97 protein-coding genes and 2 riboswitches (2 of these 99 only partly in view) are annotated in these 115,343 nt (G+C 72.2%); of the genes, 41 read left to right on the forward strand and 56 right to left on the reverse strand.

The features are described from left to right. On the forward strand, positions 1-113 hold the final stretch of the coding sequence (locus CP980_RS09905) for a PQQ-dependent sugar dehydrogenase (RefSeq protein WP_150527998.1). It extends 1,117 nt beyond the left edge of the window; only the last 113 of its 1,230 coding nucleotides appear in the window; its start codon lies off the left edge, out of view; the stop codon is at positions 111-113. Between the two features lie 51 nt (positions 114-164). Beyond that, on the forward strand, positions 165-332 hold the full coding sequence (locus tag CP980_RS35045) for a DUF6191 domain-containing protein (protein ID WP_308439342.1): 168 nt from the start codon (positions 165-167) through the stop codon (positions 330-332). On the opposite strand, the gene CP980_RS36355 is transcribed toward CP980_RS35045, so the two are convergent. The 5 genes from CP980_RS36355 to CP980_RS09925 form a co-directional block, all read right to left on the reverse strand. Then, positions 298-3,351 carry a helix-turn-helix transcriptional regulator gene (locus CP980_RS36355; protein ID WP_132757278.1) on the reverse strand — a complete coding sequence of 1,018 codons (3,054 nt, stop codon included), beginning with the start codon at positions 3,349-3,351 and terminating at the stop codon, positions 298-300. The genes CP980_RS35045 and CP980_RS36355 overlap by 35 nt on opposite strands. 80 nt (positions 3,352-3,431) lie before the next feature. Next, the gene (locus CP980_RS35050) at positions 3,432-3,599 is read right to left on the reverse strand and encodes a hypothetical protein (RefSeq protein WP_165937283.1); all 168 of its coding nucleotides are present in this window, start codon (positions 3,597-3,599) and stop codon (positions 3,432-3,434) included. A gap of 189 nt (positions 3,600-3,788) precedes the next feature. Beyond that, complete coding sequence (locus CP980_RS09915; protein ID WP_150527999.1) at positions 3,789-4,382, reverse strand: hypothetical protein; 594 nt, start codon at positions 4,380-4,382, stop codon at positions 3,789-3,791. A gap of 106 nt (positions 4,383-4,488) precedes the next feature. Beyond that, positions 4,489-6,738 (reverse strand): MMPL family transporter, encoded by a 2,250-nt coding sequence (locus CP980_RS09920; protein WP_150528000.1) that lies wholly within the window; start codon positions 6,736-6,738, stop codon positions 4,489-4,491. A gap of 224 nt (positions 6,739-6,962) precedes the next feature. Continuing rightward, a complete protein-coding gene (locus tag CP980_RS09925) occupies positions 6,963-7,364 on the reverse strand; it encodes a cupin domain-containing protein (protein ID WP_165937282.1) in 402 nt (133 codons plus the stop codon). A 60-nt stretch (positions 7,365-7,424) separates the two neighbouring features. Here CP980_RS09925 and CP980_RS09930 point away from each other — a divergent pair, with 60 nt between their 5' ends. Both CP980_RS09930 and CP980_RS09935 read left to right on the forward strand, forming a co-directional pair. After that, entirely contained in the window at positions 7,425-8,243 is an 819-nt protein-coding gene (locus tag CP980_RS09930; protein WP_150530186.1) for a GNAT family N-acetyltransferase, read from the forward strand. Positions 8,244-8,276: 33 nt separating this feature from the next. Continuing rightward, positions 8,277-8,777 carry a DinB family protein gene (locus tag CP980_RS09935; RefSeq protein ID WP_150528001.1) on the forward strand — a complete coding sequence of 167 codons (501 nt, stop codon included), beginning with the start codon at positions 8,277-8,279 and terminating at the stop codon, positions 8,775-8,777. 89 nt (positions 8,778-8,866) lie between these two features. On the opposite strand, the gene CP980_RS09940 is transcribed toward CP980_RS09935, so the two are convergent. Beyond that, on the reverse strand, positions 8,867-9,601 hold the full coding sequence (locus tag CP980_RS09940; protein WP_150528002.1) for a siderophore-interacting protein: 735 nt from the start codon (positions 9,599-9,601) through the stop codon (positions 8,867-8,869). A gap of 69 nt (positions 9,602-9,670) precedes the next feature. Here CP980_RS09940 and CP980_RS09945 point away from each other — a divergent pair, with 69 nt between their 5' ends. Genes CP980_RS09945 through CP980_RS09955 form a run of 3 tightly spaced genes read left to right on the forward strand, consistent with a single transcriptional unit; the run spans position 9,671 to position 14,248 of the window. Next, positions 9,671-11,758, forward strand: a complete 2,088-nt coding sequence (locus tag CP980_RS09945) for a penicillin acylase family protein (protein ID WP_229906909.1) — start codon at positions 9,671-9,673, stop codon at positions 11,756-11,758. Further along, positions 11,755-12,390, forward strand: a complete 636-nt coding sequence (locus tag CP980_RS09950; RefSeq protein WP_150528004.1) for a GNAT family N-acetyltransferase — start codon at positions 11,755-11,757, stop codon at positions 12,388-12,390. The genes CP980_RS09945 and CP980_RS09950 overlap by 4 nt, the downstream gene beginning before the upstream one ends. A 52-nt stretch (positions 12,391-12,442) precedes the next feature. Beyond that, entirely contained in the window at positions 12,443-14,248 is a 1,806-nt protein-coding gene (locus CP980_RS09955) for a protein kinase domain-containing protein (RefSeq protein ID WP_229906910.1), read from the forward strand. Between the two features lie 73 nt (positions 14,249-14,321). Here CP980_RS09955 and gatB read toward each other — a convergent pair whose 3' ends face one another. The 11 genes from gatB to CP980_RS10010 form a co-directional block, all read right to left on the reverse strand. Then, positions 14,322-15,833: an Asp-tRNA(Asn)/Glu-tRNA(Gln) amidotransferase subunit GatB gene (gene gatB / locus CP980_RS09960; RefSeq protein WP_123512419.1), complete on the reverse strand. Its 1,512-nt coding sequence runs from the start codon at positions 15,831-15,833 to the stop codon at positions 14,322-14,324. Positions 15,834-15,849: 16 nt separating this feature from the next. After that, entirely contained in the window at positions 15,850-16,029 is a 180-nt protein-coding gene (locus tag CP980_RS09965) for a hypothetical protein (RefSeq protein ID WP_229345000.1), read from the reverse strand. A gap of 62 nt (positions 16,030-16,091) precedes the next feature. Then, positions 16,092-17,588: an Asp-tRNA(Asn)/Glu-tRNA(Gln) amidotransferase subunit GatA gene (gene gatA / locus CP980_RS09970; RefSeq protein ID WP_132756956.1), complete on the reverse strand. Its 1,497-nt coding sequence runs from the start codon at positions 17,586-17,588 to the stop codon at positions 16,092-16,094. 5 nt (positions 17,589-17,593) lie between these two features. Then, positions 17,594-17,890: an Asp-tRNA(Asn)/Glu-tRNA(Gln) amidotransferase subunit GatC gene (gene gatC, locus CP980_RS09975; protein WP_007266718.1), complete on the reverse strand. Its 297-nt coding sequence runs from the start codon at positions 17,888-17,890 to the stop codon at positions 17,594-17,596. A gap of 135 nt (positions 17,891-18,025) precedes the next feature. Continuing rightward, on the reverse strand, positions 18,026-20,233 hold the full coding sequence (locus CP980_RS09980; RefSeq protein ID WP_373312828.1) for a putative bifunctional diguanylate cyclase/phosphodiesterase: 2,208 nt from the start codon (positions 20,231-20,233) through the stop codon (positions 18,026-18,028). A 398-nt stretch (positions 20,234-20,631) separates the two neighbouring features. Continuing rightward, positions 20,632-22,845 (reverse strand): NAD-dependent DNA ligase LigA, encoded by a 2,214-nt coding sequence (gene ligA, locus CP980_RS09985; RefSeq protein WP_132756952.1) that lies wholly within the window; start codon positions 22,843-22,845, stop codon positions 20,632-20,634. Between the two features lie 31 nt (positions 22,846-22,876). Then, entirely contained in the window at positions 22,877-23,860 is a 984-nt protein-coding gene (locus CP980_RS09990; protein ID WP_132756950.1) for a methionine synthase, read from the reverse strand. Continuing rightward, a complete protein-coding gene (locus CP980_RS09995; RefSeq protein ID WP_132756948.1) occupies positions 23,857-24,546 on the reverse strand; it encodes an SDR family oxidoreductase in 690 nt (229 codons plus the stop codon). The genes CP980_RS09990 and CP980_RS09995 overlap by 4 nt, the downstream gene beginning before the upstream one ends. A gap of 42 nt (positions 24,547-24,588) precedes the next feature. After that, positions 24,589-25,098 (reverse strand): hypothetical protein, encoded by a 510-nt coding sequence (locus CP980_RS10000; RefSeq protein WP_150528005.1) that lies wholly within the window; start codon positions 25,096-25,098, stop codon positions 24,589-24,591. 115 nt (positions 25,099-25,213) lie between these two features. After that, a complete protein-coding gene (locus CP980_RS10005) occupies positions 25,214-25,558 on the reverse strand; it encodes a DUF1330 domain-containing protein (protein ID WP_132756945.1) in 345 nt (114 codons plus the stop codon). Between the two features lie 79 nt (positions 25,559-25,637). After that, on the reverse strand, positions 25,638-26,642 hold the full coding sequence (locus tag CP980_RS10010; protein WP_132756943.1) for a GlxA family transcriptional regulator: 1,005 nt from the start codon (positions 26,640-26,642) through the stop codon (positions 25,638-25,640). A gap of 123 nt (positions 26,643-26,765) precedes the next feature. Between CP980_RS10010 and CP980_RS10015 the strand changes: the two genes are divergently transcribed. Next, positions 26,766-27,689, forward strand: a complete 924-nt coding sequence (locus tag CP980_RS10015; protein WP_150528006.1) for an NADP-dependent oxidoreductase — start codon at positions 26,766-26,768, stop codon at positions 27,687-27,689. A 192-nt stretch (positions 27,690-27,881) separates the two neighbouring features. On the opposite strand, the gene mnmA is transcribed toward CP980_RS10015, so the two are convergent. Next, positions 27,882-29,015: a tRNA 2-thiouridine(34) synthase MnmA gene (mnmA, locus tag CP980_RS10020; protein WP_123512427.1), complete on the reverse strand. Its 1,134-nt coding sequence runs from the start codon at positions 29,013-29,015 to the stop codon at positions 27,882-27,884. Between the two features lie 69 nt (positions 29,016-29,084). On the opposite strand from mnmA, the gene CP980_RS10025 reads away from it, so the two are divergent. Then, positions 29,085-29,756 (forward strand): N-acetylmuramoyl-L-alanine amidase, encoded by a 672-nt coding sequence (locus CP980_RS10025; protein ID WP_150528007.1) that lies wholly within the window; start codon positions 29,085-29,087, stop codon positions 29,754-29,756. A 71-nt stretch (positions 29,757-29,827) separates the two neighbouring features. Here the strand turns inward: CP980_RS10025 and CP980_RS10030 are convergent, their stop codons facing one another. From CP980_RS10030 to CP980_RS10080, 11 genes are all read right to left on the reverse strand, one after another. Beyond that, a complete protein-coding gene (locus CP980_RS10030; protein WP_132756938.1) occupies positions 29,828-30,991 on the reverse strand; it encodes a cysteine desulfurase family protein in 1,164 nt (387 codons plus the stop codon). A 146-nt stretch (positions 30,992-31,137) separates the two neighbouring features. After that, on the reverse strand, positions 31,138-31,989 hold the full coding sequence (locus CP980_RS10035) for a thioesterase family protein (RefSeq protein ID WP_189998461.1): 852 nt from the start codon (positions 31,987-31,989) through the stop codon (positions 31,138-31,140). A gap of 58 nt (positions 31,990-32,047) precedes the next feature. Further along, positions 32,048-32,704, reverse strand: a complete 657-nt coding sequence (locus CP980_RS10040) for a trimeric intracellular cation channel family protein (protein ID WP_099889353.1) — start codon at positions 32,702-32,704, stop codon at positions 32,048-32,050. A gap of 85 nt (positions 32,705-32,789) precedes the next feature. Continuing rightward, the gene (locus CP980_RS10045) at positions 32,790-33,893 is read right to left on the reverse strand and encodes an ABC transporter ATP-binding protein (RefSeq protein WP_150528009.1); all 1,104 of its coding nucleotides are present in this window, start codon (positions 33,891-33,893) and stop codon (positions 32,790-32,792) included. Beyond that, positions 33,890-35,002 carry an ABC transporter ATP-binding protein gene (locus CP980_RS10050; protein ID WP_132756932.1) on the reverse strand — a complete coding sequence of 371 codons (1,113 nt, stop codon included), beginning with the start codon at positions 35,000-35,002 and terminating at the stop codon, positions 33,890-33,892. Before CP980_RS10050 ends, CP980_RS10045 begins: the two co-directional genes overlap by 4 nt. Continuing rightward, positions 34,999-35,997, reverse strand: a complete 999-nt coding sequence (locus tag CP980_RS10055; RefSeq protein ID WP_132756931.1) for an ABC transporter permease — start codon at positions 35,995-35,997, stop codon at positions 34,999-35,001. The genes CP980_RS10050 and CP980_RS10055 overlap by 4 nt, the downstream gene beginning before the upstream one ends. A 132-nt stretch (positions 35,998-36,129) precedes the next feature. Then, complete coding sequence (locus CP980_RS10060) at positions 36,130-37,908, reverse strand: ABC transporter substrate-binding protein (RefSeq protein WP_132756929.1); 1,779 nt, start codon at positions 37,906-37,908, stop codon at positions 36,130-36,132. A 74-nt stretch (positions 37,909-37,982) separates the two neighbouring features. Beyond that, positions 37,983-38,978 (reverse strand): ABC transporter permease, encoded by a 996-nt coding sequence (locus CP980_RS10065; RefSeq protein WP_132756927.1) that lies wholly within the window; start codon positions 38,976-38,978, stop codon positions 37,983-37,985. Positions 38,979-39,410: 432 nt separating this feature from the next. Next, positions 39,411-40,151, reverse strand: coding sequence for an enhanced serine sensitivity protein SseB C-terminal domain-containing protein (locus CP980_RS10070; protein WP_132756925.1), 741 nt, complete (start codon positions 40,149-40,151; stop codon positions 39,411-39,413). Positions 40,152-40,207: 56 nt separating this feature from the next. Then, positions 40,208-40,951 carry an enhanced serine sensitivity protein SseB gene (locus CP980_RS10075; protein ID WP_132756923.1) on the reverse strand — a complete coding sequence of 248 codons (744 nt, stop codon included), beginning with the start codon at positions 40,949-40,951 and terminating at the stop codon, positions 40,208-40,210. 89 nt (positions 40,952-41,040) lie between these two features. Beyond that, positions 41,041-41,664 carry an AAA family ATPase gene (locus CP980_RS10080; RefSeq protein WP_132756922.1) on the reverse strand — a complete coding sequence of 208 codons (624 nt, stop codon included), beginning with the start codon at positions 41,662-41,664 and terminating at the stop codon, positions 41,041-41,043. 303 nt (positions 41,665-41,967) lie between these two features. Beyond that, positions 41,968-42,071: riboswitch (glycine riboswitch) on the forward strand. Positions 42,072-42,255: 184 nt separating this feature from the next. Between CP980_RS10080 and gcvT the strand changes: the two genes are divergently transcribed. From gcvT to CP980_RS10135, 11 genes are all read left to right on the forward strand, one after another. Further along, positions 42,256-43,371, forward strand: a complete 1,116-nt coding sequence (gene gcvT, locus CP980_RS10085) for a glycine cleavage system aminomethyltransferase GcvT (protein WP_132756920.1) — start codon at positions 42,256-42,258, stop codon at positions 43,369-43,371. Positions 43,372-43,438: 67 nt separating this feature from the next. Beyond that, positions 43,439-43,822, forward strand: coding sequence for a glycine cleavage system protein GcvH (gene gcvH, locus CP980_RS10090; RefSeq protein WP_099889362.1), 384 nt, complete (start codon positions 43,439-43,441; stop codon positions 43,820-43,822). Positions 43,823-43,839: 17 nt separating this feature from the next. Next, a complete protein-coding gene (gene glyA, locus CP980_RS10095) occupies positions 43,840-45,096 on the forward strand; it encodes a serine hydroxymethyltransferase (protein ID WP_150528010.1) in 1,257 nt (418 codons plus the stop codon). A 220-nt stretch (positions 45,097-45,316) separates the two neighbouring features. Next, a complete protein-coding gene (locus CP980_RS10100) occupies positions 45,317-46,699 on the forward strand; it encodes an L-serine ammonia-lyase (RefSeq protein ID WP_132756918.1) in 1,383 nt (460 codons plus the stop codon). Between the two features lie 259 nt (positions 46,700-46,958). Then, on the forward strand, positions 46,959-47,264 hold the full coding sequence (locus CP980_RS10105; protein ID WP_132756916.1) for a hypothetical protein: 306 nt from the start codon (positions 46,959-46,961) through the stop codon (positions 47,262-47,264). 199 nt (positions 47,265-47,463) lie between these two features. Next, complete coding sequence (locus tag CP980_RS10110) at positions 47,464-47,871, forward strand: SsgA family sporulation/cell division regulator (RefSeq protein WP_132756914.1); 408 nt, start codon at positions 47,464-47,466, stop codon at positions 47,869-47,871. 263 nt (positions 47,872-48,134) lie between these two features. Further along, positions 48,135-48,329: riboswitch (cobalamin riboswitch) on the forward strand. Positions 48,330-48,358: 29 nt separating this feature from the next. Further along, positions 48,359-49,051: an energy-coupling factor ABC transporter permease gene (locus CP980_RS10115; protein ID WP_132756912.1), complete on the forward strand. Its 693-nt coding sequence runs from the start codon at positions 48,359-48,361 to the stop codon at positions 49,049-49,051. Positions 49,052-49,056: 5 nt separating this feature from the next. After that, positions 49,057-49,416 carry an energy-coupling factor ABC transporter substrate-binding protein gene (locus CP980_RS10120; RefSeq protein ID WP_150528011.1) on the forward strand — a complete coding sequence of 120 codons (360 nt, stop codon included), beginning with the start codon at positions 49,057-49,059 and terminating at the stop codon, positions 49,414-49,416. Between the two features lie 3 nt (positions 49,417-49,419). Next, positions 49,420-50,169, forward strand: coding sequence for a cobalt ECF transporter T component CbiQ (gene cbiQ / locus CP980_RS10125; protein WP_150528012.1), 750 nt, complete (start codon positions 49,420-49,422; stop codon positions 50,167-50,169). After that, positions 50,166-50,987 (forward strand): energy-coupling factor ABC transporter ATP-binding protein, encoded by an 822-nt coding sequence (locus CP980_RS10130; protein ID WP_132756906.1) that lies wholly within the window; start codon positions 50,166-50,168, stop codon positions 50,985-50,987. The genes cbiQ and CP980_RS10130 overlap by 4 nt, the downstream gene beginning before the upstream one ends. A gap of 48 nt (positions 50,988-51,035) precedes the next feature. Next, entirely contained in the window at positions 51,036-51,572 is a 537-nt protein-coding gene (locus tag CP980_RS10135; protein WP_132756904.1) for a PadR family transcriptional regulator, read from the forward strand. A gap of 64 nt (positions 51,573-51,636) precedes the next feature. Here CP980_RS10135 and CP980_RS10140 read toward each other — a convergent pair whose 3' ends face one another. The 9 genes from CP980_RS10140 to CP980_RS10180 form a co-directional block, all read right to left on the reverse strand. Then, positions 51,637-51,849 carry an EF-hand domain-containing protein gene (locus CP980_RS10140; RefSeq protein ID WP_030159204.1) on the reverse strand — a complete coding sequence of 71 codons (213 nt, stop codon included), beginning with the start codon at positions 51,847-51,849 and terminating at the stop codon, positions 51,637-51,639. An 86-nt stretch (positions 51,850-51,935) separates the two neighbouring features. Continuing rightward, complete coding sequence (locus CP980_RS10145; protein ID WP_132756903.1) at positions 51,936-53,132, reverse strand: YncE family protein; 1,197 nt, start codon at positions 53,130-53,132, stop codon at positions 51,936-51,938. Further along, positions 53,129-53,908 carry a polysaccharide deacetylase family protein gene (locus tag CP980_RS10150; RefSeq protein WP_150528013.1) on the reverse strand — a complete coding sequence of 260 codons (780 nt, stop codon included), beginning with the start codon at positions 53,906-53,908 and terminating at the stop codon, positions 53,129-53,131. Before CP980_RS10150 ends, CP980_RS10145 begins: the two co-directional genes overlap by 4 nt. 416 nt (positions 53,909-54,324) lie before the next feature. Then, positions 54,325-54,828 carry an ATP-binding protein gene (locus CP980_RS10155; RefSeq protein WP_150528014.1) on the reverse strand — a complete coding sequence of 168 codons (504 nt, stop codon included), beginning with the start codon at positions 54,826-54,828 and terminating at the stop codon, positions 54,325-54,327. A 243-nt stretch (positions 54,829-55,071) separates the two neighbouring features. Next, positions 55,072-55,839 (reverse strand): enoyl-CoA hydratase/isomerase family protein, encoded by a 768-nt coding sequence (locus CP980_RS10160; protein WP_030857311.1) that lies wholly within the window; start codon positions 55,837-55,839, stop codon positions 55,072-55,074. 85 nt (positions 55,840-55,924) lie between these two features. Further along, positions 55,925-57,148, reverse strand: coding sequence for a L,D-transpeptidase (locus CP980_RS10165; RefSeq protein WP_150530187.1), 1,224 nt, complete (start codon positions 57,146-57,148; stop codon positions 55,925-55,927). Between the two features lie 145 nt (positions 57,149-57,293). Continuing rightward, a complete protein-coding gene (locus tag CP980_RS10170) occupies positions 57,294-58,022 on the reverse strand; it encodes a L,D-transpeptidase family protein (RefSeq protein WP_150528015.1) in 729 nt (242 codons plus the stop codon). A 127-nt stretch (positions 58,023-58,149) separates the two neighbouring features. Then, positions 58,150-60,357: a choice-of-anchor A family protein gene (locus CP980_RS35055; RefSeq protein ID WP_167535817.1), complete on the reverse strand. Its 2,208-nt coding sequence runs from the start codon at positions 60,355-60,357 to the stop codon at positions 58,150-58,152. A 136-nt stretch (positions 60,358-60,493) separates the two neighbouring features. Next, on the reverse strand, positions 60,494-61,714 hold the full coding sequence (locus CP980_RS10180) for a L,D-transpeptidase (RefSeq protein WP_373312845.1): 1,221 nt from the start codon (positions 61,712-61,714) through the stop codon (positions 60,494-60,496). Positions 61,715-61,894: 180 nt separating this feature from the next. Here CP980_RS10180 and glgX point away from each other — a divergent pair, with 180 nt between their 5' ends. Both glgX and CP980_RS10190 read left to right on the forward strand, forming a co-directional pair. After that, entirely contained in the window at positions 61,895-64,201 is a 2,307-nt protein-coding gene (gene glgX, locus CP980_RS10185; RefSeq protein WP_150528016.1) for a glycogen debranching protein GlgX, read from the forward strand. 165 nt (positions 64,202-64,366) lie between these two features. Continuing rightward, a complete protein-coding gene (locus tag CP980_RS10190; protein ID WP_150528017.1) occupies positions 64,367-65,089 on the forward strand; it encodes a CDP-alcohol phosphatidyltransferase family protein in 723 nt (240 codons plus the stop codon). On the opposite strand, the gene CP980_RS10195 is transcribed toward CP980_RS10190, so the two are convergent. Continuing rightward, complete coding sequence (locus CP980_RS10195) at positions 65,070-65,561, reverse strand: FAD synthase family protein (RefSeq protein ID WP_099889378.1); 492 nt, start codon at positions 65,559-65,561, stop codon at positions 65,070-65,072. The two genes, CP980_RS10190 and CP980_RS10195, sit on opposite strands and share 20 nt — an antisense overlap. A gap of 172 nt (positions 65,562-65,733) precedes the next feature. On the opposite strand from CP980_RS10195, the gene CP980_RS10200 reads away from it, so the two are divergent. Genes CP980_RS10200 through CP980_RS10210 form a run of 3 tightly spaced genes read left to right on the forward strand, consistent with a single transcriptional unit; the run spans position 65,734 to position 69,937 of the window. Continuing rightward, positions 65,734-66,939 (forward strand): glycosyltransferase family 4 protein, encoded by a 1,206-nt coding sequence (locus tag CP980_RS10200; protein ID WP_099895360.1) that lies wholly within the window; start codon positions 65,734-65,736, stop codon positions 66,937-66,939. Continuing rightward, positions 66,936-68,714, forward strand: a complete 1,779-nt coding sequence (locus CP980_RS10205) for a lipopolysaccharide biosynthesis protein (RefSeq protein ID WP_150528018.1) — start codon at positions 66,936-66,938, stop codon at positions 68,712-68,714. The genes CP980_RS10200 and CP980_RS10205 overlap by 4 nt, the downstream gene beginning before the upstream one ends. After that, entirely contained in the window at positions 68,711-69,937 is a 1,227-nt protein-coding gene (locus tag CP980_RS10210) for an MATE family efflux transporter (RefSeq protein ID WP_150528019.1), read from the forward strand. The genes CP980_RS10205 and CP980_RS10210 overlap by 4 nt, the downstream gene beginning before the upstream one ends. 60 nt (positions 69,938-69,997) lie before the next feature. On the opposite strand, the gene CP980_RS10215 is transcribed toward CP980_RS10210, so the two are convergent. After that, entirely contained in the window at positions 69,998-71,518 is a 1,521-nt protein-coding gene (locus tag CP980_RS10215) for a hypothetical protein (protein WP_132756887.1), read from the reverse strand. A gap of 115 nt (positions 71,519-71,633) precedes the next feature. On the opposite strand from CP980_RS10215, the gene CP980_RS10220 reads away from it, so the two are divergent. Genes CP980_RS10220 through CP980_RS10230 form a run of 3 tightly spaced genes read left to right on the forward strand, consistent with a single transcriptional unit; the run spans position 71,634 to position 73,882 of the window. Further along, the gene (locus tag CP980_RS10220; RefSeq protein WP_150528020.1) at positions 71,634-72,173 is read left to right on the forward strand and encodes a WcaF family extracellular polysaccharide biosynthesis acetyltransferase; all 540 of its coding nucleotides are present in this window, start codon (positions 71,634-71,636) and stop codon (positions 72,171-72,173) included. Then, positions 72,170-73,285, forward strand: coding sequence for a glycosyltransferase (locus CP980_RS10225; protein WP_150528021.1), 1,116 nt, complete (start codon positions 72,170-72,172; stop codon positions 73,283-73,285). The genes CP980_RS10220 and CP980_RS10225 overlap by 4 nt, the downstream gene beginning before the upstream one ends. Before the next feature lie 33 nt (positions 73,286-73,318). Beyond that, positions 73,319-73,882, forward strand: a complete 564-nt coding sequence (locus tag CP980_RS10230; protein WP_150528022.1) for an HD domain-containing protein — start codon at positions 73,319-73,321, stop codon at positions 73,880-73,882. Here CP980_RS10230 and CP980_RS10235 read toward each other — a convergent pair. After that, positions 73,870-74,340: an NUDIX hydrolase gene (locus tag CP980_RS10235; protein ID WP_150528023.1), complete on the reverse strand. Its 471-nt coding sequence runs from the start codon at positions 74,338-74,340 to the stop codon at positions 73,870-73,872. The genes CP980_RS10230 and CP980_RS10235 overlap by 13 nt on opposite strands. A gap of 10 nt (positions 74,341-74,350) precedes the next feature. Continuing rightward, on the reverse strand, positions 74,351-75,082 hold the full coding sequence (locus tag CP980_RS10240) for a helix-turn-helix domain-containing protein (RefSeq protein ID WP_150528024.1): 732 nt from the start codon (positions 75,080-75,082) through the stop codon (positions 74,351-74,353). A gap of 303 nt (positions 75,083-75,385) precedes the next feature. Between CP980_RS10240 and CP980_RS10245 the strand changes: the two genes are divergently transcribed. Next, complete coding sequence (locus CP980_RS10245; RefSeq protein WP_150528025.1) at positions 75,386-75,604, forward strand: hypothetical protein; 219 nt, start codon at positions 75,386-75,388, stop codon at positions 75,602-75,604. 55 nt (positions 75,605-75,659) lie between these two features. Here CP980_RS10245 and CP980_RS10250 read toward each other — a convergent pair whose 3' ends face one another. From CP980_RS10250 to gmd, 4 genes are all read right to left on the reverse strand, one after another. After that, positions 75,660-75,893, reverse strand: a complete 234-nt coding sequence (locus CP980_RS10250) for a hypothetical protein (RefSeq protein WP_229906912.1) — start codon at positions 75,891-75,893, stop codon at positions 75,660-75,662. A gap of 104 nt (positions 75,894-75,997) precedes the next feature. Continuing rightward, positions 75,998-76,675: a hypothetical protein gene (locus CP980_RS10255; protein WP_150528026.1), complete on the reverse strand. Its 678-nt coding sequence runs from the start codon at positions 76,673-76,675 to the stop codon at positions 75,998-76,000. Positions 76,676-76,772: 97 nt separating this feature from the next. After that, positions 76,773-79,550 carry a CBM96 family carbohydrate-binding protein gene (locus CP980_RS10260; RefSeq protein WP_165937279.1) on the reverse strand — a complete coding sequence of 926 codons (2,778 nt, stop codon included), beginning with the start codon at positions 79,548-79,550 and terminating at the stop codon, positions 76,773-76,775. Between the two features lie 245 nt (positions 79,551-79,795). After that, the gene (gene gmd / locus CP980_RS10265) at positions 79,796-80,809 is read right to left on the reverse strand and encodes a GDP-mannose 4,6-dehydratase (RefSeq protein ID WP_099889386.1); all 1,014 of its coding nucleotides are present in this window, start codon (positions 80,807-80,809) and stop codon (positions 79,796-79,798) included. 326 nt (positions 80,810-81,135) lie between these two features. Between gmd and CP980_RS10270 the strand changes: the two genes are divergently transcribed. Continuing rightward, positions 81,136-82,080: a GDP-L-fucose synthase family protein gene (locus CP980_RS10270; RefSeq protein WP_132756875.1), complete on the forward strand. Its 945-nt coding sequence runs from the start codon at positions 81,136-81,138 to the stop codon at positions 82,078-82,080. Between the two features lie 22 nt (positions 82,081-82,102). On the opposite strand, the gene CP980_RS10275 is transcribed toward CP980_RS10270, so the two are convergent. Then, a complete protein-coding gene (locus CP980_RS10275; RefSeq protein ID WP_150528027.1) occupies positions 82,103-83,590 on the reverse strand; it encodes a sugar transferase in 1,488 nt (495 codons plus the stop codon). Positions 83,591-83,971: 381 nt separating this feature from the next. On the opposite strand from CP980_RS10275, the gene CP980_RS10280 reads away from it, so the two are divergent. Then, on the forward strand, positions 83,972-86,236 hold the full coding sequence (locus CP980_RS10280) for a M4 family metallopeptidase (protein ID WP_150528028.1): 2,265 nt from the start codon (positions 83,972-83,974) through the stop codon (positions 86,234-86,236). A 221-nt stretch (positions 86,237-86,457) separates the two neighbouring features. Beyond that, entirely contained in the window at positions 86,458-86,877 is a 420-nt protein-coding gene (locus tag CP980_RS10285; RefSeq protein WP_150528029.1) for a hypothetical protein, read from the forward strand. Between the two features lie 173 nt (positions 86,878-87,050). Here CP980_RS10285 and CP980_RS35060 read toward each other — a convergent pair whose 3' ends face one another. Beyond that, the gene (locus CP980_RS35060) at positions 87,051-87,950 is read right to left on the reverse strand and encodes a hypothetical protein (RefSeq protein ID WP_167535818.1); all 900 of its coding nucleotides are present in this window, start codon (positions 87,948-87,950) and stop codon (positions 87,051-87,053) included. Positions 87,951-88,113: 163 nt separating this feature from the next. Continuing rightward, positions 88,114-89,643, reverse strand: coding sequence for an MFS transporter (locus CP980_RS10295; protein ID WP_150528030.1), 1,530 nt, complete (start codon positions 89,641-89,643; stop codon positions 88,114-88,116). Positions 89,644-89,792: 149 nt separating this feature from the next. Between CP980_RS10295 and CP980_RS10300 the strand changes: the two genes are divergently transcribed. Continuing rightward, positions 89,793-90,815, forward strand: a complete 1,023-nt coding sequence (locus CP980_RS10300) for an Lrp/AsnC family transcriptional regulator (protein WP_150528031.1) — start codon at positions 89,793-89,795, stop codon at positions 90,813-90,815. Between the two features lie 34 nt (positions 90,816-90,849). On the opposite strand, the gene glgP is transcribed toward CP980_RS10300, so the two are convergent. Both glgP and CP980_RS36360 read right to left on the reverse strand, forming a co-directional pair. Then, a complete protein-coding gene (glgP, locus tag CP980_RS10305; RefSeq protein WP_132756864.1) occupies positions 90,850-93,498 on the reverse strand; it encodes an alpha-glucan family phosphorylase in 2,649 nt (882 codons plus the stop codon). A 206-nt stretch (positions 93,499-93,704) separates the two neighbouring features. Continuing rightward, entirely contained in the window at positions 93,705-96,443 is a 2,739-nt protein-coding gene (locus CP980_RS36360; protein WP_150528032.1) for a PKD domain-containing protein, read from the reverse strand. Positions 96,444-96,968: 525 nt separating this feature from the next. Between CP980_RS36360 and CP980_RS10315 the strand changes: the two genes are divergently transcribed. From CP980_RS10315 to glgB, 4 genes are all read left to right on the forward strand, one after another. Further along, positions 96,969-98,963 carry an alpha-1,4-glucan--maltose-1-phosphate maltosyltransferase gene (locus tag CP980_RS10315; protein ID WP_132756860.1) on the forward strand — a complete coding sequence of 665 codons (1,995 nt, stop codon included), beginning with the start codon at positions 96,969-96,971 and terminating at the stop codon, positions 98,961-98,963. Further along, complete coding sequence (treS, locus tag CP980_RS10320; protein WP_132756858.1) at positions 98,960-100,654, forward strand: maltose alpha-D-glucosyltransferase; 1,695 nt, start codon at positions 98,960-98,962, stop codon at positions 100,652-100,654. The genes CP980_RS10315 and treS overlap by 4 nt, the downstream gene beginning before the upstream one ends. A gap of 152 nt (positions 100,655-100,806) precedes the next feature. Then, on the forward strand, positions 100,807-102,273 hold the full coding sequence (locus CP980_RS10325; protein ID WP_132756857.1) for a maltokinase N-terminal cap-like domain-containing protein: 1,467 nt from the start codon (positions 100,807-100,809) through the stop codon (positions 102,271-102,273). Further along, positions 102,270-104,561, forward strand: a complete 2,292-nt coding sequence (glgB, locus tag CP980_RS10330) for a 1,4-alpha-glucan branching enzyme (protein ID WP_229906913.1) — start codon at positions 102,270-102,272, stop codon at positions 104,559-104,561. The genes CP980_RS10325 and glgB overlap by 4 nt, the downstream gene beginning before the upstream one ends. Here the strand turns inward: glgB and trxA are convergent. Together trxA and CP980_RS10340 are read right to left on the reverse strand one after the other, a co-directional pair. Further along, complete coding sequence (gene trxA, locus CP980_RS10335; protein WP_099889397.1) at positions 104,551-104,916, reverse strand: thioredoxin; 366 nt, start codon at positions 104,914-104,916, stop codon at positions 104,551-104,553. The genes glgB and trxA overlap by 11 nt on opposite strands. Positions 104,917-104,943: 27 nt before the next feature. After that, the gene (locus tag CP980_RS10340; RefSeq protein ID WP_123512482.1) at positions 104,944-105,363 is read right to left on the reverse strand and encodes a MerR family transcriptional regulator; all 420 of its coding nucleotides are present in this window, start codon (positions 105,361-105,363) and stop codon (positions 104,944-104,946) included. 347 nt (positions 105,364-105,710) lie between these two features. Between CP980_RS10340 and CP980_RS10345 the strand changes: the two genes are divergently transcribed. Continuing rightward, on the forward strand, positions 105,711-106,397 hold the full coding sequence (locus CP980_RS10345) for a helix-turn-helix domain-containing protein (RefSeq protein WP_189998462.1): 687 nt from the start codon (positions 105,711-105,713) through the stop codon (positions 106,395-106,397). Positions 106,398-106,435: 38 nt separating this feature from the next. Here the strand turns inward: CP980_RS10345 and CP980_RS10350 are convergent, their stop codons facing one another. Continuing rightward, positions 106,436-108,454 carry a hypothetical protein gene (locus CP980_RS10350; RefSeq protein ID WP_150528033.1) on the reverse strand — a complete coding sequence of 673 codons (2,019 nt, stop codon included), beginning with the start codon at positions 108,452-108,454 and terminating at the stop codon, positions 106,436-106,438. 255 nt (positions 108,455-108,709) lie between these two features. Then, on the reverse strand, positions 108,710-109,735 hold the full coding sequence (locus CP980_RS10355) for an ATP-dependent 6-phosphofructokinase (protein WP_099889401.1): 1,026 nt from the start codon (positions 109,733-109,735) through the stop codon (positions 108,710-108,712). 345 nt (positions 109,736-110,080) lie between these two features. Here CP980_RS10355 and pta point away from each other — a divergent pair, with 345 nt between their 5' ends. The 3 genes from pta to pyk all read left to right on the forward strand — a co-directional run bounded on the left by pta (position 110,081) and on the right by pyk (position 114,950). Beyond that, positions 110,081-112,183 carry a phosphate acetyltransferase gene (pta, locus tag CP980_RS10360; protein WP_132756851.1) on the forward strand — a complete coding sequence of 701 codons (2,103 nt, stop codon included), beginning with the start codon at positions 110,081-110,083 and terminating at the stop codon, positions 112,181-112,183. 53 nt (positions 112,184-112,236) lie between these two features. Then, positions 112,237-113,454: an acetate kinase gene (locus tag CP980_RS10365; RefSeq protein WP_132756849.1), complete on the forward strand. Its 1,218-nt coding sequence runs from the start codon at positions 112,237-112,239 to the stop codon at positions 113,452-113,454. A gap of 62 nt (positions 113,455-113,516) precedes the next feature. Continuing rightward, a complete protein-coding gene (gene pyk, locus CP980_RS10370; RefSeq protein WP_132756848.1) occupies positions 113,517-114,950 on the forward strand; it encodes a pyruvate kinase in 1,434 nt (477 codons plus the stop codon). A 134-nt stretch (positions 114,951-115,084) separates the two neighbouring features. On the opposite strand, the gene CP980_RS10375 is transcribed toward pyk, so the two are convergent. Next, on the reverse strand, positions 115,085-115,343 hold the final stretch of the coding sequence (locus CP980_RS10375) for a hypothetical protein (RefSeq protein WP_150528034.1). The gene runs 1,040 nt beyond the window's last position; only the last 259 of its 1,299 coding nucleotides appear in the window; its start codon lies beyond the right edge, outside the window; it ends in the stop codon at positions 115,085-115,087.

The raw sequence follows: 115,343 nt of genomic DNA on the forward strand, positions 1-115,343 counted from the left end.
GGACGGTGATCGCCCTCGGCGGGGACAGATTGCTGCTGGTCACGAGCGAGACGGACGGGCGCGGGTCGCCGGAGGCGGGCGAGGACAGGATCCTGACACTGACGGTGCGGTGACCGAGGGGCCCCCGGTGCGGGGCGAAAGGCGCGGTGGATGCGGTGTTCAACATGATCGAGGAGCTCTTCAGCCCGGGACGGAAGCACACGGACGAGGAGAAGAAGCGGCTGGAGCTGTCCCGGACCGATGTCGATGACGGCGATCCGGGACGCGGTCCCATAGACCTGGACTCCGGCACGGTGCTCATACGCCCGGCGGAGCCGTCCCCGCGGGAGTGAGCGGCCCGAACAGCCGCAGCCGGTGGGCCAGGGCGGCCGCCTCGCCGCGGCCGGCGACACCCAGCTTGGCCAGGATGTTCGAGACGTGGACGCTGGCCGTCTTCGGGGAGATGAACAGCTCCTCGGCTATCTGGCGGTTGCTCCTGCCCGCCGCGACCAGGCTCAGGACGTCCCGTTCGCGGCTGGTCAGGCCCAGGGCCTCGACGGGGTCGGGGGCCGGTGCGGGCGGGGCGGCGGGCGCGTCGGCCCCGGTGAGCGGGAGCCGGGCGCGCTGGGCCAGCAGGGCCAGGTCCTCGCGGAGCCTGCGGGAGCCAAGGCGTTCGGCGGTGGCGTAGGCCTCGCCGAGCAGGGACGCGGCGCCCGCGCGGTCGCCGCCGGAGGCGAGCAGGGCTTCGGCGAGCCGGTGGCGGGCGCGGGCCAGCAGGTACGGACGCTCCAGCGGGCGGACGGCCCGCTCGACGCCGGCCCAGTCGGCGACGGTGTCCCGGTCCTCGGCCCGCAGCAGCTCGGCGCGGAAGAACTCGGCGTGGGCGGCCCACACGGGCACGGGGGTGGCCAGGGCGCGGGCGGCGCCGCGGAGCACCTCCAGGGCGGCTGCGCGCCCGGCGTCGGCGACCGGGAGTCCCCGGGCGTCCGCCTCCGCGGAGGCGGCGGCGAGCAGCAGCGGCCAGGCGTAGCGGTGGTGGCCCAGCGGGAAGCCGTAGGCGATGGCGTCGGTGATCTCCGCGCGGACGTCGGCGATCCGGCCCTCCCCGGCGGCGATGCCGACGGCGAGGCGGTAGAGCGGTATGCGGTGCTGGGGCTGGCTGTCGTGGGTGCCGAAGTGGGCGTGCGCGGCGGTCAGCCGGGCACCGGCCTCGGTCAGTTCGCCGCGCGCCAGGGCCAGGTAGGACAGCCGTGCGGAGGCGGAGCCGCGCGGGGCCGCGCTCTGGCCGACGCTCAGACCGCGCCGGGCGGCCTCGGCCGCCTCGTCCCAGCGGCCGAGGCTGTACAGGCTCTCGGCCATGTTGCCGCTGAGCCAGGCCTCGGTGTCCAGCAGCCGTGACTTCTTGACGAGTTCGACCCCTTGTTCGGCCAGTTCCACGGCTTCGCGGGACCGGCCCATGCTTTCCAGCTGAGAGGTGAGGTTGATATGTGCACGTCCTGCCAGCATGACGAGCCCGAGTTCGGCGGCCCGCTCGCGGACCACGAGCATCTCGGTGAGTCCGCGCTCGGCGTCGCCGGCGTCGGTGAGCAGGGAGCCGACCGTGATCCGGGCGTTGAGCTCGATCTCCTCGGCCCCGAGCATGCGGGCGTAGGCCGCGGCGCGCTCCGCGGCTTCGAGGTTGCCCGGGCCGGGGTTGTGGAGCATGCCCCAGCCCGCGGCCCGGACGAGGACCTCGGCGTGCACCTGGGACGGGGGCAGCCCCTTGACGAGTTCCTGGGCCTTGGCGAGTTCCTCCCAGCCGTCGCCGCGGGCCAGGCTGGAGACGAGCCGGGAGCGCTCCGTCCAGAACCAGGCGGCGCGCAGCGGGTCCTGGTCCTCCTCCAGCAGCCGCAGCGCCGTCTTGGTGAGCTTCAGGGCGCGTTCGCGTTCGCCGCCGAAGCGGGCGGCGACGGTGGCCTCGGCCAGCAGGTCGAGCCGCTTGAGCGGGGTGGTGGCCGGGTCGCAGCCGCAGGGCGGGTACACCTCGGTGTAGTCGACCGGCCGCAGTGCCTCGCGAACCTCCTGCGGCGCGCTCTCCCACAGGTCCAGCGCCCTCTCCAGCAGGTTCAGCTGCTCGGAGTAGGCGTGGCGGCGGCGGGCGGCGACCGAGGCGGCGAGTACGGCGGGCAGCGCCTTGGCCGCGTCGTTGGCGCAGTACCAGTAGCTGGCCAGCCGGATGACCCGCTCCTCGGCGCGGATCAGCCAGTCGTCGGCTTCCATCGCCTCGGCGTAGCGGCGGTTGACGCGGGCGCGCTCGCCGGGCAGCAGGTCGTCGCTGACGGCCTCGCGGACCAGCGAGTGGCGGAACCGGTAGCCGTCCCCGTCGGGGGTGGCGAGGAGGATGTTGGCGCCGACGGCGGCCCGCAGGGCCTCGATCAGCTCGTCCTCGCTCAGCCCCGCGACGGCGCGCAGGAGCGGGTACTCCACGGTGGAGCCGCCCTCGGCGACGATCCGCACCACGCGCTGGGCGGCCTCGGGCAGCACCTCGACGCGCACCAGCAGCAGGTCGCGCAGGGACTCGGTGAGTCCCGCCCGGCAGCCGCTCCTCTGGCAGGCGGCGAGTTCCTCGACGAAGAAGGCGTTGCCGTCGGAGCGCTCGAAGACGGAGTCCACGAAGTCTTCGTCGGGCTGCGAGGCGAGGATGCCGGCGAGCTGGCGGCGCACCTCGGCCCGGTTGAAACGGGGCAGTTCGATGCGCTGGACCGTGCGCAGCCGGTCGAGTTCGGCCAGCAGCGGGCGCAGCGGGTGGCGGCGGTGGACGTCGTCGGCCCGGTAGGTGGCGACGACGACGAGCCGGCCGCTCGCGAGGGTGCGGAACAGGTAGGAGAGCAGGTGGCGGGTGGAGGTGTCCGCCCAGTGCAGGTCCTCCAGGACGAGGACGACGGTGCGGTCGGCGGCGAGCCGCTCCAGCATCCGGGCCGTCAGTTCGAAGAGCCGCGCGGTGCTCTCCTCGTCGTGCGGTCCGCGGGGGGTGTCGCCGAGTTCGGGGAGGATCCGGGCGAGTTCGTCCTCCTGGCCCGCGGCCGCCGCCGCCAGCTCCCCCGGGAGCAGGCGGTGCAGGGTGCGCAGGGCCGTCGAGAACGGGGCGAAGGGAAGGCCCTCCGCCCCGATCTCCACACAGCCTCCGACGGCCACCACCGCGCCGCGGCGGGCCGCCTCGTGGACGAACTCCTCGGTGAGGCGGGTCTTTCCGACCCCGGCCTCGCCCCCGACGAGCAGCGCCTGCGGCTCCTGGCCCGCGGCGCGGACCAATGCGTCGGTGAGTACGGCCAGTTCGTCGGCTCGGCCGACGAACACCGGGCTGACAGATCTGGTCTCCACGTCGCCGAGCATCGCACAGGAGCCCTGGCCGGCGGCACCGGCCGGGGGTGCGCTTCTCATCACGTGTCAGTCCACCCGGTCCGCGGCGCGGTTCACGCGGCGCGCGTGAAGCGGCTCCGTTGTCCTGTCACCCGCCGTTCGGGTTCCTGGCTGCGCGAGGAGGCGCGGCGCGCCTCCTTGGCCTCCTGGACCCGGCGGTACAGGGCGGCCTCGCGGATGAGGTCGGCGTGGCGGGCGGTGGCGATCTCGTACTCGAACATCTCGTACTCCTCGGTTCGCTCTTCTCGGCACCTCGTTCGGTGTGATCCAAGATTCGCGTCCCAGGGGGTGCCGGCACATCGGGCGCATGCCGCATCTGTACGGGCCGGGGGTCCTTAGGCCGCGGCCGAAGGACCCCGGGTCGGACCGGGAGTGCCTAGGAGGGGGTCCTAGGCGGACGGCTGGAGGTCCTAGGCGGCCTTCGGGAGGGGAGCCAGGATGTCGAAGTACATGAGGCCGAAGAGCAGTACGCCGAGGGCGCCGAGGGCGACGGCGGCCCAGGAGACGGCGCGGACCCAGGTGGGGAGGGTTCGGCCGGGGGCGCCGAAGGCGGGGCGGGCCAGCACGAAGACGGCGAGCAGCAGGGCGAGGGTGGACAGGACGCCGTTGACGAGGGCGGTCATGTGCCAGGCGTCGCCGTACAGGGCATCGATCTTGGCCTCGGTGGTGGCGGCGTTGACCGACTCGATCTGGCCCACGAGGGTCTGGCGCTCGGCGATGACGCGCGAGACCCAGCTGCCGCTGAGGGCGACGAGGCCGAGTCCGGCCGCGACGACGGCGGAGGCCGCGGAGCCGACGCCCTCGGACCTCGCCTCGCTCTCGTCGAGCTCGTCGTGGAGTTCGTCGTCGAGGTCCTCGTCGGTGAGGTCGGCCTCGGGGGCCTGCGCGGCCTCGGCGCCCTCCGCGGCGGGGGCGTCCTTGAGGCCGGCCTCGGCCTCGGCGGCCTGCGGCTCGGCGGTGTCCGTCTCGGGAGCGGTCGGGTCGGCGGTCTTCGTGGTGTCCATGCGGGGCACCGTAGGCGGCTTGTCTGAGAGGTTTCTGAGAAGCCCCCGGCGCCTTCGGGCCGGGCCGGCCGCGGGCCCGGGACCGGGGCCGCGGCGGGGTGGCGGATCAGCGGGACGCGGGGGCCGGCTCGGCGCCGTCCTCGCTGGTGGCGCGGGACGCGGCGGGCCGCTGCGCGGGCAGCGTCGCCCGCCCCCGGCACTCCGGGGGTTCGATGCTGATCCTGGGCAGCCGGCGGTCCAGCCAGGCGGGCAGCCACCAGTTGGCGCCGCCGAGCATGTGCATCAGGGCCGGGACCAGGAGGGTGCGCAGCACGAAGGCGTCGAGCGCGACGGCCGCGGCGAGCGCTATGCCGAACATCGCGATGATCCGGTCGCCGCTGAGCACGAACGCCAGGAAGACCGAGATCATGATGACCGCCGCCGAATTGATCACCCGGCTGGTCTCGGTGAGCCCGACGCGGACGGCCCGGCGGTTGTCGCCGGTCTCCAGCCACTCCTCGTACATGCGGCTGACCAGGAACACCTGGTAGTCCATGGACAGCCCGAAGAGCACCGACACCATGATCACCGGCAGGAAGGGCTCGATCGGGCCGGCGCTGCCCAGGCCCAGCAGCTCGCTGCCCCAGCCCCACTGGAAGACGGCGACGACCACGCCGAAGGAGGAGGCCACGGCCGCGACGTTCATGGCGGCCGCCTTGAGCGGGATGCCAAGGGAGCGGAAGGCCAGCAGCAGCAGGACGCAGCCGAGGGCGATCACCACCCCGACGAACAGCGGCAGTTTCCCGACGATGACGTCGGCGAAGTCGTCGTAGCCCGCGGTCACGCCGCCGACGTGGACGGTCATGGAGTTGCCCTGCCCGGCGGCCGGGATGACGTGCTCGCGCAACGTCGTGACCAGCTCGCTCGTGGCCCGGGACTGCGGGGCGGAATCGGGGATGACGGTCAGGACGGCGGTGTCCCCGCTCCGGTTGAAGACGGCCGGGCCGGTGGCGGCGACGCCTTCGGTCGTACGGAGCGCCTCGGCCAGCCGCTCGACGGCGAGCCGGTCCCCGGCGCCGTCGAGCCGGGAGACGACGGTGAGCGGGCCGTTCACTCCCGGCCCGAACCCGTCGGCGAGCAGGTCGTAGGCCTGCCGTGTGGTGGAGCCCGCCGGGTTGTTGCCCTGGTCGGAGGTGCCCAGGTGGAGCGAGAAGGTGGGCAGCGCCAGGACCACCATGACCAGCGTGGCGACGATGCCGAGCAGCTTGGGGCGGCGCTCCACGAAGGCCGACCAGCGGGCGGCAAAGCCGGTGGGCGTCTCGGGCCGCGGGCCCTGCGCGGCGAGCCTGCGTCGTTCGCGGCGCGAGAGGGCGCGCATGCCGATGTACGAGAGGAGGGCGGGGAGCAGGGTGACCGAGGCGGCGACGGTCAGCACCACCGTGAGGGAGGCGGCGATCGCGACGCCGTTCAGGAAGTTCAGCCGCAGCACCAGCATGCCGAGCAGCGCGATGCAGACGGTGGCCCCGGCGAAGACGACGGCCCGGCCCGTGGTGGCGACGGCCCGTGCCGCGGCCTCCTCGACCGGCAGCCCCCGCATGAGGCCCTTGCGGTGCCGGGTCACGATGAACAGGGCGTAGTCGATGCCGACGCCGAGCCCGACGAGGGTGCCGAGCATCGGGGCGAAGTCGGCGACGGACATGGCGTGCCCGAGCAGGGTGATACCGAAATACGCGGTGCCCACACTGACCAGGGCGGTCGCGATGGGCAGCAGGCTCGCGGCGAGCGAGCCGAAGGCGAGGAAGAGGACCAGGGCCGCAACGGCCACACCGATGACCTCCGCGAGGTGGGCGGAGCGCGCCTCGGTCAGGGCGACGGCCTGCCCGCCGAGCTCGACCTGGAGGCCGTCCGCCTCGGTGGCGGGGTTCTTCGCGGCGTCGACCACGGCCTTGGCCTGCGCCTTGGGCACGGAGTCGGCCGGCCGGTCGAACGTCACCACGGCGTAGGCGGTCCGGCCGTCGGGGCTGATCTGCGCGGCGCTCTCGGGGCCGGGTCCGTAGGGGCCGACGACCGAACCGACTCCGGGGAGCCCGGCGATGGTGTCGAGGGCCTTGGCCATGCGCTGTTCGACGGCGGGAGTACGGACGCTCTGATGCTCCGGGGCCCGCCACACGAGGGTGTCGGTGTCTCCGCCCTGGCCGTGGAAGCCCGCGCGCAGGAGGGCGTGGGCCCGGCTGGACTCGGTGCCGGGGACCTCGTAGTCGTTGGAGAACGCCGATCCGGCGCTCCCCGCGGCCAGGGCGGCGCCGCCGAGGGCGAGCAGCCAGATGAGGACGGCCGGCAGGCGGTGCCGCAGGCACCAGCGCGCGATCACTGCCAACGGACGTGCTCCCTGGTGGTTCGGATCTTTACCGGGGCTGCCCGACGCAAAGACGCTGGAACTCGTGAAGGCCCGGCCGGGACCCGGGGGATCGCCCAGGGACCTGCCGGAGTTCGGCCGAGATCGGCCGAGATGGTCTGCACCGACACGATCCCAGCGTTTGATGATCGTTGGCCCCTTTCGTGTGCATCGTCACAGGGGTCGGGCGCGGTACGGGGCCAAGGTCATCCGCCGGACGGGCCGTTCGCCGGACCGTCCGGTCCGTCGGCCCGGTAGCCGGGGACGGAAGGCCACCTGACGGTGAGCACCACCGCGTCCTCCTCGGCGTACCAGGAGTGGTCCACGCCCCGGCCCCAGACCACGTAGTCGCCCTGTTCGGCGAGGACGACGGTCCGGCCGGGGAACTCCAGCCGGAAGCGGCCGCTGATCAGCACCTGGAGCGCGGTGCGCTCCTCGCCCCGCACCCACCGGGCCCGCTCCTCGCCCTTCGGGTGGACCCCCCACTTGATCTCCACGTCCTCGCTGTGGCGGGGATCGGCGGGGTCCTTGAAGTGGCCGAGGAGCCAGCCGCGGTCGGCGGCGGCGTCCGGGGCGGCCTTGCCGGTGTAGATGGAGTCGTCGTTCACGGGGTGAGGCTAATGCAGTTGTGCGGGCGGGCAGACCGCTGGTGAGCTGGCCCGATGACGATGGATGCTGACGAACTGGCGGACGTACGGGCCGCGTACGACCGGGAGATGCGCCGCGACGCGCGGCCGGACACCGCGGACGCGCGGGTGGAGCGGGCGGGGGCGGTCGTACGGCAGAGCGCGCCGGACGGCGCCGGTGGCGGTCGCGGTGCCGAGTGGAACAGGGTGCTCTGGTCCGACCTCGACGAGGAGACGGCGGACGCGGAGATCGCGGCGCAGGTGGCGTACTTCGCGGGGCGCGGGGCCGGCGAGGTCGAGTGGAAGCTGTACGGCCACGACCGGCCCGCCGATCTCGGGGACCGGCTGCGCGCGGCGGGCTTCGTACCGGAACCGGCCGAGACCCTGATGGTGGGGCGGGCGGACGAGCTCGCCGCGCTGCCGGTGGAGCCGCCCACGGGGATCACCCTGCGGGCGGTGACGGACGAGGCGGGCGTCGACCTGATGGTGGACGTGCGCGCCAAGGCCTTCGGCACCGAGCGCCCGGCCATGCGGCACCTGCTGCTCACCCTGCTGAGGGAGGAGCCGGAGACCATCGCGGCGGTGGTGGCGATGGCCGGGGACACCCCGGTGAGCGCGGCCCGCATGGAGATGCGCCCGGGCGCGTCCTTCGCCGGACTCTGGGGCGGCGGCACCCTGCCGCAGTGGCGGGGCCGGGGGATCTACCGCCTCCTGGTCGCCCACCGTGCCCGGATCGCGGCGGACCGCGGCATCCGCTACCTCCAGGTCGACGCCTCCGCCGACAGCCGCCCGATCCTTGAGCGCCTGGGTTTCGCGACTCTGGGCACGACGGTCCCGTACGTCTGGACCGCAAAGCCGTAGCGGAGGCGGGAGGCTGCGGGGGAAGATCGCCGGATGGAACGTATCGGACCGCCCCTGACCGGGGACGAGCGGGAAACGCTGCGCGCATTCCTCGACTACCACCGGGCCACCCTCGCCTGGAAGTGCGAGGGGCTCACCGACGAGGAGCTCCGGCGGCCTTCGATGCCGCCGTCCACCCTGTCCCTGCTGGGCCTGGTCCGGCACATGGGCGAGGTCGAGCGGCACTGGTTCCGCCGCACCGTGAACGGGGAGGAGCTCCCCCACCTCTGGTCCGACACCCACGACTTCCAGGCCGCCTACGAGGCCTCCGGCGCCACGCGCGAGGAGGCGTTCGCGGCCTGGGAGGCGGAGGTCGCGCACGCACGCCGCATCGAGGCGGCCGCCGAGTCCCTCGACGTGACGGCGTACGTGCCCAGTTGGAAGGAGGACGCCTCGCTGCGCCTCGTCATGCTCCACCTGATCCACGAGTACGCGCGCCACAACGGCCACGCCGACTTCCTCCGCCAGGCCATCGACGGCGCCACCGGAGCCTGACCGCCCGCGCCGCACCCGCCGCACACCCCGCCCCGCCCCGCCCTGCCCCGCACGCCAGACGCCCTGTCCCTCCTGCCCCGTCCCTCCCGTCAGGCCGCGCGCCAGTAGCCCAGGCCGTTCACCCGCTGCTTCGGCAGGGAGAGGTCCTTGCGGAGGTACGCCATCAGCGTGCGCGTCGTGGCGGTGTCGCAGGCCAGCCAGACGTAGGCCGACTCCGGGTCCGCGACGAGCTCCGGGAGCTCCGCCTTGACCTGTTCGACCAGCGCCGCGCCGGCCCGCCCGACCCGCCGGACATCGTGCCGGGCCGGGTCCAGCCGGACCGGGAGGCCGGCGTCCGAGGCGTGCTGGGTCTCCAGCCAGATCGTCGCCGGGGTCTGCGGGTAGGCGTCCAGCAGGGAGTTGATCGCCGGTACCGAGGCCGGGTCGCCGATCACCAGCAGCCGCCGCGGCTCCGGCGCCGGCGCGCTGAAGCCCGTCCCCTGGACGGTGGCCTCGATGGTGTCGCCCGCCTTCGCGGCCCGCGCCCACGCGCTCGCGGGACCCTCGTGGAGGGCGAACTCCAGGGCGAACGTGCCCGCCGCCGGATCCGGGTCGACGAGGGTGTACGCCCGCGTGTGCGGCTTGCCCGCGTTGTCGAACCACAGCCGCACCCACATCGTCGGGTGGAGCGATTCCCCCGCCGCGGCCAGCAGCCCGCCGTCGCTCACGTACACGCGGCGGTAGTGCTCCGTCACCTCTTCCGTGCCCGTGACCGTGAAGGTGAAGTCCTTGCCGCGCAGGAGCCGCAGGACCACGCCCTCCCATCCCTTGCCGACGCCTGCCATGTGCGACCACCCCTCCCCGACGAACCCCTATAGTTAGGGCAGCCTAACCTAATGCACTGGGGGAAGAGTGTGAGCCTTCTGAACGACGCCGCCAACGCCGCCGACGAGCCCTTCGAGCTCTACCGGGACGACTGGGGCATCCCCCATCTGCGCGCCCGCGACGCCGACCGGCTCGCCTACGCCCAGGGCCACGCCACCGCCCTCGACCGCGCCTGGCAGCTGGAGGTCGAACGCCACCGGGCCCAGGGCTCCAGCGCCGCCTTCCTCGGCCCGGACTCCGTCGCCTGGGACCGGTTCGTCCGCCAGGCCCGGCTCGCCGACACCGCCCGCCGCTGCCACGAGGCCCTCGACCCCGGGACCGCCGCCTGGGTCGGGTCCTACGTGGACGGCGTCAACGACGGGCTCGCCCGGGGCGCCGCCCGCGACGAGCGGTTCGCCCGCACCGGGCACACCCCCACCCCGTGGGAACCGTGGGTCCCGCTCGGCATCTGGGTCGCCACCCACATCCTCTTCGCCGGCTTCGCCACCAAGCTGTGGCGCGAGCGCGTGGGCCGCGCCCTCGGGGACGGGGCCGTCACCCTCTTCGCCACCGACGGCCCCGGCACCGCCGGCAGCAACGGCTGGCTGGTCCCGGGCGACCGGACCGCCTCCGGCTCGGCGCTCATCGCGGGCGACCCGCACCGGTTCATCGAAGACCCGGGCGTCTACCAGCAGATACGGCTCTCCTGCCCCGAGTACGACGTCATCGGCCTGGCCGTCCCCGGCATCCCCGGCCTCGGCCACTTCGGGCACACCGGCAGCGCCGCCTGGGCGATCACCAACGCCATGGCCGACTACCAGGACCTCTACGTCGAGCGGCTGCGCCCCGCGGCCGAAGACGGCGCCGTCGAGGCCCTGGGCCCCGACGGCGCATGGGAGCCCGTGCACCGGCACACCGAGACGATCGCCGTCGCGGGAGCCGAGCCGGTGGAGGTGGAGGTCCTGGAGACCGCCCGCGGCCCCGTGATCGTCCACGAGGACTCGGCGGACCAGACCCTCTCGCTGCGCTACCCGCCCCGCGTCCGCCGCGACCTCGGCTTCGCCGTCCTCCCCGCCCTGCTGCGCGCCCGTACCGTCGCCGACATCGACCGCGCGCTCGACGGCTGGGCCGAGCCCGTCAACGTCGTCCACGCCGCCGACACCGAGGGCGGCCTGCTGCACCGCGTGGCCGGCGCCGTCCCGCTGCGCGACCCGGCCAACCGGCTGCGCCCGGTGCCCGCCTGGGACCCCCGGTACGCCTGGCAGGGCTGGGCCCGGACCCCCGCCGAACCCGTGCAGGGCTTCGCCGTCATGGCCAACGCGCGCGGCATCGCCTCGCCGCTCGGCGTGGAGTTCGCACCCCCGCACCGCGCCAACCGCATCCGCGAGCTGCTCTCCGGCTCGGCGCGCTGGTCCGCGAAGGCGATGGCCGACGTGCACGGGGACACCCACCTCGCCTCGGCCGAGCCACTGCTGGCCCTGCTGCCCGCTCTCGACGGCCTCTCCCCCGCCGCGCGGGCGCTGCGCGAGCGGCTGCTGGCCTGGGACCGGCACATGGCCGCCGAGAGCACCGACGCCACCGTCTTCTCGGCGCTGCGGACCGCGGCCGTACGCCGCTTCGCCGCCGATCCCGCGCTCGCCGCCCTGGCGGGGGCGCCGACCGGCCCCGAGGTGTTCCACCCCTGGCTGTACCTGGTCCCCCGCGTCGGCTACGCACTGGAGGGGCTGCTGACCACCCCGCTGCTGCCCGCCCTGGACCGGGCGGCCCACGTACGCGCCGCCCTGGAGGAGACGGCCGCGGCGGACACCCCCGACACCCCGTGGTCGCAGGTGCACCGCCTCGCGCCCTGGTCCGCGCGGCCCGACCCCGATGCCGAGTGGCCCGGGCTCGGCGGCGACCATGACTGCGTGAACGCCACTTCCTCCGTGCCCGGTTTCACCGATCTCAGCGCCCGCGCGTCGGCGGCGCGCTACGTGTGGGACCTGGCCCGCCGCGAGGACAGCCTCTGGGCGGTCCCCCTCGGCGCGGACGGCGTCACCGGATCACCCCACCACCGCGACCAGCTCCCGTACTGGGCTCGGTGCGAACTCGTCCCCGTCGTCACCGACTGGACCCGTCTCACCAAGGAATCCGTATGACCAGCAGCAGCGCGTCCGCCTCCGCCGCCGGCCCCCGGCAGCCCGTGTACACCCAGCGCGTCGAAGGCCTCGGAACGGTCACCCTCACCCCCGTCGACCCCGTCGCCGACGCCCCGCTGATCCACTCCTGGGTCACCGAGGAGCGGGCCCGCTTCTGGGGCATGGGCGAGGCCAGCCGCGAGCTCGTCCAGGAGATCTACGAGGACGTCGACCGCCGCACGACCCACCACGCGTTCCTCGCGCGCCGCGACGGCGAGCCCGCCGCCCTGTTCCAGACGTACGACTGCGCCGAGGACCGGATCAGCGAGTGCTACGAGGTCCAGCCGGGCGACACCGGCGTGCACCTGCTGATCGGCCCGGCGCGCGGCGCCCGCGAACGCGGCTTCAGCGCCGGCCTGATCGGGGCCTTCCTCTCGTACGTCCTCGCGGACGGGACCACCCGCCGGATCGTGGCGGAACCCGACGCCCGCAACGAGAAGGCCGTCGCCCGCCTGGTGCGGTCCGGCTTCGAGCCGGGCCCGGAGGTCGAGCTCCCGGAGATCGACCTGCCCGAGGTCCACCTGCCGGCGAAGAAGGCCCGCCTCCTCTTCTTCGACCCCGGGGCAAACCGACCGTTCCGATTGACCGTGTGATTCCGGCCACGCCAGACTGATGCCCACTCAAAGCATCGGCGCTGGGGGGAAATTGACCAGCCAGAATCTGCACATCGGGCCGGATGCGGCAGCGGACCGCTACCGGCTGCTCCGGTCGATCGGGCGCGGCGGGGAGGCCGTCCTCTATCTCGCGGAGATCGAGCTCGCGGGCGGCAGCGAACCGGTGGTCGTCAAGGTGCTCGACTCCAAGACGACCATCACGCCCGACGATTTCGACCGGATCAGCCGGAGGTGGAACGAGCAGGCCGAGCTCCTGCGCTTCGTGCACCGCCCGGGCGTCGTCGGCGTCCGGGAGCATTTCGAAGGTCCGCCGATCCACCGCTCGGGCGAGTCCGGGACCCTGACGGGCCGGGCCCTCGTCCTCGTGATGAACCACGTCGACGGGCTCGACCTGCGCGACTGGCGCGCCGAACGGAACCTCGCCACGGCCGCCGAGCGGCGCGAGGTGATGCGCACGCTGGAGCAGCTGGCCGACGTCCTGGACTGGCTGCATTCCGGGAAGGCCACCCCGTCCGGACGCCAGGTGATCCACGGTGACCTGTCACCGGGCAATGTGATGGTGGACGGTCACGGGCAGGCCACCCTGGTGGACTTCGGGCTCAGCAAGCTCACCGCCGACCACCAGACGGCCGAGGTGTGGTTCACGCCCGGGTACGCGGCTCCCGAGGTCTTCGACGGCAAGCGCACCCCGGCGGCGGACCGCTACGCCTTCGGGGCCATCGCGTACTTCCTGCTGAGCGGCGAGTCGCCGCCCAACTCCCCGGACCAGCTGGCCCGGGCGATGGCGGCGCTGCCGCAGATCGCGGCGCTGGACGCCGAGCGGCGCGCCCGGATCACCGCCGTCCACGCGGCCGACCCGACGCAGCGGCCCGTCAGCCTGGCCGGCTGGATGAAGGACGTACGGCACGCGGTGGTGTCCACGACCTCCTCCACCTCCCGGCGCGCGGTCCAGGACGCCGTCCCGGCGCCGCTTCCGGCGAAGCCCGCGCTGCCTCCGCAGCCCGCGAGCCCGCCGCCGGCGCACACGCCCGCCCCCGTCCCGCCCGCGCCGACCACCGAGGACGCACACCAGCAGCCCCCGGTACAGCCCCGGCCGGAGCACGTGCCCGCCGGGTACGGTCCGACGTACCCGCTGCACGAGTCCCCGCCGCCGGGGCCCGCAGCGCCCACGCGGCGGCGGGCCGGGATCGTCCTGGGCTCGGTGGCCGCCGTCCTGGTCATCGCGGCGCTCGCCGTGCTCGGCGTACGGCTGCTGGGCGATGACAAGGGCGGGGACCAGGCCGCGGACGGCAAGGGCGGCAGCTCCGCCTCCGACCCGGCCACCCCGCAGGAGGAGACCCCGACGCCCTCCCCCTCACCGAGCGAGAGCGAGAGCGGGAGCACGGACACCGGGACGACCCCCGAGCCCACCGCCAGCGGCACCCAGCCGGGCGGCGTGGCGCCGGACATCAAGGCCGCCGACCTGACCCTGCTGACGCCCATCGCGGGGCTGGGCAACTTCACCGTCGGGGCCGCGAAGATCAACACCAAGCAGTACGGGGCCGCCTTCATCGCGCAGCCGGACTGCAACGACGAGGCGATCACGGAGTTCGACCTCAACCGCGAGTGGAAGCACCTGGAGTTCACCGCGGGGATCGACGACGGCTCCACGCACGAGAAGGGCCGGGTCAGCATCTCGCTCGACGGGAAGCCCGCGGCCTTCTCCGAGCTGGTCGAGCTCGGCAAGCCGGCCACGCGGTCGGTGGACGTGACCGGCGCCCTGCGGCTGCGCGTCAAGGTCGACATGGGCTGCGACAACGGCACCGTGGTCGTCGCCGCACCGCAGCTGACCCGCTGAACGGCGGACGGCCCCGCACCGGAGGTGGACTCCGGTGCGGGGCCGTCGCGTCGTACGGGAGCGACCGCGTGGCCTACTCCGAGACGCCCAGGCGCTCCAGGATGAGCTCCTTGACGCGGGCCGCGTCGGCCTGGCCGCGGGTGGTCTTCATGACCGCCCCGACCAGGGCGCCGACGGCGGCGATCTTGCCGCCGCGGATCTTGTCCGCGATGGCCGCGTTGCCCGCGATGGCCTCGTCCACGGCCGCGCCGAGCGCGCCCTCGTCCGAGACGACCTTCAGGCCGCGCTTCTCGACGACCTCGTCCGGGGTGCCCTCGCCGGCGAGGACGCCCTCCAGGACCTGGCGGGCCAGCTTGTCGTTCAGCTCGCCGGCCGCGACCAGGGCCGCGACGCGCGCGACCTGCGCCGGGGTGATCGGCAGCTCGTCGACGACGACGCCCTGCTCGTTGGCGTTGCGGGCCAGCTCGCCCATCCACCACTTGCGCGCGGCCGTCGAGTCGGCACCCGCCTCGATCGTGGCGACGATGGAGTCCACCGCGCCCGCGTTGAGGATCGACTGCATGTCGTGCTCGTTCACGCCCCACTCCTCGCGGAGCCGGTTGCGGCGCACGCGCGGCATCTCGGGCAGGCCGGCGCGCAGCTCCTCGACCCAGTCGCGGGCCGGGGCCACGGGGACCAGGTCGGGCTCCGGGAAGTACCGGTAGTCCTCGGCGTTGTCCTTGATGCGGCCGGCCGTGGTGGAGCCGTCCTCCTCGTGGAAGTGCCGGGTCTCCTGCACGATCGTGCCGCCGGACGACAGCACGGCCGCGTGGCGCTGGATCTCGAAGCGCGCGGCGCGCTCGACGGAGCGCAGCGAGTTGACGTTCTTCGTCTCGCTGCGGGTGCCGAACTCGGACTCGGGGGTGGGGCGCAGCGACAGGTTCACGTCGCAGCGCATCTGGCCCTTGTCCATGCGGGCCTCGGAGACGCCGAGCGCCTTGATGACCTCGCGCAGCTCGGCGACGTACGCCTTGGCGACCTCGGGGGCCCGCTCGCCCGCGCCCTCGATCGGCTTGGTGACGATCTCGATGAGCGGGATGCCGGCGCGGTTGTAGTCCAGCAGGGAGTGGGACGCGCCGTGGATGCGGCCGGTGGCGCCGCCGACGTGCAGCGACTTGCCGGTGTCCTCCTCCATGTGGGCGCGCTCGATCTCCACGCGGAAGATCTCGCCGTCCTCCAGCTGCACGTCGAGGTAGCCGTTGAAGGCGATCGGCTCGTCGTACTGGGAGGTCTGGAAGTTCTTCGGCATGTCCGGATAGAAGTAGTTCTTCCGGGCGAAGCGGCACCACTCGGCGATCTCGCAGTTCAGCGCGAGGCCGATCTTGATGGCCGACTCGACGCCGATCGCGTTCACGACGGGCAGCGAGCCGGGCAGACCGAGGCAGGTGGGGCAGGTCTGCGAGTTGGGCTCGGCGCCCAGCTCGGTCGAGCAGCCGCAGAACATCTTGGTCCTGGTGCCGAGCTCGACATGGACCTCAAGGCCCATGACGGGGTCGAACGAGGCGAGAGCGTCCTCGTACGACAGCAGTTCGGTGAAGGTGGTCACGGTGAAACTTTCCCTCTCAGCCCAGCAGGACGTCGTCGTCGCCCAGGCGCTTCAGCTCGCGGTACAGGATCGCGAGGCCGGTGACGATGGCGGCGGCGGACACGACGGCGTCGACGAGCTTCAGCGTGTCGTGCTCGGTGCGGGCCTTCTTGACCTGCTTGATCACGCCGAGGGCGCCGAAGGCGGTGGTGCCCATCGACAGGTACGTGCCGGTCTTGGACTTCTTGAAGCCCTTGGCCTTGGACAGTGCACTGGTGCTCACAGGGACGGTGCCTCCTCAAGCAGCGGGTGACCCCAGCGTGCGACGAAGGCCGCCTCCACGGCGGCGCCGACCTTGTACAGCCGGTCGTCCTTCATCGCCGGGGCGATGATCTGCAGCCCGACCGGCAGGCCGTCCTCCGGCGCCAGGCCGCACGGGAGCGACATGGCGGCGTTGCCGGCCAGGTTGGTCGGGATGGTGCACAGGTCCGCGAGGTACATCGCCAGCGGGTCGTCGGTGCGCTCACCGATGGCGAAGGCGGTGGTCGGGGTCGTCGGGGAGACGATCACGTCGACCTGCTCGAAGGACTTCTCGAAGTCCCGGGTGATGAGCGTGCGGACCTTCTGGGCGGAGCCGTAGTACGCGTCGTAGTAGCCGGAGCTCAGCGCGTACGTACCCAGGATGATGCGGCGCTTGACCTCGTCGCCGAAGCCGGCTTCGCGGGTGAGCGCGGTGACGTCCTCGGCGGACCTGGTGCCGTCGTCGCCGACGCGCAGGCCGTAGCGCATGGCGTCGAAGCGGGCCAGGTTCGAGGAGCACTCGGACGGCGCGATCAGGTAGTACGCGGCCATCGCGAGGTCGAAGGAGGGGCAGTCCAGCTCGACGATCTCGGCGCCCAGCTCCTTGAGGAGCTCGACGGACTCGTTGAAGCGCTGGACGACGCCGGCCTGGTAGCCCTCGCCGGCGAACTGCTTGACGACGCCGACGCGCATGCCCGCGACGGAGCCGTTGCGGGCCGCCTCGACGACCGGCGGGACCGGGGCGTCGATGGAGGTGGAGTCCATCGGGTCGTGGCCGGCGATGACCTCGTGCAGGAGCGCCGCGTCCAGGACCGTACGGGCACAGGGACCGCCCTGGTCGAGGGAGGAGGAGAAGGCCACCATGCCGTAGCGGGAGACGCCGCCGTACGTGGGCTTCACGCCGACCGTGCCGGTCACGGAGGCGGGCTGGCGGATGGAGCCGCCGGTGTCCGTGCCGATGGCGAGGGGGGCCTGGAAGGCGGCCAGCGCGGCCGCGGAGCCGCCGCCGGAGCCGCCGGGGATGCGGGTGAGGTCCCAGGGGTTGCCGGTGGGCCCGTACGCGCTGTTCTCGGTGGAGGACCCCATGGCGAACTCGTCCATGTTGGTCTTGCCGAGGATGACGACGTCCGCTTCCTTGAGCTTGCGCGTCAGGGTGGCGTCGTAGGGCGGGATCCAGCCTTCGAGGATCTTCGAACCGACGGTGGTCGGGACCCCGACGGTGGTGAAGATGTCCTTGAGGGCGAGCGGGACGCCGGCCAGCGGGCCCAGCTTCTCGCCGCGCTCGCGCTTGGCGTCGACGGCGCGCGCCTGGGCGAGGGCGCCCTCGCGGTCGACGTGCAGGAAGGCGTGGACCTTCTCGTCGGTCGCGTCGATGCGGGCCAGGTGGGCCTCGGTCACCTCGACGGCCGTGAGCTCGCCGGAGGCGATCTTCTCGGCGGTCTGCGCGGCAGTGAGCTTGATGATCTGGTCAGTCATGGTTGTTAGTCCTCCCCCAGGATCTGCGGCACCTTGAAACGCTGCTGCTCCTGGGCGGGAGCGCCGGAAAGCGCCTGCTCGGGGGTGAGCGACGGACGGACCTCGTCCGCGCGCATGACGTTCGTCAGCGGCAGCGGGTGGGAGGTCGGCGGGACGTCTTGGTCGGCGACCTCGGAAACGCGGGCGACCGCGCCGATGATGTCGTCGAGCTGTCCGGCGAAGTGGTCGAGCTCTTCGCTCTTCAGTTCCAGACGTGCCAGCCGAGCGAGGTGGGCGACCTCCTCGCGCGTGATGCCAGGCATGCAGCGATCCTCTGGGGGTGGTGAGTGTGTAGTTTCGTGCCCAATCCTATGGGGCGGGGCCCCGGACCCACGAAACCGTTTGCCGCCGGGGGGCCGCCGCGGCCCCCCGTACCCCTCGCTGCGCGCCGTGCCGGGCTACTGGGCCGGGGTCTCCGCCGGCGCCGCGGCCGGGGAGGCCGACAGTTCCGCCGTGATGTCCGCCGGGCGGCGCCAGCCGCGCTCGCCGCGGGCCAGCAGCCAGGCCGTGGCCTCCTGCGGGGGCATCGCGGCCGCGACCAGCCAGCCCTGGACGGCGTCGCAGCCCAGGTCCCGCAGGCGTTCCCAGGTCTCGTCGTCCTCGACGCCCTCGGCGACGACGAGCAGCCCCAGCGAGTGCGCCAGGTCGACGGTGCAGCGGACGATCTCCGCGTCCTGGGCGTCCACCGCGAGCCGCGCCACGAACGAGCGGTCGATCTTCAGCTCGCTGACCGGCAGCCGCCGCAGGTGGACCAGGGAGGAGTAGCCGGTGCCGAAGTCGTCGAGGGACATCTTCACGCCGTGGCCGGTCAGGCCGGCCATGGTGTCGGCGGCCCGCTGCGGGTCCTCCAGCAGGACGTGTTCCGTTATCTCCAGCTGGAGACCGCTGGCCGGGACCCCGTGCCGGGCCAGCCGGGCCGCGACGGCGCCGGCGAAGCCGGGGGTGTGGACGTCGCGCGGGGAGACGTTCACGGCGACCGGGACCTTCAGTCCCTGCGCCCGCCAGCGCGCCACCTGGGCGAGGGCGGTCTCCAGCACGTACTCGGTGAGGTGGGGCATCAGCCCCGAGGTCTCGGCGATGGCGATGAACTCGTCCGGCGAGACCCGGCCGCGCTCCGGATGCACCCAGCGCACCAGGGCTTCGAGCCCGGCCACCTGGCCGTCGAAGCGGACCTTGGGCTGGTAGTGGAGTTCCACCTCGCCGGCGTCGAGGGCGCGGCGCAAATCTCCCAGGAGGCCTAGGCGGTCGGGCGTGTTGCTGTCGCGCTTGGACTCGTACACCTCCACGCCGGTGCGGTCCCGCTTCGCCTGGTACATCGCGACGTCGGCGCGGCGCAGCAGCCCCTCCGCGTCGAGGGCGTGGTCGGGGAAGACGGCGAGTCCGGCGCTGGCCTCCAGCACGAGGGTGAGCCCGTCCAGGTCGAGGGGTGAGCTGAGCTCGGCGACGAGGTGGCGGGCGACCCGCTGGGCGCTGGTGGTGGAGTCGGCGACGGGCAGGAGTACGGCGAACTCGTCGCCGCCCAGGCGCGCGGCCTCGGCGTCCTCGGGCAGGGCCTGGCGGAGCCGGTCGGCGATCTGGAGCAGCAGCCGGTCTCCGGCGAGGTGGCCCAGCGTGTCGTTGACCGCGCGGAAGCGGTCCAGGTCGATCAGCACAAGAGCTGACCGGGTGCCCAAACGTTCAGCCTCGTCCAGAGCGGACCAGGCCCGCTCCAGCAGCCACTGCCGGTTCGGCAGCCCGGTCAGGGGATCGCGCAGCTGTTCCTCGGCGCGCGCCCGGGCGATCCACAGGGTGGAGTCCAGGGCGATCAGGGGTACGGCGAACAGCGGCAGCAGCACCGGCTGCGTCACGGCGACCACGCAGATCAGCGGCGCGATGCCGAGCAGGGCGACCGCGACTAAGGCCTGGCGGAGCAGGGCCGTGCGGGCGACGGTGGGCAGGGAGCCGCCGCGCGGGGTCTGCGCGAGCCAGAGCAGGGCCTTGGTGACCAGCAGGTAGGCGAGGGCCACCAGGACGATCTCGGGGACCGCCTCCAGCCCCCAGGTGGTGGGCCGCCAGGGGGTCTCGACGGTCGGCGCCTCGCCGAACGCGGCGAGGACGAGCGCCCCGGCCCCGATGCCGAGGATGTCGGTGGCTCCGTGCAGCAGCCCCTGCCGCCAGCGGTGCCGGCGCGCGGCCCCGACCAGGGAGACCACCGCCAGCGAGACGAGTCCCGCGGGCACCCAGCCGTAGAGGACGAGCACGCCGAGGGTGAGCGCGGCGCCCGAACCGGTGCCGCCCCACCAGCGGTCACGGCCCAGCGCGACGAGGTGGCCGACGATGATGCCGGTCAGCAGGGCCAGCGCCCAGCCGACCGGGCCGCCGGGGAACAGGGCGTGACGCTCGCTCAGCGCCGAGACGATGCCGATCGCGAGGACGACGGCGGACAGGCCCACGACGACGAACGGCAGCACGGTGCGCTGCGCCGCCGCTCTGCCCGGTCCCGCGCCGTAGTCGAGCGGGTGGGTGTCCGGCGTCCTGCCACCCAGGACACCGAGCCGGCCCGCCCGCATGGACGGGATCTCCCCGCCGACATCAGGTGACGGGTCGGCGCTTTCGGTGGGTTTCATGCCCGTCCCTCTCACAGCCGGCAATGCCGATGCCACGCGATGGCCCCGATGTCATGCCATCACGGCCGGAAGCGCATCACGCAGCCGTGCACGACAGGCGCCCCCCTCAACAGTAGGACGCGGGAGGCCCTCAGGGGCAGCGGTCGGCGGCGGTTGCCCGAATGCGACCCAGCCATCCTCATCAGTACGGTATCCGCCGAACGGGTGAGTTTGGACCAGGACTCCCGGGTCACCCATCCGATGATCCGACAGGCCGCCGCCCCGCGAACAGCCCTGTACCGGCCTTTTACCACCGGGAGTTGCGCCTGGCGTGCGCCCGCCCGTACGGCCGCACACCACGCATCCGTTCGCCTTCGCCACTCCTCCCGGTACGGCACCCGCGTGTCGGCCGGGGCGCGTTACTCCGCCGCGGCGCCGCCGTCCACCGGAAGCGCCACCTCGCGCGCCGCGTCCGGGCCCTGTTCGAGCAGCACCGCGAAGCCCGCGTCGTCGAGGACGGCCAGTTTCAGCTGCACCGCCTTGTCGTACTTGGAGCCCGGGTTCTCGCCGACCACGACGAACGAGGTCTTCTTCGACACGGATCCGGTCACCTTGGCGCCGCGGCTCTGCAGGGCCTCCTTCGCTCCGTCGCGCGTGTGGCTCTGCAAAGTTCCGGTGACCACGACGGTCAGGCCCTCCAGCGGGCGCGGCCCCTCCTCCTCGCCGGAACCCTCCTCCTCCATCCGTACCCCGGCCTCGCGCCACTTGCGCAGGATCTCCTGGTGCCAGTCGACGGCGAACCATTCCTTGACCGCCGCCGCGATGATCGGCCCGACGCCCTCGGTGGCGGCCAGCTCCTCCTCGGAGGCCTGCTCGATCCGCTCGATCGAACGGAACTCGCGGGCCAGGGTCTGCGCCGCGACCGGGCCCACGTGCCGGATGGAGAGGCCGTTGATGAAGCGGGCCAGCGGGCGCTCCTTGGCGGCCGCGATGTTCTCCAGCATGGCCAGGGCGTTCTTCTTCGGCTCGCCCTTCTGGTTGGCGAAGACCGTGACGATCTTCTCCTCGCCGGTCTTCGGATCACGCTTGGGCAGCCCGCTGTCGGCGTCCAGGACGTACGCCTTGATGGGCAGCAGCTGCTCGATCGTGAGGCCGAACAGGTCGCCCTCGTCGCGCATCGGCGGCTCGGCCGGCTCCAGCGGGTTGGTGAGCGCGGCCGCGGCCACCGCCCCGAAGTTCTCGATGTCCAGACACTGGCGGCCGGCCAGGTAGAACAGCCGCTCGCGCAACTGGGCCGGGCAGGTCCGCCCGTTGGGGCAGCGGAGGTCGATGTCGCCCTCCTTCATCGGCCGCAGCGCCGTCCCGCACTCGGGGCACTCGGCCGGCATGACGAACTCCCGCTCGGTGCCGTCGCGCAGGTCCACCACCGGGCCGAGGATCTCGGGGATGACGTCGCCCGCCTTGCGCAGCACCACGGTGTCCCCGATGAGCACGCCCTTGGCCTTGACGACCTCCTGGTTGTGCAGGGTCGCGAACTCGACCTCCGAGCCCGCCACCGTCACCGGCTCCACCTGCGCGTACGGGGTCACCCGGCCGGTGCGGCCGACGCCGACCTTGATGTCGATCAGCTTGGTGTTGACCTCTTCGGGGGCGTACTTCCAGGCGATCGCCCAGCGCGGGGCGCGGGCCGTGGAGCCGAGGCGGCCCTGGAGCGGGATCTCGTCGAGCTTGACGACCACGCCGTCGATCTCGTGCTCCACCGAGTGCCGGTTCTCGCCGAAGTAGGCGATGAACTCGCGGACCTCGGCGAGCGAGGACACCGCCTTGTTGTGCCGGGCCGTGGGCAGGCCCCACTCGCCGAGCAGCTCGTAGGCGTGGCTGAGCTTGTCGATCTGGAAGCCCTCGCGCGCACCGATGCCGTGCACCACCATGTGCAGCGGGCGGCTGGCGGTCACCTTCGGGTCCTTCTGGCGCAGCGAACCGGCCGCCGCGTTGCGCGGGTTGGCGAAGGGCTTGTCGCCGGCCTCGACGAGCCGGGCGTTGAGCTCCTCGAACTTCTCCATCGGGAAGAAGACCTCGCCGCGGATCTCGACGAGATCGGGGATCCGGTCGCCCTTGAGGCGGTCCGGGATGTCGGCGATGGTCCGCACGTTGGGCGTGATGTCCTCGCCGGTGCGGCCGTCGCCGCGGGTGGCGGCGCGGGTCAGACGGCCCTTCTCGTAGGTGAGGTTGACGGCGAGGCCGTCCACCTTGAGCTCGCACAGGTAGTGGAAATCGGGGGTGTTGACGTCCCGGGCCACCCGATCGGCCCAGGCCGTCAACTCCTCCTCGTCGAAGGCGTTGTCGAGGGAGAGCATGCGCTCCCGGTGCTCGACGGACGCGAAGTCCGTCTCGTACGCCCCGGCCACCTTCTGGGTGGGCGAATCGGGCGTGCGCAGCTGCGGGTACTGGTCCTCCAGCGCCTCCAGCGAGCGCAGCAGCTTGTCGAACTCGGCATCGCTGACGACCGGCTGGTCGTTCACGTAGTACCGGAAGCGGTGCTCCTCGACCTGCTCGGCCAGCAGCGCGTGCTGCTCGCGCACCGCCGCCGGTGCGGCCGTGCCGTCGCCGGCCTGCTTCTGTTCGGCTGCCATGCCGTGTCCTCCCGTGGCCCGTCTGTTTCCGTCACTCAGGGTTGTCGGCGAGCGACCTCGCCGCCTTGACGCAGTGCGCCTGCGCGGCGCGCGCGTAGGCGGGCGAGGCGCCCGCCAGACCGCACGCCGGGGTGACCACGACGGACTCCGCCAGAGTCCCCGGGGCCAGCCCCAGCCTGCGCCAGAGCTTCCTGACACCCATGACGCTACCGGCAGGGTCCGACAACGGGGCGTCGGTGCCCGGCACCACTCCGACGAAGAGTTTCGTACCGCCCTCGACGGCCTCGCCGACGGCGTCGTCCTCGCGCTCGGTGAGCAACGAGAAATCGAACGACACCCCCGTGGCGCCGGCCCGCCGGAGCAGTCCGAAGGGCACCTCGGGCGCGCAGGAGTGGACGACGACCTCCCCGTCGTGGACGGCGAACAGCTCGCGCAGGGCGCCCTCGACGACCTGCCGGTCGACGGCCCGGTACGTGCGGTACTTGCTCGCGGACCGCACGCGCCCCAGCAGCACCGCGGTCAGCGAGGGTTCGTCGAGCTGGAGCACGATCTCGGCGCCGGGGATCCGCTTGCGAACGTCGGCGAGGTGCTCGCGCAGGCCCTCCGCGAGCGACCCGGCCAGGTCGCGGCAGGCGCCGGCGTCCTGGAGGACGGCCTCGCCGCCGTGCAGTTCCAGGGCGGTGGCCAGGGTCCACGGGCCGACGGCCTGGACCTTGAGCCTCCCCTCGTACCCCTGGGTGAACTCCTCCAGCGCGTCGAGGTCCTCGCCGAGCCAGGACCGGGCCCGCTTCGAGTCCCGTCCCGGGCGGTCGCTGATCCGCCAGCCGCTGGGTTCGACGTGGGCGTACATGTCGACGAGCAGCCCGAGGGAGCGGCCGATCATGTCCGCACCCGGCCCGCGCGCGGGCAGCTCGGGGAGGTACGGGAAGTCCTCGAAGGACCCGGTGGCGGTCTTCGCGGCCTCGCGGGCGTCGCCGCCGGGGAGCGAGCCGACGCCGGTGGCGGCCGCGGTCATCGGCCGGGCCTGACGCTCAGGTCGTTGACCTCGGCGTCGCGGGGCAGGTCCACGGCCATCACGATCGTGGTGGCCACGGACTCGGGGTCGATCCAGGCGGCGGGGTCGTACTCCTTGCCCTCCTGCGAGTGCACCTTGGCCTGCATGCCGGTCGCGGTCCGGCCGGGGTAGACGGAGGTGACGCGGATGCCGTTCGGCTTCTCCTCGGCGCGCAGCGAGTCGGCGAGGGCCTTCAGCCCGTGCTTGGAGGCGGCGTACGCGCTCCAGTCGGCGTGGGCGGTCAGGCCGGCGCCGGAGTTCACGAAGACCACGGTGGCGCGGGAGGCGCGCAGGGTGGGCAGCAGCAGGCGGGTGACCTCGGCGGGGGCGATCAGGTTCACGTTGAGCTGCTGGTGCCAGGTCTTGGGGCGCAGTTCGCCGACGGGGCCGAGGTCGACGATCCCCGCGATGTGCAGGAGCGAGTCGATCCGCTCGGGGACGGGCTGCTTGGAGAAGGCCCACGACAGCCGGTCGGGGTCGGAGAGGTCGCCGACGAGCGCGCGGGAGCCGGGGTAGCGCTCGACGAGCTGCTTGCCGCGGGCGGCGTCACGGGCGAGCAGGACGAGGTCGTCGCCACGGGCGTGCAGCCGGGCGGCGACGGCGGCGCCGATGCCCGCGCCGGCACCGGTGATCAGGTGAGTAGCCATACGCCCCATGCTCGCACCCCCGCAGCGCCCTCCCGGCCCCGGTCAGGGGCGGGCGGCCGCGCCGTGGGCGGCCTCGATCACCGCCCGGGCGTCGGCCGCCTGCCGGGCACTGACGGCGGGGGCGAAGCCCTGGCCGACGGACATGCGCGGGTGCGCCGCGACGAGCCGGGCCCGCGCGTCGGCCCGCGGCCCGGACCACCGCTCCAGGGCCTCGCCGCGTACGTCGGCCGGCGCGGCGGCGCGGTCCGGCACGGGCGGGGCGAAGCGCCCGCCGGCGGCCCGGACGTGCTCGGTCCAGCGGTCCTCCCAGAACTCCACCGTCCAGCCGGGCCAGCGGGCGGCGACGTCGCGGCCGTGGGCCCGTGCCGCGGTCAGCCACCAGCCGACCCGGCGCCGCTGCGGGTCGACGTGGACGCCGGCGTCCGCGTACAGCCGGTGGCTGCCGTGGTCGGGGGCGCCCCGCAGCCGGTCCAGCAGCGCCGGTCCCTCCTCTACGGGGTGGTCGTGGACGGCGGCGAGCACGTGGCAGCGGCCGCCGCCGACGGTGACCACCGCGACCAGCGGATCGCACTCGTCCAGCCGAGGTCCAGCCCCGCGGCGCCGTAGGAGGGGCGGTGGCGGGTGGGGCCGCCGGGGGCGCGGAGTACGAAGGCGGCTCGGTTGGCCGTCAGAGGCCGGCTTCGGCGCGCAGGGCCGCGGCCGTCTTCGTGGCGTCGTAACCGGCGGGGACGCCGTCGGCCAGGATGACCTCGCCCGGGATGTGGTCCGTGCGCAGCGGGAGGATGGCCCGGTAGGCGTCGGAGGCGTACCAGGCGCGGGCGCGCTCCATGTCCGGGAAGGCGATCACGACGACCGTGCCGGAGAAGGGGCCCTCCAGGACCTCGACCTCCCTGCCGTGGACGAGGAAGCGGCCCTCGAAGGGGTCCATCGTCGACTGGATCTCCTCGATGTAGCGGAGGATGTCCTCGTTCATGGTCTCGGGGCGTATGTGGGCTATGGCGTAAGCGGTCATGGCGTACGGCCTCCGTCCGGATCGGGGTGGTGCTCCGATCCTGCCAAGTACCGCACCACCGGGGCCATGACCTCCGGGGTCATGCCCCGACGGGAACCGCGCTGCCGGGCACCGCGCTGCCCGGCCGGAACGTGCGGCGGTAGGCGATCGGGGAGATGCCGAGGGCGGTCCGCATGTGCTGGCGCAGGGAGTTGGCGGAGCCGAAGCCCGACCGGTGCGCGACCAGGTCCACCGGCAGATCGCTGGACTCCAGCAGCTGGCGGGCGACTTCGAGGCGCTGGACGGTCAGCCACTGCACCGGGGTCATGCCCACCTCGTCACGGAAGCGCCGGGTGAAGGTGCGCAGGCTCATCCGGGCGTGGGCGGCCAGCTCGGCCAGGGTGACCGGCTCCGCGAGCCGCTCCAGGGCCCAGGCGCGGGTGGCGGTGGTGGTGGCGACGGTGGGCTCGGGGACGGGCCGGTCGATGTACTGGGCCTGCCCGCCGTCCCGCCACGGCGGTACGACGCACAGCCGCGCGGCGCGGTTGGCGACGGCGGTGCCGTGGTCGGCGCGGATCAGGTAGAGGCACAGGTCGATGCCGGCGGCGACGCCCGCGGAGGTGAGCACGGTCCCGTCGTCCACGAAGAGCACGTCCTCGTCGAGCAGGACGCGCGGGAAGGCCCGCCGGAACTCCGGCGCGTGCACCCAGTGCGTGGTGGCGCGCCGCCCGTCGAGCAGTCCGGCGGCGGCGAGCACCTCGGAGCCGGTGCAGATGGAGACGGTCCGGGTGCCGGGCCGGACGGCGGCGAGGGCGTCGGCGAGGGCGGGCGGCAGGGGCTCGCCGCGCAGCAGGCCGGGCATGGCGTGGGTGGGCGGGATGATCACGGTGTCGGCCGCGGCGAGGGCCTCGGGGCCGGCCGTGACGCCGATCGTGAAGCCGGCGTCGCTGGTCACGGGCAGGCCGTCGGCGGTGCAGACGGTGACCTCGTACAGGGCGTCGCCGTCCGCCGTGAGGGCGTTGCCGAACACCCGGGACGGCATCCCGAGCTCGAAGGGGGCCACGCCTTCGAGGGCGAGTACGGCAACACGGTGCAGAACGGACATGGCCAAATCCTGTCACATGGTGGCCGTACGGCCAACACCATGCGGGGGCGGACCGAGCCAAGCTGAGGTCACCGGCCGGGAGACCCGGCACGGACACCCCGAGCACTACCGAAGGAGACAGTCATGCGCGCGGTCGTCGTGAGCCAGTGGGGCGGACCGGAGGTTCTCACCGAGGTCGAGACGGAGCGCCCCGAGCCGGGCCTGAACGAGATCCTCGTACGGGTGCACGCGGCCGGCGTGAACCCGGTGGACTGGAAGACCCGGGCCAGCGGGGGCCTGATCGCCTGGGGCGAGGTCCCGATGGTCGGCTGGGACGTGTCGGGCACCGTCGAGGCGGTCGGCCCGGGCGTGACCCTGTACCGCGCGGGCGACGAGGTGTACGGCATGCCGAACTTCCCGCGCCAGGCGGGCGGCTACGCCGAGTACGTGGTAGCCCCGGCCCGCCACTTCGCCCGCAAGCCCGCCTCCCTGGACCACGTACAGGCCGCCGCCCTGCCGCTGGCGGCGCTGACCGCCTGGCAGGCCCTGGTGGACACGGCCGGGGTCACGGCCGGGCAGCGGGTGCTGATCCACGCCGCGGCCGGCGGGGTCGGTCACCTGGCGGTGCAGATCGCCAAGGCCCGCGGCGCGTACGTGATCGGCACGGCCAGCGCGGCCAAGCACGGACTGCTGCGCGAGCTGGGCGCCGACGAGGTGCTCGACTACCGCACGGCGGACTTCGAGGACTCCGTCTCCGACGTCGACGTGGTGATCGACGCGGTCGGCGGGGACTACGGGCAGCGCTCGCTGAAGGTCCTCAAGCCGGGCGGCCACCTGGTGACGCTGCCGGGCCCGGACGGGATCCCGGCCGACACGCAGGGCGTGCACGCCGCCTGGGTCCTCGTCGAGCCGGACCTGGGCGGACTGCGGGAGATCGCGGCGCTCGCCGACCGCGGTCTGCTGAAGCCGCTCGTCGACACGGTCCTGCCGCTCGCGCAGGCCGCGAAGGCCCACGAGATCGGCGAACTCGGCCGCACCACCGGCAAGATCGTCCTGACGGTCGCCTAGGGAGTGTCGTCAAAGTGGCGTCGGCCGCCCGTCAGGGCGGTGGTCGGCGGGGTCTGGTGCGTGCGATCGCAAGGCGGAGGAGGGAATCGACGCGGAGCGTCGGTGACCGACGACAACGCGGCGAGCGTGCGTGCCAGACCCCGCCGACCAGACGGGACTTTGACGACACGACCTAGGCGGCCGGGACGGGCCTCAGACGGCGGCCGCGGCGCGGGTGGTCGTCGCGATGGTGGCGGAGCCGACCACGCGCGTGCCGTCGTAGAGGACGATCGCCTGGCCCGGGGCGACGCCGCGGACCGGCTCCGTGAAGCGCACCCGCAGCTCCCCGTCCACGAGCTCGGCGAAGACCTCGGTCTCGCCGCCGTGGGCGCGCAGCTGCGCGGTGTACGTGCCCGGCGCGGCGGCCGTGGAGCCGCACCAGCGCGGGCGGATGGCGGTCAGGGCGCTGACGTCGAGGGCCTCGACCGGGCCGACGGTGACGGTGTTGTTCACCGGGGAGATGTCGAGGACGTAGCGCGGCTTGCCGTCGGGGGCCGGGTGGCCGATCCGCAGGCCCTTGCGCTGGCCGATGGTGAAGCCGAAGGCGCCCTCGTGGGTGCCGACCTTCTCGCCGGTCTCCCCGTCGACGATGTCGCCCTCCGCCTTGCCCAGGCGGCTCGCGAGGAAGCCCTGGGTGTCGCCGTCGGCGATGAAGCAGATGTCGTGGCTGTCGGGCTTCTTCGCGACGGCCAGGCCCCGCTGCTCGGCCTCGGCGCGGATCTCTTCCTTGGTGGTGAGGGTGTCGCCGAGCGGGAAGAGCGCGTGGGCGAGCTGCTTCTCGTCGAGGACGCCGAGCACGTACGACTGGTCCTTGGCCATGTCGGAGGCGCGGTGCAGCTCGCGGGTGCCGTCCTCGTTCAGGACGACCGTGGCGTAGTGGCCGGTGCAGACGGCGTCGAAGCCGAGGGCGAGGGCCTTGTCGAGCAGGGCCGCGAACTTGATCTTCTCGTTGCAGCGCAGGCAGGGGTTCGGGGTGCGCCCGGCCTCGTACTCGGAGATGAAGTCCTCCACGACGTCCTCGCGGAAGCGCTCGGCGAGGTCCCACACGTAGAACGGGATGCCGATGACGTCGGCCGCGCGGCGGGCGTCGCGGGAGTCCTCGATGGTGCAGCAGCCGCGCGCGCCGGTCCGGAAGGACTGCGGGTTCGCGGAGAGCGCGAGGTGGACGCCGGTCACGTCGTGCCCGGCTTCGACGGCGCGGGCGGCGGCGACGGCGGAGTCCACGCCGCCGGACATGGCGGCCAGGACGCGAAGTGGGCGATCGGTGCGCGGCAGGTTCTCAGTCATAGCACCGTCCAGAGTACGGGGGAACCGGCCGGGGTCACAGCGCGTTATCACGGGCAGGGGGTGGATCACATGGGGAGCGAGGTCGGGGCCGCGCCGAAGGCGGGGCCGCGCAGGACCCGCCGGGCGGTGCTCTTCGGGGGCGTGGGGGTCTTCGCGGTGGCGGCGATCGCCGGGCAGGACGAGCTGCGGCGCGCCTGGTGGCTGCTGCCGGGCGTGGGCAAGCCGCGCAAGGAAGGCGAGGTGGACCACGCGGGCGTGGGCTGGACCTCGGCCTCGCCGGCGAACTGGCGGCTGGCGGACCGGCCGGAGGACTACCGGGTGGACCGGATCGTGGTGCATGTCACGCAGGGCAGCTTCGCGTCCTCTGTGGACGCCTTCAAGAGCCCGTTCCACCAGGCGTCGGCGCACTACATCGTCGGCCAGGACGGCCGCATAGAGCAGATGGTGCGCGAGATGGACGTCGCCTTCCACTCGGGGAACCGCGCGATGAACGAGCGCAGCGTCGGCATAGAGCACGAGGGTTTCGTGGACCGGCCGCAGGACTTCACGCAGGCGTTGTACGCGGCTTCGGCCCGCCTCGCCGCCGATGTCTGCCGCCGCTACGGCATACCCGTGGACCGCAGGCACATAGTGGCCCACTCCGAGGTCCCGGGCACCGACCACACGGACCCGGGCCCCCACTGGGACTGGGACCGGTACCTGGGCCTGGTCCGCTCGGAGCTCGCGACGGCCCCGGCCTGATCCGGCCCGGTTCGGTCCGGCCCGGATCAGGCCGGTTCGGTCCGGATCGGTCCGGATCAGGCGGACGGGCCTTAGCTGAGGCCTGCCGTACGGGCGCGCTCGACCGCCGGGCCGATGGCCGCGGCCACGGCCGCGACGTCCTCCTTGGTGGAGGTGTGGCCGAGGGAGAAGCGCAGGGTGCCGCGGGCCAGCTGCGGGTCGGTTCCGGTGGCCAGCAGGACGTGGCTGGGCTGGGCCACGCCCGCGGTGCAGGCGGAGCCGGTGGAGCACTCGATGCCCTGGGCGTCCAGCAGGAGCAGCAGCGAGTCGCCCTCGCAGCCGGGGAAGCTGAAGTGCGCGTTGGCCGGGAGCCGGTCGTCCGGGTCCCCGCCGAGGACGGCGTCGGGCACCTCGCGCAGTACGGCGGCGATCAGTTCGTCGCGCAGCGCGCCGATCTCGGCGGCGAATCGCTCGCGCCGTTCGGCGGCGATCACGGCGGCCACCGCGAAGGCGGCGATGGCGGGCACGTCGAGCGTCCCGGAGCGCACGTGCCGTTCCTGGCCGCCGCCGTGCAGGACGGGTACGGGGCTCTGGTCGCGGCCGAGCAGCAGGGCGCCGATGCCGTACGGGCCGCCGATCTTGTGGCCGCTGACGGTCATCGCGGCGAGGCCGCTGTCGCCGAAGCGGACGTCGAGCTGTCCGAAGGCCTGGACGGCGTCGGAGTGCAGGGGGACGGAGAACTCACGCGCGACGTCGGCCAGTTCACGGACCGGCATGACGGTGCCGATCTCGTTGTTGGCCCACATGACGGTGGCGAGGGCCACGTCCTCGGGGTCGCGCGCGAGGGCCTCGCGGAGGTCGTCGGGGTGCACGCGGCCGTGACGGTCGACCGGGAGGTACTCGATCCGGGCGCCCTCGTGCTCGCCGAGCCAGTGCACGGCGTCGAGGACGGCGTGGTGTTCGACGGGGCTGGTGAGCACCCGGGTCCGGGCGGGTTCGGCGTCGCGGCGGGCCCAGTAGAGGCCCTTGACGGCGAGGTTGTCGGCCTCCGTGCCGCCCGCGGTGAAGACCACCTCGCTCGGGCGGGCGCCGAGTGCCTCGGCGAGGGCCTCGCGGGCCTCCTCGACCGTACGGCGGGCACGGCGGCCGGCGGCGTGGAGGGAGGACGCGTTGCCCGTGGCGGCGAACTGCGCGGTCATCGCCGCAGCGGCCTCCGGGAGCATCGGGGTGGTGGCGGCGTGGTCGAGGTAGGCCATGATCCCCTGATTCTACGAGTCCCCTCCCGGGCCCCGGACCCCCCGGTGCGGTGGGGGGCCCGGAGTGGCCGGGACGGGGTCCCGGAGTGGCCGGGACGGGGTCCCGGAACGGCGGGAACGGCGGCCGGCCGCGGCGGGGACCCGGGTCAGCGCGGGGCGCGGGCCAGTTGGCGGGACTGGGCCACCAGGTGGCCGGCGGAGTCCCAGACCTCGGCGTCCTCCTCCAGGAAGCCGCCGGCCAGGTTCCGGGTGGTGATGGAGATCCGCAGCGGGCCGGGGGCCGGGCGCCTGCGGACGTGCGCGGTGAGCTCGATGGTCGGGCTCCAGCCCATCAGGCCCAGGTCGAAGCAGGTCGGCGGCAGGGCGTCCACCGCGAGCAGCATCGACAGCGGATCGGCGTCGCGGCCGTCGGCCAGCTCGAACCAGGCCCGCATCTCGCCCTTGCCGGAGGGCGCGCCGACCGCCCAGCCCGCGGTGGCCGGATCCAGGCGTAGCCGCAGCCGGTCCACGATCGCGTTGCTGCCGGGGATGGGGGCCGGGCCGGCCTCCGGGCCGAGGCAGTCCTCGTACGCCGGGAACGCCGGCGGGACGGCGGTGGTGCGGACGTCGTCCGGGAGGGCGGCGAGGTCGCCGTACGAGGCGACGACCCGGATCCGCTCGATCTCGGCGCCGTTCTCGTCGTACTGGAAGAGGGAGGCCTGGCCGGTGGAGAGGGTGCGCCCGATCCGGACGACCTCGGTGCGGATCACGGCGGGGCCGGGCACCGACGAGGTCAGGTAGTGGGCGGAGACGGTGAAGGGGTCCGGGTGCGGCAGGGCCGCCGACAGGGCCCGGCCGACCAGGGCCAGCAGGTAGCCGCCGTTGACGGCGGTGATGATCGTCCACCCGGCGGAGAGCTCCGCGTCGTACACGCCGGACTCGTCCGCGCGCGCGGTGACGGTCGTGTCCCGGTCGAATTCGCTGTCGCCGATGGAGGCCTGGGCCGCTGCGTATGCCATGGTTTCGAGCCTACCGCCGGTTGCTACTAAGCGGTAGCTTTCCATTGCTACATGCTGATTACGGCTCTTCGGACACCGAGGAACGGCGGTTCCAGGCCAGCGGGGCACGCCAGTGGTAGCGCATGGCGAGGAGCCGGAGCACGAACGTGGTGATGATCGCCGCGCCGGTGGTCACGCCGTTGAGGCTGTCGAAGGCGATCGACAGGGCCACCATCGCGGCGCCGACGATCGCGGGGACCGCGTACATCTCGCGGTCGCGCAGCAGCGACGGGACCTCGTTGGCCAGTACGTCGCGCAGGACGCCCCCGCCGACGGCCGTGGCCACGCCGAGCGCGGCGGAGGCCGTCAGCCCGAGGCCGTACTCGTAGGCCTTGGTCGTGCCCGTGACGCAGAACAGGCCGAGGCCGGCCGCGTCGAACACGTTGATGGCCCGGTTGATCCGCTGGACCTCGGGGTGGAGGAAGTAGACGATGACCGCCGCGATCAGCGGGGTCACGAAGAAGCTGAGCTCGCCGAAGGCGGCCGGCGGGACGGCGCCGATGACGAGGTCGCGGAAGAGGCCGCCGCCGAGGGCGGTGACGAGCGCGAGCACGCAGATGCCGAAGACGTCGAAGTTCTTGCGTACGGCGAGCAGCGCACCGGCGGTGGCGAAGACGAAGATGCCGGCGAGGTCCAGGGCATGCTGGATCCCGGGCGGGAAGAGATCGTGGAGCACCGCCCCATTGTGCCGTTCGGCCGTCGGTCCGACGGCCGGGGCGCGGTCCCGCGGTCCCGGGCTCGGGGCCCGGGACCGCGGGCGGTCACTCCGTGACCGTGGCGATCGCGTCCGCGGCGCCCGGGAGGGCCGGGTCGCCCGGGGCCTGGTCGGGGGCGTTCTCCGGGTGGTGGCAGGCCACCTGGTGGCCCGGGGTCGGCATCAGCGTCGGCGGCTCCTGAGTGGTGCAGATCTGCGTGGCCTTCCAGCACCGCGTGTGGAACCGGCAGCCGGAGGGCGGCGAGATCGGCGACGGGACGTCGCCCTTGAGCAGGATGCGCCCGCTCTTGGCGCCCCGGCGGCGCGGGTCCGGCACGGGCACGGCCGACAGCAGCGCCTTGGTGTACGGGTGCATCGGGCTCTCGTAGAGCGACTTGCGGTCGGTCAGCTCCACGATCTTGCCGAGGTACATCACCGCGATGCGGTCCGAGACGTGCCGGATGACCGAGAGGTCGTGCGCGATGATCACGTACGTGAGGCCGAGCTCCTCCTGGAGGTCGTCCAGCAGGTTGACCACCTGTGCCTGGATCGAGACGTCCAGCGCCGAGACCGGCTCGTCGGCGACGACCAGCTTCGGATTCAGGGCCAGCGCGCGGGCGATGCCGATGCGCTGGCGCTGGCCGCCCGAGAACTCGTGCGGGTACCGGTTGTAGTGCTCCGGGTTGAGGCCCACCAGGGACAGCAGCCGCTGCACCTCCGCCTTCAGACCGCCCTCGGGCTGGACGCCCTGGAGCTTGAAGGGGGCGCCGACGATCGTGCCGACCGTGTGCCGCGGGTTCAGCGAGCCGTACGGGTCCTGGAAGATCATCTGCACGTCGCGGCGGAGCGGGCGCATCCCGGCGACCGACAGGTGCGTGATGTCGCGCCCCTCGAACTCGACCGTGCCGCCCGTGGGCTCCAGCAGGCGCGTGATCAGCCGGCCCATCGTCGACTTGCCGCAGCCGGACTCGCCGACGACGCCCAGCGTCTCACCGCGCCGGACGTCGAAGTCGATGCCGTCCACGGCCTTGACGGCCCCGACCTGCCGGCGCAGCAGCCCCTTGTTGATGGGGAAGTGCTTGACCAGGCCGGTCACCTTGAGCAGCGGCTCGGGCGAGTCCACGGCCTGGGAGGGGAGAACAGCCGTATCCGGCTTCGTCTTGTCGCTCACAGCTTCGGCGCAATCTCTTCGGTCCAGATCCGGGTCCGCTCGTCCTGCGACATGTGACACGCGGACCAGTGGAGGCTGTCGTCCTGCGTCAGCTCCGGCCGCACCGTGCGGGTCACGTTGCCCTTGGGGACGTCGGCGTACGGGCACCTCGGGTTGAACGCGCAGCCGCTCGGGATGTTGATCAGGCTCGGCGGGGAGCCCTTGACCGGGATCAGCCGCTCGGTCTGGTCGCGGTCGATGCGCGGCATCGAGCCCAGCAGGCCCCAGGTGTACGGGTGGCGGGGCTCGTAGAAGACCTTCTCGGCGGTACCGCGCTCGACGCACCGGCCGCCGTACATGACGAGCAGTTCGTCGGCCATTTCGGCGACCACGCCGAGGTCGTGCGTGATCATGATGACCGCGGAGCCGAACTCCTGCTGGAGGTCCCGGATGAGGTCGAGGATCTGCGCCTGGACGGTGACGTCCAGCGCGGTGGTCGGCTCGTCCGCGATGAGCAGCTCGGGGTTGTTGACCAGCGCCATGGCGATCATCGCGCGCTGGCGCATACCGCCGGAGAACTCGTGCGGGTAGCTGTCGACGCGCTTGTGGGGCTCGGGTATGCCGACGCGGTCGAGGAGTTCGACGGCCCGCTTGAACGCGGTCTTCTTGTCGACCTTGTTGTGGACCCGGTAGGCCTCGGAGATCTGCTTGCCCACGGTGAAGTACGGGTGCATCGCGGACAGCGGGTCCTGGAAGATCATCGCGATTTCCCGGCCGCGCAGCCTGCGCACCTCCTCCTCCGGGGAGGAGAGCAGCTCCTTGCCGTCCAGCCAGATCTCGCCCGAGATGTGGGCCCGCTGGCGGCCGTACTGGCCCACCCGGTGCAGGCCCATGATGCCCAGCGAGGTGACGGACTTGCCCGAGCCGGACTCGCCGACGATGCCGAGGGTCTTGCCCTTCTCCAGGGTGAAGGAGAGTCCGTCGACGGACTTGACCAGGCCGTCCTCGGTCGGGAAGTGCACCTTGAGGTCGCGGACCTCCAGGAAGGCGGTGGAGGGGGCGGAACCGGTGACGGGCACGTTCGGCGGCGCCTGCGCTCCCGTCGTACCGCTCTTGGTCAGGTCGCTCATGACAGCCTCACTCGGGGGTCGATCACCGCGTACAGGAGGTCGACGACGAGGTTCGCGACGACGACGAAGAAGGCGGAGATCAAGGTGATGCCCAGGATGACCGGCAGGTCGTGGTCACTGATCGCGCGGACGGCGCTGTAGCCGAGACCGTGCAGCGAGAACGTGTACTCGGTCAGGACCGCGCCGCCCATGAGGGCTCCGAGGTCGAGGCCCAGGACGGTCAGGATCGGCGTCATCGTCGAGCGCATGGCGTGCTTGGCGATGACGACGGGTTCCGCCAGACCCTTGGCGCGCGCGGTGCGGATGTAGTCCTCGTTGAGGACTTCGAGCATCGTCGCGCGGGTGAGCCGGGCGTACATCGCCGCGTACAGGAAGGCGAGCGAGACCCACGGCAGGACCATCCCGTTGAACCACTTGCCCGGGTCGTCGGCGAACGCCACCTCCGGGCGTCCGAACCAGCCGAGCTGGTCGGAGAAGAGGGCGATGGCGAGCATGCCCGTGAAGTAGATGGGGAGGGAGACGCCGGCGAGGGCGACGCCCATCGCCGAGCGGTCCAGGAGCGTGCCCCGCTTGAGGGCGGAGATGACGCCGGTGGCGACACCGCCGACGACCCAGAGCACGACGGCGCCGGCGGCGAGCGAGAGGGTGACCGGCAGCCAGTCGAGCAGCAGCGGCCAGACCTCCTGCTCGGTCTTGAAGGAGTAGCCGAAGCAGGGCGCGGCGCATTGCGTGACGTCGGAGCCGTTGGCGTAGGTGCGACCCGCCACCAGCCCGACGATGAACTTGCCGAACTGGACGAGGATCGGGTCGTCGAGACCCATCTTCTGCCGGATGCCCTCGATGGCAGCGGGGTCGGACTGCTTGCCGACGAAGTACAGCGCCGGATCCGTCCCGATCATCTTCGGGAAGAGGAAGAAGATTCCGAAGGTCACCAAGCAGATGACCAACAGCATGACGATGACGGCGAAGAACCGCCGGATGAGATATGCAAGCACTGCGCTCGGCCTGACCGAGACCCGGGGGCGCCCTCTTCTGGAGGGCGCCCCCACGCCGCGACCGCGGCCATCACCTGCCCTTCGTGCCTAGCGGGTGTGGCACTGGAACACTGGAACTGGACTGACGGACGGTTACTTCGAGACGCCGAGGGAGGCGTAGTCGTAGCGGCCGTTGTAGGCGTCGGAGGTGTAGGCGTTGGTCAGCCGGGTGCTGCGCCAGGTGATCGTCTTGTCGTAGACGAAGGGCAGGTAGACCGCGGCCTCGGAGACCTTCTGGTTCATCTGCTTGTAGATGTCGCCCGCCTTGACCGGGTCCGTCTCCGCGATCGCCTTGTCGAACAGGCCGTTGATGACCGGGTCGTTCAGCTCGGAGAAGTTGTTGTTGCCGCTCTGGAGGATGAAGCGACCGTCGACCAGCGGCTGGGCGAAGCCCTGCCCGGTCGGGAAGTCGGCGCCCCAGCCCATGATGATGATGCCGTAGCCCTTCTCCTTGACGACCTTCGGCGAACCGATGATGCCGGAGGTCTGGGCGCCGTCGAACTGCTCGACCTGGGCGTCGATGCCGACCTGCTTCAGGGCGTTCTGGAGCGAGACCGCCGTGGCGACCTCGACCGGCTTGTTGTTGCGGACGGCGATGGTGGTCTTGAAACCGCCCTCCTTGCCGCACGCCTTGAGAGCGGCCTTGGCCTTCTCGACGTCGGGCTTGCCGTCGTTGGTCAGGACGCCGTACGGGTCGTACTTGGCGTCGGAGCCCTTGATGCCGAGCGGGAGCATGTTGGGGGCGATGTCGCCACCGGCCTGCGGGCCGCCGCGGGCGGTCTGCAGGGACTTGTGGTCGGCCGCGTAGATGACGGCCTTGCGGCACTCGATGTTGTCGAACGGCGCGACGGTCTGCGGGAAGACGGCGTACCGGATGAAGCCGGTCTGGCCGTTGTCCAGGTTGTTCTTGTGGTCCTTCAGCGCGGTGGCGCGGGCCGCCTGGCCGATGCCGGTCGCGTTGATGTCGAGGTCGAACTCGCCGTTCATCAGGCGCTTGTCCATGTCGTCCGAGTTCGCCATGAACGTGACCGAGATGGAGTCCGGCAGCGCCTTGCGGATGGTGTCCGACTCGGGCTTCCAGTTCGTGTTGCGCGAGAGCTTCATGCTCTTGTTCGGCTCGTACGAGTCGATCTTGTACGGGCCGTTGGAGAAGGGCTTCAGGCCGTACTTGGCCGCGGTGTCCTTGTCCTGCTTGACCGGGCTCGCCGCCGGCATGGCCAGCATCTGCTCGAAGTCGCCGTTGGGCGCCGGGAGCTTGAAGATGATGGTCTTCGCGTCCGGGGTCTCGATGGCCTTGAGGCCGAGCTTGTCCGGGGCCGTGTCCTTGTACGGGCCCGGGTACTCGGTCTTCGGGTCGAGGACCTGCATCAGGTAGACCGGGCCGCCGGAGATGACGTCCTGGGCCCAGGTGCGCTCGATGCCGTACTTGACGTCCTGGGCGGTGACGGGCGAGCCGTCCTCCCAGGTCACGTTGTCCTTGAGGGTGTACTTGTAGGTCTTGCCGCCGTCGCTGATCTCGGCCTTGGCGGTCGCGAGGTCGGGCTCCAGGTCGGTGCTCTGCTCGCCCGGGGCGGCCTTGTAACTGACCAGCTGGCGCGTGTAGTAGCGGGCGAAGTCCCACATGAAGCCGTAGTAACCGCGCTGCGGGTCCCACGAGTCGGCTTCCTGGGTGCCGACGAACTTGAGCTCGCCACCCTTCTTGTCCGACGCGTTGGCGATCTTGCCGATGCCGGCGTTGAAGCCACCGCCCGAGGCAGCGGTCTTGTCGTCCTTCTTGTTGTCGCCGCCACAGGCGGTCGCGGTCAGCATGACCGCGAGCACGACGGCCGTGCCAGCGGCAAGCCTGCGCTTCGACGTGCGATGGGTAGTCACGATGCTCGCAACCCTCCGTTGTAGTTCCTGTGTACGTACGGCTCGAAGCCGGTTCCTGGTTTGCCCTGCGGTGGCTAGCGGGAGCCCTTCGGGTCGAGGGCGTCGCGGACGCCGTCGCCGAAGAGGTTGAAGGCCAGCACGGTGATGAAGATCGCCACGCCGGGGAAGATCATGAAGAGCGGATCGTCCTCATAGGTCCGCACAGCCGTTGAGAGGGTTTCTCCCCAGGACGGTGTGGGCGGCTTGACGCCGACACCGAGGAAGCTCAGCGCGGCCTCGGTGAGCACGTTGGTGGGGATCATCAGCGTCGTGTAGACGGTGATCGGTGCCACCAGGTTGGGAAGGAGTTCGCGGAAGAGGATGTACGCCCGCCCCGCGCCCAGGCTCCGCGCCGCCTCGACGTACTCGCGTTCGCGCAGCGACAGGGTCTGGCCGCGGACGATGCGCCCGATGTACGGCCATCCGAAGAAGCCGATGACGAGCACCAGCACCGCGATGCGCAGTCCCGATCCCTCGAATCCCCACAGCTTTCCGGGGACGACGGAGATCAGCGCGATGATGAAGAGCAGCTGCGGGAAAGCGAGCAGCAGGTCCATGACACGGCTGATCGCCGCGTCGACCCAGCCGCCGAAGTAGCCGGCGATGATGCCGAAGACGGTGCCCAGCGAGACCGCCACGAAGGCGGACAGGAAGGCCACCAGCAGCGAGATGCGCGCGCCGTAGACGATCCGGCTGAAGACGTCGCGGCCGTTGACCGGCTCGATGCCCAGCAGGAAGTCGCCGTTCATACCGCCGCGGGGTCCGGCCGGCAGGCCGAGCAGCGGGTCCAGCAGGTCCTCGTGCAGCTCCTCCGGCGGGTGGCCGAGGAGTTTGACGATCAACGGCGCGAAGATCGCGACGAGAATCAGCAGGAGCACGATGACACCGCCGGTCAGTGCGACCTTGTCACGCTTGAGCCGGAGCCAGGCGATCTTCCACGGTGAGCGCCCCTCGATCGCCTTCTGCGGGAGTTCGGGGGCGGCCACGGCCGCGGGCTCGGCCGCGCTGGTGTCGTGCAGTGGTGCCGTCATCGTGGTGGGGACCCCTCTCGGCCGACGGTGGCCGGCCCATGCCCGCCGCTGTGGCGGCTTGGTTCTTTCGGCGTCTCTGATGGTGCGAATGGCACGAATTGCGCCTGAAGTGCACGTGAAGATCCGGTGGTTGTGGGATTGACCGGCCTTCGGTGGGGGGAGTCTTCAACGGGCTCAGGAGCAGCCGCCAGCCCTGCCAGGGATGTGATGCGCAACCGTGATCTGCGTCTGCACCTTCCGTTATCCGAACGGCCGGTCCTGGTCAGCGGTGAAACAGGGACCGTACGGCGCGGAACGGACATCGGGCCCAAGTGCCATTTCAGCGCTCCTACTTGGGCGGAAACAGCGGATACGCCGAAGGCCGCGGGGAACGTCGTTCCCCGCGGCCTTCGTTGGCCGGATATGGTCGTCCCGGTCCGTGGACCGCTCCGCTCAGTACGCCGGGGCCTGGCCCTCGCGGTCGTAGAAGGGGCGGGTCTGGGCGCGCAGCCACATCGCCACGGGATCGTGCTCGTCGGCCAGCGCCACCGTGCACACGGGCACGCCCTCGGGCACCGCGCCGACCGACTGGCGCATCATCTCCCGTACGGATTCCAGCGCGGGCGCGGAGGCGTCGTACAGGTCGAGCCCGACCGCGAGGTACGGCGAGCCCAGCGAGGGCTGCACCCAGGCGCGGCGCAGCGAGCGCACGGCGGGGGTGCGGTGGGCGTGCTGGGTCAGCAGTCCGTAGAACTGCGGGAGCTCCAGGGCGGGCTCGGACAGCCGCAGCGGGCCGGCCGGCATCCGGTCGAGCCCGGTGGCGATGCGGCGCAGGTCGGCCCAGGGGATGCCCAGGCCGCCGCCCTGGGCGTGCGGGTTGAGCCACAGGCCCCAGCGGTCCGGGTAGAGGGCGCGGGCGACGTCCCGGCCGGTGACCACCTCGTAGCCCCGGCTCCAGCCGCTGGCGGCCAGCTCCTGGGGGGAGGTGACGCAGGGCGCGTACCCGAGGCCCTCGATCTCCATGCCGCCGTACTGGGCGTCCGGGGAGCCCGGCTGTCCCTGCCAGAGCAGCATCCACAGCCGTCCCTCGGCGAGGGCGTGCAGAAGCGACTCGTAGCTCTCGAAGCGCCCGGGCGTCACCTGGCGCATCATGTGCTCGACCTGCCCGGCCGCGGCCGTGCCTGACGCACTCACCCGGTACCCCTCTTCGTCCGCCCGTCCACCCGTATCGGCACCCAGCTTAAGCGGCGCTACGCGAGGTAGAAGGGGCGTACGCGCTCGGCGATGAAGTCGACCACCGGGTCCTGCACGGCGTCGAGGAGGATCAACTGCACGGGCCAGGGCGGCGCGACGCGGGCCAGGGCCCGGCCGAGGGCGTCCATCGGCGCGTTCCGCATCTCGGGCTCCCATCCCAGCAGCCGGACACCGATGTAGAGCTCCGGCGCCCCGCCCTCGACGCTGGCCAGGCAGCGGTGGGCCGCGGCGACCGCGCCGGAGGCGCGGAACTCCTCGGCGGCCGCGGCCAGGAAGTCCACCGGGTCCTCCTGCCAGTCGGGCTCGTAGAGCCGGACGCGGCCGCCCGTGGCGGGGCCGTCGAGCGGGGTCCGGCCGGTACGGCAGAGTTCCGCCACGGCGGGCGGGGGCAGCGGGACGCCGACGGCGCCCTCGGGGTTCACGGCGATGCCGAGCTGCGGGGGCAGGCCGCGGGCGAACTCGACGGCGGGGGCCACGGCGAAGTCCATGGCCGGGCCGACGCAGGCGCGGAACTGGGCCTCGGAGCTGTAGACGGGGACGTACGCGGCCCCGTTGATGTCCATCGTGGGCAGCGTGAGCGCGCCGCCCGCGTCCGGACCCGCGCCGGCGCCCGCGGGCAGCGGCACCCAGAGCCGGCTGCGCCCGAGCACCTCGACGATCCGGGCCCCCGCGTCCGTCTGCCCGAGCGCCGCCCCGAGCACCTGCTCCAGCTCGTTGTCCGGCCAGCCGCCGCCCTGCATCCACGCCTCCGCTGTGTTTTCCGCCCCTGCCGTCGCCCGAGGTTAACGGCTCGGGCTCCGGCCGGCGCCGGGGGCTCCGCCGCGGGTGGTCAGGGGGTGTCCCGGCGGAAGGCTATGCGGGTCACGGAGGCGGCCGAGCCGCGGTCCAGCAGCACCGCCGAGGTGCAGCCGGCGGGGAGGCGGCCCGATTCCGCCTCGCGCAGCAGCCGGGCCACCGCCCCCCGGTGCCGGGCGAAGGCGTACGCGGAGACCCCGCGCCCGCGCGCCTCCTGCCCGGCCAGCGCCTCCTCGGGGCTGGTGTCCAGCAGCAGGAGGTGCAGCGCCCGGCCCCGCCGCCGCGCGGCCGCGGCCAGCAGGCCGCGGACCCAGCTCTGCGTCCCGCAGTCGTGGACCACCGCCGAGGCACCGGAGCGCAGGGTCCGCCAGAGCCCCCAGTAGTGGGCGAAGCGGACGAGCGGCCGGTACACCCCGTACGGCACGGTCTTCGGCATGCGCCGCTCCCAGCGCTCGCGCACGTCCTGGGAGTCGATGCCGCCGCCCTCGGCGGCCCGCTTGATCAGCGTGCTCTTGCCGCCGCCCGGCAGGCCGGACACGACGACGATGTCCCCCTCGGCGAAGCCGAGCCACTGCGGTCCGTGCGCGCCCCGGCCGCGCAGGTCACGCACGGGGGCGCCCTCGGCGCGCGTCCGCCGCGCCGCGGGCACTCCGTCCACGGACCCCGTCCCGGTCAACGCCAGCACTCCGAATCTCCGCACAGTGATCGCCTCCCCCATCCGGGCCCGCAGGGGGCCCCATGCCCACTGAGTGTAAAGAGACGGTAATCCGGGACCCCCGGTTCCGGTCGGGTATCGCGGCTCCGTCCCGGTTGCGTCACCGGTCCGTCACCACCGGTCCGTCACCATCGGTCCGCCGCCCCCGCCCCACCCTTTGCGTACGTTCTTTCGGGCCCGCACGCCCGATCGCCCGGACGGCGTGCAATGATGTGCGCCATCTGGACCAACTGCATACCGGCCGCTTGAATCCGCGCGGGAGAGTCCCGGCACGCCGTGAGGCGGTGCCCGGGCGCCGAAGGAGCAAGTACCTCCCTTGAATCTCTCAGGCCCCGTACCGCGTGGATGAGGCAGATCTGAAAAGCGAGCCGCGCCGCCGTCCCCCGCGACGGCATCCGCGTGCGCTCCACCCAAGGTGCAAGTCGACGTTCCCCGGGTCCGACCGGGAACTCTCGGCGAACCTCTCAGGTTCCGATGACAGATGGGGAGGAACGTCCTCGTCATGTCATGCCCTGGGACCCGGGAGCCACACCCATGAGCACTGCCCCCCGCCTGACCGCCCTCGACGCGCTGCACCGTTCGCTCGGTGCGACCATGACCGATTTCGCGGGCTGGGACATGCCGCTGCGGTACGGCAGTGAGCGCGACGAGCACAACGCCGTCCGGACCAAGGCCGGCCTCTTCGACCTCTCCCACATGGGCGAGATCACGCTGACCGGCCCGGAGGCCGTCAAGGCCCTGGACTACGCCCTGGTGGGCAACATCTCCACCGTCGGCGTCGGCCGCGCCCGCTACACGCACATCTGCCAGGAGGACGGCGGGATCGTCGACGACCTGATCGTCTACCGCCTGGGCGAGAGCGAGTACATGGTCGTCGCGAACGCCTCCAACGCCCAGGTCGTCCTGGACGCCCTGACCGAGCGCGCCGCCGGCTTCGACACCGTGGTGCGCGACGACCGCGACGCGTACGCGCTGATCGCCGTGCAGGGCCCGGAGTCCCCCGGCATCCTCGCCTCCCTCACCGACGCCGACCTGGACGGGCTCAAGTACTACGCCGGCCTGCCCGGCACGGTCGCGGGCGTGCCCGCGCTGATCGCGCGTACGGGCTACACCGGCGAGGACGGCTTCGAGCTGTTCGTCGCCCCCGAGCACGCCGTCGAGCTGTGGCAGGCGCTGACCAAGGCCGGCGAGGGTGTCGGCCTGGTCCCGGCGGGCCTGTCCTGCCGCGACACGCTGCGCCTGGAGGCGGGCATGCCGCTGTACGGGCACGAGCTGACCACCTCCCTCACCCCGTTCGACGCGGGGCTGGGCCGGGTCGTCAAGTTCGAGAAGGAGGGCGACTTCGTCGGCCGCGCCGCTCTGGAGGCCGCCGCCGAGCGCTCCGCCACGAACCCCCCGCGCAAGCTGGTCGGCCTGATCGCCGAGGGCCGCCGCGTCCCGCGCGCCGGCTTCCCCGTCGTGGCCGACGGGAAGGTCATCGGAGAGGTCACCTCCGGCGCCCCGTCCCCGACGCTGGGCAAGCCGATCGCGATGGCCTACGTGGACGCGGCGCACGCCGCGCCCGGCACCTCCGGCGTCGGCGTGGACATTCGCGGTACGCATGAGCCGTACGAGGTCGTGGCGCTGCCGTTCTACAAGCGGCAGAAGTAACTCCCCGCGTCTCAGTACGCGAGACCACTGTTCGTCCCCACTCCCCCGCATCCAGGAGAATCAGGTCATGAGCAACCCCCAGCAGCTGCGTTACAGCAAGGAGCACGAGTGGCTGTCGGACGCCGAGGGCGGCGTCGCGACGGTCGGCATCACGGAGTTCGCGGCCAACGCGCTCGGTGACGTCGTCTACGCCCAGCTCCCCGCCGTCGGCGACACGGTGACCGCGGGCGAGACCTGCGGTGAGCTGGAGTCGACCAAGTCCGTCAGCGATCTGTACTCCCCCGTCACGGGTGAGGTCGTCGAGGCCAACCAGGACGTCGTGGACGACCCGGCGCTCGTGAACACGGCTCCGTTCGAGGGCGGCTGGCTGTTCAAGGTGCGTATCGCGGAGGAGCCGGCCGACCTGCTCTCCGCCGAGGAGTACGCCGCGCTCACCCACTCCGACAACTGACACCCCAGGGGTACCTGATGTCTGTTCTCAACACCCCCCTGCACGAGCTCGACCCGGACGTCGCCGCCGCCGTCGACGCCGAGCTCGCCCGCCAGCAGTCCACCCTGGAAATGATCGCGTCGGAGAACTTCGCTCCGGTCGCCGTCATGGAGGCCCAGGGCTCGGTCCTCACCAACAAGTACGCCGAGGGCTACCCGGGCCGCCGCTACTACGGCGGCTGCGAGCACGTCGACGTGGTCGAGCAGATCGCGATCGACCGCATCAAGGCGCTGTTCGGCGCCGAGGCCGCGAACGTCCAGCCGCACTCCGGTGCGCAGGCGAACGCCGCCGCGATGTTCGCGCTGCTGAAGCCGGGCGACACGATCATGGGCCTGAACCTGGCCCACGGCGGTCACCTGACCCACGGCATGAAGATCAACTTCTCCGGCAAGCTCTACAACGTGGTCCCGTACCACGTCGACGAGACCGGCGAGGTCGACATGGCCGAGGTCGAGCGCCTCGCCAAGGAGTCCAAGCCGCAGCTGATCGTCGCCGGCTGGTCCGCCTACCCGCGCCAGCTGGACTTCGCCGCCTTCCGCCGCATCGCGGACGAGGTCGGCGCGTACCTGATGGTCGACATGGCGCACTTCGCCGGCCTGGTGGCCGCGGGCCTGCACCCGAACCCGGTGCCGCACGCCCACGTGGTCACCACCACCACGCACAAGACCCTCGGCGGTCCGCGCGGCGGTGTCATCCTGTCGACGCAGGAGCTGGCCAAGAAGATCAACTCCGCGGTCTTCCCGGGCCAGCAGGGCGGTCCGCTGGAGCACGTGATCGCCGCCAAGGCGGTCTCCTTCAAGGTCGCGGCCTCGCCCGAGTTCAAGGAGCGCCAGGAGCGCACCCTGGAGGGTGCGAAGATCCTGGCCGCCCGCCTGGTCCAGGACGACGTCAAGGCCGTGGGCGTGGACGTCCTCACCGGCGGCACCGACGTGCACCTGGTCCTGGTCGACCTGCGCAACTCCGAGCTGGACGGCCAGCAGGCCGAGGACCGCCTCCACGAGGTCGGCATCACGGTCAACCGCAACGCGATCCCGAACGACCCGCGGCCGCCGATGGTCACCTCGGGCCTGCGGATCGGTACGCCGGCGCTGGCCACCCGCGGTTTCGACGCCGAGGCCTTCACCGAGGTCGCCGAGATCATCGCGCAGGCGCTGAAGCCCGCGCACGACGCCGAGGACCTGAAGGCGCGCGTTTCGGCCCTCGCCGCGAAGTTCCCGCTGTACCCGACGCTCTAGCGACGGCTTGGGAGGGCCCGGCCTGGTGTCACACAGGGCCGGGCCCTTCCTGTGTGACACGAGCCATACCCGAGCGCCGTCCGGCGACCATCGCGGGCAGACGAAACGTTCACCTCGCCACGTTAAGCTCGACTGTCGGACAAAATCCGAACAATCCCCCCCTCATACGATCCACCCCGCCTGCCCCTCCACCCACGAGCAGACAAGGGAGTCCGCCACCGTGGCCATCTCCGTCTTCGATCTCTTCTCCATCGGCATCGGCCCCTCCTCCTCCCACACGGTCGGCCCGATGCGCGCCGCCCGCATGTTCGTGACCCGGCTGAAGAAGGACGGCGTGCTCGCCCAGACCGCGGCGGTCCGGGCGGAGCTGTACGGCTCCCTCGGCGCGACCGGCCACGGCCACGGCACGCCCAAGGCGGTGCTGCTGGGTCTGGAGGGCCACTCCCCCCGCTCGGTGAACGTGGAGAGCGCCGACGACGAGGTGGAGCGCATCCGCAGGACGGGCCGCCTGCGCCTGCTCGGCACCGAGATAGGGGGCGCGCACGAGATCGCCTTCGACGAGCCGAGCCAGCTGATCCTGCACCGCCGCCGGTCCCTGCCGTACCACGCGAACGGCATGACGCTCTTCGCGTACGACGCCGCCGGCGCCCCGCTGCTGGAGAAGACGTACTACTCGGTAGGCGGCGGCTTCGTCGTGGACGAGGACGCGGTCGGCGAGGACCGGATCAAGCTCGACGACACGGTGCTGAAGTACCCCTTCCGCAGCGGCGACGAGATGCTGCGCATGGCCCGCGAGAGCGGTCTGTCGATCTCCGCGATGATGCTGGAGAACGAGAAGGCCTGGCGCACCGAGGAGGAGATCCGCGAGGGCCTGCTGGAGATCTGGCGGGTCATGCAGGCGTGCGTCGCGCGCGGCATGTCGCGCGAGGGCATCCTGCCGGGCGGCCTGAAGGTCCGCCGCCGGGCCGCGAACACCGCCCGCAAACTGCGCTCCGAGGGCGACCCCCAGGCGCTGTCGATGGAGTGGATCACCCTCTACGCGATGGCCGTGAACGAGGAGAACGCGGCCGGCGGCCGGGTGGTCACGGCTCCGACGAACGGCGCCGCGGGCATCATTCCCGCGGTCCTGCACTACTACATGAACTTCGTGCCGGGCGCGGACGAGGACGGCGTGGTCCGCTTCCTGCTCGCCGCGGGTGCGATCGGCCTGCTGTTCAAGGAGAACGCCTCGATCTCCGGCGCCGAGGTCGGCTGCCAGGGCGAGGTCGGCTCGGCCTGCTCGATGGCGGCGGGCGCCCTCGCCGAGGTCCTGGGCTGCACCCCGGAGCAGGTGGAGAACGCGGCCGAGATCGGCATGGAGCACAACCTGGGCCTGACCTGCGACCCGGTGGGCGGCCTCGTCCAGATCCCGTGCATCGAGCGCAACGGCATGGCGGCGGTCAAGGCCGTCACCGCGGCCAGGATGGCCATGCGCGGCGACGGCACCCACAAGGTGTCCCTCGACAAGGTCATCAAGACCATGAAGGAGACCGGCGCCGACATGAAGGTCAAGTACAAGGAGACCGCCCGCGGCGGCCTGGCGGTCAACGTCATCGAGTGCTGATCCTCTGATCCGGCACCCATGACGAAGGAGGGGCCCGGCGCAGCGCGCCGGGCCCCTCCGGCGTGCCAGGGCACGGTGCATTCGCAGGCCAACGGAGGTTTGCCCGGAGTTGATCACGCGTGAGGGCGAACCCTCGGCTCCGGGCTGGTCTCTCGATGATCACATGCGCCATGGTGATCACGTGACGTCGCGGCCACACCCCCGGCGGCCGGCCAACCGCCTTGGACCGCAGCCTTTTTGTGTACGGGAGGACTTCATCATGGCAAGCAACCGCAGCATCCGCGTCCTGGCGGCTGTCGCAGCGCTCCCCTTCGCCGTCGCGCTCTTCACGGGCACGGCCCAGGCCGACAACGGTGCCGGTGCGGGCGTCTCGTCCAACGCCGCCGTCGGCGAGATCCTCGGCAGCGGTATCGCCGGCAGCAACCTCGGCAACTCCTCCACCACCCAGCAGGTCGCCACGGGCTCCGGGGCGTCCAACCAGAACGACGGCGCCCAGGCCAACGGCGCCGGCTACACGGCCATCGGTCAGGCCAACGGCTCGTTCGTCTTCCACCCCGTCCCGTAACGGACCGGTGACGCGGCGGCCCGCCCTCCCCCCGGAGGGCGGGCCCCTTCGCGTTCCCGGCCCCGTTCCTGTGCGAAGACGGGCCCAGCGGCCCCCGGGGTCGGGACCTTCGGCCCGCGGGGGCGGCCGGGGGGTGGGCTAGCTTGCCCGAGAGGGGCCGCGAGCGCCCCGGGCGGGGCACGACAGAGAGGCGCAGCGCATGGACGGCATCGAGTACCGCGTCCTCCCCCTCCGGCTGGAGGCCTCCCCCGAGCCCGTGCCGGTGTCCGGGGCCTTCACGTACCGCCGCGACCGGCCCTACGAGCTGGCGCTCGACTTCCGCGGCGCCGGGACGCACCTGGCGCGCTGGGTGTTCTCCCGGGACCTGCTGCTCGACGGGGAGACCTGCGTGACGGGCGAGGGCGACGTCCGGGTGTGGCCGCGCTGGCAGGGCGGGGAGCCGCGGGTCTTCCTCGCCTTCAGCAACGGCGCGCAGAGCTGCGTGGTGTCCGCCCGGGCGAAGGACGTGCGGGTGCTGTGCCGGCGGCTGGTCGCCCTGGTGCCGCGCGGCGAAGAGCGGCGGCACTACGACCTGGACGCCCAGCTGAGCACCCTGCTGCCCCGATAAATGACGTTTCCATAAGATCCGTTGAGTTGGGCCCGGTTTGGGTGCAACCATGAGCGTCCGGCCCGCGCCGCTCGTCGTGAACGCCCGCTGGGGCGAGCGCCGCCTTCGCCTCGACGCCGGCGGTCCGCTCCTCCACCCTGCACGCGCCCGAGCGGCTCGTGCTGGACGTCGCGCACCGCGACGAGTGCCGGTGAGACCGCGCCGAGCGCCCCGCGCCTGCCGGCGGGCGTTCGGGCCGGGTTGGTGCAGGTCCGTCCCTCCGACTAGGGTCAGCTGGCCTTGGTGTACGGGAAACCGGTGGGAAACCGGTGCGGCCCTCGCCACTGTGAACGGGAAGTCCGGCTCCACTCCTTAGGGAAGCCACTGGGCGGCGCGGGAGGTTCCGCACCGCCCGGGAAGGCGGGGTCAGGGCATCAGCACCCGTGAGCCAGGAGACCGGCCGGGGCGCGTTGTCCATCCACGAGGTGCTGGAGAGGTCTCCCCACTCATGCATATAGCCGAGGGGTTCCTGCCCCCTTTGCACGCGGTCGCCTGGGGCGCCGCGTCCGCTCCGTTCGTCGTCCACGGTGTCCGCGCCCTCTCCCGCGAGGTGAAGGCGAACCCGGAGAGCACGCTGCTGCTCGGGGCGTCCGGAGCGTTCACGTTCGTCCTGTCCGCCCTCAAGATCCCGTCCGTGACGGGCAGTTGTTCGCACCCCACCGGGACCGGGCTCGGAGCGATCCTGTTCCGGCCGCCCATCATGGCGGTGCTCGGCACGATCACCCTGCTCTTCCAGGCGCTGCTGCTGGCGCACGGCGGGCTGACCACCCTCGGCGCGAACGTGTTCTCGATGGCGATCGCCGGGCCGTGGGCCGGGTACGGGGTGTACCTGCTGCTGAAGCGCTTCGACGTGCCGCTGATGGTGACCGTATTCTTCGGCGCGTTCTTCGCCGACCTGGTGACCTACTGCGTGACGTCCGTGCAGCTGGCGCTGGCCTTCCCGGACCCCGGCACCGGGTTCCCGGGCGCGCTCGCGAAGTTCGGCGGCATCTTCGCGGTGACGCAGATCCCGCTCGCGGTGAGCGAGGGGCTGCTGACGGTTCTCGTGATGCGGCTGCTGATGCAGTCGAGCAAGTCGGACCTGGTCCGGCTGGGCGTCGCGAAGTTCACCGGTCGCAGCGAGCAGAAGGCGGCCGTGTGATGGGCATGAGCCGGAACGCGAAGATCAACGGCCTGCTGCTGCTCCTGGTGGCGGCGCTGGCCGTGCTGCCGATCGCGCTGGGGATGGGCGAGGGCAAGGAGGAGCCGTTCGCGGGCGCCGACGCGCAGGCGGAGTCGGCGATCACGGAGCTGAAGCCCGACTACGAGCCGTGGTTCTCGCCGCTGTACGAACCCCCGTCCGGGGAGGTCGAGTCGGCCCTGTTCGCCCTCCAGGCGGCCCTGGGCGCGGGTGTGCTCGCGTACTACTTCGGCGTCCGCAAGGGACGCCGCCAGGCGACCGCGGCGGCCGCGGCCCGGCCGGACGCCTCCGCGGACCGGCCCGACACCGCCGCCTCGGAGTCGTAGGCGGTGCTGCCGATCGACGTGGCGGCGCACGCGAGCCGGTGGCGGCGCCGGCATCCCCTGGAAAAGGCCCTGCTGGGGCTCGGCCTGACGGTCAGCGCCGTATGCCTGCCGCCCTGGCCCGGCGGTCCGCTGGTCGCCGCCGCCACGCTCGCCGTGCTGCTCGGCCCGGCCGGCGTGGCCGGGCGGCAGCTGTGGCGGGCCTTCCGGATCCCGCTGGGCTTCTGCTTCACCGGCGCGCTCCCACTGCTGGTGGCCGTCGGCGGCCCCGGCGGGTTCGTCTCGCTCGCGCCCGACGGCCCCCGGCACGCCGCCGAGCTGCTGCTGCGGACCTCGGCGGCCTCCCTCGGCGTGCTGCTCTTCGCCTTCACCACGCCCGTCTCGGACGTGCTGCCCCGGCTGGTCCGGGCCGGGGTCCCGGCGCCGGTGGTGGACGTGGCCCTGGTCATGTACCGCATCGGCTTCCTGCTGCTGGACTCGATGACCCAGGTCCGGCGCGCCCAGGCGGCCCGGCTGGGCCAGTCCGGGCGGGCGGCGGTGTGGCGTTCGCTGGCCGGGCTCGCCGCGACGTCCTTCGTACGGGCCTTCGATCGCGCGGCGCGGCTCCAGGAGGGCCTGGCCGGGCGCGGATACGACGGCGCGCTGCGGGTCCTCGTACCCGAGGCGGCCCTGTCCTGGCGGTTCCTGGCGGCGTCGGGGGCGCTGCTGGCCGCCCTGATCACCCTGACCCTCACCCTGAAGGGGCTCTACCTGTGAACCCGTTGGTGGAACTGGCCGGCGCCGGTTACGCGTACGAGGACGGCCCGGCGGTCCTGGCCGGCGTGGACTTCGCCATCGCGCCGGACCGCGCGCTGGTCCTGCTGGGCCGCAACGGCAGTGGCAAGACCACGCTGATGCGGCTGCTGAGCGGGGGCCTGCGGCCCGGCCCGGGTTCGCTGCGCCTCGACGGGACGGCGGTCTCGTACGACCGGGCGGGGCTGACCCGCCTGCGCACGGCGGTGCAGCTGGTGGTCCAGGACCCGGACGACCAGCTGTTCGCGGCCTCGGTGGAACAGGACGTGTCCTTCGGCCCGATGAACCTGGGGCTGGCGGCGGACGAGGTGCGCGCCCGGGTGGACTCCGCGCTCGCCGCGCTGGACATCACGGCGCTGCGGGACCGCCCGACGCACCTGCTCTCGTACGGGCAGCGCAAGCGCGCGGCCATCGCGGGGGCGGTGGCGATGGCTCCGCGGGTGCTGATCCTGGACGAGCCGACGGCGGGCCTGGACCCGGACGGCCAGGAGCGCCTGCTGGACGTCTTGGCCCGGCTGCGCGCGGCCGGCACCACGGTGGTGATGGCCACGCACGACGTGGACCTGGCGGTCCGCTGGGCCGACGACGCGGCGGTGCTGACCCCGTCGGGCATCCGCACGGGCCCGGCTCAGACCCTGCTGTCGGACCCGGAGCTGCTGGCCGCCGCGGGCCTGCGCCAGGCCTGGTCCCCGGCGGTGGCTTCCTTCCTGCGCGCCCGCGCCCTCCTGGACCCGCACGCCCCGGGCCCGAAGACGCCGGAAGCCCTGACCGCCTGGCGGTGAGGGCCTGCGGCGCGGCCCCCCGACCCCCCGCGTCCCTAGGATGGCCGCATGTCGCTGCCGCACGCCATCCTCACCGCCCTGCTGGAGAAGCCCTCGTCGGGGCTGGAGCTGACGCGCCGGTTCGACAAGTCGATCGGGTACTTCTGGTCCGCGACGCACCAGCAGATCTACCGCGAGCTCGGCCGGCTGGAGGAGGCCGGGCTGATCCGGGAGCTGCCCAGCGAGGTGCCCGTACGGGGGCAGAAGAAGCAGTACGAGGTGCTGGACGCCGGCAGTGCGGAGCTCGCGCGGTGGGTCGGCGAGAGCCAGGATCCGAAGGCCGTCCGGGATCCGCTGCTGCTGCGGATCCGGGCTGCGGCCGTCGTCGGCCCGCAGGGGCTCGCCGGGGAGCTGCGGCGCCATCTGGAGCTGCACCGGCGGCAGCTGGCGGTCTACGAGGCCATCGAGGAGAAGGACTTCCCGCCGGGGCGGGACTCCGACGAGGACCGGCTGCGCCGGCTCGTCCTGCACGGCGGCGTCGGGCTGGAGACGTTCTGGCTGCGCTGGCTGGAGGAGGCCCTGGCCGAGGTCGAGGACATGACCTGACCCCGGGCGGACCGAAGCCCCCGACCGCCCGGCAGGGGGTGGTCGGGGGCTTCGCGTAGCCTGCTCACTTGTTCAGGGCGGCCCAGAACTCGTCGAAGCTCATGCGGCCGTCGCCGTTCGCGTCCTTGGCGGCGATCACGGCGTCCGCGACGGCGCCGGTGACGAACGCGTCGCCCATCGCCTTCATGGCCGCGCTGTACTCGTCCGCCGTGACGAAGCCGTCACCGTCCGCGTCGAACTTGCCGAACGTCGCCCGCGCGCTCTCGATGTCAGCCACTGGGATCCACCCCTTCTCGGTGCTTGTTGACCGGCCAAGGGTAGCGGCAGTCCCCGGCTGCTCCGTCCGGGGGGCGTCCGGACCGTCTAGCGGAAGATCCCCGTGTGGCCGAGCGAGTAGCGGCCCGGCTGGGGGTAGACGGCCAGGCCGTGGGGGCCGCCGCCCACCCGGATCTTGGCGAGCTGCTGCCCGGTCGTGGTGTCGATCGCGTAGACCTCCGAGTTGTAGCGGCCCGACAGCCACAGCACCTTGCCGTCGGCGGAGACGCCGCCCATGTCCGGGCTGCCGCCGTCCGGCAGCTCCCACTTCTTCGTCAGCTTGTTCTGCTTGAAGTCGAAGACGGAGATGCTGCCCTCGCCCCGGTTGGAGATGTACATCTCCCGGGAGTCGCGGCTCACGTACAGGCCGTGGGTGCCCTTCCCGGTGGGCAGCAGCTTGGGGATGTCGAACTTGTCCCCGCTGAGCACCCACATCCCGTCCGCCATCATGTCGGCGACGTAGAAGGTCTTCCCGTCCGGCGAGACCTTCACGTCCTGCGGCATCGCGCCCTCGAACGGCAGCTTCTGCTGGCCGACGACCTCCATCCTCTCGGTGTCGACCTTGAGGAGCTCGCCGGAGAACTCGCAGCTCACGATGAAGTAGCGGCCGTCCGCGGAGAAGTCCGCGTGGTTGACCCCGAAGCAGGTCACCGGGACCGTCTTCACCCGGTTCATCGTGTGCGGATCGCGGAAGACCAGCTCGCGGTCCATGGAGGCCATCACGATGGCGTACTTGCCGTTCGGCGTGAAGTACAGGTTGTACGGGTCGTGCACCTCGACCGGCTCGCCCGCCTCGCCGGTGGCCGGGTTGATCGGGGTGAGCGTGTGGCCGCGGTTGTTGTTGACCCACAGGGTCTTCATGTCCCAGGACGGCACGACGTGCTGGGGCTGGATCCCGACCGGGATGGTGTCGATGACCTTGTACGTCTTCGGGTCGATGACGGACACCGTGTTGGAGGTGGTGTTCGGCACGTAGACGCGCGACGGGAAGTCCTTGACCAGCGGGGAGAGGTTGTTCGGCCGGTCGGCCGCGTAGACGTCCTTCGGGTCGAGGAGCGGCGGCATGCCGGCCAGGCCGGGTGGTACGGCCGGGACGGCCTTGACGGGCGCGGGCTGCCGGGCCGCGGCCGCGGAGCCGAGCGCCCCGGCGGGCTCCTTGTCGGCCGATCCGCAGCCGGCCAGGGCGGCGAGGACCAGACCGGCGAGCAGCGCGGTGGCCTTCCGGGGAAGGCGGGTGGTCGTCATGAGGTCAGCAGCTCCGTGGTGGTCACCGCGCGCAGCTTGCGGCGCGCGAGTTCTTCGAGGAGGGGCGGCATCGCGTCGACCGTGTCCGCGTAGCCGAAGTGCAGGCTCACCACCGATCCGCCGTGGATCGTCCCGGTGACGGTGCGGATGACGGCCGCGGCGCCGGGAGAGGTGAAGTCGAGGGAGTCCACGTCGTACGAGAGGACGTGCGGGTAGCCCGCCCGCCGGGCCAGCTCCTTGACCAGCGGGGTGGCGTACTGGGTCTGGGAGGGCCGGAACCAGGTGCCGATGGAGCCGGTGAGCCGCTTGAGCCGCTGGGCGCAGCCGGTGATCTCGGCGTAGGCCTCCGCCTCCGGCATGTCGTTGATCGCGAGGTGGCGCTGGGTGTGGTTGCCGAGTTCGTGGCCGCCGTCGAGCACCCGGCGGGCCATGTCCGGGTGGGCGTCGAGCCAGCTGCCGATCGCCAGTACGGTGACCCGCGCGCCCGCCCTCTCGGCCTCGCTCAGTACGGCCCGGGCGATGGCGGGGTCCCCGTTGCCGTGGAAGGTGAGGGCGACGCGGGGGCGGTCGCGCGGACCGTGCGCGATCTCGTCGGGCTGGTCGGGGAACCGGCGCGGGGCGGCCGCGGCCCGGACGGGGGCGGGTGTGGCCGAGGCGGGCTCGGCGGGCGGGCCGGCGGGCGTACGGGAGCCCGTGCCGCAGGCGGCGGTGAGGGCGCCGACGGCGGCCGCGGCCCCGGCACGGAGGGCGGATCGGCGGTCCGGGTAGCAGAGCACCTGCCCATTTAAGGGGCGAACAGCGCAGAAGATAACGATTGACCCATTCCGGGACCTTCGCCGGAGTGCACCCGGACGAGGGAGCGTCCGGCATTCGATCAATGAATCACACGGGTCGATGGATAGTTATTCATTGATTGCGAGGTGAGTGGCTCACCTCACCTAGGATTTAGTCCGAAACTCTGAGTATTTGCACACTTATGTCCAGGTTGGGACTTTTGGCGTTTGGTCGCCCGTCTGCCATAGTCGGAATCACGGCTTCCCCATTGACCCGAGCGAAGTCGCCACGCCGAGGATCACACCCCCTTCGATCCTCGGCGCACCCATGGAGCCCCCACGACGCCCCACCACGGCGACCGGGGGCTTCAGGCTTTCCACCACGGACTTCGCGGGGGCCGCGGGCCCGGCGGGTGCGGTCAGCGGTCGGCCACCCTCATCTCGAACCAGGTGAACTTGCCCCGGGGCAGCAGGTCGGCGCCCCAGCGGTCGGAGAGCTTGTCGACGAGGAAGAGCCCCCGCCCGGTGGTGTCCAGCTCGTGGACCGGCATCAGGCAGGGCAGACCGCGCGAGGGGTCGCGCACCTCGACCCGGATCCAGCCCCGCCGCCGGTGCATCCGTAAGCCGAACGACCGGGCGCCGGTATGGCGCACCGCGTTGCCGACGAGCTCGGAGACCAGCAGGACGGTGTGCTCGGACACCTGCGGGGAGAAGCCCCAGAACCGGATCACCACGTAGCGGGCGAGACGGCGTGCGGTGCTCGCCGACTCCGGCATGGACGGCAGGTTCACTTCCGCCACAGCCGGATTCCCGTACAACTCCAGTGCCTTGAGACCCTGTTCGTCCTCAAGAGCCGCCGTCAGCCGCACGGCGGAAGCGCTGCTGCGCTGCCGCGGCTGTTCCACACCCTCCAGGCCCGCCATGAACCCATCATGGACGGCCGATGCGCCCGTCCGGGCCGTTCCGCAGGAAAACACCCCCCGGAATCATTGATTCCAAGGGGGCGTTCCGTCATATGCGCGAGGCAACCGGACGCTCGTGGGACCACCCTGATCTGCGGTGACCCACCGCGCGCGGAAGATCACCGGGAGTGGATCTCCGCCGGTTCTTAAGGCTGGCTTAAGGCCTGGCTAATCCACCCCTAGGGAGGACCAGCCGCTTTCCGGCTAGACGAACTTCGCCTTGCCCGGGCCCTCTTCGACGAAGCTGCGCATACCGCGCTCCCGGTCCTCGGTGGCGAACAGGCCCGCGAACCAGTTGCGTTCGATGGTCAGGCCGGTGTCGATGTCCGCCTCCAGGCCCGCGTCCACGCACTCCTTGGCGGCGCGCAGCGCGATCGCCGGACCCTGGGCCAGCTTGGCGGCCCAGGCGTGCGCCTGCTCGTACACCTCGGCGGCGGGCACGACCCGGTCCACGAGGCCGAGGGCCAGGGCCTCGTCCGCCTTGACCATGCGGCCCGTGAAGATGAGGTCCTTGGCCTTGGACGGGCCGATCAGCCGGGACAGCCGCTGGGTGCCGCCGGCTCCCGGGATCAGGCCCAGCAGGATCTCGGGCTGGCCGAGCTTCGCGTTGTCTGCGGCGATCCGGTAGTCGGCGCACAGTGCGAGCTCGCAGCCCCCGCCGAGGGCGTAGCCGGTGACGGCGGCGACGACCGGCTTGGGGATCCGCGCCACGGCGGTGAACGCGTCCTGGAGCGCACGGGACCGGGCGACCATCGCCGCGTGGTCCATCGTCTGCATCTCCTTGATGTCCGCGCCCGCCGCGAACACCTTCTCACCGCCGTAGATGATCACCGCGCGCACGTCGGCGCGGTCGGTGGCCTCCACCGCGAGCTCGCGCAGCCGGTCCTGGGTGGCGATGTCCAGGGCGTTCATGGGCGGCCGGTCCAGGCGGAGGGTGCCGACGCCTTCGGAGACTTCGAGAGAGAGGGTCATACGCGAAGGTTAGCGGCGGTTAACGGGAAGTGGCCCGGTGCTGTGGGTCACAGCACCGGGCCACTCGACTACGCGCGGGGGAGGACTACTTGATCCACTCCGCCCAGTCCATGTTCCAGCCGTTGAGGCCGTTGTCCGGGGCGATCTGCTTGTCCTTGGAGTTCTTCACGATGACGACGTCGCCGATGAGCGACTCGTTGAAGAACCAGGCGGCGGGCTGGTTGCCGTCTCCCGCGCCGCGGACGTCCTTGAGGCCCACGCAGCCGTGGCTGACGTTCTCGGAGCCGAACGTGCCGGAGGAGGCCCAGTAGTTGCCGTGGACGAAGGTGCCCGACTGCGACAGGCGCATGGCGTGCGGGACGTCGGAGATGTCGTACTCGCCGCCGAAGCCGACGGTCGCGCCGTTCATCCGGGTCACCTTGTACTTCTCGCTGATGACCATCTGACCGTTGTACGTGGTCGTCGACGGGGCGCCCGCGGTGATCGGGAGGTTCTTGAGCACCTGGCCGTCACGGACGACCTGCATCGTGTGCTCGCTCGCGTCGACCGTGGAGACCTGCGAGCGGCCGATGGTGAAGGTGACGGTGCGGGTCTGCTTGCCGTAGACGCCGGGGCGGCCTTCGACCCCGTCGAGGGCGATCTTCACGGTGACCTTGGTACCCGCGGCCCAGTACTTCTCGGGGCGGAAGTCGAGGCGGTCGTTGCCGAACCAGTGGCCCTCGACCGGCACGGAGGGCTCGGCCGTCACCGTGATGGCCTTCTCGACGGCCTCGGTGTTGGTGATGCCGCGGGTGAAGTTGAACGACACCGGCATGCCCACGCCGACGGTCTCGCCGTCCTCGGGCGTGTAGTGGCCGACGAAGGTGTTGGTCGGGGTCAGGGTCGTGAAGGTGGTGTCCTTGGCGGACTCCCGGCCGGCCTCGTCCTTGGCGACCGCGTGCACCTTGTACTCGGTGGCGGCGGCCAGGTTGCGGGCGGGCTCCCAGCTCGCACCGTCATCGGCCAGCTTGCCGTCGACGGCGTTGCCCTTGGTGTCGGCGACGGTCACCGTGGTGAGCTTGCCGCCGGTGCTGGTTATCTTCAGGATGCCGCTGGTGGCGACCTCCTTGGCACCGTCGTCCGGCTTCACGTTGACGACGGCCTTGGACGCCTCGGTACCGGTCTTGCCGCCGCCACCGCCGCCGCCGTTGTCGCCGCCTCCCCCACCCGTGTTGCCGCCTCCGCTGCACGCGCTGGTGAGCAGCAGCGCCGCTCCGAGCAGGAGGGCCGGCAGGCCGGTGCGGCGGGCGCGGCCGCGTATCGGCTGCAGGTTCACTCTTCTTCTCCCCATGTCCCCCGCGCGCGGACAGTCGCGCGCATGTCGACAGGAAATCACACGGGGGGATCACGAAGAGAAACGGTCTTGTCACCGTTCCGTCCCAAGAGGGGGGAAGGACCGGCGGGCCGGGCCGGCGTCAGTCCTCCGTACCGGGTTTGGTGCCCCAGACGTAGACGGCGTCGCCCTCCTCCAGCAGGTTCCACAGGCGTTCGGCGTCCGGGACGGAGAGGTTGACGCAGCCGGCCGAACCGCCGTGCGCGTAGAGGTCGCCGGGGCGGCCGTGCAGGGCCTGCCCCCCGTCGAAGAACTGGGCGTACGGCATGGGGGCGTTGTCGTACAGCGTGGACACGTGGTCCTTGCTGCGCCAGTAGATCTCGTGCCAGCCCGGGCGGGTCTCCTGGTCGTCGCGGCCGGTGCGGACGGGCACGGGCGGGAAGACGACGCCGCTGCCGCGCTGCACCCACAGCAGCTGCCGGTCGAGGTCCACGCAGGTCACCCGGCCGGTGCGGACGGGGCAGTCCCCGGCGGCGTTGGGCTCGGCGCGGGCGGCCACCGCCACCATCGTGCGGTAGGTGGCGAGGCCCGGGTAACCGTCGGCGGGGGTGATGCCGTTGGCGCTCTGGAAGGCGCGGACGGCAGCGCAGTCCGCCGGGGACTGCGTCCCGTCCACCGGGCGCCCGAGGTGGGCCTCCAGCTCGCGCTGGTAGGGCCCGGTTCCGGCGGTGCACGCGGGCTCGGGGGCGGCCGCCGCGGCCGCGTGGGCCGGGACCGGCGCGCAGAGCGCGAGTACGGCGGCGGCCAAGGCGGCCGCGGCCGCGCCGCGTATCGCGGACGGGGGTACGGATGCGCCTGCGGTGACGGTCATACGGGCCTCCTCGGGCCCGCTGGCCGGGCCGCCGGGGCCCAGCCAACCCCGAGCGGGCCGGGGCCGCCTGCGCGGGTGCGCCGGCGGGGTGAGCGGGTCACCTCACCGGCGCAGCCGCGGGGGCGGATCAGCCGCGGCCGCCGCCCTTGCCGCCGCCCCTGCCCTTGCCCCCGTCGTCCTTGCCCTTGCCGTGGTCGTCACGCCGGTTGTCGACCGTGACCACCAGCTTGTGGCCCGGGGTCTGCCCGTCGAGGCGCAGCGGCCCGGTCACCCGGTCCTCGGGCAGCACGTACCCCTCGGGCACGTCCGTCTCCCGCAGGTAGTACGAGCCCTGCTCCAGGTACGCGAAGGTGCAGACGCCCGCGCCGTCGGTGGCGCAGCCCGCCTTGACCAGGACGTCGGAGTTGATGCCGGTGGTCTGCAGGCCCGCGGTCCCGTTGACCTCCTTCCAGACCTCGAACACCGCTCCGCGCAGCGGCCGCTTGGTCTTGGCGTCCTTCTTCAGGACCTCCAGCACCCCGCGGTACTCCTCCTTGGTGTTGACGACCGTGGCCGTGATCCCGGTGGTCACGTCCGCCTCGGTGAGGACCACCGTGGTCACCGGCTGCGCGGGCAGCTCGTAGCCGGCGGGGGCGACGGTCTCGCGCCAGTGGTACGTGCCGGGCTCCACCACCCGCTCGCACCGGCCGTCGGCCCCGGTGACGCACGCGTTCTCCACGAGCGTGTCCGGGGAGCCGCCGGCGCCGTCCGTCTGGAGGCCGGCCCGGCCGTTGGTCTCGCGCCACAGCTGGAAGGTGGCGCGGGCGAGCGGGGTGCTGCCGTCGGCGTCGACCTTGCGGACGGCGACCCGGCCGGTGGGCGCCGGAGGCAGCTTCACGTTGTTCACCTGGAACTGCACGCCCGCCGTGGCGTTGTCGGCGGTCAGCGTCAGCGGGAAGACGTTCGGCTCCGGCAGCGAGTACCCGTCGGGGGCGGCCGTCTCGCGCCAGTAGTAGGTGCCGAGCTCCGACTCCCGGGCGCAGACGCCGGTGGCCGGGGTGACGCAGTCGGCGACCTTGGTGTCGGGGTCCGCCCCGGTGAACTGGGCGCCGCTCACCCCGTTGGTCTCGTGCCACAGCTCGAAGTGCGCGCCGGCCAGCGGATTGCCCGTCTCGTCCCGCTTGAGGACGGAGACCGATCCGGTCACGGGTACGGGCGGGGTCACGGCGCAGTCGGGCAGGTCGCCGTCGAAGGGGTACGCGTGGAACTCCTGGCCGCCGCCGAGACCGTCCACGCTGGTGTGGGTGAGGGTGCCGGTGGTGAAGAAGCGGCCGTTCATGCCGGGCAGGGTGACCGTGGTCTGCGAGGCCTGCTCGCCGACGAGCACGGCGCCCTGGAACTGTCCGCTGCCCTGGAGGCGGACGGTCGTGGCGTCCGGGAAGTTCCACAGCAGCCGGGTCCGCAGCGCGTTCCAGGGGCTGTGGGCGTCGTCGATGGCGCCGCTGTAGGTGCTGATGGTGCGGTCGGTGCCCAGGACGTTGACGAGGACGGTGGCGTCCGCCGGGATCCGGTCGAAGCGGATGCCGATGGCCCCGCCCGCGCCGCCGCCCCCGCCGCCGGAGACCATGTTGAAGTCGACGTTGAAGATCTGGAGCCTGGAGACGTTGTCCCCGGTGAAGACCGTGGTCCCGGAGGCGTTGACGGCCGTGCCGGTGGGGGTGCGCGGCTGCCCGTCGACCCGCGCGTAGCACCTGCTGGCGGCGGTGAGCCGGTCGCGCAGGCCGGCGTACTTGGCCACGGCGTCCGTGTCGTGGACCAGCGGGCCGGTGACCCGGCCGGGTCCGGGCGCGGTGCCGGCGTACCGGACCACGCCGCCGTCGGAGATCAGCCGCTCACCGGTGGCGATGTGGACGTCGTGGCCGGTGGCGAGGAAGTCCGAGCCGGGCGGGGGCTGCACGAGGGAGCCCGCGCCGACGACGCCGATGTTGTAGGCCTGGCCGGCCTGGGCGTCCTTGTCCTGGTCGAAGCTGCCGAGGACGACGACCTTGCCCTCGGCCTCGGCGGCGCGTTCGCGGACCCGGAAGTCCCCGCCGACGAAGATGTTGACGCCGTCGTCGTAACCCTTGGCCGTGGTGCCGGTGTCGACCGGCGGGAACGGGTCGGGGCACCGGCCCGGGACGCAGGGGCCGAGGCCGTCCGGCAGCGGGGCGCGCAGGGCGGCCCGTACCGATGCCTTGGGGTGGGCGGCCCGGTCCGCGCCGGGGGCCGCACCGGGACCCGCCGCGAGGGCCGTGGAGACCCCGGCGGCCAGTACGGCCCCGACCGCGAGCCCGAGGGTCCAGTTCCTTGCTGACATGACGCTCCGTCCGTCTCCCGGCGCTGCCGCGCCGCTCGGCTGGAGCCAGCTCAGCGCAGGATCAGGCGTGCCGGGCGCAGGACACACTCCGGCTACGGCATTCCGGTGTGACGATCACTCGACTGGTGTGGGTGCGTCAGGTGATGGCCGAGCCCGCGACCCAGTCCGCCCAGGACATGTTCCAGCCGCCGAGCCCGTTGTTCGGGGCCACCGTCTTGTCCTGCGAGTTCACGACCTCGACCACGTCCCCGACCAGGGTCCGGTCGAAGAACCAGCCGGCAGGGGTGTCCGAGCCGCCCCCCTTGTCGTCGCGCAGTCCCACGCAGCCGTGGCTCGTGTTGCTGGAGCCGAAGGTGTCGGGGCTGGCCCAGTAGTTCCCGTGCAGGAAGGTCCCGGAGGTGGTGAGCCGCATGGCGTGCGGGACGTCGGGGATGTCGTACTCGCCGCCGAACCCGACGGTCTGGCCGTTCATCCGGGTCACGTCGAACATCTCCAGCACCACCATCTTCCCGTTGTAGGTGGTGTTCTTGGGGGCTCCGGCGCTGATCGGGAGGGTCTGGACCAGTTTCCCGTCGCGGCGGACCTCCATCGTGTGGGCCTCCGCGTCCACGAGGGAGACCTGGGAGCGGCCGACCGTGAAGGTGACGGTCTTGTCCTGGATGCCGTACGAGCCGGGCGCGCCCTGCACGTCCCGCAGGTTCATGGTGACGGTGACCTCGGTGCCCGGCTTCCAGTACGTCCTGGGCCGGAAGTCGAGGCGCTCCTTGCCGAACCAGTGGCCGACGACCTGCACCGGGGGTTTGGAGGTGACGGTGATGGCCCGCTCCACGTCGGCGCGGTTGGCGATCGACCGGTTGAAGTTGAAGGAGACGATCATGCCGGTGCCGACGGTGGAGCGGTTCTCGGGCTTGAAGTAGCCGATGAACCGCTCCTCGGGGACGTAGGTGGTGAAGGTGGTGTGCCGGGCCTGGCGGCGGTTGTGGCCGTCGAGGGCGACCGCGTCCACGGTGTACTTGGCGGCGAGCGCGAGCCGTCCGCCCTCGGTGTCGGGGCTCCAGCTGAGCCCGTCGGGGGCGATGGAGCCGGGCACGCGCTCCTCCTGGGCGTCCTCGACCTTGGTGACCACCACCCGTTCGAGCCGGCCCTCGGGCACTCTGACGGTCAGCGGGCCCTCGGCCGGAACCCCCTTGGCGTTGTCCTCGGGGGTGATGCGGATGGCCTCCTCGGGCGACCGGGGCTTGCCGGGGAGCTGGATCTCGACGGGGGAACCGCCGCTCGCGGTGCATCCGGCCAGGCCGCCCAGCAGGCCCGCCATCGCCGCTGCGGCGGCCAAGCCGGCCGCCGCCCGCCTCGTCAGAAGTGTCACGTTCCCTCCAACGACCGGCCCCCTCCGGGGGAAACGTGAGCGCGGGCCACGTTCCGGGCAGATCTCTCCGGGCAGAACAGTGGGAAGGACCAGACGGGGGCGGGCCCCAGCCGGGACGCCGGGGCCGCACTGCCTTCCCCCGACGGTACCCAGGAGCCGTGGAGGCGGGCAGTGTCGAGCGCAGCCGAGCAAGAGGCGGTGGATACCGCCGCCATGGAGTCAGTGACCTCAGTGGAGTCGCCCGCCCCGCACGTCAACGGGCAGTGGAGCGGGCCGGTGATCCTGGGCCGGGAGTCGGCCTTACGGACCGTCACGCGGCTCGGGCCGCCGGTGTGGCCGGGGTCCTCGCACCCGCTGGGGGCGCGGTTTCGCACCGGCCCGGACGGGAGCGCGGGAACCAACTTCGCGCTGTGGGCGCAGGGCGCGGAGGCGGTGGAGGTCTGCCTCTTCGACGCGGAGGGCGCGGAGACCCGGTGTGCGCTGACCGAGCTGACGCACGAGATCTGGCACGGGTTCCTGCCCGGGGTGCGCCCCGGGCAGCGCTACGGGTTCCGGGTGCACGGCCGCTGGGACCCGTGGACGGGCGCCCGGTTCAATCCGGCCAAGCTGCTGCTGGACCCGTACGCGCGGGCCGTGGACGGGGACTTCCGGCTGCCGCCGGAGGTGTACGGGCACGTCCGCGACTGGCCGCAGCAGTACATCGCGGACACCGTGCGCGACGACCGCGATTCGGCGCCGCACGTCCCGAAGGGGGTCGTCGTCCACGATGACGACGACTGGGCGGACGACGTCCGGCCGAAGACCCCCTGGGCCGATTCGGTGATCTACGAGCTGCACGTGCGCGGGTTCACGATGCGCCATCCGGGTGTTCCCGAGGAGCTGCGCGGCACGTACGCGGGCCTGGCCCATCCGGCCGCGGTGGACCACCTGGTGAAGCTGGGCGTGACGGCGGTCGAGCTGCTGCCGGTGCACCAGTTCGCGCACGAGGACCACCTGCTGCGCCGGGGCCTGCGCAACTACTGGGGCTACAACTCGATCGGCTACTTCGCCCCGCACGCCGGGTACTCCTCCAGCGGGACGGCCGGGCAGCAGGTGGGCGAGTTCAAGCGGATGGTGAGGGCCCTGCACGCGGCCGGGATCGAGGTCATCCTCGACGTGGTCTACAACCACACGGCGGAGGCGGGCGAACTGGGCCCGACCCTGTCGCTGCGCGGGACCGACAACCGGGGCTACTACCGGCTCCAGTCCGACCAGCGCCGGTACGCCGACTACACGGGCTGCGGGAACACCCTGCACGCGGGGCGCCCGCACGTGCTGCGGCTGATCACGGACTCGCTGCGCTACTGGGTGACCGAGATGGGGGTGGACGGCTTCCGCTTCGACCTGGCGGCGGCGCTGGCCCGCTCGATGCACGACGTGGACATGCTGTCGCCGTTCCTCGCGGTGATCGCCCAGGACCCGGTGCTGCGGCGGGTCAAGCTGATCGCCGAGCCCTGGGACGTGGGCTCGGGCGGCTACCAGGTGGGGGCGTTCCCGCCGCTGTGGACCGAGTGGAACGACCGCTACCGGGACGCCGTACGGGATTTCTGGCGGGGCGCGCTGCCGGACGTACGGGATCTCGGGTACCGGCTGTCGGGCTCCAGCGACCTGTACGCGTGGGGCGGGCGGCGGCCGTACGCCTCGGTGAACTTCGTGACGGCGCACGACGGGTTCACGCTGCGCGACCTGGTGTCCTACGAGCGCAAGCACAACGAGGCCAACGGGGAGGCGGGCCGCGACGGGACGAACGACAACCGCTCGTGGAACTGCGGGGTGGAGGGAGATCCGCCGGAGGGCACGGAACCCCGGATCGGGGCGCTGCGGCGGCGGCAGCTGCGCAACCTGCTGACCACGCTGCTGCTGTCGACCGGGGTGCCGATGCTGGTGGCGGGGGACGAGTTCGGGCGGACGCAGGGCGGGAACAACAACGCGTACTGCCAGGACAACGAGACGGGCTGGGTGGACTGGTCGCTGCTGGAGGACCCGGCCTGGCGCGAGCTGTTCGCGCTGACCTCGCGCCTGGTGGCCCTGCGCCAGGAGCATCCGGTGCTGCGCCGGCGGGCCTTCTTCTCCGGGCGGCCGCGGGGCGCGGACGGGCTGCGGGACCTGGCCTGGTTCACCCCGGCGGGCACGGAGATGACCGAACGGGACTGGTACGCCCCGGCCGCCGCGCTGGGCATGTACCTGTCGGGGCGGGACATCCCGGGGCGCGACGATCGGGGGCGGCAGATCGACGACGACAGTTTCCTCGCGCTGCTGCACGCCGGGGACCGGCCGGTGTCCTGGGTGCTGCCGGGCGCTCCGTGGGCGGCGGGGTACGAGCTGGTGCTGGACACCGCGCGGGAGGACCAGGCCGCGCCGCCCGGCACCCGGCACCGGGGCGGGGAGACGCTGACGGTACCGGCCCGGTCGGTGCTGCTGCTGCGGGTGGCCGACTGAGGCGGGCGGGCGGGGGCGCGGGCCGGAACGGACGGCCGGCCAGCCGGCCGGGGCGGGTGGTCGGCCGATCCGGAGCGGGAGACCGCGTCCGCCCTGCGATGATGTGGCCTCGTACACACGTGCACCCGTACGCGTGTGCCACATCGGCAGGGATCAGGGGTACGCATGGCGAAGGTGGGGACCGCGCTGCGGGAGCTGCGCGGGGCGCAGAAGTCGGCGAAGGGGGTGTCGCTCTATTCGCGGTTCGTCAACCGGCCGGCGGGGCGGTACCTGGCCGCCGTGTCGTATGCGCTCGGGCTGACCCCGAACCAGGTGACCCTGGTCAGCGCCGCCTTCAGCTTCGCCGCGGTGGCCGCCGTCGCGCTCGCCGCGCCCTCCTGGGGGCTGGGGATCGCGGTGTGGGCCGCGCTCGCCGTCGGCTTCGCCTTCGACTCGGCCGACGGGCAGCTGGCCCGGCTGCGCGGGGGCGGCAGTGCGGCGGGCGAGTGGCTGGACCACGTGGTGGACTGCGCCAAGCTGACCGCCCTGCACACCTGTGTGCTGATCGCCTTCTACCGCTTCCCCGAGGCGTACGGGACGGGCGGGGACGGCTGGCTGCTGGTGCCGCTGGGCTTCCAGTTCGCCTCGGTGGTGACCTTCTTCGGCGGGCTGCTGACCGAGAAGCTCAAGCCGAAGCCGGCGCCCGGGAGCCCCGCCGACGCGCCGTCGACCGTCCGTGCGGTCGCGCTGCTGCCGGTCGACTACGGCGTGTTCTGCCTGGTGTTCCTCGTACTCGGCGGCGGAGGGCTGTTCCGCTGGGCGTACGCGGGACTCGGCGCGGTCGCGGCCCTGTTCCTGGCCGCGTTCCTCGTGAAGTGGTTCCGGGAGCTCAGCGCCGTTCGGCGCTGAGCGGCTCGGTCCGCGCGTCCAGCGGCTCGGACAGGGCGTCCAGGGCACGGCGCAGCTGGGTGCTGGAGGTGTGCACCGTGTAGGGGAAGTAGACGACGTCGACGCCGACGGCGGCGAAGTCCTTCTCCAGTCGGTCGCCCTTGGGGGTGCCCCTCCAGTCGTCGCCCTTGAAGATCACGTCGAAGCGGACCTGCTTCCAGGTCTCCACCTTGTCCGGGACCGTCTCGACGAACGCTGCATCCACATAGCGGACGCTACGGACGATTTCCAGCCGCTCGACGAGCGGGATCATCGGACGCCGCCCCTTGGCCAGTTCCGCCATCTCGTCGGAGACCACTCCGGCGACCAGGTAGTCGCACTGACTCCGGGCGTGCCGAAGGATATTGAGATGTCCGATATGGAACAGATCGTATGCACCTGGGGCGTACCCGACTCGGTACGGTCTGTGCGCAGGTGCGCCAAGGTCGGACATGTCGCGCTCCGTCATGAGTTACCCCCCAGCGACCACACCCCCCGGTGTGGCGGATTAGCAGACAATAGCGTGCACGTTCCCCGTGCTGTCGGTGAACGAATAGGGTGACGTGCGCATCATCCTGGGGAGAAGGGGACGTTCAGTGTCGAGATCCGGTCACCGGCGCCTACTGCTGGTTTCCACCAACTACGCTCCCGAGCACGCGGGGATTGGGCCGTACGCCACCCAGATCGCGGAGCACTGGGCGGATCTCGGCCATGACACGCACGTGCTCGCCGGCATGCCGCACTACCCGTCGTGGTCGTTGGAGCCGGAGTACAAGGGGGCGCTCCGGCGCACGGAACGGCGCGCGGGGGTCACCGTGCACCGGCGTGCGCACACCGTGCCGCCGCGCCAGACCGCCGTCAAGCGGGCCCTCTTTGAAGGATCGATTCTTCTGCACGGCGCCGTGGCCCCGCCCCGGATGCCGCGCCCGGACGCGGTCATGGCCCAGATGCCCAGCCTCGCCGGCGGGGTCCTCGCGGCCCGGCTCGCCGCCCGCTGGAAGGTCCCGTTCATCCCGGTCGTCCAGGACCTGATGGGCGCCGCCGCGGCGCAGAGCGGCATCAGCGGGGGCGACAAGGCGGCCGCGATCGCGGGGCGCGCGGAGGCATACGCCCTGAAGCGGGCCACGCTGGTCGGCGTCATCCACGAGACCTTCGTGGACCGGGTCGTGGGCATGGGCGTGGACCCGGAGAAGATCCGCCTCGTGCCCAACTGGTCCCACGTGCCCCAGCCCACCCGGCCGCGCGGCCAGACGCGGCGCCACCTGGGCTGGGCGCCGGGCGAGCCGGTCGTCCTGCACTCCGGGAACATGGGCCTCAAGCAGGGCCTCGAAGTACTCGTAGGCGCGGCCCGCCTGGATCCGGGTGTCCGTTTCGTCCTGATGGGCGACGGCAGTCAGCGGGCGGCCCTCGCCGACCTCGCGGCGGACGTACCGAACCTGGACATCATCCCCCCTGCCGCCGACGGAGAGTTCCCGGATATCCTCGCGGCGGCGGACGTTCTCGCCGTGACGCAGCACGCGGCCGTGCTCGACATGAGCGTGCCGTCCAAACTGACCTCGTACTTCCAGGCCGGCCGGCCCGTCATCGCGTCCGTCGCGGCGGAGGGCGGAACGGCCCAGGAAGTGGAACGCTCGGGCGCGGGGGTACTCGTACCGCCGGAGGACCCGCACGCCCTGCTGAAGGCCGTACGGGCCCTCGCCGAGGACCCCGAGGGCGCGGATGCGCTCGGGGCGGCCGGGCCCCGGCACGTGGCGGCCCACCTGAGCCGTGAAGCGGGCCTGGCCCGCATCGACGCACTGATAGACGAAGCACTTGGGGGTCCGCAGCCGTGATCGAGACGAACCGCCCTGCGTCGGTCCCGGCGGAGGACGAACCGGACCTCCTCAGGGACCAGTTCAAACAGCTCCTGCGCTACCGCCGCCTCCTCGGGGCGGGTGTCGGCATCGGTCTGCTGGGCGGCGTCTACCTCGGCATCTCCACCTCCGACACCTATGTCGCGACGGCGGACATCGTGCTGCGCGCGCCCACCGACGACCCCTTCAACCCGAGCCTCGCGCCCGACAAGGCGATCAACATCGGCTCGGAGCGCCAGGTCGCGCTCAGCTCCTCCATAGCCAACGAGGCCGCGAAGAAGCTCGGCGTGACCTCGAAGGACTTCGCCGGCCTGCGCAGCGGCCTCCAGGTGACCAACCCGCCGCAGACGATGGTGCTGCGCTTCACCTACACCGCGTCCTCCCCCAAGGAGGCCGCCACCCGCGCCAACGCGATGACCGAGGCGTACCTGCTCAAGCGGCAGGAGTCCCTCGACGTCACGCGCGACAAGATGGTCAAGGGCTACCAGGACCAGCGCGACCCGGTCGCCAAGAACCTGGACGAGCTCGTCAAGCAGATCAACGCCATGCCGGCCGGTACCGGCCGCGACGCCGCGTACGCCTCGAAGACCGACCTGCAGAGCAAGGTCAACACCCTCAACGGCAACATCGCCAAGCTCCAGGCCCTCGACATGAGCCCGGGCCGCGTCACCAGCCCCGCGACCCCGCCGTCCGACACCGACGGTCCGGGCCTCGTGATGTCGCTCGCGCTGGGCGCGGCCGTGGGCCTCGCCCTGGGCCTGCTCGCCGCCTGGGTCCGGCTCGTGTTCGACCCCGCGCCGCGCTCCGAGGGCGATGTCGCCCGGGCCCTGCGCGCCCCCGTGCTCGGCTACCTGCCGCGGCCCAAGACCGGCGGCGGGCCGCTGCTCGCGGCCGGCGAGGAGGACCCCCGCCTCGCCGAGGAGTTCCGCTCGGTGGCCTTCCGCCTCGCGTACGACTCCCGCTTCGCCGACCGGCGCCGGCTGCTGGTCGTCGCCCCGCGCGGCAGCAGCGAGACGGCCGCCGCGGCGGCGGTGAACCTGGCCGCCTCCTTCGCGGAGACCGGCAAGGACGTCCTGCTCATCGAGGCCGACCTGCGCACGCCGGTCCTGGCCAGCCAGCTGCCGACCGGCGCCGGGCGGCCGCGCTGGAGCCAGGCCCAGGGCGGCGCCGCGGCCCAGGGGGACACCGACTGGCCCGACGGGCGCCAGCTCGTCGTCGACGCCGGGGAGTCGGGCGACTTCGACCTGATCCCGGGCGAGCCGGTGCGCAACGTGGCCCGCGCGCTGACCTCCCCGCGCGCCACCCGGCTGATCTCCGAGGCCGATTCCCCCAACTCCACGGTCGTCGTGCTCGCGCCGCCCGTGCTCTCGTACGCCGACGCCCTCGCGCTCGTCGACCGCGTCGACGGCGTCCTGGTCGTCTGCGACCCGCGCGCCGTCCACCGCACCGACCTCTCCCGGATCCGCGAGCTGATCAGCGGCGCCGGCGGCACGGTGCTCGGCGCGGTGCTGCACGCCCCGCTGCCCGGCGAGAAGCGCGGCCGGGGCGGGCGCGGCGGCAAGGCGAAGGGCACGTCCGCCGCCCCGGCGCAGGCCCCCCGGCCGTCCGCGCCGCCGGCGCAGCCGCTCACGCGGCAGCCGAACCAGGGCCAGCCGGCACAGCAGACGCACCGGCAGGCCGAGCCCGAGCAGCACATCCCGGGCGACGGGACGGACACGGTGGCCCTGCGCACGGTGCGCATGGGCCGCAGATGAGCCGGCGCGGCCTCGCCGCCGTCTCCTCGGTCCTGGACCAGGCCGCGTCCAGCGCCACCAACATCCTGGTGCTGGTGCTGGCGGCCCGGCTGTCCTCGGCATCCGGGTTCGCCGACTTCTCGATGGTGTACGTGACGTTCAGCGTGCTCCTCGGGCTCAACATGGCGTACGTCGGCCAGACGGTGGTGCTGGAGAAGGACGAGGAGCGGCTGGGCGCGGTGTGCCGTTCGGGCCTGGCGTTCACGGCGGCCGCCTCGGTGGCGGCCGGGGCGCTGCTGGCCGTGGTCGGCCTCGCCGTGCCCGGGGCCGGGGGCTGGGCCTTCCTCGCGCTGGGGCTCGTACTGCCGCCGGTGCTCGTCCAGGACGGGCTGCGCTACTGCTTCTCGGCGCTGCGGACCCCCGAGCGGGCGCTGGCCGCGGACTCCCTGCGGCTGGTGTGCGTCGTCGCCGCGCTGCTGCTCCAGCCGGAAGGGGCGTCCGCGGGGCGGCTGGTGCTGGTGTGGGGGGTCTCGGCGCTGCCGGCGCTGGCGCTGGGCCTCGTCCTGCTGCGCCCGTACGTCCGCGGCTCGGTGGCCGACCTGCGGCCTTACCTGCGGCGCGGGCACCTCGGTCAGCGGTTCGTGGTCGAGTTCGCGGTGGGCAACGGCTCCAGCCAGCTGGCGGTGCTGGGGCTCGGTCTGTTCGCGACGCCGCTGGCGGTGGGCGCGCTGCGGGGTGCGACGACCCTGTTCGGCCCGCTGAACGTGCTGTTCAACTCGGCGAACGCGTTCGGCCCGCCGGTGGTGGGGCGCGCGTCCGGCAAGCGGGGCGTGGTCCGGCTGACGGTGGCCATGGGCGCCGCGTTGGCGGCGCTGGGCGCGGGCTGGGGCGCTGTCCTGTACGCGCTGCCCGAGCGCCTGGGCCGGCAGCTGCTGGGCGACACCTGGGCCGCCGCCTCCGCGCTGCTCCCGGCCACGGGCGCCCAGTACGCGGTGATGGGCCTGGGCACCTGCGCCCTGCTCACCCTGCGCGTCCTCAACCCGAAGGCGACGCTCTCCCTCCAGGTGGTCTTCTCGCTGCTGTCGGTGGCCCTGCTGCTCGGCGGGTACGCGCTGGCCGGCGTGACCGGCGCCGCCTGGGGCCTGGCCGCGGGCTCGGCCCTGAAGGCCGCGGCGGCCTGGCTGCGCGTCTGGCGCCTCCCTGCCGCCCGCGCCCCGCAGTCCCCGGTCACCACGGCGGCCTGATCGGCCCTGATCCGAACGGCACCGCGCGCCGCGACCCCGCCCTGATCCGAAAGCCACGGCCTACCGCAGGGTGGTGCCCTTGTCCTGGCGGTACGTCGCCACCAGCGCGAGGCAGAGGGCGGCGATCGCCACCCGGCCGGAGGCCTGGAGCAGGGGGCCGCGGAGCAGGATGAACGAGTAGCCGGCCACCAGCGGGACCACCACCGAGATCAGGCTGCCCGGGGGCGAGCGCCGCGTGGCGCGCTTCGCGTAGCGGCGGTCCACTCGGGCCGCCGCGTACCCCACGCCCAGGAGCCCGGCGCCCATGCCCAGCGGGCCGAAGTCCAGCCACAGCTCGGCCCAGATCGGGGACGAGAGGTTGGTGTTGACCGTCCCCATCCACTCGCCGACCATCACGCCCGTGTCCTTCGGCTTGCCGGGCCAGACCGACCGCGGCACCGCGAAGAAGACGGATCCGGCCAGCTGGCGCCCGTACAGGTGCCCGGGACCGGAGTTCGAGTACGTGATGGTGTTCGCGAACATGCCGATCTGGTCGTAGTCCTTGAGCGCCATCGGCTCCAGGAACGAGGTCGTCTCGACGGGCTTGTAGTTCTTCTCGTCGTAGCGGAAGCGGTCGGCGAACGGGAACACGAGCAGGGCGATCACCACGGCCATCGACAGGGCCACCCGGTACATCGCGGCGCTCACCGGGAAGACGGTGAACAGCAGCGCGAACATGACCGTGAGGAACCAGTACCGCGGGTTCGAGATCGGGTTGTTGACCACCAGGTTGAGCAGGGCCAGCGCCCCCCAGGTGACGATGATCGACACCTTGCGGCGCGCGTACGTCGACGTGATCAGCCAGCGCGTGTACAGCAGCAGGGCGAGCAGCGCCGGGACGGTGCCGAAGCCGCGCAGCAGGGCCTGGCCCGCCTGGCCGTCTCCGTTGGAGACGCCCGCCTCCTCGATGCCCGCGATGATCTCCTGGCGGCTGGAGAAGAACACCGCGGGGCCGCCGAGCTTCATGATGAACGCGGCGCTGCACAGGAAGGCGAGCACGGTCAGCAGTTGGAGGCGGCGCCGGTGGGCCATGACCGGCCGCGGCTCCTTCTGGGAGCCTCCGGCCCGCCCGGTCGGCCGGTGGCGGGCGAGCAGGACGCCCACGTCGAACGCCGTGCAGCCGAGCAGGACCAGCCCGATGGCGACGGTGAGGTCGGAGCGGGGGCCGACCACGGGGGTCGGGACCCGGCCGAGGACGGCCTGCGCGAGCGGGGCCACGCCCATCGCCATGTAGACGAAGAGCCAGAAGGAGCCCTGGAGCAGCTTGCGGCGGCTGGTCAGGACCATGGCGGAGAGCCGGGCGCCCGCGTACATCGTGAGCAGGAGCTGGAGCCAGAAGGCGGCGTCGCGCTGTCCATCGCCGTGCTGGACGGCGACGATCAGCGGCAGGAAGACGGTGAAGCCGAGGATGAGCGGGACGGACAGCGCCCGGGAGAGCAGGGTGCGCGGGGTGGTGACGCGGCCCCACTTGTGCGCGTCGTCCGGTTCCGGGACGGGCCGGACCGCCGGGGTCACCGAGGGCTTGCGTATGTCCGTTGCCACTGCTGCCCCCGCCCGATGTGCCTGGTCCGCGCGCAGTCTAATCTGAGCGGGCGGCGCCCGGGGAGGCGCTCCTGCGGAGGGCGTCGAGCCCGCAGCGCACGATGAGGGGCGACAGTTGCGTGATCTTCCTGCCTTCACGCTGGCCGGATACGACAAAGGGCGCGGACTGCTGACGCAGGCGCTCTGGTTCGCGGTGATGAACACGCTGTTCATGGCGTGGTTCTGCCCGGCCCGGCTGCGGGTGGCGCTGCTGCGGGCGTTCGGCGCGCGGATCGGCGAGGGCGTGCTGATCCGGCACCGGGTACGGGTGCTGTGGCCGTGGAAGCTCACCGTCGGCGACCACACGTGGATCGGCGAGGGCGCCTGGCTGCTGAACCTGGAGCCGGTGACCATCGGGGCGAACGTCTGCATCTCGCAGGAGGCCATGCTCTGCACCGGCTCGCACGACCACCGCGCCGCAGACTTCCGCTACCGCAACGCGCCCGTCACGGTCGAGGACGGTGCGTGGGTGGCCGTACGGGCGACCGTGCTGGCCGGGGTCACGGTGGGCCGATGCGCGGTGGCGGGTGCCGGTTCCGTGGTCCACAGAAACCTTCCTGCACTGACCCTGCAGACGATGGACGGGCAGCGCCGCCCGGTCGAGGAGCCCAAGTGAGAGTCCTGCACGCCGTCACGCTCCACTCCCCCTCGCACGCGTTCGGCGGCCCCGTCCGGGTCGCGCTGAACCTGGCCGAGGGGCTGCGGGAGCGCGGCCACGAGGCGCGGCTGCTGGCGCTCGGCGAGGGCTTCCCCGACCCGTGGCCGACCTCGGTCGAGGGGGTGCCGGCGAAGCTGTTCCCGGCCCGCCGCATCCTGCCGCTGGGCTTCAGCGGGATGACCTCGCCGGCCCTGCTGGCCTCGGCGGGCCGCCTCGTCCGGGACGCGGACCTGGTCCACGTCCACCTGGCGCGGGACCTGGTGACCCTGCCGGTGGCCCTCGCGGCGCTGCGGGCCGGCAAGCCGCTGGTGCTGCAGACCCACGGGATGGTGGACCCGAGCGGGAAGCTGCTGGCCAAGGTGCTGGACGCGGTGGCCGTACGCAGGCTGCTGCGCGGCGCGGACGCGGTGCTGTACCTGACCCCGCACGAACGGGAGGGCCTGGACGCGGTGGTGGGCGGCCCGCTGGCCGGGGCGGTCCGGCTGGTGAACGGCACGCCCGCGCAGGAGGGGCGGCCGGCCCCGACCGGTCCCCCGCGCATCCTGTACTCGGCGCGCCTGCAGGCCCGCAAGCGCCCGGTGGACTTCGTGGACGCGGCGCCGGCCGTCCTGGCGGCGCACCCGGACGCGGAGTTCGTGGTGGCCGGCCCCGACGAGGGCGAGCTGGCGGCGGTGCGGGCGCGCGTCTCGCAGCTGGGCCTGGACGGGCGCTTCACGGTCCCGGGGGCGCTGTCCACCGCCGAGGTCCTGGCGGAGCTGCGCCGGGCGCACGTCTACGTCCTGCCCTCGGTGGACGAGCCGTTCCCGATGTCGGTTCTGGAAGCCCTGTCGGTGGGCGTCCCCACGGTGGTCACGCACTCGAACGGCCTGGCCCGCGACATCGCCTCCGCGGGCGCCGGCCGAGCGGTCACCCCGGGCCCCGCGGGCGTCGCGGAGGCCGTCCTCGCCCTCCTGGACCCCGCCGAGAACGCGGCCGCCTCCCGGGCGGCCCGCGAACTGGCCGCCGGCTCCTTCTCCATGGACGCCGTCCTCGACACCCTCCTGCCGGTCTACGAGAAGGCCCTGCGCTGAGCCGACGGGCTCACCCGTCGATACGGTGTGGACATGCGCTCATCGGTACTGGACACCCCGCGGGGAGCGGCCGGGCTGGCCGAGTCCCTACTGCCTCCGCTCGGTGACCGCTGGCTCCACACGCAGGCCGTCGCGGGGCGCGCGCGGGAGCTGTCCCGGTGCGTGGCCGCAGCGGACAGGGATTTGCTGGTCGCGGCTGCGTGGCTGCACGACATCGGGTACGCACGGCCGCTCAGCCACACCGGCTTCCATCCCCTCGATGGAGCCCGGTACTTGGAGTCGCGCGGCGCCTCCGCCCGACTCGTGGGCCTGGTCGCTCACCATTCGGGAGCCGTGTACGAGGCCGCCCAACGGGGCCTGTCCGCGGAACTCGCCGTGTACGAGCGTGAGGAATCGGCCCTCCTCGATGCGCTGACTTGTGCGGACCTGACGACGGGGCCGACTGGTCAGCGACTCGGTTTCACTGAGCGCATCGACGAGATCCTCACCCGTTACGCGCCGGGCAGTGCGGTCCACACGGCGATCAGTGCAGCGGTTCCCTACCTGTCGGAGGCGGTCACCCGCACCGAACGGCGAATGGCTGGTCAGCCGATGTAGGGATCGGACCGGCGGACCAGTCCGTGATCGATGCGCAGCCTCATGGACCGATGGATCTGCATACCCTCCAGCTCGTGCGGAGCCACGAAAGCCACCGCCTTGCTCTCGCTGCTCGTCCCGCGCTCCCCTCCGACGATGCGTGCCCGAAAACAGATCGAAAACTGCTGGCGGACCTCCCCGTCGTCGTACGCGATGACGTGCCGCGGATCGGTGTACAACCCGACGAGTCCGGTCACCTCGACCTCGAACCCCGTCTCTTCTCTCGTCTCACGCACGGCGGCATCGGCGACGGACTCCCCGGTGTCAACGGCTCCTCCTGGCAAGGCCCACAGATCGTTGTCGCTTCTGTGGATCAGCAGGATGCGGCCGTCGGCATCGAAAGCCACGACGGTCACGGACGGAACGATGCTGTTCGCCTCGGGCGCATTCGGGTCGTTGAAGTAATCCACTCGGACCATGACCGCCAGCCTAGGCCGGGGTACCGCGCTCCCATGCGTAGTCGAAGCTCTTCATGTAGTGCCGGAAGCTCCGACCGCCTGGGATGTAGCGGAAGTGCAGGACCGGGTTCTGGCCCGCGGGGGCTCCCAGTACGTGAGGGTTGACGAGCACGTCGTCGTCGAATCGGTAGAGGGAGTTGTAGAGGATGGTCTCGTGCAGCCGGACCTCTACTCCCGGGGTCGTCATGGCGGGCTCGAGGTAGCGCCGCGTCATGCGCGACCGGGCGGCGAGATCCGCGCCGATCCCTTCTTCCTCGCCCCGCTGCCGGATCACCTCGGAGGTGGGATCTCCGAGAAGGACGCGCACCTGGGCACCCGCCCGCGCCTTACGGGACAGCTGGTCAGCGAGTTCCGGATGCCCGTCGAACAGGAACAATCCTGCGTACACCAGGACTTCCACATGATTCACAGCATTGTCGATCAATGAAGACCACAGGTCGACGGGCACGACGCCTCGGTGCGGGTAGTACGTCACCAACTCGGAAGCGCTCACCGTCTCGGCCTGCCGGGCGACCGACGGCCAGAGGTAGATCTCGTCCACGCCGAGGAACGTCGCGGCTTTCCACCGATGGGAGCGATGCGGTGTGCGGTCGGTCGTGATCCACCGCTCCACGGTCTTCGGATCCACACCGACCTGCGCGGCGACCGACTGGATGGTGGCTCCGCTCGCCGAAATGGAGGCGCGCAGGCGCTCGTTCGCCATGGAGATGCCTCACTCGGGGACGTTAGGACGTTTCCACCGTAGTTGCAGACGTCCCCCGACGTCCATACGGACCGTGATGCGTCCACTACCTTGCGCGGTTCCCTGTCGAGAGTCCGGACGCCGTCCGGCTCCGCACTCGCAGAGGACTGAACATGAGTGAGACACGAACAAGCAGGGGCGGCAGGATCGTACTGCCCGACCCTCCGCCGGGCCCAAGTCCGCGTCTGCTGGCCCTTGCCGCACGCGGGTGGACTCGGTTCCTCGCAGGTGCGGACTGCCGCCGGGCAGTACACCGGAGGCAAGGTGAACAGTGACGACGCCTTCGGGCAGGAGCGGCATCCGTGGATCGGTCGGCCGGTGCAGGACATCCCGGCCAAGGCAACGGGCCGGTTGATCACCGTTGTGTACGAGCGGGTCCGCGATCACGAAGGGAAGGAGTACGGGGTGCGGCTCGCCTACATCCTGTCGGACTCCGGAATCGCGTGGTCGACGGCCGTCGGCAACATCGCGCTCCTCCCGTAGGCCGACGGCGGACCCTGGGCGGAGTCCTGCGCCCAGGGTCGGCCGGACTGACGGCCTACAGCTCGCGGTGGGTTTCGTCCACCACCGGGAGGGCCGCCGCGCGGCGGCGCTTGAACACGCTCGCGTAGACGGCGAGGCCGATGGCGCCGGCCGCCATCATGATCAGCCCGACGACGTCGAGGTTGACGCTCTCCATCTTCCAGTCCGTCGCGAAGGTGAGGATGGCCCCCACCACGATCAGCGCGATGCAGCCGCCGATGCCTCCCATGTGATCCGCCTCCACAGTCATGGTTCTCCTGACCGCGCGGCTACCCGGTAAGGGCATGCGAAAACGCCGCCCCCGGCCCGGAGTTCGGGCGGAGGCGGCGTTGCCGTATGCACGGCCGGCCGGGGCTAGGCCGGGATCCAGGCGTAGCAGCCCGTCGAGGTGAAGGTCGCCGTGCCCGCCGGGATGGCGGCCGTGATCTTGTCGCCGGCCTTCACCGGGGCCTCGGGGCCGGAGGCCAGGACCGCGCCGTCCTTGCCCTTCGCCTCCCAGCTGCACGTCGTGGCCTGGGTCAGCGCCCGGTACGTACCGGCCGCGGGCGACGGCCGGGTGCCGTCGGGGAAGCCCTTGGACGCCGCGTCCAGGATCGGCTTCTGCTCGGGGCACAGGTAGGTGATGGCGTCCTTCGCCCCCGGGATCTCGCCGGCCACGATGGCCCCGGTCGCCGCGTCCTTGTCGCGCTTCGCGGTGCGCTCCACCCGCTGGCAGGACTCCTGGCCGGTCTGGAGGACCGCCGCCGGGTCCATCTTCTCCGGGACCCGCCCGCTCAGGTACTGCTTCTCGTTGGCCTTGAAACTGCCCGTCTTCGGGGTGAGCTTCGCGTCCGGCAGGACCGGGCCGGTCGGCTTCGCGTCGGGCGGGGCCGGCGCCGCCGAGGCGTCCGCCGGGTCCGGGACCGACGAGGAGGCGGGCGGCTTCGGCTTCGCCGCCTCGGCGTCGCCCTTGCCGTCGCCGCCCGAGCCGCATGCGGTCAGGGTCAGGGCCGCGGCCAGCAGAACAGCAGCCGCGGTGGAGCGTCGGTACATCTTGGGGGCTCCTGTATTACGTGCCGGTTGATCGGGGTGGGATAGGGGTGCGGGGCCCGGCTGGATTCCGCGCCGGGCCCCGCATCCTTACGAGGGGTTACTTCGGGCCGAAGGTGAGGACGAGCTGCGGAGCGGCGTCCGCGGCCGTCGCCTCCATGGACCAGATCCACAGCGGGTCGGTGCCCGTGCTCGTCAGGGCCAGGCTGTAGGCGGTGCCCAGGACCGGGGTGAGCGCGGCGGTGTCGAGCGGGGTGCTCTGGATCGCCGAGCCGTCCGGCACGCTCGCGAACGAGCCGAGCTCGGTGGCGCCGAGGGCGGGCTTGGTGTTGAAGGTGGTGCTCGCGCCGCTCCAGGTGCCGGTGACCGGGACCACGGAGATCTTGTCGGTCGTACCGGCGTTCGCCTGCGTCGACGTCTTGATCTGGAGCGAGGCGGACTTCAGGACCTGCCCGGCCGGCGCGGCCGGCAGGTTGAAGCGCAGGTACGTCTGGTACGCCGAGGTGCCGCGGACGGCCAGCGAGGTGCTCGCGCCGTTGGCCGCGCTCGGGGCGCCCTGGTTGACGTAGGTGTCCTCGGTCGCGGAGACCTTGGAGACCGTGTCGGAGGGGGCCTTGGCCAGGTCGTAGTGCTTCTTGGCCTGGGCCGCGGTGAGCGCCTTCGGGTAGACGGCCGTCTCGTCGATCTGGCCGGCGAAGAAGTTGCTGGTGGGCTTGGTCGGCCAGCCGCTGAGGTTGTCACCGCCCACGTGCCAGAAGCCCTCGTACGAGACCGGGTTGCTGATGCTCTGCGTGCCCTTGCTCTGGCCGTCGACGATCAGCTCCATGCCGCCCGCACCGAGGGTGCCGACGACGTGGTGCCACTTGTTGTCGTTGTACGTGTCGAACAGGCCGGTGGTGATGGTGCGGGCCGAGCCGTTGCTGACGCCGAAGACCAGACGACCGGTGTTGGTCATGTAGATCTGCTTGTCGTACGAGCCGCTGTTGCGGTCGGTGTTGTTGCCGAAGCCGATCAGCTTGCCGCCGCGCGTGGTGTTGGTCTTGAACCAGGTCTCGACCGAGAAGGTGTTGCCCACCGTCTGGCGGTGGTCGCTGTACACCTGCTGGCTGGTGCCGTTGAAGCCCATCGCCGTGCTGGCGCCGCTGATCGCGCCGGGCGTCTGGCGCAGGGCCGGGGCGTTGAGCTGGACGCCGCTGGTGTTGCCGGAGACCGAGGAGTCGGCGACGTAGGGGCTGACGGTGTCGTCGTAGCGCCAGTACAGGCTGGCGCCGTCGGCGCGCACCTGCTCCGGGTAGGACTGGACCGAGCTCGGGACCGTGACCGCGGCGTTGGCCGACAGGGCGCTGGTGTTGCCCGCCGCGTCGGTGGCCGTCACGCGGTAGGTGTACGACTGCCCGGCCTTGGCCGTGGTGTCGGTCCAGGAGGCCTGCGGGCGCTGCCACTCCAGGGACTCGGCGGCGACGGTGGCGATGGGGCTGGACGAGCCGTTGCGGTAGATCCGGTACGTCAGCTTGCTGTCGTCGGCGTCGTAGCTGGTGCGCCAGCGGACCTGGACCTCATCGGGCTTGACGCTGCCGGCGCTCGCGACCGGGGTGGTCGGGGCGCCGACGTCGCCGGTGGAGGCGAAGCGGGTGAGCCCCTGCTGCGGCTTGCCGTTGATCGCGGTGAACTCGCCGCCGGACCACAGGTACTTGACGTCGTTCTTCTCGGCGATGGTCAGCGTGCGCGGGCCGATGCCCTCGCCGATGCCGTCGTTGGCGGTGGGGTGCCAGCCGAGCTTGCGCGGGCTGCGCACGAAACCGTCCACGGGCGCGGGGGCGGCGCCTTCGTAGTTGGTCAGCTGCGCGTTGAAGAAGTTGCGCTTGCCGTCGGGGAACTGGCCCTCCAGCGAGCAGTCGTGCGCGTGCGAGGCGCTGTAGAGGACGCCGTCGTACGGCAGGACCGCCTGGGTCGCGCCGAGGCAGCGGTCGCGCCACTTCTCGCTGAAGTCGCTGAGGTTCAGGCCGATGCGGCCGTCGAAGACGCCGCCGCCGGAACCCTCGTTGCCGGTGTAGAACCCGGTCGAGTCGGTGGCGATGTCCTTGACCACGGAGTTCGACGGGATGTTGCTGTACGTCTTGGTGACCGCGCCGGTGGTGGCGTTGACGACGGCCAGGGCGTGCGTGCTCTTGCCGTTGATGTCGAAGAAGTCACCGCCCAGCAGCACGTTCTTGCCGTCCGGGGTGACCTCGACCGCGCGGCCGGGCTCGTCGGCGTTGGCCGTGAAGGGCTTCAGGGCGCCGGAGCCGGCGTCGACGGCGGCGAACCGCTCGCGCGTCTGGCCCTCGACGGTGCCGAAGTCGCCGGCCGCGTACACGGTGTCGTCGGTGACGGCGAGGGCGCGCACGGTGGCGGGGAAGCCCGGGTGGAAGGCGGCCTTGGGGGTGCAGGTCGCGATGTCGATCGCCGCCACGCTGGAGACCGGGGTCCCGTTGACGGCGCCGAAGTAGCCGCCCGCGTACAGGGTCTTCTTGTCCTTGGACACTTCCAGGGCGCGCACGGTCGCGCTGCCGTCGCCGATGGTGAAGGCGAGCTTGCACGAGGTCGGGTTGCCCGTCGCGGCGTCGAGCGCGACGAAGTTGACCGCTTCCTGCTCGGCACCGCTGGTGCCGTCCGGCGGACGGACGGCCGAGAAGGTACCGCCGGCGAAGACGGTGCCGTTCGCCTCGGCCATCGCGAAGACGATGCCGTTGGGCTGCCAGGTGGGCAGCTCGTCAGCGGTGAATGCCACGGGAGGCGTGATGGCGGACGCCTCGGGCATCAGCACCAGGCCTATACCGGTGCCGGCGCCGGCCAGTGACAGGACGAGGGCAGCAGTCAGCCCTCTGGATCTACGCATGAGCCCCCCAGGGCAATTGCCCGGTTTGATGGCTGGAACTATCCGAACAGCCATATGTACTGGCGCAGACTAGGGCCCTCGCGAGAACCCGGTCACCCCCCTTGACCGTTTGCATACCAACTTGGAATGAACGGTTCAGGTTGGAGGGGGCACAGCGGACATACGGCAGGTTTGCCCCGGCCACACCCACCGATACCAGTGGAGATGACCGGGACACGGCAAATCGTAGGGGAAATATAAGGCCTTCAGCGGTCGATGCGGACCGTGGCGCCCGCCAGCTGGTCCTCGACCTGCCGGATGTCGGCGTCGACCATGATCCGCGCCAGCTCGGCCACGAGCACCGTCGGCTTCCAGCCAAGCAGTTCGTTGGCCTTGGAGGCGTCGCCGATGAGGGCGTCGACCTCGCTCGGGCGCTCGTACTTGGGGTCGTAGCGCACGTGCTCCGCCCAGTCGAGGCCCGCGTGGGCGAAGGAGGACTCGACGAACTCGCGGACCGTGGCGGCCACGCCCGTGGCGACGACGTAGTCGGTCGGCTCGTCCTGCTGGAGCATCCGCCACATGGCGTCCACGTATTCGGGCGCGTAGCCCCAGTCGCGGACCGCGTCGAGGTTGCCCAGGTAGAGGTGCTCCTGGAGCCCGGCCTTGATCCGGGCCACCGCGCGGGTGATCTTGCGGGTCACGAAGGTCTCGCCGCGGCGCGGGGACTCGTGGTTGAACAGGATCCCGTTGACGGCGAACATGTCGTACGCCTCGCGGTAGTTCACCGTGGTCCAGTACGCGAACACCTTCGCGGCGCCGTACGGGCTGCGCGGGTGGAACGGGGTCTTCTCGTTCTGCGGGGGCGGGGTGGCGCCGAACATCTCCGAGGACGAGGCCTGGTAGATGCGGGTGTCCACGCCGCTGGCGCGGATCGCCTCCAGCAGGCGCAGGGCGCCGAGGCCGGTCACGTCGCCGGTGTAGAGGGGCGCGTCGAAGGAGACCCGGACGTGCGACTGGGCGCCGAGGTTGTAGACCTCGTCGGGCCGGATGTCGCGGAGCAGGTTCACGAGCGCCACGCCGTCGGACAGGTCGGCGTGGTGCAGGACGAAGGACCGGTTCGCGGTCTGCGGGTCCTGGTAGATGTGGTCGATCCGCTCGGTGTTGAAGCTGGAGGAACGCCGCACCAGGCCGTGCACCGTGTAGCCCTTGGAGAGCAGCAGCTCGGAGAGGTACGAGCCGTCCTGCCCGGTGACGCCGGTTATCAGTGCGGTCTTGCCCATCTGGGTCCCCCTGGGGGTCGTATCGGTCTGTTCTGGTGAGGCAGGGCCTCGATGGCGGCGGTGCGGCTCGCCGGTGGAGCCGTACCGCACGGGTGGCGCGGTCCCGCCCGGCCGGGGCCGCGCCCCGGCTGCGCGCCGGACCTGACGCGCGTACGGCCGCGGGGCCCGAGGGGTTGGATGCGTACCGTACACGGCGTCGCGCCGCCCCCTTCGGGCGGATTCCGGCGCGCCCGGCCGGCGCGGGACCGGGCCCGCCGGGACGGCCGCCGGCGGCGGGGCCGGACCTCCCCCGCCCCCCGCGGACGCGGGCTGGCATCATCGGCGGTATGACAAGTTCGCTGCCGCTCCTGCCCCCGAACGCCCGCGTCTTCGTCGCGGGCCACCGCGGCCTCGTGGGCTCCGCGGTCGCCCGCCGGCTCACCGCCGACGGCCACGAGGTGCTCACCCGGGGCCGCGCCGACCTCGACCTGCGCGACGCCGCCGCCACGGAGGCGTACCTGAAGGACGTCCGCCCCGACGCCGTCGTGCTGGCCGCCGCCAAGGTCGGCGGGATCATGGCCAACAGCACGTACCCGGTGCAGTTCCTGGAGGACAACCTCAAGATCCAGCTCAGCGTCATCGGCGGCGCGCACGCCGCCGGCGTCGGCCGGCTGCTGTTCCTGGGCTCCTCCTGCATCTACCCGAAGCTGGCTCCGCAGCCCATCAGCGAGGACGCCCTGCTGACGGGCCCGCTGGAGCCGACCAACGAGGCGTACGCCCTGGCGAAGATCGCCGGCATCGTGCAGGTGCAGTCGTACCGCAAGCAGTACGGGGCCTCGTACATCTCGGCGATGCCGACGAACCTCTACGGCCCGGGCGACAACTTCGACCTGGAGACCTCGCACGTACTGCCCGCCCTGATCCGGCGCTTCCACGAGGCCGCCGCCGAGGGCCGCGAGGAGGTCACGCTGTGGGGCAGCGGGACCCCGCGTCGCGAGTTCCTGCACGTGGACGACCTGGCGGCCGCCTGCGCGGTGCTGCTCGGCACCTACGACGGGGACGAGCCGGTGAACATCGGCTGCGGCGAGGACCTCACCATCAAAACCCTCGCCGAGACCGTCGCCGAGGTGACCGGCTTCCGCGGCCGGCTCGCCTGGGACACGTCCAAGCCGGACGGCACCCCGCGCAAGCTGCTCGACGTCACGCGCCTGACCTCGCTGGGCTGGAAGCCGGAGATCGGACTGCGGGACGGGATCGCCGCCACCTACCGGTGGTGGCGCGAGCAGGGCTGAGCACACGTCCGCCGGGCACCCCCTAGTACGCTCCGCGGCCGTCGACGACGGCGCGGAGGGTACGGCCCATGACGTCGACGTCACTGGTGAAGGACCAGTTGTCCACGTACTGGAGGTCGAGCTGGATCGTCTCGTCCCAGGAGAGGTCCGAGCGCCCGCTGATCTGCCACAGCCCGGTCATGCCCGGCCGTACGGTGAGCCGGCGCAGCTCGACCTCGTCGTACTGGGCCACCTCCTCCGGCAGGGGCGGGCGCGGGCCGACCAGTGACATGTGGCCGCTCAGTACGTTCAGCAGCTGGGGCAGTTCGTCCATGGAGGTGCGGCGCAGCAGCCGGCCGACGCGGGTCACCCGGGGGTCGCGCCGGATCTTGAACATCAGGCCGTCGTTCTCGTTGGCCCCGGACAGCTCGTTCTTGAGCCGGTCCGCGTCCACGACCATGGTGCGGAACTTCCACATGGTGAACGGGACCCCGTCGCGCCCGATGCGCTGCTGGCGGTAGAACGCCGGGCCGCGCGAGCCGAGCCGGATCGCCAGGACGATGCCGAGGAAGACCGGCGAGAGCAGGAGCAGTCCGACCCCCGCCCCGGTGCGGTCGAGCACGGACTTGAGCAGGGTCTGTACGCCCCGGCTCACCGGCGGCGCCACCCGCAGCACGGCGAGGCCGCCCGCGGACACGGTCTCCAGCCGCTTGACGGAGACGTCCACGAGCCCGGGGAAGACGGCGAGTTCCAGCCCCGCGTCGTGCAGCGCCCAGGCGACCTTGCGCAGCCGCTCCCCCGCGATCCGGGCGCCCGGGGCGACCAGGACGAGGTCGGCGTGGTGGCTGCGGACGGCGCCGAGCACGGCGGTGGAGTCCGCGTTCGGGGCCTCGGGCGCGCTCTCGTCGAGCCGGGCCGCGACCGGCACCCCGCCTTCGAGCGGGCCGGCGCCGACGGGCACCACGCCGACCACCACGTACGGGTGGTCGGTGCGCGCGGCCAGGTGTTCGATGACGGCTCCGGCCGCGCCGGGCTCGCCGACGACCAGGACGCGGCTGACGGCGTGCGCCTCGCGGCGGGCCGCCGAGAGGTGGCGGTAGGTCAGCTTGTGGCAGGCCACGGTGACGAGGAGGGCGGGCAGCAGGGCGCCGAGGGCGGACAGCCGGGGGGTGCTCTCACCGGTCACCACGCGGGCGACGGCCAGGACACCGATCAGAATCAGCCAGTCGTGCAGGACGGGCAGCACTCCGCGCGATTCTCCGAGCGCGCGGGAGGCGTAGCGGCGGCGCACCGCCTGCACGCCGGTCCAGGCGAGCGCCGCGCCGAGGGCGCAGTACACCGGCCGGACCTGCTGCGCCGCGTGGAAGACCAGCCCCACGGGGACCGCGGCGCCGAGGAAGTCGGCCGTGAGGGCCGCGGGCAGGTACCAGCGGGCCTTGTCGCCGATGCGCCTCACAGGCGCCGCAGCGAGCCCCGCCGCCGCAGCCGCCGCTCCGGCCAGTCTTTGCGCAGGAAAATGGACATGCCTCATGGGCCCCCCTGGCACGTGGTCTATGACAGTGGCGCGTGCCCGTGGCTTCCCCTGGCTTCGGACAACTGGCGCACCGGGAAACAGTACGACAAACGCCCGTACGACAAATGCCGATTGCCCGAACGAGGCCTCTTGTTGCGCAAGTGTTAGCAACCGGTACCAACCGTTCCAGATATCGGACCCCCCTTTCGCACGCGAAGGTGAATGGTCCGGATACCGGATACGTCTCATCGGTCAACGAACCGTTTCCGGCCAACCTTTTGACGCGGCCCTGACATCGACGCCGGCAGCTGGCACTCTTCGATCCGTTCTACGCACCAGCCTGCTCTGCCCGGAGGCCCACCCAGCCATCCGGAGCCCCCTTTGCAGAAGGAGTCTGCGTTGAGTCACACCCCCCACAGGCGTGCCACCGCGGCCGGCGCTCTCGTCGCCGCCGCCGCACTGCTCGCCGTCGGCATCCAGGCCGGCACCGCCAGCGCCGACGCCACCGCGTCGCAGGCACCCTCCGCCAAGTCCAACCCGGGCGCGGCCGCCGTCAACCTCAGCGCGTCCGAGCGTGCGACGCTCATAGCCGACGCCAACTCGACCACCGTCCAGGCGGCCAAGGCCCTCGGCCTCGGCGAGCAGGAGAAGCTGGTCGTACGCGACGTCGTCAAGGACGCCGACGGCACCACGCACACCACGTACGAGCGCACCTACGGCGGACTCCCCGTGCTCGGCGGCGACCTGACGGTCCACGCCAAGGGCGGCGTCACCAAGAGCATCACCAAGGCCACCAACCACGAGATCAAGGTCGCGGACACCACGGCGACCGTGACCCCGGCGGGTGCCGAGGGCCAGGCCGTCTCCGCGGCCAACGCCGCGGGCTCCAAGGACGCCAAGGCGTCCAAGAGCGCCCGCAAGGTGATCTGGGCCGCCGAAGGCGCCCCCGTCCTCGCCTGGGAGACCGTCGTCGGCGGCCTCCAGGACGACGGCACCCCGAGCGAACTGCACGTGGTCACCGACGCCAAGACCGGCGCGAAGATCACCCAGTGGCAGGCGATCGAGACCGGCACCGGCAACACCATGTACAGCGGCCAGGTCACGATGGGCACCTCCCAGTCGGGCAGCAACTACACGCTGACCGACGCCGGGCGCGGCAACCACAAGACGTACGACCTCAACGGCGGCAGCTCCGGCACCGGCAGCCTCTTCACCAACACGACCGACGTGTGGGGCAACAGCGCCGCGTCCAACCGCGCGACCGCCGGCGCCGACGCGCACTACGGCGCACAGCTGACGTGGGACTACTACAAGAACGTGCACGGCCGCAACGGCCTGCGCAACGACGGCGTGGCCCCGTACAGCCGGGTCCACTACGGCAACGCGTACGTGAACGCGTTCTGGGACGACTCCTGCTTCTGCATGACGTACGGCGACGGTACGAGCAACACGCACCCGCTGACGTCCATCGACGTGGCCGCCCACGAGATGACCCACGGCCTCACCTCGGTCACCGGCAACATGACCTACAGCGGTGAGCCCGGCGGTCTGAACGAGGCGACCTCCGACATCATGGCGGCGAACGTCGAGTTCTACGCCAACAACCCGCAGGACGTCGGCGACTACCTGGTCGGCGAGAAGATCGACATCAACGGCGACGGCACCCCGCTGCGCTACATGGACAAGCCGAGCAAGGACGGCGGCTCCAAGGACGCGTGGTACTCGGGCATCGGCAGCATCGACGTCCACTACTCCTCGGGCCCGGCCAACCACGTCTACTACCTGATGTCCGAGGGCTCCGGCGCCAAGGTCATCAACGGCGTGAGCTACAACTCGCCGACCTCGGACAACCTCCCGGTCACCGCGATCGGCCGTGACGCCGCCGCGAAGATCTGGTTCCGTGCGCTGACGGTGGGCTACTTCAAGTCCAACACCAACTACGCGGCCGCCCGTACGGCGACCCTCCAGGCCGCCGCCGACCTGTACGGCCAGGGCTCGACCACGTACAACAACGTGGCCAACGCCTGGGCCGGCATCAACGTCGGCGCCCGCATCGTCTCCGGCGTCTCGGTCACCCCGATCGCCAACCAGACCACCCAGATCAACACCGCGGTGAGCCTCCAGGTCCAGGCGACCAGCACCAACCCGGGTGCGCTCAGCTACGCGGCGACCGGCCTGCCGGCCGGCCTGTCGATCAACTCCTCGACCGGTCTGATCTCGGGCACGGCCACCACCGCGGGCACGTCCAACGTGACCGTGACGGTGACCGACTCGCAGAGCAAGACGGGCACGGCGTCCTTCACCTGGACCGTCGGCACGTCCCAGCAGAACGTGTTCGAGAACACGAACGACTACGCGATCGCGGACAACGCGACCGTCGAGTCCCCGATCGCCGTGACCCGCACGGGCAACGCCCCGAGCGCCCTCAAGGTGGACGTCAACATCGTCCACACCTACGTCGGTGACCTCGTGGTCGACCTCGTCGCCCCCGACGGCACCGTCTACAACCTGCGCAACCGCACCGGCGGCAGCGCGGACAACATCGTCCAGCAGTTCACCGTGAACGCCTCCTCCGAGGTGGCGCAGGGCACCTGGAAGCTCCGCGTCCGGGATGCCGCCACGCTGGACACCGGCAAGATCGACAGCTGGAAGCTCACCTTCTGAACCCCACCGGGGCAGGTGAAGCCACACGGCTGACCCACTGAAAACGCGGGGCCGTCCGGGAGAGACCCTCCCGGGCGGCCCTGTTCCATGTACCCCTGCCGTACGGGACCTGCGCCCCGGCGCGCCGGGCCCCGTCCGCCTTCCCGCTCCCCGAACTCGCGCAGACCGCGCTCGACTGCTACTTCCGCCCGGACGGCCCCGGCTCCGGCCCGGACGCCCGGATGCGGACCACCCCGCGGCTGCGCGCCGCGGGCGGTTCCCCGGCGGAAGTCCCCACCGCCCTCGGCAACTTCGTCGAGGTCCGGCTCGCCAAGGAGGGACACGATGGTGTCGTCGGAGTCAACTGCCTGGAGAAGGTCCAGCTCGCCACCGCCCCGGCGATGTCCGGCGCGGTCCTGGCAGGCGTCGACCACGTGCGCGTGGGCGCGGGCGTCCCCGGTCAGATCCCTGCCCTCGCCGACCGGCTGGCGCGCTGCGAACCCTGCGTGACGCGGCTCGCGGCGGAGGGCGACGAGCGGCCGCTGGACCACGCCTTCGACCCCGCCGCGCCCTGGCCGGGCACCTACCGGGGCCGCTGCGCCGCCCGGTGCTGGCCGCCTACCTGGCCCGGGACGAGGCCACCCGGCCCGAGGGGTTCGTGACGATCGGCAAGAACCTGTGGTTCCTGCCGAGGCTCTCCCGGGGCGCGTCCCCGTACACGGCGGCGGACGTGGTGCGGTGGCCGGCGGCGGGGGCCGGCGCCTGCGGTGCGTACGGCGCGAGGGCCCGGCACCCGAGTGGGTGCCGGGCCCTCGCGTTCACCGGGGCCGGGGGGTCAGCCCATGCGGCGGATCATGGAGTCGAGGAAGTCCGGCACGCGCTGGTGGCGCTCGTCGCGCCGGTCCTCGTCCCGACCCTGATCCTGGTCACGACCCTGGTCCTCGTCCCGACCCTGATCCTGGTCACGACCCTGGTCCTCGTCCCGACCCTGATCCTGGTCACGGCCCTGATCCTGGTCACGGCCCTGATCCTGGTCACGGCCCTGATCCTGGTCACGGCCCTGGTCCTGGTCACGGCCCTGGTCCTGGTCACGGCCCTGGTCCTGGTCACGGCCGTGGTCCTGGTCGCGCCCGGGCTCCTGGCCCTGCTCCTGGTCCTGACCCTGCTCGTGGTCACGGCCCTGGTCCTGATCGCGGCCCTGCTCGTGGTCACGGCCCTGGTCCTGGTCGCGGCCGTGGTCCTGATCGCGGCCCTGGTCCTGGTCGCGGCCGGGCTCGTCGCGCTGCTCCTGGCCGGGCTCCTGCTCGGGGTCGTCCAGCGGCATGCGGTGCGAGCGGAAGTCGTCGTCCCGCCAGTCGTCGCGGCGGTTGTCGCCCCAGTCGTCGCGGCGGGTGTGCGTCGGCACGAAGGTCACCGAGAGGACCTCGACGTTGTACACCGTGTCGCCCGGCTGGAGTTCGCGCTCCACCCGGCCGCCACAGCCGTGGTTCGGGTAGAGCAGGGCCCGCGACTCGGTGCCGTTGTGCACCGCCGTCGCCGGGCGGCCCCGCGAGGTGTCCGTCAGCTCGTAGCAGGTGTCGTTGTCCGACGGACGGATCTGCGCGCGCTCGTCGTTGTCGATGATGTACTGCAGCCGGCCGAGGTCGTCGTTACCGCCGGCCAGCGAAGGGCCTGCGGTCGGCAGGACGAGGGCGAGGGCGCCGAGGAGCGCTGCGGCGGTCGGGCGAAGACGCATGGGGAGGCGTTCCGTTCTGTGGGCACTGGATGCCGGTCCGGTGGCATCCAGCGGGCAGCGTAGGAGCGGCGCCCCCCGCCGGAACGTTTCGGCATGCGCAGCGCGTTCGAAGGTTCACCCGCCCGGATCGGCGGCCTGCGCCCGTACGGTCCCGCACCCGGCGCTACGCGGATGCGCGTTCGGACGCCGCGGAGCCCTGGACCGGGACCGGAGCCGCGGCCGGCGGCCGGGCCGCCGCGGCGGCCTGCGTACGGACCAGCACCAGCACCAGCAGTGCGCCCGCCAGCCCCATCAGCCCGGAGACCAGGAAGGTCCCCCGCAGCCCGCTCGCGAAGGCCTCCTCCACCCAGGCCCTGGCCGCCGGCCCGGTCGCCAGCAGCTGGCCGGCCCGCCCGGAGGCCAACGCCTCGGCGGCGCCGTGCCCTTGGCCGGAGCCGCTGAGCCCGTCCCGCAACCCGGCCTGGAAGACCGCGCCGAGCACCGCGACGCCGAGCGCCATGCCGAGCTGCCGGGCGGTGTTCAGGGCCCCTCCGGCCATACCCGCCCGGGCCGGGGCCACGGCACCCATCGCGGCGGCCGCCATGGCCGGGGTGGCCATGCCCACGCCGAGCCCGGTCACCACCAGCCCCGGGACCAGGACCGGCCAGCCGTCGCCCGCATCCGTCATCCAGGCCTGGAGCAGCGCGCCCGCCCCGATCAGCAGCAGCCCGCCGCCGATGGTCAGCCGCGCCGGAGCTCCGTGCAGCAGCCGACCGGCCGCCGCGGAGACGACGAACGAGGAGATGCTCAGCGGCACCAGCACCAGGCCGGCGGAGACCGGCCCCATCCCCTCCGCGGACTGCAGCCACAGGGACACGTACATCAGGTACGAGAACGCCGCTCCGGACAGCAGCAGCGCCCCGGCCATCACGCCGACGAAGGAGCGGCTGCGGAACAGCGAAAGGTCCAGCATCGGACGGGAGCTGCGCAGTTCGACGAGGACGAAGACGGCGAAGGCGGCCACGCCGAGGCCGAACAGCCCGAGGGTGGCGCCCCCGGTCCAGCCGTCCTCGCCGACCCGGATCAGCGCGTACGTGACGGCCGCGGCCCCCGTGGTGAAGGCGGCCATGCCGGGCAGGTCGAGGCCCTTGGCGCGCGGGTCGCGGGACTCGGCCACCGACCGCAGGGTCACGTACACGGCCAGGGCGCAGACGGGGAGGTTGACGAAGAAGATCCAGCGCCAGCCGAAGTGCTGGGTGAGCAGCCCGCCGAGGATCGGGCCGGCCGCGGCGGCGGCGCCGTTGACCGCACCCCACACGCCGAAGGCGACCCCGCGGTCGCGGCCCTGGTAGGCGCTGGAGAGCAGGGCCATGGTGGTGGCGAACATCGCGGCGCCGCCGATGCCCTGGACGGCGCGGAACGCGATCAGCGCGGCCGGGCCGTCGGCCAGCCCGCAGGCGAGCGAGGCGGCGGCGAAGATCCCGAGCCCGCCGAGGTAGACGCGGCGGCGGCCGATCCGGTCGGCGAGCGACCCGGCGCCGAGCAGCAGGGCGGCGAGGGCCAGCGCGTAGCCGTCGATGACCCACTGGAGCCCGGAGAAGGAAGTGTGCATGTCGGCGGCCATGTCGGGCAGGGCGACCATCACGATCGTGACGTCGACCAGGAGCATGAACGCCCCGAGGCACACCGCGGTGAGCGGGAGCCATTTACGCATGGAAGAACTCCTCGGGACCCTGGGGCCCGGCACGTGGTGGATAGGGGTTGGCGGTGGCTCCAAACTCCCACCCGGTCGGCCGGTCCTCCCACCCAGACCCCTCTCGCTGCCGGATTCCTCCCATCGAACGTCCTGCGATGATGGAAACCATGACGACACCCGCATCGCTGGACGAGCTCGACCGGGGCCTGATGGAGGCCCTGATGATCGACGGGCGGGCTCCCTTCAGCAAGATCGCCGAGGTGCTGGGGGTCTCCGACCAGACGGTGGTGCGCCGCTACCGCCGGCTGCGGAGCTCCGGCATGCTGCGGGTGATCGGGCTGCCGCTGGGCAACCGCGTCGGGCTCTTCGAGTCCTGGCTGCGGGTGCAGTGCGCGCCGGACGCCGCGCTCGCGGTGGCCGAGGCGCTGGCCCGGCGGCCGGACATCGCCTGGGTGAAGCTCGGCTCCGGCGGCACGGAGATCAACTGTCTGACCAAGGCCCGGACCCGGCAGGACCGCGACGGGCTGCTGCTGGACAAGCTCCCGCGCACCCGCCGGGTGACCGGGGTCAGCGCCCACACCATCCTGCGGGTCTACTACGGCGGCCCGTCGGGGTGGTGCGGCCTCGACGTACTGCGGCCCGGGCAGATCGCGGCGCTGGGGCAGGCACCGGCCAGGCCGCCCGTGGTGGACGGACAGGAGCAGGAGCGGTACGCCCTGGACGAGGCCGAACACGCCCTGCTCGCGGTGCTGGCCCAGGACGGCCGGGCCGGCTACCCGGAGCTCGCCCGGGCCTCCGGTCTGTCGGAGTCCACCGCCCGCCGGCGCATCGACCGGCTGCGGGAGCTGCGGGCGCTCTACTTCGACCTGGAGCTCGTCCCCTCGGCCCTGGGCTTCGACGCGGAGGCGACGCTGCTGCTGACCGCCGCCCCGGCCCGGCTCGCGGAGGCGGGCGCCGCACTGGCGGGCCATCCGGAGGTGCCGTTCGCGGCCGCGGTGACGGGTACGGCCAACCTGATGGCCGCGGTGGTGTGCCGGGACACCGACGCGCTCTACACGTACATGACCGAGCGGATCGGCGCGGTCCCCGGCATCCAGCACGTGGAGGTGATCCCGACCCTGCGCAACATCAAGCGGGCCGGGATGCTGGTGGAGGGCGGGCGGCTGGTCGATCCGCCGCCCGCCCCCTGAACCGCACGACCCCGTGGGGCCGGCCGCCAGGCCGCTAGCGCAGGAGTACCCCGCCGCCCGCGTCAGCGGCCGCGTCGGTCTCCACCGGGGCCGCGACCAGCCCCAGTTCGGCCGGCGTCGCCAGCATCGGGTGCGCGGGCAGGATCCGTACGGTGTAGCCGTAGGGCCCCGTACGGTCGAGGGCGAGCGGGCCCTCGTACATCCAGCGCCCCTCCAGGTCGGGCCCGGCGGTGGGCTTGAGCGGGAAGGAGCGCCCGCCCTGGATCACGTCCTGCGGGTCCACCCGCCCGGCGACGGCCTGGACCTCCACGTCCTCGGGCGTGAGGGCGTCCAGCGCCACCCGGACCCGCAGGGTGAGGGTGGCCCCGAGCTCGGCCGTGCCGCCCACCGGTGCCGCCGCCAGCGCCTCCACGTGCTCGACGGTGACCCTCGGCCAGGCCGCCCGGACCCGCCCCTTCCACCAGGCCAGGTCCCGCGCCGCGTCAGCGTCCAGGGTCCGGTGGGCGCGGGCGGCCGGAGCGTAGAGCCGCTCCACGTACTCGCGCACCATGCGGCCCGCGAGCACCTTGGGACCCAGCGAGACCAGGGTGCGCCGGACCATCTCGATCCACCGCACCGGCAGTCCGCTGCGGCCCGCCCGGTCGTAGAAGCGCGGTGCGACCCGGTCCTCGATCAACTCGTAGAGGGCGCCCGCCTCCAGGTCGTCGCGCCGGTCCTCGTCCGTGCCGAGCCCGTCGGCCGTCGGAATGGCCCACCCAAAGTCCGGTTCGAACCATTCGTCCCACCAGCCGTCCAGCACGGACAGGTTGAGGCAGCCGTTCAGCGCCGCCTTCATCCCGCTCGTCCCGCAGGCCTCCAGCGGCCGCAGCGGGTTGTTCAGCCAGACGTCGCAGCCCGGGTAGAGCTTCTGCGCCATGGCCATGCCGTAGTCGGGCAGGAAGACGATCCGGTGGCGCACCCGCGGATCGTCGGAGAACCGCACCAGCTCCTGCACCAGCCGCTTGCCCCCGTCGTCGGCCGGATGCGCCTTGCCGGCGACGACGATCTGCACGGGCCGGTCCGGGTCGAGCAGCAGCGCGCGCAGCCGCTCGGGGTCGCGCAGCATCAGCGTGAGGCGCTTGTACGAGGGCACGCGCCGGGCGAAGCCGATGGTGAGCACGTCCGGGTCCAGTACGGAGTCCACCCAGCCGAGTTCGGCCTCGGCCGCCCCGCGCTGGAGCCACGAGGCCCGCAGCCGGTCGCGCACCTCCTGCACCAGCTGCTCGCGCAGTACGCGCCGCAGGTCCCAGATCTCCTGGTCGGCGATGTCGGCGACGGCGTCCCAGCGCTGGGAGCCGCCCACCGACAGCGCGTCCTCGGTCCGCCCCGCGCCGATCTGGCGCACGCCCAGGCGGACCACCTCGGGGGCCACCCAGGTCGGGGCGTGCACGCCGTTGGTCACGGAGGTGATCGGCACGTCGGCCGGGTCGAAGCCCGGCCACAGTCCGGCGAACATGCCGCGGCTGACGGCCCCGTGCAGGGTCGAGACACCGTTGGCCCGCTGGGCCAGGCGCAGACCCATCACCGCCATGTTGAAGACCCCGGGGTCGCCGCCGGGGTAGGACTCGGCGCCCAGTTCCAGGATCCGGTCGACCGGCAGGGCGGCCAGCTCCGCGCCGGGCCCGAAGTGCCGGGCGACCAGGGCCCGCTCGAAGCGGTCGATGCCGGCGGGCACCGGCGTGTGCGTGGTGAACACGGTCCCGGCGCGCACCGCCTCGATGGCGGCCTCGAAGCCGAGCCCCTGCTCCCCTTCCAGTTCCCTTATGCGTTCGAGCCCGAGGAAGCCGGCGTGTCCCTCGTTCGTGTGGAACACCTCCGGGTCGGGATGCCCGGTGATCCGGCAGTACGCGCGCACCGCGCGCACGCCGCCGATGCCGAGCAGCATCTCCTGGAGGAGGCGGTGGTCGCTGCCGCCGCCGTAGAGCCGGTCGGTCACCTCGCGGGCGCCGGAGTCGTTGTCCTCGACGTCGGAGTCGAGGAGCAGCAGCGGTACGCGGCCGACGCGGGCCTGCCAGATGTGGGCGTGCAGGGCCCGGCCGCCGGGCAGGCTCAGGCTCACCCTGGCCGGCGCACCCTCGTCGTCGCGCAGCAGGGAGACGGGCAGTTCGTTGGGGTCGAGGACGGGATAGTGCTCCTGCTGCCAGCCGTCGCGGGAGAGGGACTGGCGGAAGTAGCCGTGCCGGTACAGCAGCCCCACGCCGATGAGCGGGACGCCGAGGTCGCTGGCGGCCTTGAGGTGGTCCCCGGCGAGGATCCCGAGCCCGCCGGAGTACTGCGGCAGGGCGGCGGTGATCCCGAACTCGGGGGAGAAGTAGGCGATCCCGGCGGGGAGCTCGGCATGGTCCTCGTGGCTCTGGTACCACCTCCCGCCGTGTACGTAGTCGTCGAGGTCGGCGGCGACGACGGCGAGGCGCCGCAGGAACCGCCGGTCGCCGGCCAGTTCCTCCAGCCGGGGCGCGGAGACCGAGCCGAGCAGCCGGACGGGATCGCCGCCGGCTGCCTGCCAGCCCTCGGGGTCGACGGATTGGAAGAGTTCACGGGTCTCGGCATGCCACGACCAGCGCAGATTTCGCGCGAGATCGGCAAGCGGAAGCAATGGTTCCGGGAGGACGGGGCGCACGGTGAATCGACGGATAGCCTTCACACGTTCTACCTTCGCAGGCGATTGCGGATCGAAGCGGCCGCACCACGCTGTGCGTCCGCGCATCACCCCGGGAAGGCTAGCTTCACCGGGGCCCCGCCTGCCACGGTGCCTCGGGCGCCGCAGGCCCCCGGTTTCCCTCCCGGACGCCGCCGCCCCGGCCGCCGCGTGCGGTGCACGGGTGGCCGGGGCGGCGGGTACGGGGCGGGTCAGCCCTGGGTGAAGTAGCCGAGCAGGTCGGTGATCACGTGGGTGCTGCCGCCGTAGCTGTTGGAGATGCTGACGCGGCCGTCGGCCACCGGGGTGGTGACGTGGTTGGGGACGGTGTCACCGGGACGGGTGTTGAGGCTGCTGGCGCCGGGGCGGGTGGTCCCGTATCCGTACGCGGTCAGGAAGCCGGGGCCGGTGGAGTCGGTCGCGGTGACGTTGAGGGCCGCGCCGAGGGCTCCGGCGGGCAGGCCGGTGACGGTGGTGGTGGCGCCGGGGGCGAGCTTGCCGGTGGTGCGGGTGTCGGCGAGGCGGCGCGGGACGGTCGGGTTGAACAGGGCCGTGCCGTCCTTGCCGTACCAGCCGACGGCGTCGAGGATCAGGTGCGTGGAGCCGGTGTTGGTGTAGAGGGTGATGGTGCCGTCGGGGCCGACGGGGACGATGGCCTGGTTGGACTTGTCCTTGCCGGGTTCCAGGTTGAGGTTCGAGGTCGCGGGCCGCTTCGCCGGGTCGGGGTAGGCGATGACGTGGGCGTTCTCGGTCGCGCCGGTGCCGGTGAGGTTGAGGGCGACGGCGGTGGCGTCGGCGGGGATCCCGGCCGTGCCGGCGACCTTGACGGTCCGCGTCTGCCCGCCGCCGAGGGCTCCGCCGGCGGCGCGGGTGTCGGCGAGGCGGGTCGGGGCGATCGGACTGAACCGCCGGCCGATGCCCGGCTGGTAGTAGCCCACGAAGTCGACGACGAGCGCGGCGCGGCCGGAGTTGAGCTGGGCCGCGACCTTGCCGTCGGCGCCGACCGGCACCGTGACCGTGTTGGAGGAGGTACCGCCCTTGCGGACGTTGACGTTCGAGGTCGCCGGACGCGGCTGGCCGGAGGGCCACACGCTCAGGTGGGTGTCCTCGGAGGCATCGGTGACGGTCACGTTGAGCACGGCCGCGGCCATGCCGCCGGACAGGACGTGGTCCGGCACCGACAGCCCGGCCGGCAGGGTCACCGCGGTGGGGCTCCCGCCCCACAGGGCGGTGCCGTCGGCGCGCGTGTCCAGCAGCCGGAACGGCGCCGTGGCGACGTAGCCGGAGGGCGCGTAGTCCACCTTCACGCTCCGCGTGGCCGTGGACACGGCCCCCTTGGTGTCGCGGACCGTGACCGTGACCTTGTACTCGCCGGGCGCCGCGTAGGTGTGCCGGGTGTCGTCCTGCTGCGCGGGGCTGCCGTCGCCGTAGTCGACGTACATGCGCTCCACCGGCCACGGCGCACTGGTGGATCCGGCGTCGACACGGATGGTCAGCGGCCGGACTCCGTCCATCGGGCTGTCCGTGGCCGGCAGCACCGGCTCCGTGGTGAAGGCGGCGGTCAGCGGGCCGGCCGCGGTCACCTTGGCGGACTTCTCGGTGGAGACCTTCTTGCCGACGCCGTTGACCGCCGTCACCTTGACCGTGCAGGTGCACGGCCCGGTGTAGACGTGCGTGGCGACGGCGTTGGCCCCGTTGCCCTGGCGGGTGACGACGGGGGCCGTCCCGTCGCCGAAGTCCACCTCGTACGCCATCGTGGTGGGCCACTGGCTGTTCGAGACCGCCTGCACCTCGACCGGGGTGCCGGCCGGGGCGTAGGTCTGGTCGATGACCATCCAGACCTCGCTCAGACCGTCCTGGACCTCGTGGGCGCCGCGGTCCAGGTAGCCGCCGTCCTTGCCGGTGTTGGGGACGCCCGGATCGTCGGCGACCGGGTCCCCGGCGAAGTCGCTCGGCAGTACGCCCGGCGCCGTCGGGTCGGCGGAGTCGATGGTGGGCGAGCCGGGCATGTCGCCGACGCCCTCGCGCGACGCGGTCAGGATGTCGTGCGCGCCCTGGCCGGTGGCGGCCTGGAAGGCGGCCGGCGTCCGGTAGCCGGTGCCGGACCAGGTGTAGGCGGCCGCCAGCGTCTTCTCTCCGGTGATCAGGTTGTAGTCGGCGCGGGTGCCCTCCGCGGCCTCCGGCGACACCGCTGTGCCCACGCGCGGTTCGGCCGACCCGCAGGCGACCGAGGTCGCGTTGGTGTGCAGCACGTTGTTGAACACCGCCGAGCCGGTCGAGCCGCCGCCGACCGAGACGGTCGCCCCGCACATGCCTTCGAGCGTGTTGTTGGTGACGACCGTGCCGGGCGCGTCCACGACCGTGAGCGCCGACTGGTAGACGCCGACGAGGAGGTTCCGGCCGAGGACGGTGCCCCGGGAGCCTCCCTCGACCTTGGCGGCTCCCCTCAGCCGGGTCCGGGTGAGGCGCACGCCCGTGCTGCCTTCGCCGATGACAACGGCCTCGGCCCTGCCCCGGGAGATGTCCATCCGGTCCAGCTCGACATCGGTGGAACGGCCGACCTTGACGCCGCCGGTGGCCCTCACTCCGTGGACCACCACGTGAGCGGCGCCGCTGAGCGTGAGCCCCTTGGAAAGCTCCGGGGAGGACTGGACGTCGGAGCCGCCGTCGAACGTGATCGGCCTGCCCGGCTCGCCGTAGCGGTCGACGGTGACCGCCTCGGCGTACACCCCGGCCTTGATCCGCACGGTCTGGCCCGGCCCGACGACCTTGGCGGCCGCCGCGACCGTGCAGAACGGGGCGGCCTGCGCTCCGGAGCCGGCGTCGGAGCAGCCGGCGTCGTTCTTGTCGACGTAGAGCGGGGCCGGCGCACCCGCGGCCGCGGAGACCGGGACACCGAGAAGAGTGACGAGGCCCGCGGTGAGCAGACCCACCGTACGAGTGGCACGCAAGAGGAACGATCCTTCGGAAAAAGTGATGCGAATTCAGGACACTCCGGCGAGCGGAAGCGCACAGGAAACTCACAGAGACGACCTCATGATCCACCCATCGAAGGCCCCTGTCACTACGGATATTCCGCCCCTCACCGCCCAAATCCCCGGTCACAGACGATGCCTGCGGGACCGGTGGGACGAGGGTTTCAGGGCGTACATCCGTTAGTCCCAACGGACTTGACTGAGCCTCGATGGATGTCGGCCAAGGACTTGGTCCGGGCCGCGCGACTACGTACGAGTAGTTAACCGAGTGCACTGATTGAGCGGGGTGAGAGTGGGCAGGGCTCCCCGCGTACACGCACGGCACCCCGCCCCACCACCTCTCCCGCCACCCGAGTGAACGCGGACAGGAGCGGCCATGCCCGCAGCCCAGCCGTCTTCCGAGCGGCTAGAAACAGAGCGAACAGAGCGTGCACGACCAGCCGGAGTTCCGGCTGGGCTGTTGTCACCGAGCCCTGCGAACTGCCCCCAGGTGATCCCATCATGATCGGTCGTATTCCCGTTCTGGACGTCCGCCCCGCCGTCGACTGCGGTGCCAGACCCGCCAAGGCGGTCGTGGAGGAGGTCTTCGAGATCTCCGCCACCGTGTTCCGCGAAGGCCACGACGCCGTCGCCGCCCACGTCGTGCTCCGCGACCCCAGCGGGCGGCTGCGGCCCCCCGTGCCGATGCGCGAACTCGCGCCCGGCACCGACCGGTGGGGCGCTCGGGTCTCCGCCGATGCCGAGGGGAGGTGGACGTACACCGTCGAGGCGTGGAGCGACCCCGTCGGCACCTGGCAGGCCCACGCTGCCATCAAGATCCCGGCGGGCATCGACCCCGGCCTGACCCTCCTCGAAGGCGCCGAGCTCTACGAACGGGCCGGGTCGCGGATCCCGAAGAAGGACGGCCGCGAGCACGTGCTGGCCGCCGCCGAGGCCATGCGCGACGAGGACCGCCCCGTGGAGCTGCGGTACTCCGCCGCCCTGGCCGCCCCGGTCCAGGCCGCCCTCGCCCGGCGCCCGTACCGGGAACTGGTCACCGCCTCCAAGGCCCTGCCGCTGGTCGTGGAGCGCAAGCGGGCCCTCTTCGGCTCCTGGTACGAGATGTTCCCGCGCTCCGAGGGCGCCGTCGTCGAGCCCGGCGAGGAACCGGTGAGCGGAACGCTGCGCACCGCCGCCGAGCGGCTGCCGGCCATCGCCGCGATGGGATTCGACGTGGTGTACCTGCCACCGATCCACCCCATTGGGAGTACGTACCGCAAGGGACCGAACAACACCCTTTCGGCTGGAAGTTGGGACCCCGGGGTGCCGTGGGCCATCGGCTCCACCGAAGGCGGCCACGACGCCGTCCACCCCGACCTCGGCACGATCGAGGACTTCGACGCCTTCGTCGCGCGCGCCCGCGAGCTGCGCATGGAGATCGCGCTCGACTTCGCGCTCCAGTGCTCCCCGGACCACCCCTGGGTGGAGAAGCACCCCGAGTGGTTCCGCCACCGGGCCGACGGGACGATCGCGTACGCCGAGAACCCGCCGAAGAAGTACCAGGACATCTACCCGATCCACTTCGACACCGACATGGCCGGGCTCGTCGAGGAGACGGTCCGCATCCTGCGGTACTGGATGGACCACGGCGTCCGCATCTTCCGCGTCGACAATCCGCACACCAAGCCTGTCGTCTTCTGGCAGAAGGTGATCGCCGACATCAACAAGTCCGACCCCGACGTGATCTTCCTGGCGGAGGCCTTCACCCGGCCGGCCATGATGCGCACCCTCGCCGCGATCGGCTTCCAGCAGTCGTACACGTACTTCACCTGGCGCAACACGAAGGCCGAGCTGACCGAGTACCTGACCGAGCTCGCGGGTACCCGCTCCGCCTCCGTCATGCGGCCGAATTTCTTCGTCAATACGCCCGACATCCTCCACGAATACCTTCAGCACGGCGGCCGCCCGGCCTTCGAGGCGCGCGCCGTCCTCGCCGCCACCCTCTCCCCCACCTGGGGCGTCTACGCCGGGTACGAGCTGTGCGAGAACACCCCGGTGCGGGAGGGCAGCGAGGAGTACCTGAACTCCGAGAAGTACGAGTTCCGGCCGCGCGACTGGGCGGCCGCCGACCGCGAGGGCCGCACGATCGCCCCGCTGATCACCACCCTGAACCGGGTGCGCCGCCGCAACCCGGCGCTCCAGCAGCTGCGCGACATCCACTTCCACACGACCGACAACGACCAGGTGATCGCCTATTCGAAGCACGCGGGCGCCAATTCCGTACTGGTGGTCGTCAACCTCGATCCGCACCACACCCAGGAGGCGACGGTCTCGTTGGACATGCCGGTACTCGGCCTCGACTGGCACGGGTCCCTCGCTGTGCGCGACGAGCTCACCGGCGAGACCTACCACTGGGGCAGCGCCAACTACGTACGCCTGGAGCCGGGCCGAACGCCCGCACACGTACTCGTGGCTCTGCGACCGTCCCCGCCCACCGGAGGGTCACCCACCACATGATGATCAACGATCCCGTCCACGACACGTTCGAGGACACCCCCGCGAAGGACCGCGACCCCGACTGGTTCAAGCGGGCGGTCTTCTACGAGGTGCTCGTACGGTCCTTCCACGACAGCAACGGTGACGGCGTAGGGGACCTGAAGGGGCTCACCGCCAAGCTCGACTACCTGCAGTGGCTGGGCGTCGACTGCCTCTGGCTGCCGCCGTTCTTCGCCTCGCCGCTCCGCGACGGGGGCTACGACGTCGCGGACTACACGTCCGTGCTGCCCGAGTTCGGCGACCTCGCCGACTTCGTGGAGTTCGTGGACGCCGCGCACCACCGCGGCATGCGGGTGATCATCGACTTCGTCATGAACCACACGAGCGACCAGCACGAGTGGTTCCAGCAGTCCCGCAAGGACCCGGACGGTCCGTACGGCGACTACTACATGTGGGCCGACAACGACAAGCAGTACCAGGACGCCCGCATCATCTTCATCGACACCGAGACCTCCAACTGGACGTACGACCCGGTGCGCAAGCAGTACTACTGGCACCGCTTCTTCTCGCACCAGCCGGACCTCAACTACGAGAACCCGGCCGTCGTGGAGGAGATCGTCTCGGCGCTGCGCTTCTGGCTGGACCTCGGCATCGACGGCTTCAGGCTCGACGCCGTGCCCTACCTCTACGCCGAGGAGGGCACCAACTGCGAGAACCTGCCGCGCACCCACCAGCTCCTCAAGCGGGTCAGAGCCGAGATCGACGCGCACTACCCCGACACCGTGCTCCTCGCCGAGGCCAACCAGTGGCCCGAGGACGTCGTCGACTACTTCGGAGACTTCGCGAGCGGCGGGGACGAATGCCACATGGCGTTCCACTTCCCCGTCATGCCGCGCATCTTCATGGCCGTACGAAGAGAGTCGCGCTACCCCGTCTCCGAAATCCTGGCCAAGACCCCGGCGATCCCGGACCGCTGCCAGTGGGGCATCTTCCTGCGCAACCACGACGAGCTCACCCTCGAAATGGTCACCGACGAAGAGCGCGACTACATGTACGCGGAGTACGCCAAGGACCCGCGGATGCGGGCCAACATCGGCATCCGCCGCCGGCTCGCCCCGCTGCTGGACAACGACCGCAACCAGATGGAGCTGTTCACCGCCCTGCTGCTGTCGCTGCCCGGCTCGCCGGTGCTCTACTACGGCGACGAGATCGGCATGGGCGACAACATCTGGCTCGGCGACCGCGACGGGGTGCGCACCCCGATGCAGTGGACCCCGGACCGCAACGCCGGTTTCTCCTCCTGCGATCCGGGCAGGCTCAACCTGCCGGTCATCATGGACCCGGTCCACGGGTACCAGGTCACCAATGTCGAGGCCGCGATGGCATCGCCCTCGTCGCTGCTGCACTGGACCCGCAGGCTGATCGAGGTCCGCAAGGCGAACCCGGCCTTCGGCCTCGGCTCGTACACCGAACTGCCCTCGTCCAACCCGGCGGTACTGGCCTTCCTGCGCGAGTACGGGGACGACCTGGTGCTGTGCGTGCACAACTTCTCGCGGTTCGCGCAGCCGACCGAGCTGGACCTGCGGTCGTTCAACGGGCGGGTCCCGGTGGAGCTCACGGGTGACGTGCGCTTCCCGCCGATCGGCGAATGGCCGTACCTGCTCACCCTCGCGGGGCACGGCTTCTACTGGTTCCGCCTGCGCAGCGAGTAGCCGCCGATACGGGGTGGGCGCGCGAATGGGTCAATCGCCCGCCCCTGTACGGATCATCCTGACCCGACACTCGTACACCACCGGAGAAGCAACTGACGCGATCCGGGACACTCTCCGCATTCTGTGACGGCCCGGGGAAAGGACGCGACGCCATGTCGGAGGCTGCATCCACCGGGACGACGAGCACGACCGGACTCAGTCCGCTGGAGCCGATGCTCCGGGACTGGCTGCCGCTCCAGCGCTGGTTCGCCGGCAAGGGCCGGCGCATCGGCCGGCTCCGGATGATCTCGGCGGCCGATCTGCTGCCGCCGGGGTCCTCCCCCAGACTCGTCCACCTCCTCCTGGACGTGGACGGCGACTGCTACCAGCTGCTGCTGGGCATGCGCCCGGCGCTGCCGCCGGCCCTGGCGCCCGCGCTGATCGGACGGCCCGAGCAGGGCCCGTACGCCGGCCAGTGCGTGTACGAGGGACTGGGCGATCCGCGGCTGGCGGCGCTGCTGCTGGAACGGTTGCGCGCTCCCGGGACGCTGGGCCCGCTGCGCTTCGACCGGGATCCGATGGCGCTGATCCCGGCGGCGCTCACGCCCCGGCCGCTGTCCGGGGAGCAGACCAACTCCTCGATGATCTACGGGGATTCGTACATCCTCAAGGTGTTCCGGCGGGTCGGCCCCGGGGTCAATCCGGACCTGGAGCTGCCCAGGGCGCTGGCCGCGGCCGGGTGCGCGCGGGTCCCCGCCCCGGTCGCCTGGTACGAGGCCGCGCTGCCCGGCGGAGAACCGTTGACCCTGGGCGTGCTCCAGCCCTATCTGCGCGGCTCCGACGACGGCTGGCAGCTCGCGCTCGGCCGACTGAGGGCCGGGGCCGACTTCACCGCGGAGGCGCACGCGCTGGGCCGGGCCACCGCCGAGGTGCACAGCGCGCTCGCCACCGCCCTGCCGACCGTCGCGCTGGGGCCCGAGCAGACCGCGCGGCTCGCCTCCGGGATGACGGCCCGGCTGGCGGCCACCGCCCGCGAGGTGCCCGCGCTGCGGCCGTACGAGGCGGGGCTGCGCGGGGCGTTCGACGCCCTGGCCGCCTCCCGCGGGGCCGGGGTGCCCGCCCAGCGGATCCACGGGGACCTGCACCTGGGCCAGACCCTGCGCACCAGCGACGGCAGCTGGGCGCTGATCGACTTCGAGGGTGAGCCGGCCCGGCCGCTGGCCGACCGGCGCCGCCCCGAACCCGCCGTCCGCGACATCGCCGGGATACTGCGCTCGTTCGACTACGCGGCCCGTTCCCACCGCCCGTTCGCCCCCGCCTGGGCGGACGCCTGCCGGGCGGCGTTCTGCGAGGGCTACGCCCGCACCACCGGCCGCGACCCGCGCGAGGACCCCGTCCTGCTGCGCGCGTACGAGACCGACAAGGCGGTGTACGAGGCGCGCTACGAGTCCCGGCACCGCCCCGACTGGCTGCACGTCCCGATGGCGGCCATCCGGAGGCTGGCCGCCGGCGCGGACCGGGGATTCGGCCGGGCCCAGCCGGGCGCCGCCTCCCCGGGCGCCGGGCCCGCCCCCGGCGAAGGCTTCCCCTCCCTCTCCCCGCACCCCCGCCCGCAGCCGCCTAGGAGGCCGCACACGTGAGCCCCGCCCGTCAGTCACCCTCGACCACCCCGCCGCCCCCGGCCGCCGCGGCCCCGGCGGCGGCCCCGGCCGCGCGCAAGAGCACGCCGCCGCGCGCCCGGAAGGCGCCCCCCGGGGTCCGGCCCGCGCCCGCGCTCGGCGCCGAGGACCGGGCCCGGCTGCTGGAGGGCCGCCACCACGACCCCCACGGGGTGCTGGGGGCCCGGACCCAGCGGGGCGGGGTCGCCATCCGCGTGCTGCGCCCGTACGCCAAGGCGGTCACGATCGTCGCCAAGGGGCTGCGGACCCAGCTCCACGACGACGGCGACGGGCTGTTCTCGGGGCTGCTGCCGCTGACCGGGGTACCGGACTACCGGCTGCTGGTCGCGTACGACGAGGACGAGATCGAGGTCCACGACCCGTACCGGTTCCTGCCCGCGCTCGGCGAGCTGGACCTGCACCTGATCGGCGAGGGCCGGCACGAGGAGCTGTGGACGGCGCTCGGCGCCCGGCCGATGGAGCACCAGGGCGTGGCCGGCACCCGCTTCACGGTGTGGGCGCCGAACGCCCAGGGGGTCCGGGTCACGGGGGACTTCTCGTACTGGGACTCCGTCGCCCAACCCATGCGCTCGCTCGGCGCGAGCGGGGTGTGGGAGCTGTTCCTGCCGGGGGTGGGCGAGGGAGCGCTCTACAAGTACGACATCACGCGGCCGGACGGCAGCCACACCCTGCGCGCCGACCCGATGGCCCGCGCGGCGGAGGTCCCGCCGGCCACCGCCTCGGTCGTCACCGCGTCCCACCACACGTGGCAGGACGCGGAGTGGATGGCGCGGCGCGGGGCCCGTCCGGCGCACGAGGCCCCCTTCTCGGTGTACGAGCTGCACCTGGCCTCCTGGCGGCCGGGGCTCTCGTACCGGCAGCTGGCCGAACAGCTGCCCCCGTACGTCAAGGAGCTGGGCTTCACGCACGTGGAGCTGATGCCGGTCGCCGAGCACCCCTTCGGCGGATCGTGGGGCTACCAGGTCACCGGGTACTACGCGCCGACCTCGCGGATGGGCGGTCCGGACGACTTCCGGTTCCTGGTGGACGCTCTGCACCGGGCCGGGATCGGGGTGATCGTCGACTGGGTGCCGGCGCACTTCCCGCGCGACGAGTGGGCGCTCGCGGAGTTCGACGGACGGCCGCTGTACGAGCACCACGACCCGCGGCGGGCCGCGCACCCGGACTGGGGGACGCTGGAGTTCGACTACGGCCGCAAGGAGGTCCGCAACTTCCTCGTCGCCAACGCCGTGTACTGGTGCGAGGAGTTCCACGTGGACGGCCTGCGGGTGGACGCGGTGGCCTCGATGCTCTACCTGGACTACTCGCGCGGCGAGGGCGAGTGGGCGCCCAACGAGCACGGCGGCCGGGAGAACCTGGACGCGGTGGCGCTGCTCCAGGAGATGAACGCGACGGTGTACCGGCGCTGTCCGGGCGTGGTGACGATCGCGGAGGAGTCCACGGCCTGGACGGGCGTGACCCGGCCGACGGACGCCGGCGGGCTCGGCTTCGGGCTGAAGTGGAACATGGGCTGGATGCACGACACGCTGCGCTACGCGTCGAAGGACCCGGTGCACCGCAAGTACCACCACCACGACATGACCTTCGGGATGATCTACGCGTACAGCGAGAACTACGTGCTGCCGATCTCGCACGACGAGGTGGTGCACGGCAAGGGCTCGCTGGTGTCGAAGATGCCCGGGGACTGGTGGCAGCAGCGGGCCATACACCGTGCGTACCTGGGCTTCATGTGGGCCCACCCCGGCAAGCAACTGCTCTTCATGGGACAGGAGTTCGCGCAGGGTGCGGAGTGGTCGGAGGCGCACGGGCCGGACTGGTGGCTGCTGGACTCCTCGTACTCGGCGGCCGGCGACCACCGGGGCGTGCGCGACCTCGTGCGCGACCTGAACCGCACGTACACGGCGGCGCCCGCGCTGTGGGAGCGGGACACGGTGCCGGAGGGCTTCGCGTGGGTGGAGGCGGACGCGGCGGAGGACAACGTCTTCGCGTTCCTGCGGTACGCGAAGGACGGCTCGCCGCTCTTGTGCGTGTCGAACTTCTCGCCGGTGGTGCGGCACGACTACCGGATCGGCGTCCCGGAGGAGGTCCCGTGGTGGCGGGAGGTCCTGAACACGGACTCAAAGGAGTACGGCGGCAGCGGGGTGCGCCATCCGCAGCCCCTGCGGCCCGAGCCCGTGCCCGCGCAGGGCCGCCCGGCGAGTCTGCGGATGACGCTGCCGCCGCTGGCGACGCTCTGGTTCAGGCCGTGACGGTGGTGGGGCGGACGGCGCCGGTGACCTCTTCGAGCTCCTGAAGGAGCTTGCGCTTGGCGCGGGCCCCGACCATCTGCTTGACGGGCTCGCCGCCCTGGAAGACGAGCAGGGTCGGCATGGACAGCACCCCGTACCGGGCGACGGTGGCGGGGTTGCGGTCCGCGTCGATCTGCACGACCTTGAGGCGCTCGGCCTCCTCGGCGGCGACGGCGGAGATCACGGGTGCGATCTGCCGGCACGGGCCGCACCAGTCGGCGGTGAACTCCACGAGGACGGGCCGCCCCCGCTCGGCGAGCACCTGCGCCTCGAAGTCCTGGTCGGTCACCTCGGCGACACCCTGGGCGTGGATCATGTGGTTCCCCTCTCGTGTGGTCAGGTCCTACGGCCGGTCCTGCGGCCGGTCCTGCGGTCCGGTCATTTCGCAGCGCGGCGACGCCGCCTCCCCGGCGGCGTCCTCGGCGGCGGCGAGCTGCCGCGCGACCTGCTCCCGTACGTCGGCCAGCTGGCCGATCAGCCCGTCGAGCTCGGCCAGCTTGCGCCGGTAGACGGCCAGGGACGCGGGACAGGAGTCCCCGGCGGGATGGCCGGCGCGCAGGCAGTCGACGAACGGGCGGGTCTCCTCCAGCTCGAAGCCGAAGTCCTGGAGCATCCGGATCTGGCGCAGCAGCCGCAGGTCGTCCTCGTCGTACGTGCGGTAGCCGTTGCCGGCGCGCCGCGCGGGCAGCAGTCCGCGCGACTCGTAGTACCGCAGGGTCCGCGTGCTGGTCCCGGCCCGCTCCGCCAGTTCGCCGATTCGCATGTCCCGACCGTAATCCTTGACGCCGAGGTCAAGGCAAGGCGCGGATCCGGGGTGCGGGGCGGGGCCCTCGCCACCCCCGTGAGCGAGGGCCCCCCACCTGGATCACGGGCAGGGCGGGAGGCCGGTTCAGGAGAGGGTGCGGGGGATCGGTGAACATCGTGCGCAGGGGTACCGCGCGGTCGGCCGGGACCGTACGCTGGGAAATGGATCTAGCATCGGTCCGATTACCGGACGGTCGCCGGGAAACCGACCCACAGCGTTGAACTCCCTAGGACGTTCCTACGAGTTCTGGGCTTGTTTGAACGGTCTGTAGTCGCCACCCCTTGGGCACTCCTACGGTGTGCCCTGTGCACTCCAGCCCTCCCTTCAATGCCCCCGCCGCGCGTCGCCTCCGCGCAGCCCTGGGCATGGCTCCCGGTCATGTCGCCTATGGCCTGCGCGCCCAGTACGGACTGATCGTCGAGCCCGAGACCGTGATGGCCTGGGAGCGCGGTGAGATATCCCCGAGTTCCGCCGAGCTCACGGCGCTGGCCGGCGTCCTGTGGTGCGCCCCCGGCGAACTGCTCGCCGAGCCCGTGACCCTGCGGGAGCACCGGATGGCCCGGGGCATGGCCGCCGACGAGCTGGCCCGGCGGATCGGGATGGAGACGGCCGCGTACCAGAAGATGGAGGACACGGGGCGCTGGAAGGGCAACGAACGGCAGTCCGTGGCCCTGGCGCAGGTGCTCGGGCTGTCGCTGGCCCAGTTCGTGGCGGCCACCGGCAAGCAGGACGAGCTCGCCGAGCTGCTGCGCAACGCGGTGACCACGCGCTGGCAGGCGTACGTGAAGCCGCTGGCCAAGCTGCTGCCGGTGCCGAAGCAGCACCTGGAGCCGGTCTTGGAGCGGCTCCACGGGGACTACCAGTCGAAGATGGTGGCCACCTTGAGCTGGGGCAGCGCCTCGGGCGAGGCCGGCACGGGCGACGCGGGCCGCCAGTTCCTGGCCGACATCGTGGCCCACTTCTGGTCCTACGCCGTCGGCCCCCGCCAGTGACCTGACCCGGGGCCCCGCCGTGGTCCGCAGGCCCCGGCCTACGTCAGCGGTGCGTACACCACGGTCGCGGCGCTGCCCGCGCTGCCGAGGTCCTGCCTGAGCCGGTCGGCCGTCCTGCGGTCTCCCACCAGGACGGTCGGCGGGGTCGGGCAGGACGCGATCGCGCTCTTGAGCCGGCCCAGCGAGGCCTGGTACTCCTTCTCGTCGACGGCGGCCGGGCCGCCGATCTTGACGTAGAAGACCTCGTAGAGCCCGACCATGGTGCCCGCCTGGTGCGTGAGGATCTGGGCGAGGAACGTCGACTTCAGGTTGAGGTACGCGTCGCTGCTGTAGAGGGCGATCACCGGGGAGGTGACGCCCTTCAGGTCGCGTCGGGTCAGGGCGTTCGCCGGCGGGCCGATGTCGGACTTGGCCTCGCCCCTGCCCCACTTCACCATCGGGCTGTCGTACCAGGCGGAGGGGTGGCCCCAGCCGGACGGGACGCCCCACTGGACGTTGCCGAACAGGGCGAGCGCGGCGGCCGTCGCCACGCCGGAGCGCAGCAGCAGGCCGGTCCGCCGGCGCAGCCGGGAGCCGCTCGTGGGGGAGGCGGGCTGGAGCATCAGGCCGATCACGCCCAGCGAGATCAGGGCGATCACCAGGCCGGCGGCGGTCAGCTTCTCGAAGTAGTACGAGTAGTAGCCGATGGTGAGTTTCTGCCAGGCACCGAAGACGCCGATCACGGCGGTACCGCCCAGGACCAGGGCCAGGACCATCTGCCCGGTGCCGGTCCTGCGGTTCACCGGCAGGGACGCGGCCGCCAGGGCCAGCAGCCCGCAGCCGATGAAGACCGGGCGGTCGGGGATGACCATCGGTCCGGCCAGGTTCGAGGTCTTGGCGACGTCCAGCTTGGTCAGGACCGAGAAGACGCTGGGCAGCCCCGCGATCAGGGTGCCGGCCGCCAGGGCGCCGATGACCAGGCGGCGGCGCGGGGCGAAGCGCCGCCGGTGGACGACCAGGACCGCGGCCAGGGTGAGGCCGACGAGGACGCCGTAGAGGTTGTAGACGAAGGTGACCGAGACCAGAGCGGCCACCGCGACGAGTACGAACTCGGCCCGGCCCATCGCCGGCCGCACGAGCAGCGCCAGGGCGACGGCCAGGAACAGCAGGCCGATGGTCTCGGAGTCGAATCCCCGCTCGACCAGTTGCGCCATCGAGCCGGACATCATCACGGCCGTGACGGTCGCGCAGACCGCCGCCGTGCGCCAGCCGCGCAGGCGCGGGCCGCCGATCCAGCGGGCCGCCCAGACGAGGGCCCCGCAGAAGAGCGCGTAGGCCGCCAGGACGTACAGGAGGTAGCGGTGCGTCATGTCGAGGGCGGAGCCGCCGTCGGTCGAGGACTTGACCAGGACGTCGATCCAGACCAGCAGGAAGTGCGAGCCCTGCGGGTAGACCGCCTCGGCCGGGGTCATCATGAACGCCTTGGCCGCCTCCTGGTGGAGGAAGGCGTAGCCGCCGACGTGGTGGATGCCGTCGAAGTACGAGAAGTGTCCGAGCCGGTCCTCGGAGGTGACGAAGTACGCCAGCCGGTCGGCGGCCGATTTCCCGGCCACCGGGTGGTGGAGGTAGCGCCAGACCACGGCCACGGTGCCGAGCACGAGGGCGTCCGAGCCGCGCAGGCGCAGCGGTATGTGCGGCCTGCGGCCGGCGAGCCAGCCCGAGACGGACAGGACGGTCAGCAGGAGTCCCGTTCCGGGGACGGGGGCCAGGCCCCACGGCCAGACGGAGAAGAGGAGGCCGAAGGCCATCACCGCGCCGCACAGGAGGAAGGAGGCGACCACCAGGCGGTCGAGGAGCCCTCCGCCCACGCGGATCAGGGAGGCGATCGCGAGCACCAGGACGGGGATGAGCACCACGTCCAGGGAGAGCGTGTGGAGCAGGAGCGGCAGCGCCCAGGACAGGGCCACGGCTGCGCCGAGGACGGGCCACCGCCTCCCGCCGCCGGCCGGGCCTTCGGCCGGGCTCGGCGGCCGGGTACCGGCGGGCTTGCTGGTCGGAACGGCAGAGCGGGTGGCCACGGGAGACGGGCACCTTCCATCGAGCGGTCGGAACGGATGACGGGGCCGGACACAACGGCCCGATCCGTCCACGCGACTCGGCCACCCACCCCAACCCCCAGGGCGGAAATCATATCCGCCGGGTGCGAGCGCGGGAGAAAGCCCCGGAGAGCGGATCTCCGGGGCGGAACGCCGCGGGGGCGAAGGGGGCTTCCGGCTCCGCGATTCGGGCCGGAGGTCCCGCCGGGGCGGGACGAAGGGCCTGCGGCCGGCGGGTCAGAAGACCGATTCGGCCTCGTACATGCGGTCGTCCGGGACCGTCTTCAGCTCGGTGACGGCGTGGGCCAGCGGGGCCATCACGATGTCGGTGCCGCGCAGGGCGGTCATGTTGCCGAAGTCGCCGCGGTGGACGGCCTCCACCGCGTGCCATCCGAAGCGGGTGGCGAGGACGCGGTCGTAGGCGGTGGGGACGCCGCCGCGCTGGACGTGGCCGAGGATGACCGGGCGGGCCTCCTTGCCGAGGCGGTGCTCCAGCTCGACGGCCAGGCGGTTGCCGATGCCGGCGAAGCGCTCGTGGCCGTACTGGTCGATGGCGCCCTTCTCGTACGGCATGGAGCCCTCGGCCGGGTGCGCGCCCTCGGCGACGCAGATGACGGCGAACTTCTTCCCCCGCGCGAAACGTTCCTCCACCATCTTCACCAGGGCGTCCACCTCGAAGGGGCGCTCCGGCAGGCAGATCCCGTGCGCGCCGCCGGCCATGCCGGACTCCAGGGCGATCCAGCCCGCGTGCCGGCCCATGACCTCGACGACCATGACGCGCTGGTGCGATTCGGCGGTGGTCTTGAGGCGGTCGATGGCCTCGGTGGCGACCATGACGGCGGTGTCGAAGCCGAAGGTGCGGTCGGTGGAGGAGATGTCGTTGTCGATGGTCTTCGGCACGCCGACGACCGGCATCCCGGCGTCCGACAGCATCCGGGCGGCGGTCAGGGTGCCCTCGCCGCCGATCGGGATGAGCGCGTCGATGCCGTAGCGGGTGGCCAATTCCTGGGCGTTCTCGGCGGCTTCGTGCAGCCGCGCGCGCTCCATGCGGGCCGAGCCGAGGATCGTGCCGCCGCGGGCGAGGATGCCGCTGACGGCGTTGATGTCGAGGGGGCGGTGGTGGCCGTCCAGGAGGCCCTTGAAGCCGTCCTCGAAGCCGATGACTTCGTCGCCGTGACCGACCACGGCGCGGTGCACGACCGAACGGATGACAGCGTTCAGGCCCGGGCAGTCGCCGCCTGCGGTGAGAACTCCGATACGCATCGTGCTGTGTCTCCTGCTCCTGGTCGTACCGGGCCGTACGCGTGCGGGCGGACGGCCGTACATCTGAAGGGCGCCGTGGTCGTCATGTCGTGGTCGTCATGCGTGGTCGTCATGGTGAGGCGTGTCCGATTGTTCCACGGGCCCGGGGTGCGGCGCTGTGTGCCGTGCTCCGCCCACGAGGCCTTTCGGCCCCCGCGGACAGGCCTTTCCCGGCGGGCGCCCTATCTGGCCGCCGAGGTATTGTCAAGAGGTCAGGCCCACCCTAACGGGAAAAACCACCACATCCACTACATCCACTGCATCTACGGCATTCACGACATCCACATGATGGGACGGAGACCACGCGTGACGCGCAGCGTGTACGTGACCGGTATCGAGCGGGGGGACGGCCGCCAGGTCGTCGAGCTGGGGATCATGGAGCTGCTGACCCGCCAGACGGCGCGGGTCGGCGTCTACCGGCCGTTGCTCCACGACGGACCGGACCGGCTCTTCGACCTCCTGAAGGCCCGCTACCGGATCGACCAGGACGCCCGGGCGGCGTACGGCATGGAGTACCACGAGGCCTCCGCCATCCTGGCCGAGAAGGGTACCGACGAGCTCGTGTCCCAGCTGGTGGACGGCTACCACCGGGTGGCCCGCGACTACGAGGTCATGCTCGTCCTGGGCACCGACTACGCCGAGACGAACCTCCCCGACGAACTGGCGCTCAACGCCCGTCTCGCCAACGAACTGGGGGCCGTCGTGGTGCCCGTCGTGGGCGGCACCAAGCACCCCGCCGAGGCGGTGCGCGCAGAGGCCCAGAGCGCCTTCCGCGCGTACGAGAGCCTCGGCTGCCACGTCGTCGCGATGGTGGTCAACCGGGTGGCCGCCGAGGACCGGGACGCCATAGCCGAGCGGCTGGCCGCCCGGCTGCCCGTGCCCTGCTACGTGCTGCCGGACGACAAGTCGCTCTCCGCCCCGACCGTCGCCCAGATCACCCGGGCACTCGGCGCCGAGGTGCTCCTCGGCGACGACGCCGGGCTGGCCCGCGACGCCGTGGACTTCGTCTTCGGCGGCGCCATGCTGCCGAACTTCCTGGGCGCCCTGACGCCCGGTTGCCTGGTGGTCACCCCCGGGGACCGCGCCGACCTGGTCATCGGGGCGCTGGCCGCGCACGCCTCGGGCACCCCGCCGATCGCCGGCGTGCTGCTGACCCTGAACGAGCGACCGGGCCCGGACATCCTGACCCTGGCCTCGAAGCTGGCGCCGGGCACGCCCGTCGTCTCGGTGGCCGGCAACAGCTTCCCGACGGCCGCCGAACTGTTCTCGCTGCAGAGCCGCTTGAACTCCGCGACCCCGCGCAAGCTGGAGACCGCCCTCGGCCTGTTCGAGCGGCACGTGGACACCGCCGAGCTGCGCGGGCTGCTGTCGGTGGCCCGCTCCGAGCGGGTCACGCCGATGATGTTCGAGCACGAGCTGCTGGAGCGGGCCCGCTCCGAACGCCGCCGCGTGGTGCTCCCCGAGGGCACCGAGGAGCGCGTGCTGCGGGCCGCGGACGTGGTGCTGCGCCGCGGGGTCTGCGACCTGACCCTGCTGGGCGAGGAGCAGGCGATCCTGAAGAAGGCCGCCGACCTGGGCATCGACATCTCCGGCGCGCAGCTCATCGACCCGGCGGCCTCCCCGCTGCGGGAACGGTTCGCCGAGTACTACGCGCAGGCCCGCGCCCACAAGGGCATGACCGTCGAACTGGCCCTCGACGTGGTCACCGACGTGAACTACTTCGGCACGCTGATGGTCCAGGAGGGCCTGGCCGACGGCATGGTCTCGGGCTCGGTGCACTCCACCGCCGCGACGATCCGGCCCGCCTTCGAGATCATCAAGACGAAGCCGGACGCCTCCATCGTGTCGTCGGTCTTCTTCATGTGCCTGGCCGACCGGGTCCTCGTCTACGGGGACTGCGCGGTCAACCCGGACCCCGGCGCCGAGCAGCTCGCCGACATCGCCGTGCAGTCGGCGGCGACCGCGGCCGCCTTCGGGGTCGAGCCGCGGATCGCGATGCTCTCGTACTCGACCGGCACCTCGGGCAGCGGCGCGGACGTGGACAAGGTCCGCAAGGCCACCGGGATCGTCCGCGACCAGCGCCCCGATCTGCTGATCGAGGGGCCGATCCAGTACGACGCCGCCGTCGAGCCCTCGGTCGCCGCGACCAAGCTGCCCGGGTCGGAGGTGGCCGGCCGCGCGAGCGTGCTGATCTTCCCCGACCTCAACACGGGCAACAACACGTACAAGGCCGTGCAGCGCTCGGCGGGCGCCGTCGCGGTCGGACCGGTGCTCCAGGGCCTGCGCAAGCCGGTCAACGACCTCTCGCGCGGCGCGCTGGTGCAGGACATCGTCACCACCGTGGCGATCACCGCGATCCAGGCGCAGGGCGCGCACGGCGCCCGGCCCGTGCAGGCCCCGACCGCCTGACCCCCCGTACCGCCTCCCCCGGTCCCCCCGCTTCCGAAGGAAAGACGCCCAACGTGACCACCGCATCGCGCGTACTCGTCCTCAACTCCGGCTCCTCGTCGGTGAAGTACCAGCTGCTCGACATGGCGGACTCCGCCCGCCTGGCCGCAGGCCTGGTGGAGCGGATCGGGGAGGAGACCTCGCGCCTCGTGCACGAGCCGCTCACCGGTCCGGGCGCGGGCGGCGGAAAGCGCGAGCGGCTCGGGGCGATCGCGGACCACGCGGCCGCGCTCCGGGTCGTGGCGGCCGAGCTCGCCGCCGACGGGCTGGGCCTGGACTCCCCCGAACTGGCGGCGGTCGGGCACCGGGTGGTGCACGGCGGGACCCGCTTCACGCAGCCGACGGTGATCGACGACGAGGTGCTGGCGGAGATCCGGAGCCTGATCCCGCTCGCCCCGCTGCACAACCCGGCGAACGTGACCGGCATCGAGGTGGCCCGTTCGCTGCGCGCGGACCTCCCGCAGGTGGCGGTCTTCGACACGGCCTTCCACTCGACGATGCCGGAGCACGTGGCCCGGTACGCGATCGACGCCGCGACGGCGGAGAAGTACGCCATCCGGCGGTACGGGTTCCACGGCACCTCCCACGCGTACGTCTCGCGCGCGACGGCCGCGCTGCTCGGCCGGCCGGTGGAGGACGTGAACGTGATCGTGCTGCACCTGGGCAACGGGGCCTCGGCCTCGGCGGTCCGCGGCGGGGTGTGCGTGGAGACGTCGATGGGGCTGACCCCGCTGGAGGGTCTGGTCATGGGCACCCGTTCGGGCGACCTGGATCCGGCGGTCGTCTTCCACCTGGCGCGGGTGGGCGGCTTCTCGGTGGATGAGATCGATTCGCTCCTGAACAAGAAGAGCGGTCTGCTGGGCCTGTGCGGCGACAACGACATGCGCGAGGTGCTGCGGCGGGCGGGCGAGGGCGACGAGTCGGCGCGGCTCGCCTTCGCGGCGTACGTCCACCGCCTGAAGAAGTACATCGGTGCCTACTCGGCGGTGCTCGGCCGGGTGGACGCGGTGACGTTCACGGCGGGGGTCGGCGAGAACGCGCACCAGGTCCGGGAAGCTGCCGTCGACGGCCTCGCGGAGCTGGGGCTCGCGCTGGACCCGGAGGCCAACGCCGTGCGCTCTTCGCAGCCGCGGCTGGTGTCGCCGGACTACGCGCGGGTGGCGGTGGCCGTGGTTCCGACGGATGAGGAACTGGAGATCGCCACCCAGGCGTACGCCCTCGTTACTCGCTAGTCACTTGGACTTTCCACCAGACGGAATATTCCGCTACGAAACAAACCGATAGGATCCGCTCCATGCGCCGTTCCAAAATCGTCTGCACGCTGGGCCCCGCCGTCGACTCGTATGAGCAGCTGAAAGCACTCATCGAGGCAGGTATGAACGTGGCCCGATTCAACTTCAGCCACGGATCCCAGGCAGAACACCAGGAGCGGTACGACCGCGTCCGGAAGGTCTCCGAGGACACCGGGCGCGCGGTCGGCGTCCTCGCCGACCTCCAGGGCCCCAAGATCCGCCTGGAGACCTTCGCCGAGGGCCCCGTCGAGCTGGTGCGCGGTGACGAGTTCACCATCACCACCGAGGACGTCCCGGGCGACAAGTCCATCTGCGGCACCACCTACAAGGGCCTGCCGGGCGACGTCTCCAAGGGCGACCAGGTCCTGATCAACGACGGCAACGTCGAGCTCCGGGTGACCGAGGTCGAGGGCCCGCGGGTCAGGACCATCGTCGTCGAGGGCGGTGTCATCTCGGACCACAAGGGCATCAACCTGCCGGGTGCCGCCGTGAACGTCCCCGCCCTGTCGGAGAAGGACGTCGACGACCTGCGCTTCGCCCTGCGGATGGGCTGCGACATGGTCGCCCTGTCCTTCGTCCGCGACGCCAACGACGTCAAGGACGTCCACAAGGTCATGGACGAGGAGGGCCGCCGGGTCCCCGTCATCGCCAAGGTCGAGAAGCCGCAGGCCGTCGAGAACATGGCGGCCGTGGTCGACGCGTTCGACGCGGTCATGGTGGCCCGCGGCGACCTGGCCGTCGAGTACCCGCTCGAAAAGGTCCCGATGGTCCAGAAGCGGCTCATCGAGATGTGCCGCCGCAACGCCAAGCCGGTGATCGTCGCGACCCAGATGATGGAGTCGATGATCACCAACTCCCGCCCGACCCGCGCGGAGGCCTCCGACGTCGCCAACGCGATCCTCGACGGCGCGGACGCGGTCATGCTGTCGGCGGAGTCCTCGGTCGGCGCCTACCCGATCGAGACCGTCAAGACGATGTCGAAGATCGTCTCGGCGGCCGAGGAGGAGCTGCTGTCCAAGGGCCTGCAGCCGCTGGTCCCGGGCAAGAAGCCCCGTACGCAGGGCGGCTCCGTCGCCCGCGCGGCCTGCGAGATCGCGGACTTCCTCGACGGCAAGGCGCTCATCGCCTTCACGCAGTCCGGTGACACCGCCCGCCGGCTGTCGCGCTACCGCGTGGCCCAGCCGATCCTGGCCTTCACCACCGACGTCAACACCCGCAACCAGCTCACGCTGAGCTGGGGCGTCGAGTCCTACATCGTCCCGCACGTGGACACCACGGACGCGATGGTCGACCTCGTGGACGGCGAGCTGCTGAAGCTGGGCCGCCACAACGCCGGCGACACGATGGTCATCACCGCCGGCTCGCCCCCCGGCGTCCCGGGCACGACCAACATGGTCCGCGTCCACCACCTGGGCGGCCAGCAGCCCCAAGGCTGACCCGGCCCGGCGCGCCGCACCTCTGCCGCACAGAGACCGAGGGCGGCACCCCGAACCCGTCAGGGTTCCGGGGTGCCGCCCTCGGTGCGTCGTGCGTTGCGCGTCGTGCGTCGCACGGGGTGCGCGGTACGGGACTACTCCGGCGGGCCGACGTAGTTGTGGAGGCCCGGGACCGTGAGGGTGCCGCCGAACTGGCCGGCCTGGACGACCTTGACGTTCGAGAAGAACGCGAAGGGGACGTTCAGGGGCGGCGGGCTGTTCGGGGTGAACTCGATCGGGATCAGGCCGAAGAGGTTCCCCTTGAGGCTCTCGGTGTACATCGTCACCGTGCCGCCGCGGATCTTGGAGGTGGAGCCCGGGCGGGACTTCAGGTGGGCGACGTTCCCGCTCTTG

The organism is Streptomyces vinaceus, from assembly GCF_008704935.1.
GTDB classification, from domain to species: Bacteria; Actinomycetota; Actinomycetes; order Streptomycetales; family Streptomycetaceae; genus Streptomyces; species Streptomyces vinaceus.

What these genes read in the sequence shown, in the direction of transcription:
- CP980_RS35045 (WP_308439342.1), top strand. Translation starts at nt 165, where the DNA reads ATGATCGAGGAGCTCTTCAGCCCGGGACGGAAGCACACGGACGAGGAG.
- CP980_RS36355 (WP_132757278.1), bottom strand. Translation starts at nt 3,351, where the DNA reads ATGCTCGGCGACGTGGAGACCAGATCTGTCAGCCCGGTGTTCGTCGGC.
- CP980_RS35050 (WP_165937283.1), bottom strand. Translation starts at nt 3,599, where the DNA reads ATGTTCGAGTACGAGATCGCCACCGCCCGCCACGCCGACCTCATCCGC.
- CP980_RS09915 (WP_150527999.1), bottom strand. Translation starts at nt 4,382, where the DNA reads ATGGACACCACGAAGACCGCCGACCCGACCGCTCCCGAGACGGACACC.
- CP980_RS09930 (WP_150530186.1), top strand. Translation starts at nt 7,425, where the DNA reads ATGGATGCTGACGAACTGGCGGACGTACGGGCCGCGTACGACCGGGAG.
- CP980_RS09935 (WP_150528001.1), top strand. Translation starts at nt 8,277, where the DNA reads ATGGAACGTATCGGACCGCCCCTGACCGGGGACGAGCGGGAAACGCTG.
- CP980_RS09940 (WP_150528002.1), bottom strand. Translation starts at nt 9,601, where the DNA reads ATGGCAGGCGTCGGCAAGGGATGGGAGGGCGTGGTCCTGCGGCTCCTG.
- CP980_RS09950 (WP_150528004.1), top strand. Translation starts at nt 11,755, where the DNA reads ATGACCAGCAGCAGCGCGTCCGCCTCCGCCGCCGGCCCCCGGCAGCCC.
- CP980_RS09965 (WP_229345000.1), bottom strand. Translation starts at nt 16,029, where the DNA reads ATGGGCACCACCGCCTTCGGCGCCCTCGGCGTGATCAAGCAGGTCAAG.
- gatA (WP_132756956.1), bottom strand. Translation starts at nt 17,588, where the DNA reads ATGACTGACCAGATCATCAAGCTCACTGCCGCGCAGACCGCCGAGAAG.
- gatC (WP_007266718.1), bottom strand. Translation starts at nt 17,890, where the DNA reads ATGCCTGGCATCACGCGCGAGGAGGTCGCCCACCTCGCTCGGCTGGCA.
- CP980_RS09980 (WP_373312828.1), bottom strand. Translation starts at nt 20,233, where the DNA reads ATGAAACCCACCGAAAGCGCCGACCCGTCACCTGATGTCGGCGGGGAG.
- ligA (WP_132756952.1), bottom strand. Translation starts at nt 22,845, where the DNA reads ATGGCAGCCGAACAGAAGCAGGCCGGCGACGGCACGGCCGCACCGGCG.
- CP980_RS09990 (WP_132756950.1), bottom strand. Translation starts at nt 23,860, where the DNA reads ATGACCGCGGCCGCCACCGGCGTCGGCTCGCTCCCCGGCGGCGACGCC.
- CP980_RS09995 (WP_132756948.1), bottom strand. Translation starts at nt 24,546, where the DNA reads ATGGCTACTCACCTGATCACCGGTGCCGGCGCGGGCATCGGCGCCGCC.
- CP980_RS10005 (WP_132756945.1), bottom strand. Translation starts at nt 25,558, where the DNA reads ATGACCGCTTACGCCATAGCCCACATACGCCCCGAGACCATGAACGAG.
- CP980_RS10010 (WP_132756943.1), bottom strand. Translation starts at nt 26,642, where the DNA reads ATGTCCGTTCTGCACCGTGTTGCCGTACTCGCCCTCGAAGGCGTGGCC.
- CP980_RS10015 (WP_150528006.1), top strand. Translation starts at nt 26,766, where the DNA reads ATGCGCGCGGTCGTCGTGAGCCAGTGGGGCGGACCGGAGGTTCTCACC.
- mnmA (WP_123512427.1), bottom strand. Translation starts at nt 29,015, where the DNA reads ATGACTGAGAACCTGCCGCGCACCGATCGCCCACTTCGCGTCCTGGCC.
- CP980_RS10025 (WP_150528007.1), top strand. Translation starts at nt 29,085, where the DNA reads ATGGGGAGCGAGGTCGGGGCCGCGCCGAAGGCGGGGCCGCGCAGGACC.
- CP980_RS10030 (WP_132756938.1), bottom strand. Translation starts at nt 30,991, where the DNA reads ATGGCCTACCTCGACCACGCCGCCACCACCCCGATGCTCCCGGAGGCC.
- CP980_RS10035 (WP_189998461.1), bottom strand. Translation starts at nt 31,989, where the DNA reads ATGGCATACGCAGCGGCCCAGGCCTCCATCGGCGACAGCGAATTCGAC.
- CP980_RS10050 (WP_132756932.1), bottom strand. Translation starts at nt 35,002, where the DNA reads ATGAGCGACCTGACCAAGAGCGGTACGACGGGAGCGCAGGCGCCGCCG.
- CP980_RS10065 (WP_132756927.1), bottom strand. Translation starts at nt 38,978, where the DNA reads ATGACGGCACCACTGCACGACACCAGCGCGGCCGAGCCCGCGGCCGTG.
- CP980_RS10075 (WP_132756923.1), bottom strand. Translation starts at nt 40,951, where the DNA reads ATGCAGGGCGGCGGCTGGCCGGACAACGAGCTGGAGCAGGTGCTCGGG.
- gcvT (WP_132756920.1), top strand. Translation starts at nt 42,256, where the DNA reads ATGAGCACTGCCCCCCGCCTGACCGCCCTCGACGCGCTGCACCGTTCG.
- gcvH (WP_099889362.1), top strand. Translation starts at nt 43,439, where the DNA reads ATGAGCAACCCCCAGCAGCTGCGTTACAGCAAGGAGCACGAGTGGCTG.
- glyA (WP_150528010.1), top strand. Translation starts at nt 43,840, where the DNA reads ATGTCTGTTCTCAACACCCCCCTGCACGAGCTCGACCCGGACGTCGCC.
- CP980_RS10105 (WP_132756916.1), top strand. Translation starts at nt 46,959, where the DNA reads ATGGCAAGCAACCGCAGCATCCGCGTCCTGGCGGCTGTCGCAGCGCTC.
- CP980_RS10110 (WP_132756914.1), top strand. Translation starts at nt 47,464, where the DNA reads ATGGACGGCATCGAGTACCGCGTCCTCCCCCTCCGGCTGGAGGCCTCC.
- CP980_RS10115 (WP_132756912.1), top strand. Translation starts at nt 48,359, where the DNA reads ATGCATATAGCCGAGGGGTTCCTGCCCCCTTTGCACGCGGTCGCCTGG.
- CP980_RS10120 (WP_150528011.1), top strand. Translation starts at nt 49,057, where the DNA reads ATGAGCCGGAACGCGAAGATCAACGGCCTGCTGCTGCTCCTGGTGGCG.
- CP980_RS10135 (WP_132756904.1), top strand. Translation starts at nt 51,036, where the DNA reads ATGTCGCTGCCGCACGCCATCCTCACCGCCCTGCTGGAGAAGCCCTCG.
- CP980_RS10145 (WP_132756903.1), bottom strand. Translation starts at nt 53,132, where the DNA reads ATGACGACCACCCGCCTTCCCCGGAAGGCCACCGCGCTGCTCGCCGGT.
- CP980_RS10155 (WP_150528014.1), bottom strand. Translation starts at nt 54,828, where the DNA reads ATGGCGGGCCTGGAGGGTGTGGAACAGCCGCGGCAGCGCAGCAGCGCT.
- CP980_RS10160 (WP_030857311.1), bottom strand. Translation starts at nt 55,839, where the DNA reads ATGACCCTCTCTCTCGAAGTCTCCGAAGGCGTCGGCACCCTCCGCCTG.
- CP980_RS10170 (WP_150528015.1), bottom strand. Translation starts at nt 58,022, where the DNA reads ATGACCGTCACCGCAGGCGCATCCGTACCCCCGTCCGCGATACGCGGC.
- CP980_RS35055 (WP_167535817.1), bottom strand. Translation starts at nt 60,357, where the DNA reads ATGTCAGCAAGGAACTGGACCCTCGGGCTCGCGGTCGGGGCCGTACTG.
- CP980_RS10190 (WP_150528017.1), top strand. Translation starts at nt 64,367, where the DNA reads ATGGCGAAGGTGGGGACCGCGCTGCGGGAGCTGCGCGGGGCGCAGAAG.
- CP980_RS10195 (WP_099889378.1), bottom strand. Translation starts at nt 65,561, where the DNA reads ATGTCCGACCTTGGCGCACCTGCGCACAGACCGTACCGAGTCGGGTAC.
- CP980_RS10210 (WP_150528019.1), top strand. Translation starts at nt 68,711, where the DNA reads ATGAGCCGGCGCGGCCTCGCCGCCGTCTCCTCGGTCCTGGACCAGGCC.
- CP980_RS10230 (WP_150528022.1), top strand. Translation starts at nt 73,319, where the DNA reads ATGCGCTCATCGGTACTGGACACCCCGCGGGGAGCGGCCGGGCTGGCC.
- CP980_RS10235 (WP_150528023.1), bottom strand. Translation starts at nt 74,340, where the DNA reads ATGGTCCGAGTGGATTACTTCAACGACCCGAATGCGCCCGAGGCGAAC.
- CP980_RS10240 (WP_150528024.1), bottom strand. Translation starts at nt 75,082, where the DNA reads ATGGCGAACGAGCGCCTGCGCGCCTCCATTTCGGCGAGCGGAGCCACC.
- CP980_RS10250 (WP_229906912.1), bottom strand. Translation starts at nt 75,893, where the DNA reads ATGACTGTGGAGGCGGATCACATGGGAGGCATCGGCGGCTGCATCGCG.
- CP980_RS10255 (WP_150528026.1), bottom strand. Translation starts at nt 76,675, where the DNA reads ATGTACCGACGCTCCACCGCGGCTGCTGTTCTGCTGGCCGCGGCCCTG.
- CP980_RS10260 (WP_165937279.1), bottom strand. Translation starts at nt 79,550, where the DNA reads ATGCGTAGATCCAGAGGGCTGACTGCTGCCCTCGTCCTGTCACTGGCC.
- gmd (WP_099889386.1), bottom strand. Translation starts at nt 80,809, where the DNA reads ATGGGCAAGACCGCACTGATAACCGGCGTCACCGGGCAGGACGGCTCG.
- CP980_RS10270 (WP_132756875.1), top strand. Translation starts at nt 81,136, where the DNA reads ATGACAAGTTCGCTGCCGCTCCTGCCCCCGAACGCCCGCGTCTTCGTC.
- CP980_RS10275 (WP_150528027.1), bottom strand. Translation starts at nt 83,590, where the DNA reads ATGAGGCATGTCCATTTTCCTGCGCAAAGACTGGCCGGAGCGGCGGCT.
- CP980_RS10285 (WP_150528029.1), top strand. Translation starts at nt 86,458, where the DNA reads ATGCGGACCACCCCGCGGCTGCGCGCCGCGGGCGGTTCCCCGGCGGAA.
- CP980_RS35060 (WP_167535818.1), bottom strand. Translation starts at nt 87,950, where the DNA reads ATGCGTCTTCGCCCGACCGCCGCAGCGCTCCTCGGCGCCCTCGCCCTC.
- CP980_RS10295 (WP_150528030.1), bottom strand. Translation starts at nt 89,643, where the DNA reads ATGCGTAAATGGCTCCCGCTCACCGCGGTGTGCCTCGGGGCGTTCATG.
- CP980_RS10300 (WP_150528031.1), top strand. Translation starts at nt 89,793, where the DNA reads ATGACGACACCCGCATCGCTGGACGAGCTCGACCGGGGCCTGATGGAG.
- CP980_RS10315 (WP_132756860.1), top strand. Translation starts at nt 96,969, where the DNA reads ATGATCGGTCGTATTCCCGTTCTGGACGTCCGCCCCGCCGTCGACTGC.
- treS (WP_132756858.1), top strand. Translation starts at nt 98,960, where the DNA reads ATGATGATCAACGATCCCGTCCACGACACGTTCGAGGACACCCCCGCG.
- CP980_RS10325 (WP_132756857.1), top strand. Translation starts at nt 100,807, where the DNA reads ATGTCGGAGGCTGCATCCACCGGGACGACGAGCACGACCGGACTCAGT.
- trxA (WP_099889397.1), bottom strand. Translation starts at nt 104,916, where the DNA reads ATGATCCACGCCCAGGGTGTCGCCGAGGTGACCGACCAGGACTTCGAG.
- CP980_RS10340 (WP_123512482.1), bottom strand. Translation starts at nt 105,363, where the DNA reads ATGCGAATCGGCGAACTGGCGGAGCGGGCCGGGACCAGCACGCGGACC.
- CP980_RS10355 (WP_099889401.1), bottom strand. Translation starts at nt 109,735, where the DNA reads ATGCGTATCGGAGTTCTCACCGCAGGCGGCGACTGCCCGGGCCTGAAC.
- pyk (WP_132756848.1), top strand. Translation starts at nt 113,517, where the DNA reads ATGCGCCGTTCCAAAATCGTCTGCACGCTGGGCCCCGCCGTCGACTCG.